Below are 111,036 nucleotides of genomic sequence, written 5' to 3'. Positions count from 1 at the left end.
AACGGCTGTGCCAGCTCCACGACGCGCTGATCCAGGTGCTGGAGCGCTACCGCCCCGACGAGGCGGCGGTGGAGGAGACCTTCGTCAACAGCAACGCGGTCTCCACGCTGAAGCTGGGGCAGGCGCGGGCGGTGGCCCTGCTGGTCCCGGCGCTGGCCGGGCTGTCGGTCGCCGAGTATGCCAACAACATGGTGAAGAAGGCCGTGGTGGGGCAGGGCCGGGCCGACAAGACGCAGGTGCAAGCCATGGTGCGCCTGTTGCTTCCCGGCTGCGCCATCACCACGCCGGACGCCGCGGACGCCCTGGCCGTGGCGATCTGCCACGCGCATCACCGCGCAAGCTGGCAGATGTGGCGCCGGGGCGATGTGCAGTCCCTCTCCCCTCTGGGGAGAGGGTGGCCCGAAGGGCCGGGTGAGGGGGTTGCGCGTGGCGTGATGTCCGGCACACGCGCAACCCCCTCACCCCAACCCTCTCCCCAGAGGGGAGAGGGGGTATTGTTGCCGGTTGCGAAGGACAAGCCGATGCCTTTGCACACCAACAGAGCCGTTCAGATGCGGCGCGATTCCACGGAAGTGGAAAAGATCATATGGCAACGTTTGCGGAACGCGCAGATGGGAGCCAAATTCCGTCGGCAGGAACCCATTGTCGGCTTCATCGTGGATTTCGTCGCGCACGACCATCGGTTGGTGATCGAACTGGACGGCGGACAGCACGCCGATCAGGCGCCCTATGACGAGCGCCGGACGCGCATGCTGGAACAGGCCGGCTTCCGTGTGCTGCGCTTCTGGAACAACGACGTGAACGACAATCTGGAAGGCGTTCTCGAAACCATCCGCACGGCGCTCTCTGCGACCACCGTGTTGCGCCGTGATCCCCTCCAGCGTTTGAGGGACAAGGAGAATTCCCCATGATCGCCAAGCTCACCGGTGTCGTGGATTCGGTCGGGACCGACTGGGTGGTGGTGGACGTCAACGGGGTCGGCTACCAAGTCGCCTGCTCCAACCGCACGCTGTCGCGCATGGCGGTGGGGGAGCGGCGGGCGCTGGTCGTGGAAACCTTCATCCGCGACGACCGGATCACCCTCTACGGCTTTGCCGATTCCGGCGAGCGCGACTGGTTCCGGCTGCTGACCACCATCCAGGGCGTCGGCTCGCGCCTCGCCCTGTCGATCCTCGGCGTGCTGGACCCGGACCAGCTTACCCGCGCCATCGCTGCGCAGGACAAGACGGCGCTCACCCGCGCCGACGGCGTGGGGCCGAAGGTGGCCGCGCGCATCGTCAACGAGTTGAAGGACAAGGTGGGCAACCTCACCCTCGGCGCCTCGGCCTCCGCCGCTCCGGCGGCGGGCGGCAAGGCGGCGCCGGCGGCGGGCGGCCCCGACAACATGGTCATGGCGGACGCCGTCTCGGCCCTCGTCAACCTCGGCTACGGGCGGTCGGAGGCGTTCGGCGCCGTCGTGGCCGCGGGGCGCAAGCTGGGCGACGGGGCCGGCGTGTCGGAGCTGATCCGCCATGGCCTTAAGGAACTCAGCCAATGACCGCCGACCAGAACGGCTCCGATCCCGACCGGCTGGTGCAGCCGGGGCGGGGCGCCGGCGACTACGGGGAAGCCTCGATCCGCCCGCTCTCGCTCGCCGAGTTCATCGGTCAGCGGCAGGCGCGCGAGAACCTGTCGATCTTCATCCAGGCCGCCCGTTCGCGCGGCGAGGCGCTGGACCATGTGCTGCTGTTCGGCCCGCCGGGCCTGGGCAAGACGACGCTGGCCCAGATCGTCTCGCGCGAGCTGGGGGTGGGCTTCCGCGCCACCTCCGGCCCGGTCATCGCGCGGGCCGGCGACCTCGCCGCGCTGCTGACCAACCTGCAGCCGCACGACGTCCTCTTCATCGACGAGATTCATCGCCTTAATCCCGCCGTGGAAGAGGTGCTCTATCCCGCCATGGAGGATTTCCAGCTCGACCTCATCATCGGCGAAGGCCCGTCGGCGCGGTCCATCCGGATCGACCTGCCGCCCTTCACGCTGGTCGGCGCCACCACCCGGTCCGGCCTGATCACGCGCCCCCTGCGCGAACGGTTCGGCATCCCCGTGCGGCTGCAATTCTACGAGCCGGACGAACTGGAGCTGATCGTCCGCCGCGCCGCGGGCGTGCTGAACATGCTCATCACGCCGGAAGGGGCGCGGGAGATCGCCAACCGGTCGCGCGGGACGCCGCGCGTGTCTGGGCGCCTGCTGCGCCGGGTGCGCGATTTCGCCGCGGTGGCCGGCGTGCCGGAGGTGGACGCCCGCATCGCCGACGCCGCCCTGACCCGGCTGGAGGTGGACCGGCTCGGCCTCGACAGCATGGACCGTCGCTATCTCGGCATCATCGCCAACAACTACAACGGCGGCCCGGTGGGCGTGGACACGCTGGGTGCCGCGCTCGGCGAGCAGCGCGACGTGCTGGAGGAGGTGGTGGAACCCTACCTGATCCAGCAGGGCTTCCTGCAGCGGACCCCGCGCGGGCGCATGCTGACCGACCAGGGCTTCCGCTATCTGGGCCTCAACCCGCCGTCGGCGCCGACCCGCCAGTTCGACCTGCTGGACCGGCTGTCGGAGGCCAACCCGGACCCGGAGGATGGCGATGTCTGACCGTACCGGGTTGGTGAATCTATCAGGCTGGTTTGACGAGAACGCGCAGCACAGGCTGCGCTTGCGGGTCTACTACGAGGACACGGACGCCGGGGGACTGGTCTATCACGCCAACTACCTGCGCTTCTTCGAGCGGGCACGCACCGAGATGCTGCGGCTGACCGGATTCACCAACGCCGGGCTGGCCGAAAGCGACGGTGTGTCATTTGCGGTACGACGGGCGGAGATCGATTTTGTCGCTCCCGCAAAGCTCGAGGATACGCTTGAAGTGGTGACGCGAATCACCGATACCGGCGGTGCCTCCTTCGCAGTTGCACAACTTGCCCGTCGCGACGGCCGCGACCTCGCGCGGGCGGTGATTCAACTGGCGATGATCAATTTGACTGGTAACCGGGCCGGACGTCCCGCGCGCCTTCCGGCGCCGGTCCGCGAGGCGCTCATCGATTTGTACAAAAGGCAGAAGCGAGACTGACTGCGATGGATCTGAATTCCGCCCAGGTGGTCGGGGCCGCGGCGAAGGCTCACGACATCACGATGTGGGGCCTGTTCTGGCAGGCCGACATGATCGTCAAGGTCGTGATGCTGATGCTGCTGGTTGCCTCGGTGTGGTGCTGGGCCATCATCATCGAGAAGCTGATGCGCATCCGCCGCCTGAACGCGCAGGCGGACGCCTTCGAGGAGAGCTTCTGGTCCGGCGGCTCGCTGGACGCGCTGTACGACCGAATCGGCCAGAACCCGAGCGATCCGATGTCGGCGACCTTCGCCGCCGGCATGCGCGAATGGCGCCACGCCGCCGACCGCGGCATCGGCTCCATGAAGGGGTCGCTGCAGCAGCGGGTCGAGCGCGTCATGTCGGTGACCATCGGGCGCGAGATGCTGCGCGCCGAGCGCTATATGACCTTCCTGGCGTCGGTCGGTTCGACGGCCCCCTTCATCGGCCTGTTCGGCACGGTGTGGGGCATCATGAACTCCTTCACCTCCATCGCCGCGTCGGGCAACACCAGCCTCGCCGTCGTCGCCCCCGGCATCGCCGAGGCGCTGTTCGCCACGGCGCTGGGTCTCGTGGCCGCCATTCCCGCCGTGATCTCGTACAACAAGTTCACCACCGACCTCGGCCGCTACGCCGACCGGCTGGAGACCTTCTCGGGCGAGTTCTCGGCGATCCTGTCGCGCCACCTCGAGGAGCGGGGAGCCGCCTGACATGGGAGCCCAGTTCGCAGGAAAGGGCGGCCACGGTCGGGGCCGCCGCCGCGGATACCGCGCGATGGCCGACATCAACATGACGCCCTTCATCGACGTCATGCTGGTGCTGCTGATCGTCTTCATGGTCGCGGCGCCGCTGCTGACCGTCGGCGTGCCGGTGGATCTGCCGAAAACCAACGCCGCCCCGCTGGAGGCGCAGAAGGACCCGCTCTTCGTGACCGTACAGTCCGACGGCCGGATCTACGTGCAGGAGACGGCGGTGGAGACGGCCAACATGGTGCCGCTGCTGATCGCCGTCACCAACAACAACCCGGACGCCCGCATCCTGGTGCGCGGCGACGCGAAGATCGCCTACGGCAAGATGCTGGAGGTGATGGGCACCATGAGCGCCGCCGGCTTCAAGAAGGTCGGGCTGGTCGCCGAGATGCCCAGCGGGCCGGGCGCCACCGGGCCGCGCGTCGGCGGCTCGGCGCAGCGCTGAGACGCCACGGCGAGTTGAAGGCTGACCCATGCGCAAACCCCTGATCGCCTCGGCAACGCTGCACGTCGCGCTGGTCGCGCTGTTCGTGCTCGGCATGCCGCCCAGCGATCGCAAGCTGGACATCCCCGAGTCCATCCCGATCGAGATCGTGGACATGGGCGAGGTGACCCAGGCCGCGCGCGTCGACAAGGGCGAGCCCAGGCCGTCGGCTCCCAAGCCGCCGGTCCCCGAGGCCAAGCCGAGCCCGCCGGCCCCCGCGCCGCCGGAGCCGGCCAGCGAGCCGCCGCCCCCGCCGCCGCCCCGGCCCGAGCCGAAGGTTCCGGAGCCGCCCAAGGTCGCCCAGGTGACGCCGCCCCCGGCGCGCGAACCGCCGCCGCCGCCCAAGCCGGCACCGCCCCCGCCGCCGCCCGATCCGGAGCCGGCGCCAGTGGTCAAGCCGCCCGAGCCCAAGCCGGAACCGAAGCCGCAGCCTCCGAAGCCGGAGCCGCCCAAACCGGAACCGCCGAAGCCTGAGCCTCCCAAGCCCGAGCCCCCGAAGCCGGAGCCGAAGAAGCCCGAGCCGCCGAAGCCGGAACCGGCCAAACCGGAACCGCCGAAGCCCGAGCCCAAGAAGCCCGAGCCGGCCAAGCCGGAGACGCCGAAGGCCGAGCCGAAGAAGCCGGAGAAGCCGCCGGAGAAGACCGACGCGCTGGCCGACCTTCTGAAGAACGTTCAGAAGAACGCCCCGGCCAAGCCGGCGGCATCCGAGAGCAAGGCCGACGCCAAGCCGACCCAGAACGCCGCCGCATCGCCGGCCCCCTCGGGGGCCGCCAAGGCGGTGAACGGTCCGGACAAGCCGTTCAAGCCGTCCGGGCGCGCCATCGACGGCATCCGCGGCGCGGTGAGCAAGAACTGGAACTTCGACCCGGGCCGCAAGGACGCCGGGAACATGCAGGTGGAGATCATCGTTGAGCTGGGCCGCGACGGTTCGGTCCTCAACGCGACGATCAACGAGAGGTACCGCTCCCGCTACATGTCGGACGCGGCCTTCCGGGCATCGGCCGACGCCGCGCTGCGCGCGGTGAAGCGGGCCAGCCCCCTGCCCATCAGCGAGTTCTCCGGCGACTTCACGCCCGCCCGGTATGAAGAGTGGCGTTACTTCGTGTTCAATTTCGACCCGAGGGACATGTTCTGACGATGACGAAGAAGACGAGGCTCCTGCTGAAGGCCGCCGGTTGCGCCGGCGCCCTGCTGCTCGCCCTCGGCGTCGCGGCGCCCGCCCCGGCCCGCGCCGAGGTGCGAATCGACATCACCAAGGGCGTGGTCGAGCCGCTGCCGATCGCCATCACCAGCTTCGCCGGTGCCGGCGGGCGCGAGGCGCAGGTCGGTTCGGACATCTCCAAGGTGGTCGCCGCCGATCTGGAGCGGTCGGGCCTGTTCCGTCCGCTCGACCCCAAGGGCTTCCTGCAGACCCCGGACCAGCTCCGCTCCGGCGAGCCGCGCTATCAGGATTGGCGCGCCGTCGGCGCCCAGGCGCTGGTCGCCGGCAACACCACCGCCATGGGCGATGGCCGCATGAAGGTCGACTTCCGCCTGTGGGACGTCGCCGCCGGCCAGTACATGCAGGGGCTGAGCTACACCGCGACCGCCGACAACTGGCGCCGCATCGCCCACATCGTCGCCGACGCCATCTACAAGCGGCTGACCGGCGAAGAGGGCTATTTCGACACGCGCATCGTCTATGTGGCGGAATCCGGCCCGGCCAACGCGCGCAAGAAGCAACTCGCCATCATGGATCAGGATGGTGAGAACCACCAGTTCCTGACCGACGGCAAGAGCCTCGTCCTGACGCCGCGCTTCTCGCCGGCGACCCAGGAAATCACGTACATGTCGTACTTCAACAAGAAGCCGCGCGTGTACCTGTTCAACATCGACAGCGGCCGCCAGGAAGTCCTCGGCGACTTCGTCGGCATGACCTTCGCCCCGCGCTTCTCGCCGGATGGCAACAAGGTCATCATGAGCATGGCGCAGAACGGCAACACCGACATCTACGCCCTGGACCTGCGCACCCGCCGCCAGACCCAGCTCACCGATTCGCCGGGCATCGACACCGGTCCCAGCTACTCGCCGGACGGCCAGCGCATCGTCTTCGAGTCGGACCGCGGCGGCAGCCAGCAGCTCTACATCATGAACGCGGACGGTTCGGGACAGAAGCGCCTGACCTTCGGCGAGGGCCGCTACGGCACGCCGGTGTGGTCGCCGCGCGGCGACCTGATCGCCTTCACCCGCCAGCGCGGCAGCAACTTCGCGCTCGGCGTGATCCGTCCGGACGGCACCGGCGAGCGCATCCTGACCGAGTCGTTCCACGTCGAGGGCCCGACCTGGGCGCCGAACGGCCGCGTGCTGAGCTTCTTCCGCGACGTCCCGGCCGGTGACGGCCGCGGGCGAAGCGCGAAGCTCTACACCATCGACGTGACCGGGGCAAACGAACGCCGTGTGATCACTCCGCTCGACGGCTCCGATCCCGCATGGTCGCCCTTGATTCCCTAGTGGAGTAGCCCTATTTTGCGCGCGCAAGAACGTCGCTCAAGACGAAGGCCGGAAGTCGGTACTTCCGTCGGGGTCTGGCGGAAGTCGGCAACGTTCCCGCTCCACAATCCGGTCAAAACATCTCGTGTCGCTTAGGGGGTCATTAGACATGCGTATCAAGTATCTGAGCCTGATCGCGGCCGTCGCTCTGGTTGCCGCTTGCGAAACCGCTCCGAAGGATGCCGGCAACGCCAACGCCACTGGCGCCGCCACGTCCAGCCAGATCCGTCCGGGCTCTCAGGAAGACCTGGTCGTCAACGTCGGCGACCGCGTGTTCTTCGGTCTCGACCGCTACGACCTGGCTCCGGAGGCTCGCGCCACCCTGGACCGCCAGGCTTCCTGGCTGAAGCAGTACCCGAACGTCACCGTGACCATCGAAGGCCACGCTGACGAGCGCGGCACCCGCGAGTACAACCTCGCCCTGGGTGAGCGTCGCGCCAACTCGGTGAAGAACTACCTCGTCGCCGGCGGCATCAACGCCTCGCGCGTCAAGGTCATCTCCTACGGCAAGGAGAAGCCGGCAGTCCTCGGTTCGAACGAGGCCTCCTGGGCGCAGAACCGCCGTGGCGTGACCGTCGTCGACTAACGACGGCGCCCGTCCGGGTTCCAAGGAAAACGCCGCTCCGGAGCGATCCGGGGCGGCGTTTTTCTTTTGGGGCGTGGGGAAGGGCCAGGGTGGGGCAAGCCCAATCCGTGCCCAGACGCACAACGCAAAAAGCCACGCAAGCCGGCTTACGGCTGCGCTTCAGCATTCTCAAAGAAATTCAAAGAGGGGGAGGATGGTGCTGCCAGAGAGGATTGAACTCTCGACCTCTCCCTTACCAAGGGAGTGCTCTACCACTGAGCTACGGCAGCGCCGGGACGGTGTTGCTGGCCGGGAAGAACTTGCGGCCAACCGTCGAAGTGGCGCGGGTTATGCCACAGGCTTTGCCGCGATGCAAGCGGGGAAGAGCCTTTTCCCGAAAGAAAAATGGGCGGGGAAATCCCCGCCCATGGTCAAGCCCATGATCGCGTCCGTCTCCGCGCCGGTCAGTCGGCGCCGCTCTGGTTCAGAGCCCCGGCCTCGGCGCCCGCCGGAGCGTTGCCGAAGGCGCTTGGCGGCGGCAGAACGGCCTCGGCGCGGAAATCGGGGACGATGTTGGACAGGATCGTCATCACCCGTTCGGCATCGCCGGCCCGTGCCGCCGCCTCCAGTTCGCCCAGGGCGCGGTTGATGAGGGCATAGTCGATGACGCGCGGGGAGGCGAGGAAGACGCCGTCGGCCTCCGTGCGCGACGGTGCCTCCGCCGAGGTCAGGATCTCCTCGAACAGCTTCTCGCCGGGGCGCAGGCCGGTGAATTCGATCTTGATGTCCTCGCCGGGCCGGTAGCCGGCCAGCCGGATCATCTGCCGCGCGAGGTCGACGATCTTCACCGGCTCACCCATGTCGAGCACCAGCACCTTGCCGCGCTCCTCCGCGCGGGCAACGCCGTGGGCCGAGGCCTGGAGCACCAACTCCACCGCTTCCCGCACCGTCATGAAGTAGCGGCGCATGTCAGGGTGGGTGACGGTCAGCGGACCGCCCTTGGCAAGCTGGCGGGTGAACAGCGGCACCACCGACCCGCTGGAGCCCAGCACGTTGCCGAAGCGGACCGTCATGTAGCGGGTCGCCGTCTCGCTGCCGTCGCGCGGCGGCAGCATGTCGAGCGCCTGGCAGTAGCATTCGGCGAAGCGCTTGGTGGCGCCCATCACGCTCGTCGGGCGGATCGCCTTGTCGGTGGACACCAGAACCATCGCCTGACAGCCGTTGGCCCGCGCCGCGTCGGCGACGTTGCGGGTGCCGATGACGTTGGTCAGCGCGCCTTCCGCCGGGTTGGCCTCCACAAGCGGCACATGCTTCAGCGCGGCGGCGTGGAAGACCATGTGGGGGCGCTGCACCTGGAACAGGCGGAAGATGCGGTCGCAGTCGCGCACGTCGGCGATCACCGCCTGGAGCGCCAGGGCCGGGAAGCGCTCCCGCACCTCCATCTCGATGCTGTAGAGGTTGAACTCCCCGGCATCGACCAGGGTCAGGGCCTTCGGTTCGAGGGCGGCGATCTGGCGGACCAACTCGCTGCCGATGGTCCCGCCCGCGCCGGTGACGACGACGCGCCGTCCGGTGACGAGGCTGGCGATGGCGCCACGGTCCAGAACCGCCTGGGGCCGGCCCAGCAGGTCCTCCAGCGCGATCGGGCGCACCTCGATCTTGCCTTCGCCCAGCGCGGACTTGAATTCGGTCAGGCTGGGCAGGCGGGCCATGGACAGGCCCAGGGATTCCGCCTGCTCCAGCAGGTCGCGCAGGACGGTGCCGGGCACGTCGGCCTGGCCCTTGGCGACGATCAGGCGCTGCGGGCGGTCGCCGCGCTGCGCCAACTCCTCGACCACGCGGGGCAGGTCGTCGGGACCGCCCAGCACGGGCACGCCGCGGATGGCGTGACCGATGCGCCGGTTCTTGTCGTCCAACAGGCCAACCGCACGGTAGGCGGCGCCGGCGTTCTGGTCCAGGGAGCGGATGAACAGCTCCGCCGCGTCGCTGACGCCCAGCAGAAGCACCGGGATGCGCGGAACTCCCCCCGATGCCTGTTCGTGAAGGCCGAGACGGCGGTCTTTGAGAAGGCGGTAGGCGAAGCGCGGCCCGCCCAGCAGGACGAGCTGCACGAACCACAGGATCACCGGCAGGGAACGGGGCAGGGCTTCCAGACGGGTCAGCAGGAACATGACCGCCAGGAAGCACAGCACGACCATCGTGACCGCGCGCAGAAGCTGCGCCAGATCGGGGACGGAGGCGTAGCGCCAGATGCCGCGGTACAGACCGGAGAGGCGGAAGACCGCCGCTGCGATCAGCACCAGGATGGGCAGTCCCGTCAGCAGCGGGTCCCTGTATTCGTCGAACGCCTGCTGGCCCACGCGCAGATACAGCGCCACAACCAGGGAAACGGCCGTCATCGTCAGGTCGTGCAGGTAGACGAGGGACGCCCGCGGGGACGGGATGCGCATGCGCTTTACCTTGGAATATCGCTTTGCCGGGGCCGTTCCCTTTCGGGCAACCCGCGGACCATGATGGCCGTTCAGCCGCGCACAGCTTTGAACCATTCGGCGGTCAGGCGCAAGCCGTACGCAGGGTAGCAGGGCGGGCGCCAGTTCAGGGCGCGGCGGATGGCCCCATCGTCGATCACCAGCGAACCGGCGACGCGGTCGAACATGGCCTCGCGCCGGGCCAGCCGCGCAGCGAGCGCCAGCAGGGACGGCGGCACGGGCAGAAGGCGCGCGGGCTTCCCCAGCGCCTCCGCGATCGCGTGCACCAGCTCCGCCGTGGACATGGGCCGCCCGTCATGAACCAGGAACCGCCCGCCCGCCGCCTGCGGGTGGGTCAGGCACTCCTGGATGGCGTCGGCGAGATTGCCCACGAAGATCAGGCTGCGCCGGTTCTCCAATGCGCCCAGCGGCAAGGGGATGCCGCGGTCGACCGCCTGCATCAACCGCAGGAAGTTGCCGCCCACGCCGGGTCCGTAGACCAGCGGCGGACGGATCACCACGGCCTCCAGCCCGGTGCGGGTGGAGATCTCCGCCAGCGCCCGTTCGGCCTCCAGCTTGGAGATGCCGTAGGGGGAATGCGGATCGGGCTCCGTCTCCTCGCTCAGCTCGTCCGGGCGGCTCTCGTCGGCCAGCGCCTTGACGCTGCTGAGATAGACCATCCGCTTGACGCCTGCGGCGGCGGCGGCCTCGGCCAGCACGCGGGTGCCGGCGGTGTTGACGCGGCGGAAGGCGGCCAGCGGATCGGACTCGCGGTCGCGCATGACGTGGACGCGGGCGGCCAGATGAACCACCGTGTCCATGCCCTGAAGGGCGTTGCCCCAGGCGGTGGCGGGGCCGATATCGGTAATGGTGACGGTATCCGCTGCCTGTGGAACCGCGACGTCAGGGCGGCGCACCACGGCGCGCACGCTGTGCCCGCGCGCCACCAGCAGGGGGATGACCGTCCGTGCGACGAAACCGGTGGCTCCGGTGACCAGGACGCGCATCACGCCGCCGCCCGCACAGGCCGCGCCAGCAGAGCCAGCAACAGAACGACCGCCGCGGCGCCGGCCGGAAGCGCCACCCAGCCGAGCGCAAGCGACGCCACGGCCAGCAGCAACAGCGCGGCGTTCAGCGTCAGAACCAGCCGAACCACCTGGGCGTGGGTGCGCCCGCGCTGGGTGGCTTTCTGATAGAAATGTTCGCGGTGGGCCTGCCAAACCTTCTTGCCCTCGGCCAGACGGCGCAGCAGGGTGACGGTGGCGTCGGCCAGGAAATAGGCGGGGATGAGCAGCGCCGCCACCCACAATCCCGAGGCCGCCAGGACCAGCAGCAGCCAGCCCAGCGTGAAGCCCAGCGGCACGCTGCCGACGTCGCCCATGAAGAGCTTGGCGGGATGCCAGTTCCACACCAGGAAGCCCAACGCCGCCCCCGCCGCGGCCAATCCATAGAGCGCCAGCGCCGGGTCGAGCGCGGCGAGCGTGGCGACCAGCGCCAGCCCGGCGCCGATGGACGCCGCCTCGCCGCCGGCCAGCCCGTCGATGCCGTCCATGAAGTTGAACAGGTTCACGAACCATAGCCAGCCGACCGCGGCCACCAGCCGGTCCGCCCAGAAGGGCAGCAGTCCCTGGAAGACCAGCCCGTCGCCGGGGAGCGCGCTCAACCCTGCGACCACCGCGGCGATCTGGGCGAGGAAACGCGGCGCCGGACCCAGCCCGCGCCGGTCGTCCATCCAGGACACCGCCATCAGCGCGACCGTGCCGGCCAGGATCGGCAGCGCCCGCAGCGGATGGTCCACCGTCACGGCGATGAGCGTCCAGCTGGGGAGAAGGGTGAGCATCACGCCCCAGCCGCCGCCGCGCGGCGTCGGGATGGAATGGCTGGACCGGTCGTTCGGGTGGTCGAGGATCGCCTTGAGCCGCAGATAGGCGAGCACCCGTCCGGTGAGCAGCCAGGACAGCGCGAAACTGCCGCAGAGGGCGAGAAACGGGGCCAGAGGATTGGTCATGACGCCTCCGCGACCGGGGCCATGCCGGATTGGGTGGACTCCAGCAGGCGACGGTACAGTTCGACCGTCTTCGCGCCCACCCGGTCGGACGCCATGTCGGATTCGACCAGACGCCGGCTGGCGGCGCCGAAGCGCCGGCGCAGGGCGGTGTCGCGCACCAGGGTTTCCAGCGCGTCGGCCAGGGCTCCGGCATTGTCGGGCGGGACCAGCAGGGCGTTCTCGCCGGCGTGGGCCACCTCGCGGCAGCCCGGCACGTCGGTGGCGACGATGGCCCGCCCGCAGGCCGCGGCCTCCAGCAGGCTCTTCGGCAGCCCCTCGCGGCGGGAGGCCAGCACGGCGATGTGGCAGCGCGCCCAGACCTGCCGCACGTCGGCGCTGTGGCCGGGCAGTTCGACGCCGGGCAGGGCGGCCCAGCGGTCCAGTTCGGCCTGCGTCACGGAGGTCGGGTTCTCCGGATCGGGCGTCCCGGCCAGCAGCAATCGGACGTCCAGCCCTTTGCCCCGCAGGATCTGCTGCGCCTCGACCAGCGGCGCGACGCCCTTGTCGGCCAGCAGGCGGGCGACGCAGCCCACCGTCACCGGCGGCTCCGGCGGCTCGGCCAGCACTTGGTAATGGGCGGTGTCGACACCGGAACCGCGGATGATCCAGGCCCGCTCGTCGGGCAGCAACCCGGCGGCCACCAGCGTCTGGCGGTCGTCCTCGTTCTGCAGGATGGTGAGGCTGTTCGGGCGTTTCAGCAGCGTCCGCAGCAACGGGCGCGCCACGGCGCCGGCAACGCGGGACTTGAGTCCTCCGGTGCCGAGGAAAGCGGAGCCCAGCCCGGTCAGCGCGTTCACCACCGCCGGCACTCCGGCCAGCCCGGCGGCCAGCCCGCCCAGCAGCACCGGCTTCATGGCGACGTGGTGGACCAGATCCGGCGCCTCCCGCCGGTAGAGCGCGGCGATCTCCGCCACGGCGGACAGGGCGCCCGCCGGGTTGATGCTGCGCCGCTGCCAGGACAGCGGCAGCACGCGGAAGCCCTCCGCCTCGATGCGCGGTCCGTGCTTGTCGACGCGGGTGGCGACGGCGACCTCGAACCCGGCCTCGCGAGCGGCGCGGGCCATGGGCAGGCGGTGGGACCAGAAATACCAGTCCTCCGTCACCAGATAGATCAGCTTGCGGCTGGCCATTGCAGCGCGGGCGTTCACGGGACGGGCCTCAGGCAATGCCGTGATAATCCTTGTACCACGCGATGAAGCGGGGCAGGCCGACGTCGATCGGCGTCTTCGGCTCATAGCCCAGGTCGCGGCGGCTCGCCTCGATGTCGGCGGTGGTTTCCGGCACGTCGCCCATCTGCAACGGCTCCATCACCTTCACCGCCTCGCGGCCCAGCGATTCCTCGATGATGCCGATGAAGCGCATCAGGTCCTCGGTCCGGTTGTTGCCGAGGTTGTAGACGGCGTGCGGCGCGCCGTTGGCGTCGGGCGTCGCCGGATGGTCCAGCGCCGCCAGCACGCCCGCCGCGATGTCCTCGACGAAGGTGAAGTCGCGCTTCATCCGGCCCTCGTTGAAGACGCGGATCGGGCGGCCCGCCATGATCGCGTCGGCGAACAGATAGGCGGCCATGTCCGGACGTCCCCAGGGGCCGTAGACGGTGAAGAAGCGCAGGCCGGTCGCCGGAAACTTGTAGAGGTGGCAGTAGGCGTAGGTCATCATCTCCGCCGCCTTCTTGGTGGCGGCGTAGATGGACATGGGGGAATCGACGCGGTCCTCCACCGAGAAAGGCATCTTCTTGTTGGCACCGTAGACGGAGGAGGTGGAGGCGTAGACGAAATGCTTCAGCTTCGGCATGCGCCGCGCCGCTTCGAGCATCGCCACCTGCCCGGTGACGTTGGCGTCCACGTAGGCGTAGGGGTTCTCCAGCGAGTAGCGCACACCGGCCTGGGCGGCCAGATGCACGACGCCGGTCGCCTCGGAGAACTCGGGGTCCAACGCCTCGATGGCGGTGCGGTCGGACACGTCGGCCTTGACGAAACGGAAGCCGGGGCGGGCGGCGAGGCGGGCCAGCCGCGCTTCCTTCAGCGCCACGGAATAGTAGTCGTTGAGGTTGTCGATCCCCAACACCGTCTCGCCGCGATCCAGCAGGGCCGCCGCGACGTGCGAGCCGATGAAACCGGCCGCGCCGGTGACCACGATCGTCATATCCACCATCCTTGACAGGCCCGCGCCAGCCAGCCCCCTGTTTGAGGCATCACGCGCGCGTCAACAGCCCGTCTTATGCCCGACCCGGTGGCCCGACGCCAGTCTGCAAACATCCTCCACCGCTTGACAGCCGCCGGGCGCACCCGATCTACTGCCGCAACCTTAATCACGTTGCCGAGCCGGACATCCATGCCGCCGAAAAAGAACCCCGCGAACCTCAACCCGCTGCAGCTCAAGACGCTGACCCTTCTTCAGGAGCTTGCCCGTCTGGAGCAGAAGCCGGTCGAGGGGGAGGAGGGGGCCTTCCAGGTCACCAACCTGCCGCACGCCCATGGCAACCACTTCCATCTGGGCAGCGCGGTCGTCGCCTCCCGCGACGCCACCGGCCTGACCAACGAGGCCGTCTGGACCATCCTCGAGCGCAAGGGCATGCTGCGCCGCGACGCCGGTTACGGGGTCGTGACCGCCGAGGGCATGGCCTACGAGACGGGTCTGCGCGACAGCATCCTGCACCGGTCCGACCACTAAGCGAGGGCACGCGCCGTGTGCGGCATCTGCGGCTTTCTGGCCGGTCCCGGCTCCGGATCGGGCCCCGAGTCCGGGCTTGAGGCCACAGCACGGCGCATGGCCGACACCATCGCCCACCGCGGCCCCGACGGGGACGGCGTGTGGGCGGACGGGGCGGCCGGGATCGCGCTCGGCCACCGGCGGCTCGCCATCGTGGAGCTGTCGCCGCTGGGCCGCCAGCCGATGGTATCGGCGGATGGGCGCTGGGTCATCGCCTACAACGGCGAAATATACAATTTCCAGGACCTGCGGGCGGAACTCGAATCCGCCGGCCACCGGTTCCGCGGCCATTCGGACACCGAAGTGCTGCTGGAGGGCTGCGCCGCCTGGGGCGTCGAGCGCACTGTGCGGCGTCTGGTCGGCATCTTCGCCTTTGCCCTGTGGGACCGCCGCGAGCGCACGCTCTTTCTGGTGCGCGACCATCTGGGGGTGAAGCCGCTCTATTGGGCGCGGATGGGCGGGGCGCTGCTGTTCGGCTCCCAGCCAAAGGCGCTGCGCGCCCATCCGGCTTTCGCGGCGCAGATCGACCGCGATGCGCTGTCCGCCTATCTGCGTTTCAGCTACGTCCCGGCGCCGCACAGCATCTACCAGGGCGTCCACAAGCTGGAGCCGGGCAGCATCCTGACTGTCCGTCCGGGGCGCGAACCCGAGCGCACCGTCTATTGGGACGCCGGCGACGCGGCGCGGGCCGGCATCGCCGACCGGCTGGCGCTGTCCGACGCCGACGCGGCGGACGCGCTGGAAGCGCTGCTCAAGGACGCCATCGGGCGGCAGATGATGGCCGACGTGCCGCTGGGCGCCTTCCTCTCCGGCGGGATCGACAGCTCCACCGTCGTCGCGCTGATGCAGGCGCAGAGCGCGCGGCCCGTGCGCACCTTCACCATCGGTTTCGGTGAGGACGGCTACGACGAGGCGGTGCACGCCCGCGCGGTCGCCGCCCATCTCGGCACCGAGCACACCGAGCTTCGGGTGGATGCCAGCCACGCGCTGGAGGTCATCCCCAAGCTGGCCGACTGGTACGACGAGCCCTTCGCCGACAGCTCGCAGATCCCGACGCTGCTGGTGTCGGAGATGACCCGGCGCTCCGTCACCGTGGCCCTGTCCGGCGACGGCGGGGACGAGCTGTTCGCCGGCTACAACCGCTACCTCACGGCGCCCGCCCTGTGGCGGCGCATGGCGCTTTTGCCCGCCGGGCTGCGCCGGGGCGCCGCCGGACTGATCCGCGCCGTCCGACCCGCGGGCTGGGACGCGCTGGCCGGGCTGATCCCCGAGGGGCGGCGCCCGCGCCAGACCGGCGACAAGCTGCACAAGCTGGCCGGGGTGCTGGACGCCGCCGGACCGGACGCCATCTACCGCCGTCTGGTCAGCCAGTGGCAGGACCCCGATATGCTGGTCCGCGGCGGGCGGGAGCCGCACGGCCCGGCCTGGGACGAGGGGCTGGCCACGGGCATTCCCGATTTCCTCGAGCGCATGCAGCATCTCGACAGCGTCACCTATCTGCCGGACGACATCCTGGCCAAGGTGGACCGCGCCAGCATGGGCGTGTCGCTGGAGGCGCGCGTGCCGCTGCTCGACCATCGGGTGGTGGAGTTCGCCTGGCGCGTGCCGCAAGCGCAGAAGCTGCGCGACGGCAAAGGCAAGTGGCTGCTGCGCCAAGTCCTTTACCGCCATGTCCCGCCGACCCTGGTGGAGCGGCCCAAGGCCGGCTTTGCCATTCCGCTGGACGGCTGGCTGCGTGGTCCGCTGCGCGACTGGGCGGAGGATTTGCTGGACGAGGAGCGGCTGCGCCGGGAGGGCTTCCTCGACCCCGCGCCGATCCGCGCCTGCTGGGCGGAGCATCTGGCCGGGACCCGCAACAACCAGCACCGGCTCTGGAACGTGCTGATGTTCCAGGACTGGAACCGCCGCTGGGGCAGCGCCGCCGCCCCGGCCCCGCTTGCCGCGAGCGCCGCATGACCACGGAAGACCAGACCAAGAGTCCCGCCGCCATCCAGCCGAAAAAGGACGACAAGCAGGACCGGCTCGCCGCCCGTCTGCGCGAGAACCTGCGCAAGCGCAAGGAGCAGGCGCGTGGGCGGGAGAAGGACGGCCAGCCGGACTGACCGTTGCAAGGCCGGTGACGCATTTGCCGCATCGGTCCGGAGACAGTCGCACGGTATCGTTGCGGTCGATCCGGAACGGGGCAGGGCGGGGCCATGATGGTTGAGTCGGCGCGGGGGCGCCTGTGGGGCTATGGCTGCATCGTCGCCTCCGCCCTGCTGTTCGGCGTGGCCGGGACGGCGGCCAAGATGATGTTCGTCGCCTCCATGCCGCCGCTGGTGATGATCGCGGTGCGCGCCATGGTGTCCGCCGCCGTGCTGGCCCTGATCATGCTGGCGCTTGGCCGGCCGATCCGGGTGCGGCGGGTGGACCTGCCGTTCCTGGGGGAACTGGCGGTCTGGCTGACTCTGGTCAACCTGACCTTCTTCTACGCCATCGCCCTGACCAACGTGGCGCTGGCGCTGATGCTGGAATACACCGCGCCCATGCTGATCGTTGCCGCCGGGCTGCTGCTCGGCACCCACCGGATGAACCGGGCGGTGGCGCTGATCCTGGCGGGCAACGCCGCCGGCTGTTTCCTGTTGGTCGGCGCCTACGATCCGGCCCTGTGGTCGGGCAACGCGCTGGGGGCGGCGGTGGGGATGCTCTGCGCCGTGTGCTTCGCCGCCTACAACGTCCGCTGCGCCCATGGCCACCGGCGGGGGCTGGACAGCTGGTCGATGACCTTCTGGCCCTTCTTCCTGTCGGCGCTGTTCTGGCTGCTCGCCACTCCCGCCGTTGATTATGCGGCGGTCGAGGTGACCTGGGAGACGGTGGGCTTCGTGCTGTTCATCGGCGTCTTCGGCACGGTGGCGCCCTACTGGCTCTATCTGGAGGGGCTGAAGACCATCGAACCGTTCCCGGCGACGGTGATCGGCATGCTCGATCCCGTCTTCGCCGGGGTGACGGCCTTCCTGCTGCTGGGCGAAACCTTCGAGCCGCCCCAACTCGCCGGGATGGCGGTGGTCTGCGCGGTGATCGTCTTCCTGAAGCGCAACGAGTCCGCCGTGCAGGCTATTCCCCGTCCCGCCGCAGAGCCTTCCTGAGCCAGATCTGCGTGTGCCCCGGCGGGTAGCCCTCCATCTCCGCCCACACCGTGTAGCCTTGCTTGCGGTAGAAGCCCGGCGCCTGGAAATCGTAGGTGTAGAGGCGCGACCAGCGGCAGCCGCGTTTCACCGCCTCCGCCTCCGCGGCGGCCAGCAGCCGGGCACCGAGGCCGCCGCCGCGCCGGCCGTCATGGACCCACAGATAGTCCACGTACAGCCACTCCCAGTTCGTGTAGCCGGTCAGCCCGGCCATCAGCGCTCCGTCCGCGTCGCGGACGGTCACCTGGAGGTCCCGCAGGTCGTAGGGGGCGGTGAAGCGCTCGTTGAAGGCGCGCAGTTCGCCGTGGATCTGCTTCACCTCGTCCGGGTCGAGCCGCCCGGAGAGGGAGAGGGTCAGCCCAGCCATCATGCCGTCCTGGGTGTTGTCCCGGGCGCTGTCCTGTGTCACGCGGTCCGTCCTTTCAAATGCGGCGCGAGAAGGGCTTCCATGAGAAAAAGCCTCAATTCCTTCCCTTGAGCGCGCCCGCATGCTCCGCTACAACGCCTGACAGATTCAATCCCCGTACGACTCCCGAGACGTCCGCCGACGATGGGCGTGTCGCGGACCCTCGGACCCGCAAGATGGCCTAATCCGCCGGGCTTCGGCCTTTTCGACAGCATCTGACCGGACAAGACAGCTTCATGGACAAGATCCGCATCCGCGGCGGCAAGCCCCTTCACGGGTCGATCACGGTCGGGGGCGCCAAGAACGCGGCGCTGCCCCTGATGACCGCGGCGCTCCTCACCGACGGGACGCTGACGCTCACCAACCTGCCGATCCTTGCCGACATCAACACGCTGTGCAACCTGCTGCTCCAGCACGGCGTCGCGATCCACATGGCCGGGGCGGGCGGGGATTGCGCCGGCCGCGTGGTGGAGTTCACCGCCCGCGACATCACCAACACCACGGCCCCCTACGACCTCGTCCGCAAGATGCGGGCGAGCGTCCTGGTGCTCGGCCCGCTGCTCGCCCGCTGCGGCGAGGCCAAGGTGTCGCTGCCCGGCGGCTGCGCCATCGGCGCCCGCCCGGTGGACCTGCACATCAAGGGCCTGGAGGCCATGGGGGCGGACATCCGCATCGAGGGCGGCTACATCGTCGCCAAGGCGCCGCAGGGCGGCCTGCGCGGTGCGGAGTATGTCTTCCCCAAGGTGTCGGTGGGCGCCACCGAGAACCTGCTGATGGCCGCCACGTTGGCCCGTGGCACCACGGTGCTGGTCAACGCCGCCCGTGAGCCGGAGGTCAGCGACCTCGCCGAGTGCCTCGTCAAGATGGGCGCGAAGATCACCGGCATCGGCACCGACCGGCTGACCATCGTCGGCGTCGACCGGCTGAACGGCGCCCGCCACATGGTGGTGCCGGACCGCATCGAGACCGGCACCTACGCCATGGCGGCGGCGATGACCGGCGGCACGCTGGACATCCTCAACACCCGTCTGGACCTGATCAAGGCGGCGGTGACCGCCCTGGTCCCGGCGGGCGTGGAGTTCACCGAGATCGAGACCAACGGCCAGACGGGCATCCGTGTCTCCCGCGCCAACGGCGAGCTCGTCGGCGTGGACGTGATGACCGAGCCCTATCCCGGCTTCCCCACCGACCTTCAGGCCCAGATGATGGCCCTGATGTGCACGGCCAGGGGTGCAGGCATGATCACCGAGACCATATTTGAGAATCGGTTCATGCACGCGCCCGAGCTGACCCGCATGGGAGCCCGCATCACGGTGCACGGTTCCTCCGCCCTCGTCCGGGGGGTGGAGCGTTTGACCGGCGCGCCCGTTATGGCGACGGATCTCCGCGCGTCGGTGTCGCTGGTCCTGGCCGGTCTTGCGGCGGAAGGGGAGACGACGGTCAACCGCGTCTATCACCTCGACCGCGGCTACGAGCGGCTGGAGGACAAGCTGGCGGCCTGCGGCGCGGACATCGAACGCATCCGGGCGGAGGACGACTGACGGCGTCCTGCGCCCGCTCAGCCGTCCACAGCGAAGGGAAGTCCATGACCGCCACGCCGATCCGCCTGCGCGCCCAGGATGCCGAGGATCTGAAAGTCGTCTCCGCCTGCCTGCAGGACGCCATCCTGCCGATCGGCGACATGTGCTTCCTGCCCGAAGAGGCGCGCTTCGTGCTGGTGGCCAACCGCTTCAAGTGGGAGACGGCCGACAAGCGCCGCCCCGGCCCCACCGCCGACGACGACCACCTGAACCCCTTCGAGCGCGTCAATTGCGGCGTGCGGATCGAGGGGGTGAAGGCCGTGAAGTTGCGCGGTCTCGACGTTAGGAACCGCGCGCAGATCCTGGAACTGCTCTCCGTCGAGGCGGTGGAGGGCGCCCTGGTCCTGAATTTTGCCGGGGGTGCTTGCGTCCGGCTGGAAAGCCCGGCCTGGACCTGCTTCGTGGAGGATCTGGGCGAGCCCTGGCCCACCGGCTGCAAGCCCTGCCATCCATTGGAAGACGAACAATAATCGGGAGACCGCCATGAAGGCGCGGGTGAAGTGGGTTGATGGTCGGATGTTCGTCGGCGAGTCCGGCAGCGGCCACGCCGTGGTCATGGACGGCGCGCCGGAGGCGGGCGGGCGCAACCTGGGCATCCGTCCCATGGAGATGCTGCTGATCGGCATGGGCGGCTGCACCGGCTTCGACGTGGTGATGATCCTGGAGAAGGGCCGTCAGGCCATCACCGACTGCGTGGCCGAGATCGAGGCCGAGCGCGCCGAGACCGACCCCAAGGTCTTCACCAGGATCCACGTCCATTTCGTGGTGACCGGGCGCGGCCTGGACCCGGCGAAGGTGGAGCGCGCCATCGCCCTGTCGGCGGAGAAATACTGCTCCGCTTCCATCATGCTGGGCGCCACCGCCGCGATCACCCACGATTTCGAGATCGTCGAGGCGCCGTAAGCGCAACGGCGCGGAACCGGCGGCCTCCGGGCGGGTTTGGACAGCGTCGATGCTCGTCCCAGCCCATGGAGCCCCGCCGCCATGCCCTCCAATCCTGTTGCCGGCCGGAATCGGCCCGTCGTCGTCGTCACCGGAGCGTCCGCCGGGGTTGGGCGGGCGACGGCGCTTGCCTTTGCGCGGGAATGGGGTGCGGCGGTCGGGCTGATCGCCCGCTCCCGCGCCGCGCTGGAGGAGGTGGCGGCGGAGATCGGACGAGTTGGCGGCACGGCGCTGGTGCTGCCCGCCGACGTGGCCGACGCCGAGGCGGTGGAGGCCGCCGCCGACGAGGCCGAGCGCACGCTCGGTCCCATCGACGTCTGGGTCAACAACGCCATGGTGACGGTGTTCGGGCGCATCCGCGACCTGACGCCCGAGGAAGTCCGGCGGGTGACCGAGGTGACCTACCTCGGCTCCGTCCACGGCACGCTGGCGGCGCTGCACCGCATGCTGCCGCGCGACCGCGGCCTCATCCTTCAGGTCGGGTCGGCGCTGGCCTACCGCTCCATCCCGCTCCAGGCCGCCTATTGCGGGGCCAAGAGCGCCATCCGCGGCTTCATCGACAGCCTGCGCTCCGAACTGATCCATGACGGCAGCCGCCTGCGGGTGACCATGGTCCATCTGCCCGCCGTCAACACGCCGCAGTTCGACTGGGCGCGCAGCCACATGCCGCGCCGGGCGAAGCCGGTCGGCGCCATCTTCGACCCGGACGACATCGGCCGCGCCATCGTCCAAGCCGCGGCGGACCCGAAGCGCGAGCACTGGCTGGGCTTCACCACCGCCGAGGCGATCCTCGGCACCCAGGCGCTGCCCGCCTACGCCGATTACCGGGTGGCCTTCACCGCCTTCGAGGGGCAGGAGACGGAGGAGGCGGAAGCGCCGGGCCGGCCCGACAACCTGTTCGAGCCGGTGTCCGGCCTGCACCGCACGCACGGGCGCTTCACCGGGCAGGAGGAGCGCCTGTCGCTGAGCACCACGGGGACCGCGGCGCGCGGCTTCGCCTTCCTCGCCGGCCTCGCGGTGGTCGGGGGAATCGGCTACGCCGCGCGCGCGGCCCTGCGGAAGGAGCGCGCCTGATGCCGGCGGCGGGTCAGGGCGTGATCAGCTTCAGCCCGAGGATGCCCGACACGATCAGCGCGATGCAGCCGAGCCGCAGGATGTCGGCGGATTCCCCATAGAGCCAGATGCCCAGGACGACGGTGCCGACCGTCCCGATGCCGGTCCAAACGGCGTAGGCGGTGCCGAGCGGCAGCGATTTCAGCGCCATCCCCAGCAGGGCGAGGCTGATGACCATCGACGCGACGGTCAGGGCGGTGGGAATGGGACGGGTGAAACCCTCCGTCTGCTTCAGGCCGACGGCCCAGCCGATTTCGAAGAGGCCGGCGAAGAACAGGATGACCCAGGACACGGAACACCTCCGATGGATTGGAGGCAGGGTCGTCCCCGCCGAACTCCCCATGCCCGACATGGATGAGACATGGTGGGGCGTGCCGTGGTGAGGTCGTCCTCACGGGAGGGCGACCGGGATATAGGGATGCGGACCGTCCGGTCAAGCCCCGTCCCAGCGATGGCCGCTGTCGGTCTCGCACAGCACGGCGACCTCGCGGCGGGGGCAGCGGCGGTCGTCCAGGGGCAGGACCAGGGGCAGGAACGTGGCTTCGGGCGCGGGGCGCTCACGGGTGGCCGGCTGCGACGGGGACGGGGGCGGAAGGTGCGTTGCGGTGCGGCGGGTCATGGCGGTCACCAGGGTGTGAGGGTCGTTCGCTCCACTCTAACCGTGGTGTTCTTCCGACGCTGTGGCGGGCCTCACAGGATGGCTCAGGCCCGCTTGCGCTCCGCCGCGTCCTTGGGCAGGAACAGGCGGCAGGTCAGGACCGGCCCGATCTCGTAGCCGTTGACGCGCGGGAAGCGCTGGGCGACGCGGTCCAGAGCCTCCTTCTGGTTGGCGGCGACGACCAGATAGGCCCGGCCGTCGCGCCACGAGGCGGCCATGGCGCCGCTGGTGTAGAGCGCGTCGGGCGCGCGGCGCACCGCCACCTCCCAGATGGTTCCGGGCCGGGCCTCCAGCCGGTCGAAGACATGGAAGAGTTCCATTGGCGCCTGCTGGACCGCGTCGAGCTGCCGCTCCAGCGCCTCGGCCTGCCGCTTCGCCTCGGCCAGAGCCTCCTCCAGGCCGCCCAGCGTTCCGCGCGTCGTCTCCAGCGTCTTCCGGGCTTCCTGGACGCGCTGGTCCATGGTCCGGATGTCCTTTTCGGCGGTGGCGATCTCGTCGCGCGCCGAGCGGACGCGGCGTTCGCCCATCCGGTTCACCACGACGCTGGCCGCCAGCAGCAGCAGCGCCGCGTAGAGGATGATCGCCGTCATGGGGAAACCGGCCGCGCGCCGTCGTTCGTCCCGCTTCCAACTGGGATCAACGGGATCGTTTCCGGCCGCGAAGACAGGACCCCGTTGCGCTCGCTGAAGGCGCGCTGAAGCATCGCCGCCGCGGCGTCCGGCGTGTCGGCCCAGACGCGGGCGATGTTCCGGCGATCCCAGATCGCCCGTGCGAACAGCATGCGCCGGGGATCGAGCCGGGCGAAATCCGGGACGGTGCGCAACTCGCTCTCAAAGCGCTGGGCGCCGTTCTGGGCATCGCCGATCTCATGCACCAGGGCGATCTTGGACGCTTTCACTGACGCGATCAGGCCGGTCAGGCGCCCGCGCTCGGCGGTCAGCCGGTCGAGGGACTCCTGCCGGGAGGTACTCTCGGCTTGGGCGTCCTCGATGCGGCGGCTGAGGGTGGCGAGGTCGGCGGCCTGCGCCTCCAGCTTCCGTCGCAGCAGCGCCTTGCGGCTGCCGGTGGCGGTCAGGCGCGACGCCTCGTAGACCACGGACAGGCCGAGCGCGCCGACGCACAGGACCAGCAAGGCGAGGGCGAAGGTGTCCATGTTCATCGCATCACCATCCGAACCATCAGCGCGCGCCCGGTGTGCCGGTGACGTTCATCACCCCGGCCGGTGGGGACGCCGGCCGTTTGGCGGGCGACGGGGACAGGGATCGTCCGGAACGCCGCGCGGCTTCGAACAGGTCCCGCAGTCCGCGGTCGGAAGCGCGCATCGGGCTGACTCCAGGCATGGATAAGTCCGAAACGCTGCCATCCGCCTCCTCGCTGTGCGCCGTCAGCCATGCGGCGGCGGCATCGACCAGCGGCAGCGGAAGCAGCGCCCGCAGAGCCGCACCGAGCAGGGGGTCGCGGCGCGTGTAGAGACCGGCCACCGCGAACAGGGCCAGCGCCTCCGGCGGGATGCTGTCGCTGGTCAGCGCGCCGCGGACGCAGGCCAGCAACTCGTCGATCTCCATGTCCGGCGCCCGTCCGCCCAGCGGCCGCCACCGGTCGGACAGGCGCAGCGCGGTGGCCAGCGTGTCCACGTCCGTGCCGTCCAGCGGCCGGAGCGCCACGACGCCGCCGGGGATCGCCAGGGCACTGGCGGCGCGCATGCGGTGGGTGTTGGCCTCCTCCAGGAACAGGGCGAGCGCTGCGGGGTCGGTGCGCAGCGCGTCCAGGACGGTCAGCGAGCGGTCGCGCAGGACCTCCGCCCAATCCACCATTTCCGGGGAAGCGAGAACCCGGTCCAGGGCTCCGTCGACCAGCCGGTTGTCCAGGCGGTTCTGCACGGTGGCCGGAAGGTCGTCCATGCGCCTCGACAGCGCCGGCCACCAACCGGCGGTGTCGAGGACGCGGATGCAGCCGGGCAGCGGGTCGGCGATCGACAGCAGGACCGGATCGCGCAGCATCACCGGCTCCAGCCAGCGCGCCCACAGGCGGCGTGTGTGCGCCTGCCGCCGGCTGGACAGCAGACCGAGAAACATGGCGCGCACCGGCAGTCCGCCCGGCCGGTCCGCGGCCCGCGACGCGCCGGGACGGTGGTCGAAGCGCGAAAGGAACCGGCGGAACGCCGCGTACCGACCGATGGGCGCACCGTTCGGTCCCGTGCCATCCGGAGTCATGCCGTCCAGGTCCCTGCCATGGGATTCCCCGTTTTCGAGGTCCCCACCCTTGAGATCCATGTCCATACGCGGGCCTGCTCCCTCAATTTCGGGGAGTATAAAAGAATGCAGTAATACTTGGGTATTCATCAAAGGGCAGAATCAGCCCAAATTCGTGCCAGGTGTCTCTTATGCATGACGTTTTGTGACAATTTGCTACAGCCCTGGACGGGTGGGCTTAGGTCTCGTACCGCTTTGGTGCCTTCCTTGTCCGTCGATGCGGAACCATTCGGGTAGGTCATGCGTGGAGGAGAGCATGGGCCAGGGTATGGACGAAGGTCTGGACGACGAACCGTTGTTCGGACCCGACGACGGCTTCGCCGACGACTCGACGGCCAACGCCCGGCCGGCGGACCCGTGGCCCGTGCTGGTGGTCGACGACGACCCCCAGGTCCATACCATGACCGAGGTGTTGCTGCGCGATTTCGAGTTCGAAGACCGGCCGTTCGAGGTGGTCAGCGCCCTGTCGGCGGCGGCCGCAAGGTCGCTTCTTATGACCCGACCGGACATCCCGGTGGCGCTTCTCGACGTGGTGATGGAGACGGACGACGCCGGCCTGCGTCTGGTCCGCTTCATCCGCGAGGACCTGAACAATCACCGCATGCGCATCATCCTGCGCACCGGCCAGCCGGGACAGGCGCCGGAGCGGGACGTGGTCGTCGCCTACGACATCAACGACTACAAGGCCAAGAGCGAACTCACCGCCCAGCGCCTGTTCACCACGCTGGTCAGCGGGCTGCGGGCGTGGCGCGACATCGTGACCATCGAGCGGCACCGCCAGGGGCTGGAGCGCATCCTCGCCGCCTCCGCCCCGCTGTTCGAGACCCGGTCCATGCGCACGCTGGTGGAGGAGCTGGTGGACCAGCTCAGCAAGGTCGTGGACAACAGCGGCGGTGCCGTTCTGGCCTGCCGCATGGTGGATCGCGGCGACGGCAAGACGCGGGCCACCGTGGTTGCCGGCTCCGGCCGTTTCGCGCGGTTCGTCGGGCGGCCCGCCTCCGACATCCTGGAGGCCGAGCTGACCGCCCAGGTGATTTCCGCCTTCGAGACGCAGCAGAGCAATTTCGGATCGTCCCGCTGCATCCTCGCCTTTCGCACCCGGGAGCATGGAACGACGGTCTTCGCCCTGGAGCGGAGCGAGCCTTACCGCGAAGACGATCATCGGTTGCTGGAGCTGTTCTGCGCCCGCGTCATCATCGGCTTCGACAATGTGTGCCTGTACGAGGATCTGGTGGCGCTGAACCAGTCGCTGGAACGGCGCGTCGGCGAGCGGACGGCCGAGCTGGCCGCCAACCAGGCCGCCCTGGTCGCCGCCAAGGAGCGGGTGGAGCGGGCGTTGGAGGCGGAACTGGTCGCCCGCGAGCAGCAGCGCCAGTTCGTCACCATGGTCAGCCACGAATTCCGCACACCGCTGGCCATCATCGACAGCGCCGCCCAGATGCTGACGCTGCGGGCGGAGCGGGAGACCCCGGACTCGCTGGAACGGCTGCGCGTCATCCGCAGCAGCGTCCAGCGCCTGACCGGGTTGATCGACACGCATCTGACCGACGAGCGGCTTCAGGCCGGGACGCTGCGGGTGCAGCGGGCGGACGTGGACCTGCGGGCGCTGCTGCGTTCGGTGACGGAACCCTTCCGCACCGCCTACACCGGCTGCGACTTCCACCTGGATCTGGACCGTTTGCCGCCGGTGGTCATGGCCGACGGGCATCTGCTGGGCATGCTGTTCAGCAACCTGCTGAACAACGCCTTCAAATATTCGGACGGTGACTGCCGCATCACGGTGCGCGGCGAGACCGACGCCGGCCTGGCGGTGGTCGCGGTGGCCGACCAGGGCCGCGGCATCCCGCAGCACGAGTTGCCCATGCTGTTCGAGCGGCATTACCGGGGAACCGGCTCGGCGGGTGTGCCGGGGACGGGCATCGGACTGCACACGGTACGGCAGATCATCCTGCTGCATGGCGGCTCGATCAGCGCCGAAAGCACGGTCGGCCAGGGCAGTGTCTTCCGCGTCCGTCTTCCCGTGAAAGGCTGAACGCGCAGGGCCGCCCCGCCGCCGTCCGCCCCTGATAATCCTTTCAGCGCGGCGGACGGAAATGTAACGTGTTCATAACGAGGCCGACGCGATTGCCGGAAACCGCTCCGGCTCCCCACAGACGCGGCGAACGGCCTTTTCGCCCCCAACGGAAGAACCGCGGACTCCATTATGCTCGCTCAGCAATATGCCGGGATCAAACGGGACCTCGACGAGAAAGGCATCATTTTCTCGTTCAGCGGCTATCTGTCCGAGGGAATACTCTATTCCCTGGGTGAGGCGTTGCGGGAGAAGATGGCTTTGGAGGATACCGACGGCCCGACGGTCCGCCGGGTCTTCGCCGTCTTCGTCGAGCAGATGCAGAACATCATCCGCTATTCAGCCGAGAAGGTGACCGGCGCGCGCGAGAAGCCGGTCGAACTCAGCGCCGGGATGGTCACCATCGGCATGGAAGGCGGGAAGGTCTTCATCGTCTGCGGCAACACCGTCTACAACGCCGACGTTCCACGCCTGCGCGATCGGTTGGAGTATCTCAAGGGCTTGGACAAGGACGCGATCAAGACCTATTACCGGGAGCAACTGCGCGAAACCCCGGAAGAGGGCGCGCGGGGCGCCAACATCGGCCTGATCGAGATCGCGCGGCGCGCCAGCGAACCCATCGAGTACGACTTCCTCGAAATGGACGAAGGCAAAAGCTTCTTCTGTCTCAAGGCTCGGATCTGAAAGCGGCTGTGGACATCCGGACGACCATGGAATCCCTGAAATTGCCCGCAACGGGCCGGACGCCCGAAGTCGATTTCGACTTCGCCCAAGGCGTGCTCCGCCTCAGCGGCGAGTCCTATCCCGACGACGTCGCGACCTTCTTCGGGCCGATCTTCGCAGCGCTCCGCGCCTTCCTCGCCGAGGCGGGCGGCCACCCGATCCGCTTCGACATGGAACTGCTGTATTTCAACAGCTCCAGCGCGAAGGCCCTGATGAACATCTTCCAGATGCTGGAGACGGCGGCGGGCAACGGACGCATCATCTCCGTCACCTGGTGCTACGAGGAAAACGACGATTCGATGCAGGAGCTGGGTGAGGATTTCGCCGAGGATCTGCACCACGTCTCCTTCACCCTGAAACAGATTCCCGCAGACGGGGCATCATGACCTTCAACCTCTTCGCCGCTGAGGAGCAGGCCATCGAGCAGGCCCGCCTTCTGGGGGAGAGGCTGGGCACCGCCGCGCCCGAACTGCGCGCCGAGTTCGAGGCGCTGGTGGAGGCGTTCCAGCGCAGCACGCGCGAGCAGCGCCGGCTGGTTCGGGTCAGCGACCGGCTGCAGGCGCAGCTCGGCTCTGCCAACCAGGAGCTGGAGCGGCGACGGCAGGAGGCGGAAACCGCGCTGGCCGACCTGCGGGAGGCGCAGGAGGCGATGGTCCGTGCCGAGAAGCTAGCCTCCCTGGGCGCCCTGGTGGCCGGGGTGGCTCATGAAATCAACACTCCCGTGGGCATCGCGGTGTCCTGCGCGTCGCATCTGTCCGACGCCACCGCCGGGCTGCGTCGGCGCGCCCAGTCCGGGGAACTGAGCAAGGCGGACTTTTCGCGCTATCTGGCCACGGCCACGGACACCGCGGCGCTGATCCTCACCAATTGCGAGCGGGCGGCCAAGCTGATCGCCAGCTTCAAGCAGGTGGCGGTCGATCGTGCCAGCGCCGAACGGCGGGCGGTGAATCTCAACCGCTACATCCAGGAAACGCTGGTCAGTCTGGAGCCGAAGCTCCGCCAGGGTCGGCACGGCATCTCCGTCTCCTGCCCGGATGGGCTGGTGGTCGACAGCTATCCGGGTGCGCTGTCGCAGATCCTGACCAACCTCGTGATGAATTCCGTCACCCACGCCTTCGTCGACGCGCAGGGCGCGGAGGGGCAGGGCGGCATCCTGTCGATCACGGTGGACGAGCCGGAGCCCGGCGCCGTCCGGCTGGTCTACGCCGACAACGGCCGCGGCATTCCGGCGGACCATCTGCCCCGGATCTTCGATCCCTTTTTCACCACCCGGCGCGGCGAGGGGGGCAGTGGGCTCGGCCTGCACATCGTGCACAATCTGGCCGTCGGGGCGCTGAAGGGGACGATCGTGGTGGACAGCGCGCCGGGACGGGGAACGCGCTTCGTCCTGACCTTTCCGAAAAACACCCCTGCGGACGACGCCCCCGCCTGAACGGCCTCTCAGATCACGCGGCCTCAGATCACGCGGCCTCAGATCACGCGGACTGGGGCGGAGAACACATAGCCGACGCCGTGGACCGATTTGACCGGGGCGGTTTCGCCGATGGCGTTCTCAACCTTGTGGCGCAGGCGCCCGACCACCGTGTCGATCGAGCGATCGTCGGGATTCCAACGGCGGTTGTAGAGCGCCACCGAGATCTGGTCGCGGGTCGCCGGCTGGCGGGCCTGTCCGGCCAGCAGCGAGACCAGCTTCATCTCCATGCTCGTCAGGCTGACCCGCACGCCGGCCGGGCTGGTCAGCGCCCAGGCCGTGACGTCCAGAACCCAACTGGCCTCGTCCGTCGCGGGCTGTCCGGAGGATTGCGGGGCCGGTGGGGCGGCAGCGCCATTGCTGGTTTCCAGACGGCGGAGCAGGGCCTTGGCCTGGGCCTCCAGCTCGCGCATTTCGACGGGCTTCACCAGATAGGCGTCGGCGCCCAGTTCCAGCCCGACCACCCGGTCCACGGTGGAGCCGCGGGCGGTCACCATGATGATTCCGATGGCGGGATTTTCGCGCAGCCGCGTGGCGATCTTGAATCCGTCCTCGCCCGGAAGATTGACGTCCAGAACAACCAAGGACACCGGGCGCGAGGCGATCTGTTCGTCCAGTTCGCGCCCATTTTTCGCCCCGACCGCATCGAAGCCGCAACTGCGCAAATACTCGATCATGTCACGTCGCAGAGACGCCTCGTCCTCGACGACAACGATCGTAACGGCCGCCATCCCCTCTGCTCCCCCGTTACCGGTGCTTATTGTTCACAGGGCCGGCGCGGAAATTATATGAATTCGAATGATAGGTCGAGCGACTTCGGCCCGCGACGGCCCCCTGCTGCACTTTCACGCAATCCTCACAAGAACAGTTACGCGATTTCCCACAGAGTGTTCCGCGTCGGGGCCACCGGGTCGCCAGCCAGCCGGACGCGGAAGCCGACCATGGTGATGTCGTCGCGCTGCGGGCGGTCGCCCTGGAAGCCGGACAGGCTGGCCTCGATGCGCTCCTTCTGCCGGTCGAGCGGAAGCGCACTGCACTCCTCGACCACGCCGTGCAGCCGGCGCTTGCCGAAGCTTCGCCCCCGCTCCCCGCCACACTGGTCGGTCAGGCCGTCGGTGCAGATGTAGAAGGTCTGCCCGGGCTGCAGGTCCAGGCTGTGATTCGTGAAGGCCGGGGTCGGGCCGGCCGCGCGGTAGCCCAGGCTCCGGCGGTCGGCGCGGACCTCGGTCAACCCGTCCGGGCCGGCGATGGCCAGGGGCAGACGGGCACCGGCATAGACGAGCCGCCGCCGCGCCGGCTGGACGTAGCACAGCGCGAGGTCGAGGCCGTTGTCGAAGCCGCCTTCCCAGCTTGCCGCGTCGCCGTCCTGGTGCAGGGCCGCCCGCACCTTGTCGTCCACCGTGGCGAGCAGCGCCGCGGGGTCGGCGGCGCCCATGCCGTCCACCACGTTGTTCAGCACCGCGCTGGCCGTCATCGTCATGAAGGCGCCGGGGACGCCGTGGCCCGTGCAGTCGGCCACGCCGATGAGGAAGCCATCCTCGACCTCGCGGTAATAGTAGAAATCGCCGCTGACCACGTCGCGCGGGCGCCATAGGACGAAATGCTGGGCCAGCCCGCCCTCCAGCACCTCCGGCTTCGGCAGGATCGAGGACTGGATCAGCTGGGCGTAGTTGATGCTGTCCATGATGCGGCGGTTGATGTCGGCCAGCGCCTCCGTCCGCTCCTGGACACGGGATTCCAAGGTCTGGGTGTAGTCCTGGACCGTCTCGGCCATGCGGTTGAAGGTCTTGGTCAGGACACCGATCTCGTCCTCCCGCTCGGTGGCGAGGCGGGCGCTGTAATCGCCGCGGGAGACCGCCTGGGTCGCCTGTGTCAGCCGCCGCAGCGGGCCGAGCACGACGCGGTTCAGCATGACGCTGATGATGGCGATGGCGGTCACCAGGGACAGCAGAAGCAGCCCGACCACCGGCAGCAGCGCTTCCAGCGTGCTGCGGTGGACCTCCTCCGTCGAATAGAGCAGGCGCAGCGTCCCCACCTGCCGGGTCACCCCATCGCGCCCCCGCAGGTCGATGACCTTTTCGACGGTGGTGGAATCGGCGGAGGTCCTGGGGTTGCCGGACACCGCCATCGGCTCGCCGTGCCCCGGCTCGAAGACGGAGACGGCGAGAATGGCCGGGTCGCGCTCGCGCAGCGAATCGATGATGTTGCGGACGGCGCGGTCGTCGATCTCCCAGATCGGGTTGGCGAGCGCGTCCGTCTGCATGGCGGCGACCAGCTGTGCCCGCTTGGTCAGCGCCGAGAACTGCTGGTGTTCCACGATGTTGGCCGACACGGCCACGGCCACCACCCCCACGGCGGCGGCGGTGACCAGTATGATGCTGCCGATACGGGTCAGCAGCGAGCGGTCGCTCCGTCCAACGGCGAGGGCGCGCAGTTCGGTCACGGGACGATTCCCTGGCGGGCCCACAGCGCCGGAAGGGCGCCGCTGCGCTCCAGCCGGTCGAGCGTGTCATTGACCCAGGCGATGCCGACCGGGCCGTCGCGGCGGACCAGGATGGTGTGCTCGTAGATCTGGTCGGTGCGGTCGGACACCAGGAGCTGCGGCGCCATGTCGGGGTTGGCCTTCAGGAACTGCGCCAGGAAGGAGCGCGTGACGATGGCCAGCGCGGCGCGCCCGGCGGCGACGCTGCGCACGTTGCCCTCATGCGTGACGGTCAGCCGGGTGTTGAAGCGCTTCTCCAGGATCTCCGGGTCGGCGGTCATGCCGGCGAAGGCGTAATGGTAGCCGAGCCGTCCCAGAATGGTCTTGTCGTCCAGCCGGTCGAAATAGCTCTGGTCCTTGCCGGGACCGGCCTTGGCGACGAACACCTCCGCATCGCGAAGATACACCCGTGAGGAATCCACGGGGCGGCCCTTCCATCCCCAGGCGAGGCTTTCGAAGGCGATCAGGTCGAAGCGGCCCCGCTCCATGTCCTCGTAGCGCCGCTGGGGAGAGGTGCGGACCAGTTCGAATCGGAAGTCGCTTTGCTCCGCGTTCAGCAGGTCGAGCAGGGACTGCGTCACGCCGCCGCCGGATTCGGTCACGTAGGGAGGAAATTCGTACCCACCGACCTTGACGGTCACCGGAGCGGTCGCGGTGTCGGCGGTTGCGGCAAGGGCGGACGACGGCAGGGCGGACGACGGCAGGCCGCCCGCCGCCAGTCCGGCGAGCGCCAAAGCCAGTATCGATCGGCGGGCAACCGCGTCTGCCATCCTCAGCCCCGATGCTGATCGCACGACTGTGCGGAAATTCTACAGCATTTTACCAATGTATGCGCGTATGCAGCAATGTTTGTCGTTGAATGTGAAAGAAGTTTTTTACCATCAGGCGGCCTCCGTTTCCCGCTCCTCCTCCGCCAGCGCGCCGATCTCCTCGCCGCTCAGCGTTTCGCGCTCCAGCAGGGCGGCGGTGATCCGCTCCAGCGCGGCGCGGTCGCCGGCCAGGATGCGCCGGGCGCGCTCCATCCCCTCGTCGGTGATGCGGCGGACCTCCTCGTCGATGCGCCAGGCGGTGCGCTCCGAGCGCACGACGGCGGGGTCGTTGCCGGCGTGGGCGACATAGCCGATGGCGTCGCTCATGCCCCAGGCGGTGATCATGCGGCGGGCGAGGTCGGTGGCGGCGCGGAAATCGGCCTCAGCCCCGGTGGTGACGGCGTCCGGCCCGAAGACCAGATCCTCCGCCGCCCGCCCGGCCATGGCGACGGCGATGTCGGCCAGCAGCTTGGCGCGCGACACCGACACGCGGTCGCCCTCCGGCAGCCGCACCACCATGCCCAGCGCGCGACCGCGCGGGATGATGGTGGCCTTGTGGATGGGGTCGGCCTCCGGGCAACGGAGGGAAACCAGCGCGTGACCGGCCTCGTGATAGGCGGTCAGGCGCCGCTCATGGCTGGAGAGGGCGAGGCTGCGCCGCTCGTTGCCCATCAGGACGCGGTCCTTCGCCGCCTCGAAATCGGCCATGCCGACGATGACGCGTCCGTTGCGCGCCGCGGACAGCGCGGCCTCGTTGGTCAGGTTGGCCAGCTCCGCGCCCGAGAAGCCGGGTGTGCCCCGCGCCACCGTGCGGACGCAGACGTCGGGGGCGAGGTGCAGCCGGCCCGCGTGGACGTCCAGGATGGCCTCGCGCCCGGCCACGTCGGGCAGTGCGACATGGATGTGGCGGTCGAAACGGCCCGGCCGGGTCACGGCGGGGTCCAGCATCTCGGCGCGGTTGGTCGCGGCGATCACCACCACCTCGCCGCCGTTCACGATGCCGTCCATCTCGACCAGGAGCTGGTTCAGGGTCTGCTCCCGCTCCGAATGGGAGTTGGATTCGCCGCGCTTGCCGGCCAGGGCGTCGACTTCGTCGATGAACAGCAGGCAGGGGGCGGCGGCCCGCGCCGTCTTGAAGACGCTGCGCACCCGCGCGGCACCGAGCCCGACGAACATCTCGACGAAGTCGGAGCCGGAAACGGTGAAGAAGGGCACCCCGGCCTCGCCGGCCGCGGCCTTCGCCAGCATCGTCTTGCCGGTGCCCGGCGGGCCGACCAGCAGGATGCCCTTGGGCACGCGGGCGCCGGCCATGGCGAAGCGGCGCGGGTCGCGCAGGAACTCCACGGTCTCGCGAAGCTCCTCCTTCGCCTCGTCCACCCCGGCCACGTCGGCGAAGACGGTGCCGGTGTCGCGCGGGCGGACGCGGGTGGCCCGGCTGCCGCCGAGGAACTGCCCGCCGCTGAGCAGAAGCGCGCCGATCAGCAGGCCGATGACCAGGAAGGGTGCCAGCTTTTCCAGGACGGAAACGGTGCCGGAGACCAGCCCGCCGGCCTCCTCCTCAAAGGCGATGGCGATCTTGCGCCCGCGCAGTTCCTTCAGCAGGTCGTCGGTGACCGGAACCACGGCGCGCAGCCGCTGGCCGTCCGGCGTGACGGCGTGCGCACCGTCGCCGCGGAAGGTGACCGAGGCGATGTCACCCCGTTCGGCCGCCGCCACCAAGTCGCTGTAGGTCGCGATCTCCTCGGCGCCGTCGCGCGCGTAGTCGGTCCAGGCCGCGAAGGCGAACCAGCCAAGCAGAAGCGCAGCAACAACGGCAGCGGCGGTCAGGTACTTTTTCGGGATCGGCGGCATGGCGTCCTACGAAGGCGGTGAAAACCGTTTCCGGCACATCATCATCATTGATGAAGGCGCCAACGCCCGGCATCAACCGCATTCGGTCCAGGACTTTTCTTTGACCCAAAAGTAAGGAGAGGGTTAACGGCCCGGATTCACTCCAGGCCGGCCTTCTTGCGCACGTCGTAGCTGCGCGTCCTGGCCCACTCTTCCATGAACTTGACCAGTTCGGCGTCGGGCGGGTCGGGGAGGACGACCTTCAGCTTCACATACTGGTCGCCGGCCTGCTTGGTCGCCTGGTTCATCACCCCCTTGCCGCGCAGGCGCAGGGTGGAGCCGGTGTTGGCCCCCGGCTGGATCTTCAGCGCGACCGGACCGCTGATGGTGGGCACGCGGATGGTGGCGCCGAGAACCGCCTCGTTCAGGGTGATCGGCACCTCGACATGGATGTCGGAGCCCTGGCGGGTGAAGAAGGGGTGAGCCTCGACATGGACCTCGACGATGGCGTCGCCGGCCCCGAGGCCGCCGGCGCCGGGGAGCCCCTGGCCCTTCAGACGCAGTTTCGCCTGATCCTCCGTGCCCGGCGGAACGGTGACGTCGATGCTCTTGCCGTTGGACAGGCTGATGCGCCGCTTGGTCCCCTGCGCCGCTTCGACGAAGGGCACGGAGACCGAGTAATTGATGTCGCTGCCGCGCGACCGGGAACCGCCGCTGCCGCCAGTGCCGCCCGCCGTGCCGCCGCGCTTGCGACCGCCGCTGAACAGGTCGGAGAACCAATCCTCGCCGCCGAAGAAGGAATCGTCGCCGGCCCCGCCGCCGGCCCCGCTGTAGGCGCGGCTGCGCCCGGCGTTGGCTCGGGAGCGGCCGCCGAAGCCGTGATGCCGTTCCTGGCCGGAGGCGTCGATCTCGCCGCGGTCGAAGCGGGCGCGCTTGTCGGAATCGGACAGCAGCGTGTAGGCCGCCGAAATTTCCTTGAAGCGCTCCTCGTTCGCGGCGTTGCCGGGCTTCAGGTCGGGATGGAACTCCTTGGCGAGCTTGCGGTACGCCTTCTTGATGTCGTCGGCGCTCGCGGAGCGGGTGAGGCCGAGGATTTGATAAGGGTCACGCATGCTTTCCACGGACAGAGTTATTCCACCCCGAAGCCCGGGGATGAGGCATCACGAATTGGCGACAATCTTCCACGTACCGTCGGCCTGTTTGCAAGCGGTTCCGTAGGCCAATTCGGTCTGGCTCTTTGTGGTTACCGTTTGGTGGAACTCCCGGCAATACTGACCGGCGTTGTTGTAGCCCTCGCGCGTTGTGGTCAGCGAGCCGTAATGGCCCGTCGCCGGGTTGGTCCAGCCAATCTTGTCGCCGACCGGAGCGGCGTAGGCGCGCTTGGCCGCGGTCTCGGCGGCCGCCGCGTCCGACGGCTGGATCGCCGCGCCGCCGATGAAAGCGCCGAGCAACGGGCCGGTGCCCGAGGACGCGACCTTGCCCGAGGCGTTGCCATAGGTCGACGAGATCCGGCCGCCGACGGTTTCCGCGTTCTTGGTGGCTTCCTGGGAGGTGCTAACGCAACCCGCAAGCAGGGCGATCGCCATCGCCGCCGGGACGAGCTTCTTCACGAACATCGATGCTGCCTCGAAAGGTTGGGAGCCGGCATGCCTTGCTTCTGGCGCACCGGTGGACACTCATATATGCGAGGCTATCCTATCTGTGAATTGGGCATATTTGTGAACTGGCAAGACGCCGGAAACGGCGCCGAAACCTGACGTTGAAACTTTGGGCCACGGCCGCGCAACGAGGGGACAATGAGCGAATCCAACGACCGGGACCCGTACGCCCTGTTCCAGGACTGGATGGACGAGGCCACCCGCAGCGAAATCAACGACCCCAACGCCATGGCGCTGGCCACCGCCGACGCGCAGGGGGCGCCGTCGGTGCGCATGGTGCTTCTGAAGGGCATCGATCCGCGCGGATTCGTCTTCTACACCAACACGGAGAGCCGCAAGGGCGAGCAACTCCTGGCCAACGCCAATGCCGCCCTGTGCTTCCACTGGAAGACCCTGAAGCGCCAGATCCGCGTCGAGGGCGCGGTGGAACCGGTGTCCGATGCCGAGGCCGACGCCTATTTCGAGAGCCGTCCGCGGGAGAGCCGCATCGGCGCCTGGGCGTCGCAGCAGTCGCGCCCGCTGGAGGGCCGGTGGGAGTTGGAGAAGCGGGTCGCCCAGTTCGCCGCCAAGTTCGGCCTTGGCGCCGTTCCCCGGCCGCAGCACTGGACCGGCTTCCGCATCCTGCCGCGGCGAATCGAGTTCTGGCAGGACCGCCCTTTCCGCCTGCACGAGCGGATTCTGTATCTGCGCGAGGGCGACCCGGCCGCACAGGAGCCGGCGCGCTGGACGACGGAGCGTCTTTTCCCGTAAAGGACGGGTGCCGTTATCACATAAGAAGGCGCTCATGAGCGAGCAGCGTTCGCACCGGCTGCGCCGTTACGCCACCTACGCCAGCGTGTCGGTGTCCCTCACGCTGATCCTGGCGAAGCTGGTGGCCTATCTGACGACCGACTCGGTCAGCATCCTGTCGTCGCTGATCGATTCCAGCACGGACATGATGGCCTCGGTGGTGACGCTGCTGGGGGTGCGGACGGCGCTGCGCCCGCCGGACGAGGCGCACCGCTTCGGCCACGGCAAGGCGGAGGCGCTGGCCGCGCTGGCCCAGGCCGCCTTCATCGGCGGCTCCGCCCTGTTCCTGACCATCGAGGCGGTGCGCCGCGTCATCACCCCGCAGCCGGTGGGCGAGGGAGCGGTGGGCATCGCCGTGATGCTGCTGTCCATCCTGCTGACCGCCGGCCTGATCACCTTCCAGCGCCATGTGGTGACGGCCACCGGCTCGGTCGCGGTGGGGGCGGACCGGCTGCACTACTCCGGCGACCTGCTGATGAACGCGGCGGTCATCCTGGCGATCCTGCTGACCGGCTGGACCGGGATCAGCGCCTTCGATCCGCTGTTCGGGCTGGGCATCGCCGCCTTCCTGCTCTACGGCGCCCGCAAGGTCGCCCGGGAGGCGCTGAACGTCCTGATGGACCGGGAACTGCCGGCGGAGGAGCGGGAGCGCATCGCGGCGCTGGTGATGGCGCAGCCGGACGTCGCGGGGATGCACGATCTGCGCACCCGCAGCTCCGGTGTCGGCGCCTTCATCGAACTGCATCTGGAACTCGACCCCACGCTGTCGGTCGCAAGGGCGCACGACATCACCGACCGGGTGGAAGAGCGCCTGAAGGAAGCGTTTCCCGGCGCCGAGGTCCTGATCCACCAGGAGCCCGCCGGTCTTCAGGATGACCGGCTGGACCATCGCATCGCGGATGGCCATGGCGTCGAGGGCGGTGCCGGCTGACGTTTTCTCCGCCTTCGGTTGCGATCGGGTTACCGGCGCGCAATAATTGAGCATATTGCCTTTTAGAATGACCCTTCCTCCGTTGCGCAATTGTAAGGGTTCGGTAATAATTGCATTGGATTTTAGCGCTCTGCGCATTCTTGTGAAACGGATGGCGGAAAAATGGACAGTGCGTTCGGCGGCCGCTCTCATTTGATCGCGGACATTGCCACCGAAGCGGGCAATCTCGGGATCGAGATCGCGGACATCGCGGGCCATGTGGAGGAGGTCAACGGCCGCCTCGGCCATCAGGCCAACGTTTTCGCGCAGTTGCGCGGCACCGGGAACAAGATGTCGGAGAGCACGCAACGCATCTCCGCCGCCGCGACCGTGGCCCGTTCCGTGACCGAGCAGGCCCGGCAGGAGGTCGAATCCTCCCACGACCGGGTGCAGCGGTCCATGAACGACATCCACGCCCTCGTCGCCGCGGTGGGGGGCATCGAAGGCCAGATCGCCGGTCTTCAGGAGGCGCTGGACCGCGTGGGCCGGGTCGCCAAGGAAATCTTCGTCATCGCCAAGCAGACCAACCTGCTGGCGCTCAACGCCACCATCGAGGCGGCCCGCGCCGGCGAGGCCGGGCGCGGCTTTGCCGTGGTGGCGAACGAGGTGAAGGCCCTGTCCAAGAAGACCAGCGAGGCGACGACGGAGATCGACGCCACGCTGAAATACCTCAACGACCAGGCCCAGCGCCTGATGGCCGAAAGCGCGGCCAGCGCCGGCAAGGCCCGCGCGGTGAGCGAGGGCACCACCGCCATCGGCGCCGTCATCGAGACCGTCGGCCGCGCCATGTCGGAACTGAACGGCGAGACCGACAAGATCGACGCGGCCTCCTCCGAGATCGGCGCCAACTGCGAGGAGCTTCAGCACGAGATCGACGACCTCGCGGTCGGTGTGCAACTGTCCAGCGACAATCTGGCCCAGGCGCGCGACCGCGTGAACACGCTGGTCGGCATGAGCGAGCGGCTGATCGGCATCACCGCCGAACTGGACGTGGAGACGGTGGACACGCCCTTCATCCGGCTGGTTTGCGACGCCGCGTCGCGCATCTCCGCGGACTTCGAGGACGCGCTGTCGCGCGGCGAGGTTCGCGAGGGCGACCTGTTCGACAGCAACTACCAGCCCATACCCGGCTCCAACCCGCAGCAGCACATGACCCGCTTCACCGAGTTCTGTGACCGTATGCTGCCGAGGGTGCTCGAGTCGCTGCTGGGTCGAAGCGAGCGCATCGTCTTCTGCGTGGCGGTCGATTCGAACGGTTACCTGCCGACCCACAACCGCAGGTTCAGCCAGCCACAGGGGGCCGATCCGACGTGGAACGCGGCCAACTGCCGCAACCGCCGCATCTTCAACGACCGCGTCGGTCTGGCCGCGGGGCGCAGCACGAAGCCGTTCCTGCTTCAGACCTACCGGCGCGATATGGGGGGCGGCCAATACACCCTGATGAAGGACGTGTCCGCTCCGATCACCGTTCGTGGGCGCCATTGGGGCGGCCTGCGTCTGGCCTACAAGGTCTGATCCGGCACTGAGTATCTGCATACCGGGGGATGACATTGCGCCGCAGGGGGCGGCACGAGGTTGGCTGGCTTTCCGTGTTGCGGATTTGTGATTGCGTCCATTCAATGCGGCTTGGGTGGGGTGCGGATGATTGAGTGAGCCGACGAATGGCTGCCCGGTCATCCTGGGGGTCGTCACCGATAATCGTTGGAGGTGATGTTCATGCCCGAGCGTATCGTGGCCTTGTCGCGCGCCGTGTCCGATCTCGCGGCGCGCAAGATGGACGAGATCCAGGCCGTTACGAACACGACCAAGATCCTGGCGCTCAACGCCCTGATCGAGGCGATGCGCGCCGGTGAAGCCGGACGCGGCTTCGCCGTGGTGGCCCAGGAGGTGAAGGCCATCTCGGAGCGGATCACCGGCATCGGCGGGGAACTGCGCGCCCAGATGGCGGTGCAGACCGACGAGTTGAACACGCTCGGCAACCGTCTGGTCTCACAGTTGCGCGGCGGGCGTCTCGCCGATCTGGCGCTCAACATGATCGACATCATGGATCGCAATTTGTACGAGCGGTCCTGCGATGTGCGGTGGTGGGCCACCGACAGCGCCGTGGTGGATTGCGCCGCCGATCCGTCCGAGGCCAATCGGCGCCACGCCGCGCAGCGGCTGGGCGTCATCCTGGGCGCCTACACGGTCTATCTCGACCTCTGGGTCGTCGATGCCAAGGGCGTGGTTCTGGCGACCGGACGGCCCGACCGCTACCGCCGACCCTTGGGCGGTTCGGTCGCCTCCGAATCCTGGTTCCGCGAGGCCATGGCGACCCGCAGCGGCGCCGATTTCGCGGTGGCCGACATCGGCGCCAACGACCTGCTGGACCGTGCGACCGTAGCAACCTACGCCACGGCCATCCGGGCCGGCGGTGAGGAAAACGGCCCCGTCATCGGCGTGCTGGGTGTCTTCTTCGATTGGCAGACTCAATCCCAGGGCGTGGTCGACTCCGTCCGCCTGAGCGACGAGGAGCGCTCCCGGACCCGCTGCCTTCTGGTCGACAGCCGTCTCCGCGTGATTGCCGCCTCCGACCGCAGGGGCGTCCTGACGGAAAGCTTCCCTTTGCGCACCAGCGGCCACGGGCACGGCAGCTATTCCGACGAGCAGGGGCGCGTCGTCGGCTTCGCCGTGACGCCGGGCTATGAAACCTACAAGGGGCTCGGCTGGTTTGGAGTGATCGTCCAGGATTCGGCCAGCTCTTGCAAATAGGCGTATCGGATTGCAGCAATTCGAATCTTTTGAGGGCGCTCCCTGAAATGTTGGCGAAACACCCATGTGGTGCAGTTGAACCACGGAAAGGTGTTTCGCATGCAGGCTCTCAGGCAAATCGTGACCGTACCGGAACAGGAAGACGACCTCGTCGCGGAGGCGATCCGCGACGTGCTTGTGGCGGACGTCATCGATCAGGCCACGAAGGACCGGCTGGTGGATGGGCTGACCGTTCTGAAGGCCGGGCTTCCCTGTTCCGATACCGGCTGCACCGGATGCTTCCACCGCCGGTCCTGCGAACGTTTCATCGAAAGCATCCTGTGGACCAGCTGAGCGTGTGCCAATCCGGAAGGGGGCGGGCTCCCTCTTTGGAACCGGTAGGGCTGTGACGGTCATCACCGCGTAAACCGAAAACCATGCTAAAATGCCGTCTTAACGGTCCCCGGCAGCGGCTCCAAGCGGTGGCTTCAGGCGGCGCGGTGGCCCGGAGACTGGCGTCTTGAGGTCGGTATGGGCTTTTCGGTGACCTTCTGGGGGGTTCGGGGCACGGTTTCCTGTCCCCTGCCGTCCCATATGGGCTTCGGCGGCAACACGAGTTGCGTGGAAGTCCAGGCGGGCGACCAGCGCATCGTCATCGACGCCGGCACGGGCATCCGCATGCTCGGAAAGCGCCTGTTGAAGGAGGGCGCGACCGAGGCGACCCTGTTGATGAGCCACACCCACCTTGACCACATCTGCGGCTTTCCCTTCTTCGCCCCGGCCTACACCAAGGGCTTCCACCTGCGCATCGTCTCCGGTCACCTGAACGGCACCCCCGGCATCGAGGCGGCCATGGCCCGGCAGATGGAGCGCCCCCTGTTCCCGGTGCCCATGCGCACTATGGGAAGCAACATCGTGTTCGACGAGATCACGGCCGGCGACCAGTTCGCGCTGGGCGAAGGGGTGCAGGTCCGCACGGCGCGGCTGAACCATCCCGACGGCGCCACCGGCTACCGCGTCGAGCATCTGGGCAAGTCCTTCGCCTACGTGACCGACACCGAGCATGTGCCGGGCCATCCCGACCGCAACATCCTGGATCTGATCGACGGCGCCGACCTCGTGCTCTACGACAGCACCTACACCGACGAGGAATGGCGGAACCGCATCGGCTGGGGACATTCGACCTGGACCGAGGGCGTCCGGCTGGCGCAGGCGGCGGGGGTCAAGCGGCTGGTGCTGTTCCACCACGACCCCGACCATGACGACGCCACGATGACCGCCATCGAGGCGGCCGCCCAGGCGGCGTTCCCGGACTGCTTCGCCGCGCGGGAAGGGATGACGGTCACGCTGGCCTGACCTTGGCTTGGCGCCTATGGCCTGACCCTATGCCGGGCCGTTATAGAGGGGCTTCCACCACCCCGCAGCGAACCCCCATCCATGCCCATTCCCTTCCTGGCCGTCCCGCCCATGACGCTGACGGTCGTCGCGCTGTTCGTCCTCACCTATGCCGGCATGGCGCTGGGGCGCTTCCCCGGACTGCGCATCGACCGCACCGGCATCGCCCTGGTCGCGGCCATTCTTCTGCTCGCCATCGGGGCACTGGAATCGGGGCAGGTGACCGAGGCCATCGACTTCCCGACCCTGTTCATCCTGTTCGGGCTGATGGTGCTGTCCGCCCAATACGCGGCCAGCGGCTTCTACGATTGGTGCGCCCTGCGGGTGGCGCAAGCGGCGCGCTCCCCGGCCCGGCTGCTGGCGGTGACGGTGGCGGTGGGCGGCGGCCTGTCGGCGATCCTCGCCAACGACGTGGTGGTCTTCGCCATGACGCCGATGCTCTGCGTCGGGCTGTTGGCTCGTCGGCTGGACCCGCGTCCTTACCTGATCGGCTTGGCCGGAGCGGCGAACGCCGGTTCGGCGGCGACGGTGATCGGCAACCCGCAGAACATCCTGATCGGCCAGATGGGTCACCTGGATTTCTGGCGCTTCCTGGCGGTCTGCGGGGTGCCGGCGCTGGTCGGCCTCGTGGTGGTGTATGTCGTGGTGTGGCTCGCCTGGCGGGGCCGCTTCGGCGAACCCGATGACCGTACGACCGGGCAGGGCGGGGCGGAGCCGGTGTCGCTCGACCGGGCGCAACTCGGCAAGGCGCTGGTGGCGACCCTGGTGCTTCTCGGCCTGTTCACCACCGACCTGCCCCATGAGATCGGCGTGCTGCTGGTCGCCGGGGCGATGCTGATCAGCCGGCGGCTGGCCTCGCGCGGGATGCTGGGCATGGTGGACTGGCACCTGCTGGTCCTCTTCGCCGCGCTGTTCGCCATCAATCACGCGCTGAAGCTGACTGGCCTGCCCGCAGAGTTCGTGTCGGGGCTGGAGGCCGCCGGCTGGCTGCCCGACCGGCTGGCGGTGATGACCCCGCTCGCATTGGCGGCCAGCAACAGCATCGGCAACGTGCCGGCGGTGATCCTGCTGCTCGCCGCCTGGCCGTCGCCGCCGGAGGGGGCGCTCTACGGTCTGGCGATCCTGTCCACGCTGGCCGGCAACCTGCTGATCCCCGGCAGCCTCGCCAACATCATCGTGGTGGAGCGGGCGGCGGCCTCCGGTGTCCGGCTCGGCTTCCTGGAGCACGCCCGTTGCGGCATTCCTATGACCCTTTTGTCGATGGGATTCGCCGTTTTGTGGTTGTGGAGCACCGGCTGGATGCGTCTGAGCTGATTTTTCTCCTTATGGGCTATGCGAATGGTGCGGCCCCTCTCCGTCCGGGTCATTGCCCTCTCTTCGCAAAGCAAAAAACTTGGGGTGGCCTGTTTTTGGGGTGGCCTGTTTAAGGCAGCCCCAAGGCACCGATGCCCGAAGCTCAGACGCCCGAAGCACAGACGAAGGACGGAAACCGCATGTCAGAAGCCCAGACGCCCCGGACGCTGGACACCGGAGCCCAGGAACGGCCTCGGGAAACGCCCTGGGAGACGCCGGTCGTCGCGGTGGTGGTCACCCACAACCGTCTGGCCCTGCTGAAGACCTGTCTGGCGGCCATCCATGGGCAGGAGCCGCGGCCCGATCGCATCGTCGTGGTGGACAACGGCTCCAGCGACGGCACCGCGGAATGGCTGGCCGAGCAGCGGGCGGTGATGCCGGAGCTTCTGGTGGTCCGGCAGGCCAACATCGGCTCCGCCGGCGCTTATCACACCGCCTTCGCTACGGCGCTGGAACTGGGCGCCCGCTGGATCTGGAGCACCGACGACGACGGCATCCCGGCGCCCGGTGCGCTGGCCGAACTGCTGCGCCAGGGCGAGCGGCACGACCTCGACCTCGTCGGGCCGACCGTGGTCGCGGCGGAGGACCGCGGCGATCTGGCCTTCACCATGCAGGGCTTCACCAAGGCCGACGCCTTCGCCGCCGCGGCGCAGGACGGCATCGTGCCGGGCGCCATCGCGCTGTTCAACGGGACCCTGCTGCGCCGCCGCGTGTTCGAGCGGATCGGCAACATCAAGCGCGAGATGTTCATCTGGGGCGACGAGTGGGAGTTCACGCTGCGCGCCCGCCGGGCCGGGCTGCGCGACGCGACGGCGGTGCGCGCCCTGCACGTGCACCCGCGCAACCGCCGCACCCAGCGCCCGCTGGCCGGCGGCTTTCTTGGCACGATCGAGGAGATGCCGGAGAACCGCGCCCCCTATTTCTTCCGCAACATGGGCTACATCCACGCCACCTACGAGCGCAAGTCCATCGCCCGCATGATGGTCAAGTACACGCTCTATTACCTGCTGCATCGGCGCGCCGACGTGAAGGGGCTGCGCGGCTTCTGGACCCATTACCGCGCCGGTCTGCAGAACCGCTATCCGCAGGACCTGCAGGCGTCCCCCACGGCCGCTGCGCCCGCCGCTCCGCCCCAGTCCTTCCCGAAAAGCGTCTGAAGGGGGGTCGCATGTTCAGGGATTTCACCCTCGACGGGCGGGCAGCGTCGCGCGCCGAGTCCGTGTATGTCTGGCCCGCCGCCCTGCTGATCCTGGTGGCGGCCTCGGTTCCCGTCTGGATGTTCGAGATTCCGGCGCTGGGCGACTACGTCAACCACGTCACCCGCATGTACGCCCTGGCCCATCTCGACCAGGACTCGGCGCTGGCGCAGTTCTACATGGTGCGCTGGGCGATCATCCCCAATCTGGTGATGGACATCGTCGTGCCGCCGCTGGCCAAGCTGATCGGCGTGCACACGGCGAGCCGGCTTTTCGTCACCGCCAGCTATCTGGTGCTGGTCACCGGCTCCATCGCGCTCTATCGCGCCGTCTGGGGCCGGGTGGAACTGGGGCCGCTGGCCGCCGGGCTGTTCCTCTACACGCTGTCCACCTACATGGGCCTGTTCAACTACCTGTTCGGGCTGGGGCTGGCGCTGTGGGGAATCGCCGGCTGGATCGTCATGCGGGAGCGCGCGCCCTGGCAGCGCGGGCTGGCCTCGCTCGGCATCGTGCTGCTGCTGTTCATCTCGCACCTGTTCGCGCTCGGGCTCTACGGCCTGACGCTGCTGGCCTTCGAGGGCTGGCGGCTGTGGCGGAGCGGCGGCTGGCGCGAGCCGCGGCGGGCGCTACCCGACGCGCTGGCCTTCGGTCTGCCTTTCCTGATCGTGCCGCCGCTGCTGCTGATGAGCCCGTCGTCGGGCTTCGCCGACGCGGTGCTGTGGGTCGGCACGGCGAAGCTGATGGGCTTCGACTTCCTGTTCGGCGGCTACGCCGATACGGTCGGCTATGTGACGGGGATCGCCGTCGGGCTGGGCATCGCCTGGGGGCTGTGGAGCGGGGCGCTGCGGCTGCATCCGGTCGGCGCCATCACCATCGCGCTGGGGTTGGTGGTCTATGCGGCGATGCCGCTGGTCCTATTCGGCTCCTGGTTCGCCGACAGCCGCCTGCCCATCGGCATCGCCTTCGTCGCGCTGGGCTTCGTGCGCTGGGAATTGGCGACCTCGGCCATGCGGGCGGCCTTCCTGTCGGTGGTGGTCGCGCTGTCGCTGCTGCGCAGCGCCGACGCCGGGGTGGGGCTGGCCAAGGTGGACCCGCTGCTGGAGGAGGTGCGCCAGTCCCTGCAGCGGATCGAGCCGGGCAGCACGGTGCTCGCCACCTACGCCGACGAGACGCTGCACAAGTCGATCTTCCGCGCCACCCAGTTCACCGACGACCGTGCCCTGTCCTTTGGCCTGCACCACGCGCCGGTGCTGGCGCTGATGGAGCGGTCCAGCCTCGTGCCCATCGCCTTCACCCATCCGGGCAAGCAGGTGCTGCTGCTGAAGCCGGACTATGCCGACCTGGACGGTGATTTCACCTACATGCCGCGCATCGGCTATGTCGCCGACGCGGTGCGCCAGCCGGGCTTGCGCGACAACCATTACTGGGCCGACTGGCCCCGGCGCTTCGGCTACGTCTATGTGCTGTTCAGCGAGCCGGGCCGCGCCAACCCGGTGCCCGAGCATCTGACGCTGGTGCAGGAGGGGCGGTACTTCCAGCTTTACAAGGTGAAGTGAGCGGGCGCGGTTGCCCCCACCCTAACCCTCCCCCGCTTTGCAGGGGAGGGGACTGCCGCCACTTCGCAGAAATCTCCCTCCCCTGCGGAAGCGGGGGAGGGCCGGGGTGGGGGCAATGACATCCCTCAGGCCGCCCCTTCTGCTCCCCAGACGAACTGGTCGAACATCGGCTGGATCACCGCCTCGCCGATGTCGCGGGTGATGAAGACGATCTTGGAGCGGTGATCCTCGCCGGGCCATTCCTGGAGCTGGACCGGCGGGTGGAACATGTGCTGCACGCCGTGGACGACGACCGGCAGTGGGCTTTCCTTCACGTTCAGCAGCCCCTTGATGCGCAGCAGGTTCTCCCCGCCGGTGGCGATCAGGGCCTCCATGAAGTCGACGAAATTGTTCCACGGGATCGGCTCGTCCACCACCATGCAGAAGGCGCGGATGTGGTCGTCGTGCCGGTTGGCGTCATGATGGTGGTGATCGTGCCCGCAGTCGGGACCGCAGGCGTCGCCATGTCCGTGGTCGTGGTGATGGTCGTGATGATGGTGGTCATGATCATGGTCATGCCCGTGATCATGATGATGGGCCTGCTCGTCGCGGTACGCCTCCTCGCGGAGCCAGCGCGCCACGTCGGGGCTCTTGGTGTCGGGGTTGTAGAGGCCGGCGTCGAACAGCTGCTTGGGGTCCACCTCGCCGAAGGCCGCGGGGATCTGCGGGGCCGCCGGGTTGATGGCCGACAGGCGCTGGCACAAAGCGAGCGTCGTGTGGGGCGTGGCGAGGTCGGTCTTAGTCAGCACGATGCGGTCGGCGACGGCGGCCTGCTTCACGCTTTCCGGCTGGCGGTCGAGCTGGCTGGCGCCATGCACCGCGTCCACCGTGCTGATGACGCCGTCCAGGCGGAAGCGGGCGGCCAGCAGCGGGTCGCTCATGAGCGTGTGGATGATCGGGGCCGGGTCGGCGAGGCCCGTCGTCTCCACCACCACCCGGTCGAACTCCGGGATGTCGCCGCGCACGCGCTTCAGGAACAGGTCGCGCAGCGTGTCGACGAGGTCGCCGCGGATGGTGCAGCACAGGCAGCCGCTGTCCATCAGCACCATGTTCTCCGACGCCTTGGCGACCAGCAGATGGTCGAGCCCGACCTCGCCGAACTCGTTGATGACCACGGCGGTGCGGGCCATGCCGGGATGGTGCAGGAGCCGTTGCAGCAGCGTGGTCTTGCCGCTGCCGAGGAAGCCGGTCAGCACCGAGACGGGCAGGCGGGGCGCCGGTTGGGCGGCGGGGGTGGGAGCGGCGGTCACGGGGTCTTCTCCTGACAGTCGGTGCATGTGCCGCGCACCTCGACGGTGGGGCGGCTGACCTGGAAACCATGCTCGGCGGCGATGGTGCCGATGGCGGCGCGGATGCGCGGGTCGTCGATCTCCACGGCGTTGCCGCAGGTCTCGCACACCAGGAACTGCCCGGAATGGACGGCCCCCGGCGCCGCGCAGCCGATGTAGGCGTTCAGCGATTCGATGCGGTGGACCAGCCCATGCTCCACCAGGAACTCCAGCGCCCGGTAGACGGTCAGCGGGGCGGTGGCCTTGCCCTCGCGCTGGCTGAGGTCTTCCAGGATGGCGTAGGCGCCGCGCGGCTTGTGGCTGTTCCAGACCAGCTCCAGCACCTGCCGGCGGAGCGCGGTCAGCCGGGCGCCACGCTCCGCGCACAGGGCGTCGGCGCGCGTCAGCGCGTCGGCGATGCAATGCGCGTGGTCGTGCCCATGGCGGGAGGCCGGGCCGGCGGTGGAATGGGGATCGACGGTCATGGCGTTATCTTATTACATCGTCGGACACCGACACCAGACAAAGAAGAAGGGCGGCCCCGGACGCGGAGGCCGCCCTTTCAAGGCGTGTCGCTGGATTATGGGACGGTCATGCGTCCGGTCAGAGACCGATCACGCCGCCGTCCTTCTTGGTGATGGCGACCACCGACGGGCGCGGCGGCATGTTGGGCTTGAAGTCCGGCCAGCGGGTCGCCGGGTCCTCGAAGGAGGAGAGCTTGCCCTTGAAGCCTTCCCACTGGTCGACGCCGTCGGTGGCCGGGTGCTGCACGGCGACGAACAGGGTCTTGTCGTCGGTGGTGAAGCAGGGGCCGCACATCTCCGCACCCACCGGCACGCGGTAGAACATCTTGGACAGGCCGCGCAGATTCCCTTCGGTCTCCACGGCCCAGACGCCGTCGGCGGTGCCGGACGCCTTCTTCCAGTTCTCGCCCTGGTCGGTGGTGATCCACAGGCGGCCGCGGTGGTCCACCGCCGCGTTGTCGGGACAGGAGAACCAGCCGTTGGCGGAGGTGTCGGCGTGGAACTGCGCGCCGACCTTCTCGTCCGCCGGGTTGCCGCCGCGGACCAGGATCGTCCATTCCGCCTTGGTCGAGGCGTGGTTGCCGTTCTCCGGCAGGATCTCGACGATGTGGCCCCAGTTGTTCTCGGCGCGCGGGTTGGTCGCGTCCACCTGCTCCGGCTTGCGGCGGGAGTTGTTGGTGAGGATGACGTAGACCTTGCCGGTCACCGGGTTGACCTCGATGTCCTCCGGGCGGTCCATCTTGGTGGCGCCCAGCGCGTCGGCGGCGAGGCGGGCGTTGATCAGGACGGTGGCCTGGTCGGGGAAGCCCTTCTCGGCGGTCAGCGGACCCTGGCCATGGACCAGCGGCAGCCACTCGACCGAGGCGTCGGCCTTGAACTTCGCCACATAGAGCGTCCCGGTTTCCAGGATGTCCATGTTGGCGGCGCGGTTCTTCGGGTCGAACTTCTTCGCCGCGACGAACTTGTAAACATAGTCGAACCGCTCGTCGTCGCCGGTGTAGGCGACCACGGTGCCGTCCTTGCCCAGCGCGATCTGGCAGGCCTCATGCTTGAAGCGGCCGAGCGCCGTGCGCTTCTTTGGGGTCGCGGTCGGGTCGTACGGGTCGATCTCGACGATCCAGCCGAAGCGGTTGGACTCGTTCGGCTCCTTGACGATGTCGAAGCGGTCGTGATGGACGCCCCAGTTGTACCATTCGCCGGGGAAGCCGTAGCGCTTCAGCACCTTGGCGTTCGGGTTGGTGTCCTCGACCTTGCCCCAGAAGTAGCCGTTGAAGTTCTCTTCGGCCGACAGCCAGGTGCCCCAGGGAGTCATGCCGCCGGAACAGTTGTTCAGCATGCCGCGGACCATGGTGCCGGTCGGGTCGTAGCTGGTCTTCATCAGGGCGTGGCCGGCGGCCGGGCCGGTGATGGCGCAGGGCGTCTCGCCGGTGATGCGGCGGTTGTAGCGGGAGTCCGCCACCGTCACCCACTTGCCCCTGACCTTGCGGATTTCGACGACGGTGCCGCCGTGGGCGGCCATCTCGATGTCCACCAGCGCCTTGGTCATGCGGCCGAACTTGTCCTTCTGCTGCTCCACGCCGACGCCGGGGAACATGACCTCCTCGTCGGTGTATTCGTGGTTCACGCAGAGCAGGGCGCGGTCCGGCGACTGGGAGCCGAGCGGCAGCGGGGCGTAGCCGACGAAGTCGTTGTTGTAGCCGAACTGCTTCGACTGCGCCTCGGCGGTCTGGTTCATCGGGTCGAAGGCCGGCGCGCCGGGGACCACCGGGTCGCCCCAGCGGATCAGGATGTCGGCGTTGTAGCCGGATGCCACGTGATGGTCGGCGTCCACGCCGTGCGCCACCTCCTGGAAGGAGAAGCTGGCCTTTACCGGGCGCGGAGCGCCGGTGACGGCGGCCTCGGCCTCGCGCGGGGAGGAGAGCAGGGCGGCCGGGCCGATCAAGGCGCTGACCGCCGCACCGCTCAGCATGCCGCGCATCAGGTCGCGGCGGCCGAGGCGGGCGTTGATGACGTCGCCCATGGTCGGGTTTTCGGACGGGTTGGAGCCGATGTCCTCGCGGCCCTCGAAGGTCAGGTACTTGGTGCCCTTCTGGGGCAGGTCATGCGTGTCCATCGGTGTGCCTCGTCTCTTTCCGCAAATTTATTTTGGGTAGGGGCGGGCGCACCTTACCGGCGGCCTGTGACGGTTTCTTTGCACTCCCATGAAGGCGGAATGAAAACGCACGGTCGGGTTTTACGATCCCGCAACGATCAATCGCCGGCTTTCTTGATCTCGTTGAAGGCGGCCAGCGCGCGGTCGCGGGCGGTGCCGTGGTCGACGATCGGCCGAGGGTAGTCCTTGCCGAGCGTCACCCCCGCCTGCCGCAGCGCCTCGTCCGGCGCCTCCCAGGGCTTGTGAATCCAGCGGTTGGGCAGCCTCTCCAGCTCCGGCACGTAGCGCCGGACATAGGCGCCCTCCGGGTCGAACTTTTCGCCCTGGAGGATCGGATTGAAGACGCGGAAGAAGGGGGCCGCGTCGGCGCCGCAGCCGGCCACCCATTGCCAGTTGCCCGCGTTGTTGGCGATGTCGGCGTCGACCAGCGTGTCCCAGAACCACGCCTCGCCCTCCCGCCAGGGGATCAGCAGGTCCTTGATGAGGAAGGAGCCGACGATCATCCGCACGCGGTTGTGCATCCAGCCGGTCTGCCAGAGTTGCCGCATCCCCGCGTCCACGATGGGGTAGCCGGTGCGCCCGCGCTGCCACGCGCGCAGGCCCGCCTTGTCCGTCCGCCAGGGGAATCGCGTGAAGCGCGCGTCCAGCGGCGTGTCCGGAATGCTCGGCTCCTCGCGCAGCAGATGGTGGTTGAACTCCCGCCAGCCGAGTTCCCGCAGGAAGGCCCCGGCGCCGGCCGCCAGTTCATGCCGCTGGTCGGCGGCGTGGCGGGTGGCGTGCCAGATCTGCCGCGGTCCGATCTCCCCGAAGGCGAGGTGCGGCGACATGGCGGAGGTCCCGTCATGGTCCGGGCGGTCGCGCTCCACCGGATAAGCGGCGACCGGCCCGTCGAGAAAATCGGCCAGCCGCTCGCGCGCCGCCGCCTCGCCGGGCTCCCAGCGCTCGCGCAGGCCGCCGGCCCAATCGGGCGCGCTGGGCAGCAGGGCCCAGTCCTTCAGCGACTCGCTGGACACCGGCTTGGCCGGCGGCGTCAGCTTGGCCGGCGCGCGGGTGGGGCGCGGCGGCTCCGGCATCGACAGCAGCGCCTTCCAGAAGGGCGTGAAGACCCGGAAGGGCGTGTCCGACTTGGTGCGGATGGTCCCCGGCTCAAACAGGAGGGCGGCGTTGTGGGGGTGCACCGTCACGCCGCGCACGCTCAGCCGTTCGACCACCCGGCGGTCGCGGGCGATGGCGGTCGGGCCGGCGCGGCGGTTGCACAGCAGCGTGTCGGCGCCGGTCTCCTCCGCCAGCGCCGCCAGCACCGCGGCGGGGTCGCCGCTGCGCAGCACCAGGGGCGAGCCGAGCTTGGCCAGCGCCTTGCCCAGCCGCTCCAGGCTGCCGTGCAGCCACCAGCGCGAGGCGGCGCCGGGAAGCCAGGGATCGTGGGCGTCTTTCTCGCGGACGTAGACCGGGATGACCGGCGCCCCATCCTCCGCCGCGGCGCTGAGCGCCGGGTTGTCGGCAAGGCGAAGATCGTTGCGGAACCAGACGAGGATGGGGGATTGATCGGTCGTCATCGGCCAACTTTAAGGACATGGACAGAAGAACGGGCATGCCAAAACGCCGCAGCCAATGACCACGGTCAGTGGCTCTTGCTACGCGGTGCCGATTGTTCCGGATCACCACGACGGCAAAAATTTTTCCTGGGGAAATCCTATTGACGGCGATTTTGGGGCCGCTATTTCCGCCTTCGCTGCCACGACGTGGAGCCGGAGGCACGGCGGCCGACGGCGCCGGTTCCACGGTCGGGGAGGGGAACGAGACGCCATCAACGGAGGAAACCACATGTCCCGCCTGTCACGCCTGCTGACCGCCGCCACCGTCGCCCTGCCGCTGTCCCTCGCCGCTCTCTCCGCGAAGGCGGCGGACATCGTGGACACCGCCGTCTCGGCGGGCCAGTTCAAGACGCTGGTCCAGGCCGTCCAGGCCGCCGGCCTCGCGGACACGCTGAAGGGCAGCGGTCCCTTCACCGTCTTCGCCCCGACCGACGAGGCCTTCGCCAAGCTTCCCGCCGGCACCGTCGAAAATCTTCTGAAGCCGGAGAACCGCGAGAAGCTCCGCTCCGTACTCACCTATCATGTGGTGTCGGGCAAGGTGACTTCGGCCGATATCGCCGGCAAGACGGCATCGCCGAAGACCGTGCAGGGCACCGCGGTGGACATCGACGCGACGAAGGGCGGCGTGATGGTGGACAACGCGAAGGTCGTGAAGCCCGACATCATGGCGTCCAACGGCGTCATCCACGTGATTGACACGGTCATGATGCCGAACTGACGTTCTGCTTTTTCATCGAGGTCCCTCCTGCCGGACGTCTCACCGCCGGTTCCGGCAGGACCACTCGCCCGGAGAGTTCCCCCGACTCTCCGGGTTTTTTCTTTTACGCCTTATCCGGAGACAGGCGGCTGCGCGGGAAGCGGTGGACCTTGCCGCGGGCCAGCAGATGCACCTCGAACCGCGCCGCCAGCAGGCCGGACACCGCCGGGTCCAGCACGTTCAGCCCGCCGGCGAAGGCGCCGAAGGCCGGCAGGATCAGCTTGCCCCCGTCGAAGGCGAAGCAGCGCTCCCGCACCCGCCGGCCCGGCACCACGACGGCGGCCACCGGGTGCAGATGCCCCGACAGTTCGCCCACGGCGCCGGGCACCGCCTCGTGCCGGAAGGTCAGCGGGCCGAGCGCAAGCTCGTCCAGGATGCGCCCGCCGAACCCCTCCGGCGGTTCCGGATCGTGGTTGCCGGTGACCCACAGCCAGTCCGCCACCCGTCCGGTCAGGTCGCGCAGCCGCGCCACGTCCCCCGCCTCCATGCGGCTCGCCGCCCGGCGGTCGTGGAAGCTGTCGCCGAGGCAGATCACCCGCTCCGGGGCCAACCGCTCCACCAGCTCCGCCAGCCGGCCGAGCGTCGCCCGGGTGTCGTAGGGCGGCAGCATCCGCCCGCGCGCCGCGAAGGCGGAGCCCTTCTCCAGATGCAGGTCGGCGACCACCAACGTCCGCTCCGCCGGCCAGACCAGCGCGCCGGAGGGATCAGGGGCCAGCGCGGCGCCCCGCAGGGTCATCGTCGTGTCCATGGTCATCACAACGTCAGCCGGCCCTGCTCATCACGGGGCGAATCCAATTCCGGCATCGCCTCGGCCACCAGATCGGCGGCGGCCTGCTCCAGAAGCTCGTCGGTGGCGGAACCGTCCACCCGTTCCCGCCCGATCTCCAGGATGACCGGCACGGCGAGGGGGGAGATGCGGTCGAGGTCCTTGTGGGTGATGCGGCCCTTCACCCGAACCAGGAAATCCGACAGGCGCCGCACGTCGGTCAGCCCGCCCGCCGCGTCGGCGCGGGTGGCGCGCAGCAGCACATGGCCGGGGTCGTGCTTGCGCAGCACGTCGTAGATCAGGTCGGAGGAGAAGGTGACCTGCCGCCCCGACTTCTCCTGCCCCGGATGGCGGCGGTCGATGACCCCGGTGATCAGCGCCACGTTGCGGAAGGTCCGGCGCAGCATCGAGGATTCGTCCATCCAGGCTTCCAGATCATCGCCCAGCATGTCCTGGTCGAACAGCCCGTCCATGTCCTTGGGCGTTCGCAGCGACCACACCGCCAGCACATAGTCGGTGGCGACGAAGCCGAGCGGGCCGCAGCCCATCCGCTCCATCCGCCGGGTCAGCAGCATCCCCAGCGTCTGGTGCGCGTTCCGCCCCTCGAAGGCGTAGACGACGAGGAAGCGCTTGCCCGCCTTGGGGAAGCTCTCCACCAGCAGCCCGTCGCGCGCCGGCAGGACGGAGCGCCAGCGCTGGAGCCTCAGCCATTCCTGCACATCCTCCGGCAGGCCGGGCCACTGCGCCGGGTCGGCCAGCATGGCGCGCACCCGGTCGGCCAAGGCGGTGGTCAGCGGCAGCCGCCCGCCGGCATAGGCCGGGACCTTCGGCTCCCCGGTGCCGCCCTTGGCGACCTGCGCCTCCATTTCGCGGATGCCGAGGAACTTCAGCAACTGGCCGGCGAAGACGAAGGTGTCGCCGGGGGTGAGGCCCTGGATGAAATGCTCCTCCACCTCGCCCAGAACCGGGCCGCGGCTCAGGCGGACGCGCAGCATGGCCTCCTGCGTGATGGTGCCGACGTTCATGCGGTACTGCCGCGCCACCGCCGGCCCGGCCACCGCCATGCGCCCGTCCTCGCGCAGTTTCAGCCGGTGGAAGCGCTCGTAATTGCCGAGCGCGTAGCCGCCGGTCGCCACGAAGTCCAGCACATCGTCGAACTCGTCCCGCGACAGCCCGGCGTAGGGCGCGGCGCAGACCACCTCGTCGTACAGGTCATCGGGCCGGAACGGTTCGGCGCAGGCCATCCCGAGCATGTGCTGGGCCAGCACGTCCAGGCCGCCGGGGCGGGGCCGCTCGCCGTCCAGGCTCATGGCCGCCACGGCGTCGAGCGCGGCGCGGCATTCCAGCACCTCGAACCGGTTGGCGGGGACGAGCAGGGCGCGGCTCGGCTCGTCGAGCCGGTGGTTGGCGCGGCCGATGCGCTGGACCAGCCGGCTCGCCCCCTTCGGCGCGCCGATCTGCACCACCAGATCGACCGCCGCCCAGTCGATGCCGAGGTCGAGCGAGGAGGTCGCCACCACCGCCCGCAGCTTGCCCGCCGCCATGGCGGCCTCGACCTTGCGCCGCTGCTCCGCCGCCAGCGAGCCGTGATGGAGCGCGATGGGCAGCGTGTCGTCGTTGAGGCGCCAGAGTTCCTGGAAGACCAGCTCCGCCTGAGCGCGGGTGTTGACGAAGACCAGCGTGGTGCGGTGGGCGCGGATGCGCTGGTACACCTCCTTCAGCGCGTGCATGGCCATGCGGCCCGACCAGGGCAGCCGCTCGCGCGTCGTCAGGATGTCCACCTCGGCGGAGGCGCCGGCCCGTCCGGTGACCAGCCGCACGTCGCCGCCATCCGCGTGCCCGGTTTTGGACAGCCAGGCGAGCAACTGCGCCGGCTCCGCCACCGTGGCCGACAGCCCGACCCGCCGGGCCTGCGGCGCCAGCCGGGCGAGCCGCGCCAGCCCCAAGGCCAGCAGGTCGCCGCGCTTGGTTCCCGCGAGCGCGTGCAGCTCATCCACGATGACGCAGCGCAGGTGCCGGAAGATCGTCGCCGCGTCGGCGTAGGCGATCATCAGCGCCAGGCTTTCCGGCGTCGTCATCAGGATCTGCGGCGGGTTGGCCCGCTGCCGCCGCCGCTTGGATTCCGGCGTGTCGCCGGTGCGGGTTTCGGTGCGGATGGGCAGCCGCATCTCGGCGACGGGTTCTTCCAGATTGCGCTGGATGTCCACCGCGAGCGCCTTCAGCGGCGAGATGTAGAGCGTGTGCAGCCCCTCCCGCGGGCGCTCTGCCAGATCGATCAGCGAGGGCAGGAAGCCGGCCAGCGTCTTGCCGCCGCCGGTCGGCGCGATCAGCAGGGCGCTGTCCCCGGCCGCCGCCGCCTCGACCATGGCGAGTTGGTGCGGGTGCGGCGCCCAGCCCCGCGAGCGGAACCAGCCCTGGACGTTGGCGGGGAGGAGGGGGGAGGGGAGATCGGGCATGAGAAAGCCAACCGGCACTAGAAATCGATGCAATAACTTGTATCTTTCATCAGTTTTTTACTCCGCCCTTGTCAAACCTTCCTTGCCAAACCTTTAAATAGGTTATATTAAAGTAATTTTATGAAAACTGTTTATTTGCTTTTGCTTTTTGCCAAGATCGTTAATTGTTTTGAAAGGCTATTTTCAAATAGTCATATAAATATGATGCTGCAATTGAGCTTGATATTCCAAGAGAAGATGCAAATATGCTTGATATAGCTAGTGACCAAATTGGATGTTTTCTTAGAAAATCAAATGCAACGTAGTAAAGTCCTTTTCGTATTTTCCTAATATCTTTCTGAACTCCCATTATTAATCCGTTTGACACACGATTCGATCTTAGTCTTTCTTGGCAGTCATCACAAATTATCGGCGAATGACAAGAGGCAACTATGTCTGATAACAATCCATTCATATCAAAAATGCATCCCCTAGTTTCGTCGTGCGCAAATTCTTTAATATCTGTGTCAACCTTAATTTTTCCGTCAAGTTTTTTATAGGCAAGGGCATACGCATTTATTACCCTTAATAGAGCATTCTCGAGAGGTATATTGCTTTCGTCGAGTATTTTCTTTATATCATTATAAGAGAATGCAATTCTATTTGTTTCGATTACTCTCGTATACCATTTGTACTGAAGGGGAACGCTCACGATAGCAATGGCAAGGTCAGCTTCACTTATTTTCGGAAGCTGGCTTCGAACTAAGTAGTCAGAAAACTCCCATTCCGGCCCATCCGCATTGCATCGCAAGGCGTAGCTATCAATATCTCCCACAATCGTAAAGGCCGACGATCTAAACTTCAATATTTTATTCTTATTAAAATCAAATGGCATATGCCCAATAGAAATTAATTTAATCCTAATTTTTTCCATTTCTTGATCCGTATTATATTTTGTTCATTAAAAGATATTTTTCGCTTTTTAAAAACCCAAAAAATTAGCCATCAAGAATGGGTTGTGCTGCATAGCGGTTCACTTTTCTTTGGTAACTTCCAAATTCTTTTATTTGGCTCATTTTACTGACCTAAGAGTGTGCATTAAACTTTCAATTACTTTTAGATCTCGCATAGTAAGGTGTCTCGAGGACTCGATAATTGATAATTCAATTGACATTCTATCTGGTGATACTGATGCTGTTGGGTCAAAAGTACCTACCAAATCACGCAATGAGACGCCCAGTCGCTCGCTAATGCTAATTAGAGTTTCCAACTTCGGAAACGTTAACCCTCGTTCCATCTTTGAGACAGCCTGAACGGAACGGTCAATCAACTCCGCAAGATCCTCTTGCGTGAGGTTTCGCTGTTCCCGAAGCGTGCGGAGCATCCGCCCGAATTCCTGCGTGCGTTCCATGCCCGGACTTTCATCCGGACGGAGAGCGTTGACCATGCATCGGAGGCGTCGTAAACTTAAACTCAAGTTCTAGTGAGCAACAGGTGTACCATGCGTCTGTCCGGTGTGTTGCTCATCATCTGGGGTGGGCTGCTGGTGCCGCTTACCCTGCCGTGGACATGGGGGTATCGGAAGCAACTGGGTTTGATCGCCAGCCTCGACGAGATGACCATGAGCTTTCTGGGGGACAGGCTTCCTTACGCATACGTTGTGTCGTTTTCGGTGATCCTGGTGGGACTCGGGCTGTCGTGGATCGCCCTCGCCACGGTGTCGGACCCGCCCTGTCCGCGTGCACGGGGTGTTTCGGAGAAGGAAGAGGTGCCGCCGTCCACAGCGCTCCGGAAGACGTCGTTGGAGGAGGTCATGGGCGACCGCCCCATCGACCCGATGAGGCTTCATTGAATGGCGCGCTGGCGAACCCTGAACGCCGGTTGAGCCTCTGTCCTTCGCGGCGTTTGACGGCGTCGGGAGCTGTGGTATTTTACGAGGCAAGGAGGTGATGCGCCTTCGGTCTCCTGGAGGCGGAGCCGGTTTCCCGACCCCGCCCATTGGATCCTTAGCTATCGTGGTCCTGGTTGAAGCCCGCTTCGAACTCGAACTTCATCCGGAACCAGAAGTGTCGGAGCCACTTCAGGTACCTTTTCAAGCGCATCACCTCCTCTCGGATGCCGGACGGGTAGGGCCCGTCGGCACGCAACATCCAAAGGAATGCGTGGGCGCGGTCAACCGGGGATGTAGCTCGGTGGAGTGGCTGCGGCACTTGGGCGCGTGGTCGGGGTGGGGAGGTTTTGCCCCCTCCCTGACCCTCCCCCGCTGGGCGGGGGAGGGAATTAAGCGCCGGTGATGATGCGGACGTGGATGGGCAGGGGGATCGTGCCGCCCTGGGCCTGCGCGTCGAAGCGGCGGGTCACCTCGGCGTCCAGGTCGGCGCGCTGCCCGGCGGTGAGGTCGTGCAGGCGGTGGCCGAAGCTCATCTCCAGCGTGGCGCGCCAGAAGGGCTGGCCCTGGGGGGCCTTGCGGACCGGCGTGATGTCAGTCTCGTTCACCGTAGTGAAGCCGGCGGCGCGCATGGCGTCGGCCAGAAGGCCGGGGGCGGCGAAGCGGAACAGCGGGTCCAGGCTGCGGTCCTCGCCCAATTGGGCGGCGACGGCGTCGCCCACCGTGTCGAACAGGGCATTGCCGGCGCGCGGCCCCCAGACCATGAAGGCTGCCCGCCCGCCGGGGCGCAGCACGCGCCGCAGCTCGGCCAGGGCCGCCGCCACGTCGGGGACGAACATGATGCCGAAGCGGCAGGTCGCCCGGTCAAAGCTCGCCGCGGCGAAGGGCAGGGCGGTCATGTCGGCGGCGGCGAAGGCCGGGCGCAGCCCGTCGGCGATCCCCGCGGCGCGGCGCCGGGCTCCGGCCATCATGCCGGGCACGAGGTCGCTGCCCACCACCAGCCCATCCGGACCTGTCCGGAGGGCGGCGCTCAGCGCCGGTTCGCCGGCGCCGGAGGCGAGGTCCAGCACCCGGTCGCCCGCCGTCACCCCGGCAGCGTCCAGCAGGGGCTGGTTCAGCTTGTCGGCCAGATCGGCCATCGGGTCGGCCCAGCGGTCCCAGGCGTCGGCGCTGGCGGTCCAGCGGGCACGCTCGGCGTCGCCGTCGATCGGGCAGGTGGGCAATTCGGGCATGGTCAGTGGAGAAGCCTTGCGGTGCCGGTGATGCGGGGGGCGGAATCGGCGTCGCGCAGCCGTTCGTTCAGCGCCGCGACCTCCTCCGCCAGCTTGCGGTTCGCCTCGGTCAGGGCTTGGACGCGCCCCTCGGCGGTCTGCTGCTGGGCGTTCAGGGTGGCGACGGTCTCCGCAAGCTTGCGGATTTGCTGCGATTGGCGGGCGCCGCCTTCGTTGACGCTGCGGCGGATCGAACCGACGGCGGCGAGCACGATGACGCTGATCGTCGCGCCCGTCAGAAGGGCGGCGATGGCCAAGGCCCAGATCCAATCCCCCGTTGGCAGTTCCATGGCCGAAGCCGCCCCTGCGTTGCGTCCGGACCACCGGCGGCGACCCTCCGGTGAACCAATGGTTTCAGCATCCGATGAATTGCCGGGCGGGTCAAGCCGGGCGCCGGAATGGAAAAGGCCCGGCCGTTGCCGGCCGGGCCTTTCGTGAGGCGATTGCTGCGCTCTGCGGTCAGGCGACGGTGTCGTCGACCGGGCGGGCGGCCTTGGCGCGCATGTCCTTCAGGTGGTCGCCGAAGGCGCGCAGGACCGGCATGATCCGCTGCATCTGGTCCGACGTGACGTGGGCGTCGGTCTTCAGGACGATGGTCGGCGCTTCCGACATCAGGCGCTTGGAGCGCATCGGACCGACCTTGTCGTCCATGAACATGGACAGCCCCATCAGAATGCCGAGCGTCACGTCATCGGGCGCCTTGGGCAGAGCCAGCACGTCGTGCAGCTCGTTGAGGAGGGTGTAGGCGACGATGGACGTGCGTTCGATGGTGTCAACGTCGGCGGCCATGGACATCGGCGTAATCCTTGAGGCGCTGAAAGTGTGCGATATGGCCGAAGGTTAGCGCTTGGATCGTAACCAAACTGTTAACCATCCCTCACCCGAGTCGCCACGAGTCGCTTTTTTCGAGTCGCAATCCCCGGTCGCCGAATCAGGAGGGACGACTCATGCCTCTGCGTGAACCGACGTGCCGGTCATGGCCCGCTCCACCCGCTCGATGGCGGCCATCACCGCGTCCGGGCGGGCGTGCTGCGGCATGTGCCCGGTTTCCGCCAGCAGATGCAGCGTCGATCCGCGGACCGCGTTGTGCAGTTGCACCGCATGGGCGTGGGGATCGACGATGCGGTCCTCCCGTCCCGCGACGACCGCCATCGGGCAGCGGATCTCGGAATAGCGCGGCGCCATCGCCGCCACGCCGGGAATCAGCGCGGCCAGCTGGTCGGCGGCGGCCTCCAGCTGCTTCGGGCGCAGCAGAAGATCGGGAGGCAGCTCGTCGTAGCTGGGCGGCACGGGGTTCGGTTCGAAGATGCGGCGCATCAGCGCCGGCAGGATCAGCCGGTCCAGCGGCGGCAGGACGGTGTGGCTGAGCAGCGGCCCGGCCACCGGAATGGCTGGTCCCATCATGGGGAGGAAGTCGAGCCGCGGGGTCGGGTGGGTGAAGGCCGACAGGATGACCAGACCGCCAACCTCCTCCGGGAAATCCAGCGCCCAGGCGAGCGCCACCGCCCCGGCCAGCGAATGGCCGACGACGATGGGACGCTCCAGCCCCAGCTTGCGGGTGGCGGCGCGCAGCAGCGCGGCCTGGGCGGCGGGGCCGGCGTCGCGCCGTGGCGTCGCCTCGCTGTAGCCATGGCCGGGCCGGTCGAAGCAGACGCAGCGCCGGTGTCGGGCCGCCTCGTCCAGAAGGCTCAGCGCCCAGTCGTCGGCGGTGGTGCCGTTGCCGTGCAGGAACACCACGGGGGGCGCCGTGCCGTCCTTCCGCCCATGGTCGAGATAGTGCAGGCGGGTGCCGCCGACGCTCATGAAATGCCCGGACGGCGGGTGTTCCCGCTCCGCCCGGTTGGTGCGGCGGCGGGTGTCCAGCCACAGGCCGGCGAGCAATCCGGCCGCGAGTGCCAAGCCGCTGCGCATCAGCAAACCCTCCCAGGGCAGGTGTGCGGTGCGACGGAACAGCGTGTGGGATGCGGCATGGCTGGCCTCCTCCGTGTTGCGGGAACAGGGGAGCAACAGGAGGTGGACGGGGCCGTTCCGACGCGCAGGGCCGCCATGTCTCAACATTGTTTCCACAAATTAAACTAAAATCTTATCATTCTTGCGACAGAAGGACGGGTAAACCGTCCACCGTTCGGAATTGGATCGACGCCATACCATGATGGTTTTTTCCAAAGCGGGAGTATCGCGATGAGCGCCGCCGCCAAGCAGCAGCCGACCCCAGCCGCGCCCGACAACGCCGTTCCGGCGGGCGCGTCCCTGCCCGCCGTCTACACCGACCTGGGCCGCATCATCGAGAGCATGACCCGGCGTTTCCTGGACGTGCTGCGGATGGAGCTGGCGCGGATCGGGATCGACGACCTCAGCCCCGGCCAAGCCCTGATGCTGATCAACATCGGCGGCGAGGAGCTGTCGGTGCGCGATCTGCTGGAGCGCGGGTACTATCTCGGCTCCAACGCCTCCTACAACCTGAAGCATCTGGTGGAGGCGGGCTATGTCGACCGCTCCGCCTCACAGCGCGACCGGCGCACGGCGCGGCTCCGCCTGTCGGAGCGCGGCCTGAAGCTGTGCGAGGCGCTGCGCGGACTCGAGGCCGTGCGGGGCGAGGCGCTGATCCGCAGCGACGAGGAAGCCGCCGATCTGGAGACGACATACCGCACGTTGCGCCGATTGGAGCGGGCGTGGAGCGATCTGATCCGCTACGATACGCCGGAGTACTGATCCCGAGCGTCCGTTCCGGAAGACCCAGCGCATGTCACAGCGGTCCCTGAGCCAGAAGGATGTCGAGCGTCTGCTGGCCGCACCCGACGCCCAGGCGCGCATCGACACCATGACCCATCTGGTGCGCGACCTGGAGGCGGGGGACCTCGCCGAGGCGGAACGGGCGCTGGCCATGGACATCCTGCAACGCTTCGCCGCCGATGCGGTGACCGCCGTGCGCGAGGCGGTGGCGTGGCAGATCCACAACTCCTCCCTGCTGACGGAGGGGCTGGCGGAGAAGCTGGCCCGCGACGTGGACCGGGTGGCCTTTCCCATCCTGCGCCACGCGGAAAAGCTCAGCGAAGGCTTGCTCCTGGACATCCTGCGCGAACGGCGCCCGGCGAAGGAGCTGGCCATCGCCGGGCGCCGCTCCGTCTCGCCCGCGGTGTCCGACGCGCTGGTGCGCAACGGCAACGTCATCGTCATCACCGAGCTTCTGCGCAACCGGGGCGCCGTCATCGCGGAACCGTCCCTGCACAGCGTGCTCGACCGCTGGGGCGGCGTCGCCACGGTGAACGAGGCGATGGCGGCGCGGCCCGACCTGTCGGCGGCGGTGGTGGAGAAGCTGATCCTCTTCGTGTCGGAGGAGATCCGCAACCGGCTGATCCGCACCCACCGGCTGAACCCCCGCCTGATCGGCATCCTGGTGGAGCGGGCGCGGGAAGCGGTGACCCTGCTCCTGCTGAAGCCGCTGACCCCGCGCGAGGCGGATGTGGAGCTTCTCGCACGCCACCTGCTGATCCGCGGGCGGCTGTCGGCGCCGCTGCTCTTCCGCGCGCTGTGCGCCGGGGAGATCGCGCTGTTCGACGCCGGCATGGCGGTGCGCGCCAACCTGCCGCCGGAGAACGCCCGTCAGCTCGCCTGGGACGGCGGGCCGCACGCGCTGAAGGGGCTGTTCGCCAAGGCGGGCCTGTCCTTCACCTTGCTGAAGCCCTTCCGCGTCGCCATCGCGGTGGCGAAGGCGCTGGACTACCGGGGCGGCGACGAGGGGCGCGAGCGTTTCCAGACGGAGGCCATCGCCACCCTGTTCGACGCCTGCGGCAACAGCCAGGACCGCGAGATCGACGACCTGCTGTTGCAGCTGTTCGACCAGACCTCGGCGGAGGTGATCGAAAAGGCGCTGGAGCAGGCGGGGATGCCCTTCTCTCCATTGAACAGCTGAGTCACAGGCTGAAGAACGTCTTCAGCCGGGCCAACAGGTCATGCTCGGTCGTCGTCGGGGTCACGGCGGCGGGGGCGCTGGCGCGGCGGTGGGCGTCGTTGCGGCGCTGGCGCAGGCCCATCAGGTCGGCCAGCCGGGCGGCCAGCTCCGGACGGCGGCGCAGGACGGGGTCGAGCGCCTCCTTGTCCAGTTCGTAGACCACGGCGTCGGTGTTGGCGATCACCGACGCGCTGCGCGGCTGGCCGGTCAGCAGCGACATTTCCCCGAACACGTCCCCCGGCCCCATATGGTCGAGCAGGAGCGTCCGCCCTCCGAAGGCCCCGCGCACGTCCAGCGCGCCCTCGGCCACCAGGAAGAGGGAGGTTCCGGTCTCATCCTGGCGGACCACCGCCTCCCCGGCGGCGACGTGGCGCAGATGCATGCCGGAGGCCAGCTCGTCGATCTCCTCAGGGCGGAAGGCGGCGAACAGGTCGACATGGGACAGCAGGTCCCGCCCCAGCCCCAGCGCCGAACAGGGCGGCGGGCGGTTGCTGCGGCGGCGCATCTCCTGCTTGGGGCTGGCCGGCTCCAGACCGGCGCGGGACAGATGATCCAAGATGGTGGTCGCCACGGCGTCGCGGGTGGCGGCCAGCCGGGAATAATCCGCCACCCAGAAGCGCGCCTGATAGGTGACGCCGTTCAGCGTGATCGAGTCCACCACCACGTCGGGCCGCGGCTCGGTGGGGACGGCGTCGCAGCAGACGATGGCCGACAGGATGATCCGCTTGGCGCGGGCCACCGGCACCTCGGCGTCGAGGGTCACCGGAACCCCGGCGCGGAAGCCGCTGCCGGGCTGGCTGTAGTTGGTGATGCGGTTGCCCGCTGCCAGCCCGTTCGGCACCACCAGCGCCGTGCCGTCCAGCGTGACCAGACGGGTGGCCCGCCAGTTGATCTCGTCCACCCGCCCGGTGACGCCGGGGGTCAGCTCCACCCAGTCGCCGATGCGGTAGGGATGCTCGACGTTCAGCGCGATGCCGGAGAAGATGTCGGCGATCATGTTGCGCAGCGCGAAGCCCAGCACCGCGATGACCACGCCGGAGGTGGCGACCAGCCCGGTCACCGGCTGCCCCAGCACGAAGGCCAGGATGCCCAGCACCGCCAGCCCGTAGAGCAGCGCGCGCAGCAGATCGGTCAACAGGCGGGGCATCGGCGTGGCGCGGGGGTGGCTCGCCACCACGAGGTCGATGACCCGCGACCCCAGCCACGCCGCCGCCAGCCACGCGACCACGGCGAACAGCGAGGCCAGCGCGTCCGCCACCATGACGCCCGCGATGGGAGTGACGTGGCCGGACAGCCAGGGGCGCTGCCCCGCCAGACCGGCCGCCCCGAGAGTCAGCAGCGCCGGGGCCAGCAGATGGCGCAGGCCGAGGCGCGGCGGCGCGCCGGTGGGACCGACGGGAAGCGGGGCGAGGCGGGATGAATCGGGCATGCGGGACCGGCAACCTCCTGCCCCGTGACCTTCGCACCGCGAGCGCAACCGTCAAGCCCAAAATAGGAATAGGCGGAGCGGCCCCGCTCTTCGCGCAAAATGGGGTGGTTGGTGAGCGCCTTCGCTCCGTAATATTCGGAGGGTGAGGAGAGAAAGGATGAGGTCCGAAAAACCGCGAACATTGTCCGTCCACCAAGCATAAGATTGAAGCTCCCAAAGAGAAGAGCCAGAAGAGCGAGGTGTCCATGCCTCATGCCGCCATGATCGTGGCGGCCGCGCTGCTCCTGTTGCCGGGCGCGGCGTCGGCCCAAAGCGCAAACAGCACAAATGGACGGGAGAAGGCGCCGGAGGGTGCCCGCGCCTACATCATGTGGCCGTCCAACGGCGCCACCATTTCCGGCGGAAAGCTGTGGGTCCGCATGGGCTTGCAGAACATGGGCATCGCCCCTGCGGGCATCCGCAAGGAGGACACCGGGCACCATCATCTGCTGGTGGACAGCGACCTCGCCACCTACGACGAACCCATCCCGAACACCAAGCAGTCGCTGCATTTCGGCGGCGGCCAGACGGAGGTGCGGCTGGAGCTGCCGCCGGGCCGGCACACGCTCCAGATGGTCCTGGGCGACGCGGACCATGTGCCGCACGACCCGCCGATCATGTCGCAGAAGATCACCATCATCGTGCCGCAATAAGAGCGCGACAGGGAGGAAGTCATGATGCGCAGCGCCGCCATCCCGGTCCTTCTCGCCGTCCTGCTCGCCGCCGGGCCGCTGGCCGCGCAGTCGTCGCCGGAGGCCGACCCGCTCGACAAGCCGCTGTCCGACACCACCAACACCCCACAGCCGGCCAGCCCGGGGCACGAGCATGAAAGCACGCCCTCGACTCCCGACGCGGCGAAGTCCGGACGGACGGCAGCGCCGAAGGACGCCTACATCTACATCGGCTGGCCCAACGACGGCGAGGTGGTGAGGGGCCGTTTCAAGGTGTGGTTCGGGCTGCGCAACTTCGGCGTCGCCCCGGCGGGCGTGCGCCGGGACAACACCGGCCACCATCACCTGCTGGTGGACGCCGACCTGCCGCCGATGGACGAGCCGATCCCCAACAACCGCAACTACATCCATTTCGGCAAGGGCCAGACGGAAACCTATCTGGAACTGCCGCCGGGCCGGCACACGCTCCAGCTCCTGATGGGCGATGCGGAGCATATCCCGCACGATCCGCCGATCCTGTCCAAGAAGATCACCATCACCGTGCGTCCGGGCGGCGACAGCACTCGCGTGTCGGTCCGTTGATCTGGCCCGCCGATCCAGTCGGGTGAACGTCCAGGGAGTGAGGCCATGGCATTTGAGGCGACGGGAATTGTCCGGCGCACCGGTTTCGAGCGAGTGGCGGCCGCCGCGGCGCTCCTGCTGATGGGGGCCTGCGTCACCTCGGGCGAACAGGCGACCGTGGCCCAGAAGCCGAAGACCCCACCCGTGCGCACCGTGTCCAACTTCAGCGAGGCGCTGCGCTGCATGGACACGCTGATGTGGAACCATGGCAAGCGCGACATCTTCATCACCTCCAACGGCATCCCCGACGCCACGGGCCGGGTGGCCGGCGGCACCAAGGAAATGCTCATCACCGCCGTGTCGCGCATGTCGGAGCGGTCGAACGCCTTCCGCTTCGTCGATTTTGAACCGACGCTGGACGACGTGAACGCGCTCTACTGGATGATCGGGGTGCAGCCCAACTTCCGCGCGCCGTCCTACTACGTGCGCGGGGCCATCACCCAACTCGACGACAACGTGGTGAGCGAGGCGGCCAGCGCCGGCATCTCCCTGCCGACCTTCGACCTGGGCATCTCCGCCGATCAGGTGATGTCGGTGATCTCCGTGGACCTGAACATCGGGGAACTGGCGACGCGCCAGATCATCCCCGGCCTGTCGGCCAGCAACTCGCTCGCCATCATCTCGTCGGGCAGGGGGGCGGACGCCGGGGCGGTGATCGGCAAGGCCGGCCTGTCCTTCAACGTGTCGCTCAACAAGTCCGAGGGGCTGCATCAGGCGGTGCGCACGCTGATCGAACTCAGCACGATCGAGGTGCTGGGCAAGATGACCCGCACCCCCTACTGGCAGTGCCTGGGCATCGATCAGACCAACCCGGCCTTCGCCGGGCAGGCGCGCGACTGGTTCGACAGCATGGCGCCGTCGCAGCGCGTCGCCTACGTCCAGCGCGTCCTGCTGGCCGAGGGCTATTACGACGGGTCGGACAGCGGGCAGCTCGACGAGCGCACCCGCGACGCGATTTCCCGCTATCAGGCGGACAACGACCTGATCGCCACGGGGCGCATCGACTTCGACCTCTACCAGCGCATGCTCGCCCAGCCCAGCGGCCAGAAGGGACCGGGGGCGCCGCGCCTGCAATCGGTGTCGAACGCGGGCGGGGAGGGGTTGCCCCGCGCCACCCCGGCGCCGGCCGGGGCGCCGCCCGATCTGGTCCTCAGCTCCGACCGCGGGCCGCAGCCGCGCTACCGCGCCGGGGAGGCGCTGGTGGTCAAGGTGCAGCCGACGGCCAACGGCTTCGTCTACTGCTACTACCAGGACGCCGCCGGGTCGGTGGCCCGCATCTTCCCCAACCGCTTCCAGCCCGACAGCTTCGTCCAGGCCAACCAGCAGGTGGAGGTCCCGCCGGGGGCGCAGAAGCCCTTCAACCTGCGCATGGACCGTCCCGGCGCCTCCGAGACCATCGCCTGCGTCGTCTCGCCCGACGAACTCGGGACGCGCATCGCCGACCGCTACAAGACCGAGGACCTGCAGCCCATCCCCGGCGCCACGCTGGCGGACGTGGTGGGCGCCTACGGCAGCATCCAGGGGACCAACGTGCGCAGCCGGCAGATGGCCGTGCAGGTTCTGCCCGCCGTGTCGGCGCAGCGGTAGGATCGGCTCAACGATAGGGATTGTGGACCGGCTCACAGCGCGGGGGTGGGGACGGGGGTAAAGAAGGGGGCAGCAGAACACCACGCCAGATCATGGCGCCGAATCATGGGAGACCAGCGATGCCGCGACCGACCTCCAGGACCATCGCCCGACGGCTGAACGGCGTGGCGCTTCCCGTTCTGGCCCTGCCCATGATCGCCCTGGCCTGCATGGCGGTTCCCGCGCGGGCGCAGACCGTCGAGGGCTCCGGCGGCAACCGGGTCATGATGTTCGAGCGCCCGCCGACGGTGGACGAGCTGCGCGAGGCGGTGAAGCCCGGCCCGGCGCCGACGGACGGCAGCGAACAGCCGAAGATCCGCACCCGCAGCATCGAGATCATCGGCGGCGGCATGAACAGCGCCAACCGCCCGCGTCCGACCGACAGCGTGAACTACGGCGCGCCCGTCCAGCAGCAGGCGGCCCCGCAGCCGGGCTACAGCCCGCCGAGCTACAGCCAACCGACCGCCCCCGTGGCGCAGCCGGAACCGGCGCCCCAGCCCAAGCGCGCGCCCGTGCAGGAGGCCGCGGCCCCGCCCGTCACTCCGCCGCCGGCCGCGCCGCGCCGTTCCAACGGGGTGCAGCCGGCCACCCTCTCCGCGCCGGAAACCCCGGCGGAGAGCCGGCCGACCAACGGCTTCGGCTTCCGCATCAACTTCGCCTTCAATTCCGCCGACGTTCCGAAGGAGTTCTATTCCTACGTCGACGCGGTTGGTGGGCTGATGTCGCAGGACCCGCAGCTCCGCCTCGTCATCGAGGGGCACACCGACGCCGTGGGAAGCGAGCAGTACAACCTTGCCCTCTCCGAGCGCCGGGCCGTGTCGGTGGGCGAGTATCTGGTGCGCGTCCACCACATCGAGCCGCAGCGCATCGCCATCGCCGGCTTGGGCAAGAGCCAGCCGCTGACCCCCGACCCGACCGACAGCCGCAACCGGCGCGTCGAGTTCCGGCCCATCCAGTGATCGAGAGGGAAGGGAGGGCGCGCCATGGTCCGGAAACTCCTTCTTCTGGTGGCGATCGCGGCGCTCCCCCTCGTCGGGGGCGCCGCCGACGCGACGGTGGTCCGCAAGAAGAGCAGCGATGCGGGGGTGCAGCCCGGCGGCATCGACGTCGGGGTGCCCAAGGGCCGCGTGCGCATCCAGTGCTGGCAGGACGGCGAGAAGATCATCGACGAGACGGACCTGAACGTCCTGTCGCTCAGCGTCGCCAGCCAACTGAACGCGTTGCGCTTCCGCCGGGCGGGCGAGCCGGAGAACAGCCTGGCCATCGTGACGCGGAACCGGACGTCGTGCCTGCTGAGCCCGAAGGAATGAGTTGAGTGCCTTGCCCCCCTCCCTGACCCTCCCCCGCTACGCAGGGGAGGGATTGGCGTTGCCCACACGAAAATCCCTCCCCTGCGAAGCGGGGGAGGGAGGGGACCCGCGAAGCGGGGAGGGTGGGGGCAATGCCCCCATTGCTTCCGCCTTCAATGCACGCTGACCAGCTCCATCCCGTGCTCCTGCAGCGTCGCCCCCGCCGACGCGCGGTCGGTGTCCAGCCACAGGCAGCTGCCGTCCGCGGCGTACACGGCGTAGGCGGGCAGGCCGTCGATCTCCACCGACCGCAGATAGGCGACCTCCAGGATTCCATGACGGGCGAAGCGGTCATCGAAGCCCTCGGCGGCGTCGGCTTTGGTGCGGCGGTCGGTCATGGTCGGTCTCCTCGGGCGCTGGGGCGGACCAACGGGGCGCGGGTCCTGCCCGGCACTCTAGGGGGCTGGACCGGGCCGCGCTGTGGAGCCCGCCACACTCAGTACGTCGGAGGGTGCCCAACTCCTGCGCGACTTTGTGCGGCGCCTCACAGCGGCCGCCGTCTTCCGCCGTCTATCCTCGGTGGGCCGGCACTTGGGCCGGAGCGCATCATTTCGGAGGTCCGACCATGCCCGTCCGTTCACGGCGTCAGCCCTTCTTTGGGCCGGGTCCGCAACCCCGCTATTCCCCCTTCGCCGCCTGGACAGGCGTCCGGGAAACGCCAATGATTCCGCGATCCCCGCCGGTGGAGGCCAGCATGGCGCACAGAACCCTGAGCGGACTCGTGACGGCAGCCCTGACTCTGGCCGCCTTCGGGGCGGTTGGCCTTGCCGCCGGCCGTGCGGCGGCGGAGCAAGCGGTGGTCGTCGCCTCCACCGCCCCCGGCTACGCGCAGGGGCAACTGGTCCCCGACGGCGCGGCGGTCACCGTGCCGGACGGCGCCAACGCCATGTTCCTGTTCGCCAACGGGCGCATGCTGCGGGTCAAGGGGCCGTTCGACGGACCGCTGGACCGCATGCCCGACGCCTCGGGCTGGACCGGCGTCGGCAGCCTCGTCGGCGGCGAGCGTTTCTTCCAGACCGACCTGGGTGCCGCCCGCGCGGTCGGAACCCCGATGCAGAAGGGCGAGGAGCAGGTCTTCACCCTCGATCCCGGCCGGGCCGGAACCCAGTGCGTGAAGTCCGGCGGCACGGTGCTGCTGCGCAAGCCCGCCGACCCGGCGCTGATCCCCGCCACCCTGCGCGGGGAGGGACGCGGTGCTGCCGCCACGCTGCGCTGGGACAAGGGGGCGGCGGTGCCCTGGCCGCGCGAGCTTCCTATGGCGGACGGCACCGCCATCTCCGTCGCCGGGCCGGACGGGAGGGTCCGTCACAGCCTGACCTTGCGCGTGATCGCCGCGGATGGGATCGGGGCGGGGCAGGGCGCGGAGCTGGCCCTCCGTCTGGCCGGCGCCGGCTGCGCGGCGCAGGCGGCGGCCCTGCTCGACCCGGTGCGGGACAGTATGGCGCCGCTGAACCTCTATCTCGCCACCGACCGCGGCCTTTACCCGACCTACCGGTCCGGGGAGGCGGTGACGCTGGTGCTCCAGACGAACCGGGACGCGCATCTCTACTGCTACCTGCGCAACACCCGCGGCCAGCTGACGCCGATCTACCCGCCGGGGCCGTCGGCCAGTTCGCTGGTGGAGGGGCACCACACCCTGACGCTGGCCGGCGACCGCATGCCGGTGCCGCTGCGCGCGGCGGAGCGGTCGGGCAGCCTGTCCGCCGACCAGGAGGTGCGCTGCTTCGCCGCCGGGCGCGATCTCGGCGCCGACCTGCCGGGGCGTCAGGACGCCTTTCGTCCCCTGACCGACGAGGCGGCGGCCCGGCTGGAGCGGACGCTCGCCTCGCTGAAGCAGACCGAACTGGTGATGGCGCAGGTGATTCTGCGCGTGGAGTGAGGGCGCCGCCGTTGGGGACATCCGGGGGCAGGCTGGACTGGGCAAAAGCCCCGTGGCTTGCCAAGGGGCTTGCCAAGGGACTTGTGGGATTGGCCGCGGTGGTCGGCGTGTCGGCGGCGGCGCTGGGGCTGACCCGGCTTGTGCCGCCCCTGCGCTCCGCCGACGAGAGCTTCCGCGACCTCGCCATCGCCTACTTCACGCCGCCCGCCCCGCAGCATCCCGGCATCGTGCTGGTCACGCTGGGAGAGGACCTGTTCGCCACGCTGGCCTGCCGGTCGCCGGTGGACCGCGGCTTCCTCGCCGATCTGGTGGGGACGCTGGAGGCGGCGGGGGTGCGGGCGATCGGGCTGGACATCCTGTTCGACCAGCCGACCCTGCCGGCGCTCGATGAACGGCTGCGCCAGCGCGTCCAGCGCGCCAAGGTGCCGGTGGTCGCCATCACCGCGCTCGGCGACACGCCGCTGACGGAGGAGCAGCGCCGCTATCTCGGGCGCTTCCTCGACGGCATTCCGCACGGCCACGCCAACCTCGCCAAGGACCGGCTGGACGGCACGGTGCGCTGGCATGTGCCGCGCGGGCCGGACGGGCTGCCCAGCTTCCCGGCGCGGCTGGCCCAGGTCGCCGGAACCCAGGTCGCCGGAGGGGCCGCCGGGGTGGCGACGGTCCCGGCGGAGCCCTTCCGCATCGACTGGCACGCCCGCCCGTCGCCGGACGCGCCGCCCTTCCCGACCTATCCGGCGGACATGGTGGGGATGCTCCCGCGCGGCTGGCTGGCGGGCCGGATCGCCGTGGTCGGCACCGTCCTGGTCGGGGTGGACCAGCACCGCACGCCGCTGTCGGTCGCCGGCCTGTCCACGCCGGGGGTGGAGATCCAGGCCCACGCGCTGGCCCAGATCCTCGACGGGCGGACCAGCCGCGACCTGTCCGACGGCTGGGTCGTTGCGCTGGTCCTGGCGCTGAGCGCCGCGGGGGTTGCGCTGGCGGCGGCCGGCTGGCCGGTGTGGCTGCTGGTGCCGGCCAGCCTGCTCGGGCTGCTGGCGCTGTGGGCGGCGGCGCTGGCGCTGTTCGCCCAGGGCGGGCCGCTGGTGGCGATGATGGCGCCCTCGGCGGCGTGGCTGGGCGGCATCGCCGCGATGACCGCGCATCTGTCGCTGAAGGAGCGCACCGACCGCCGCAGCCTGATGCAGCTGTTCGCCAACCACGTCTCCCAGCCGGTCGCCGAGGAAATCTGGCGGGAGCGCGCGACCTTCCTGGCCGGCGGGCGCCCCCGCCCGCAGGAGCTGACCGCCACCGTCTTCTTCTCCGACATCGAGGGCTTCACCACCGTCTGCGAGGCGCTGGAACCGGAGCCGCTGATCCTCTGGCTGGAGGGCTATCTCGACGCCATGGTGCGGGTGGTGGCGGCGCATGACGGGATCGTTCTGCGCTTCATCGGCGACGCCATCCTGGCGGTCTTCGGCGCCCCCGTCGCCCGCACCACCCAAGCGGAGATCGACGCCGACGCCGAGCGCGCCGTGCGCTGCGCCATCCAGATGGGGCGGGAGCTTCGGGAGCTGAACAAGCGCTGGCAGGCGGAGGGGCTGCCGGCCATCGGCATCCGCGTCGGCATCCACACCGGGCCGCTGGTGGCGGGCAGCCTGGGTGGGCTGCGGCACATGGAATATTCGCTGCTCGGCGATACCGCCAACACGGCGGCCCGGCTGGAGGCGCTGGGCAAGACGGTGGGCATGCGCTCCTCCCCCCATTGCCGGATCGTCATCGGGGAGCCGACCTGGACGGCGGTGCAGGACTCGGTGGCCGGGCTGCCGGTGGGCGAGATGGCGTTGAAGGGCAAGCGCAAGGCGGTCCGCGCCTGGCTGGTCCTCGACCGGGAGGGGGAGGAGGTGCGGCCCGCGGCGGAGGCTGGGGAGTAATCACCCCTTCTCCGTATTCGGGATTAGGCTGAATGAACGCTTGGTGCGCAGGAATCGAAATATTAAGATCGGCTAATTGGCAATTTTATGCCGACAGGTGCCGGGTATGGGGTGCGCAACCGCCTTCCCACCATGGAGCCGGCCGATGTTCGACGGACCCGCGACGCAGCATCGTTTGGGCAGGGACCTCTGGTCGCTCGCCCTCGTCCTGCTGTTGCTGGGGCTCCTCGGCTGGGCACCGGGCGCGGGCGCCCAATCCGCTTCTCCTCAATCTCCGCCGCCCCAGGCCACCCAGTCTCCGGAAAAGCGCATCGCGCTGGTCGTCGGCATCGGCAAGTACGAATTCGCCCCCGAACTCCAGAACCCGGTGAACGACGCCAAGGCCATCGCCGAGGCCCTGCGCAAGCTGCAGTTCGACGTGGACGAGAAGTTCGACATGGACAACCGCGGCTTCGAGCGGGCGCTGCGCGACTTCGGCATCCGCGCCTCGCAGGCCGACGTGGCGGTGATCTTCTACGCCGGGCACGGCATCCAGGTGGGCGGCAACAACTACATCGTCCCGGCCGACGCCAGGCTGGAGCGCGAGCGCGACCTCGTCTACGAGGCGATGCCGCTGAACCTGATGCTGGGGGAGCTGTCGCAGGCGCGCAAGCTGGGCATCCTGATGCTCGATTCCTGCCGCAACAACCCCTTCGTCGACCGGCTGAAGCAGGCCGGGCAGAACCGCATCCAGGTCAATTACGGCTTCGCCCGCGTCGACGACACGCCGAGCGACACGCTGGTCGCCATGGCCACCCGCGCCGACCAGCTGGCCGAGGATGGGCAGGGCGACCACAGCCCCTACACCGACGCGCTGCTCCAGCACCTCCAGACACCGGGGCTGGAGCTGAGCCTGTTCTTCCGCAACGTCCGCGACACCGTGCGGCAGGCGACCAACGGGCGGCAGGAGCCCTACATCTTCGGTTCGCTGGGGGCGGCACCCTTCTACTTCAACCCGCGCCCGCCGAACCGCCCGCCGGTGCTCGGCGAGATCCGCCCGCTGGAGCTGTCCGACCGCGCCGACGCCGAGCCGCTGCGCATCGGGCGCCCGACCGATCCGGACGACGACCAGCTCTTCGCCCAGATCTCCGGCCTGCCGCGCGGCGGCAGCGTGCGCATCGGTGACCGCATCGTGCTGATCGGCGACTACCTGACTGTGGAGCAGCTCGCCGCCACCAGCTTCAAGCCGGACGCGACGGTGGTGGGCGACGCCGGACGCTTCGACTTCGCGATCATGGACGGGCGGGGCGGCGTGGTGCGGGGCGGCGTGGCGATCACCATCAAGCCGAGCAACCGTGAGCCGGTGGTGGCCGGTGCGCGCACCATCCGCGCCCTGCCGAATCGCCTGGCCATCGAGGCGCCGGTGGACCCCGACGGCGACCCGCTGACCATCACCGTCACCGCCGTGCCCGACCGCGGCAAGGTGCGCGACGGCGCCACCCTGATCCGCCCCGGCGACCGCCTGCCGGCCGAAGGGCTGACCCGGCTGACCTTCGACCCGGAGCAAGAGCGGGCGGGCGCCGCCGGCGCCTTCACCTATCAGGTGGAGGACGGCAAGGGCGGCAAGGCCACCGGCACCGTGACGCTGGAGATCGCCGCGCCGGGCGCCGCCCCGGCGGCCGCCGCGCTGGAGGAATCGCTGTGGCAGATGGTCAAGGGCAGCCGTGAGCCGGCCGACTTCGAGGCTTTCCTGCGGCTGTTCGGCAACGGCACCTACGCCAAGCCGGCGCGGGAGAAGCTGGGTGCGCTCACCCCCGCCGCCAAGCCGCCGCAGGTCGCCGCGGCGCCTCAACCGCCGCCGACAAAATCGGCGCCTCCTGCAGCCCCGGCTCCGGCTCCAGTCGTCGAGGCGGCGCCGCCACCTCCATCGGCACCGCCGCAGCCAGTGTCAGTGCCAGCGCCCGAGCAGGTGGCCGCGGCGCCCCCGAGCGGCAACGGGAACAGCGCGGTGCGCAACCACAGCAAGTCGGCCAGCTTCCAGGACTGCCCGGACTGTCCGGTGATGGTGCGCATCGCGCCCGGCAGCTTCAGCATGGGCAGCGACCAGGGCGACCGCTCCGAACGTCCGGTGCACAAGGTGACCATCGCCAAGCCCTTCGCGCTCGGTGCCTACGAGGTGACGGTGGCCGAATGGCGCGCCTGCGTCGAGGGTGGCGGCTGCACCGGCGGCATGCCGCGCATGACCAAGCCGACCGACAGCACCCCGATTCACAACATCTCCTGGCTGGAAGCCCAAGCCTACGCGAAGTGGTTGAGCCAGAAGACCGGCCAGCGATACCGCCTGCCGTCCGAAGCCGAATGGGAGTACGCGGCGCGCGGCGGCACGACGGGCCGCTATTGGTGGGACGGGCAGACCGGAACGCTCGCCAACTGCAAGGACTGCGGCGGGGCGCAGGAGCGGCTCACCCCGGCCTCGGTCGGCAGCTACAAGCCGAACCCCTTCGGCCTGCACGACATGAACGGCGGGGTGGCGGAGTGGGTCGCCGACTGCTGGCACGCCGACTATGCTGGGGCGCCGACGGACGGCAGCGCCTGGACGTCCACCAACTGTCGTGAGCGCGTGCTGCGCGGCGGGTCGTGGCGGGGCGGCTTGGCTGACATCACCGACACGGCGCGACTGTTCTACGATCCCGACGTCCGGTACCTGAACAACGGGGTGCGGGTGCTGCGGGAGTTAAATTGAGGGGTGGTTGGGTCGGGCCCCCCTAACCCTCCCCCGTTGTGCAGGGGAGGGGACGGAAGACGCTTCGCCAATATCTCCGTCTTCTGAGCAGCGGGTGGGGGCTGGGTGGGGCCTGATTCAAACACTCCTTGCTCGATTGACCCTCTGGCTAAAAGTGGATCTGTTCAGTAAGATCCTGTGCGCGGCAGCAAAATATTCAAATATGCCAATGGATATTGTAGTAATTCTCCGGTTTGTCGTGTCCATTATAAATGCTACCGAACATTTTTAATCCATCATTGGTTAACTCAATAATTCTTTCTTGATCTTTTTTTTCTGATGGGAAATTGGCTTCAATCTCATAAAATCTTTCTGAAGATATTGCCGGAAACGCAATAACACTTACATCAACCCTCTCTCTCCCCGACACCCCCACATTTTCCATTTTTCCTATTGTATCAAAACCTACAACCCACTTACCCCACACAATCATCATAACGGTAACTTGATCAGGGCGCTGGGCAACAAACCTGATATAAGCACCTGTTTCATTATCTACTGTTCGTCTTTCTTTTTTTCCGTCTGGTTTTTCATGTTCGATATTGCTCCACATATAAAATATCCTTAATTTGGGTTGATATTATTCACAGGCTGAAGCGGTAACAGCTTCATGCAAAAGTATACACACCTTGACCGCTGGCATCCATATTCCCTACCCATTCGCCTCGGCAATCTCCTCCAGCGCGTCGCGGTCGAGCAGGGTGATCCGCCCGGATTCCACGGCGATCACGCCGTTGCGCTGCCATTCACCTAACAGCTTGTTGATGCTCTCGCGCGAGACGCCGACCAGACATCCGAGTTGCTGCTGCGACAGCTTGATGTCCAGCTTCAGCCCGCCCGGCGCCGGCTTGCCGAACACGTCGGCCAGCCGCATCAGCGCGCGGGCGAAGCGCGACGACGCCTCCAGGAACAGCGTGTCCTCCAGATGCTCGCTGGTCTGGCGCAGGCGCTTGCACAGCACCGTGATGAGCTGGAGCGCCACCGCCGGGCGCTCGTTCAGCAGGGGCACGAACTTCGAGCGGTCGAGCACCAGCAGGTCGGTTTCCTCCAGCGCCACGGCGTCGGCGGTCCGCGGCTCCCCATCGAGCAGGGCGATCTCTCCGAACAGGCCTCCCTTGTTGATGATGTTCAGCACCAGTTCCTTGCCATCGGTGGAGTGGGAGCAGATCTTCACCCGCCCGCGGATGACCGCCATCATGCTGTCGCCGGGGTCGCCCTTCTGGAAGATGACCGCGCCGGGCCGGAAATAGGCCAGCCGGGCGCTGGCGGCGAGGCGTTGCAGTTCCGGCTTCTCCAGATGCTTCAGCAGAAAGTGCCCGGACAGCACCAGTTCCTTGTCGAACGCGATCCGCACCGTCGTCATGGTCGCCCCCATACGGCTCGATGCCCGACAGTGTAGCGGGCGGACGGCTTGCAACCGCGGCGCCAGAGGCGGTAACGCGCTCGCCCGTCCCTGCCACGTTCTTGCGGGCATAAGGAACGGGGCTGACCAAAGGTGAATCTTGTTCTGCCCAATGGTTCGTGACTACCATCGTCAGCAAGGCGTTCGATGTAAGGCGCCAGCCCATAAACAGGGACTGCAGAACAGGGAAGGAGACGAGCGTGGACGCCACCACTCCGTCCGCAGACCTATCCAGGCGCACGGCCAACCATGTGCCATTGACGCCGCTGGACTTCCTGCGCCGCTCCGCGATGGTCTATCCGGACAAGACCGCCGTGGTCTACGGCCCCTTGCGGCGGAGTTGGGCGGAGGTGGAGCGCCGCGCCCGCGCGCTGGCCTCCGCGGTGACCGGGGCCGGCGTCCGGCCGGGAGAGGTGGTGTCGGTCCTGGCCTTCAACACCCCGGCGATGCTGGAGGCGCATTTCGGCATTCCCGGAGCCGGGGCGGTGCTGAACGCCATCAACACGCGGCTCGACCCGCCCGCCGTCGCCTTCATCCTGGAGCACGCCGAAAGCCGCCTGTTCCTGGTGGACCGCGGCCTGTCCGCGGTGGCCCGCGCCGCGCTGGAGCGCATGGGGGCCCCGCCGTGCGTGGTGTGGATCGACGACCCGGCGGCGCAGGACGCCGACCCGGTGGGCGAGCTGGAGTATGAGGGTTTCCTCAAGACCGGCGATCCCGAGGCGCCCTGGCGCACGCCCGAGGACGAGTGGGAGTCCATCGCGCTCAACTACACCTCCGGCACAACGGGCAACCCCAAGGGCGTTCTGTACCATCACCGTGGCGCCCATTTGAACGCGCTCGGCAACGTCATCACCTTCGGCCTGCGGCCCGACAGCGTCTATCTGTGGACGCTGCCCATGTTCCACTGCAACGGCTGGACCTACCCCTGGGCGGTGACGGCGGTGGGGGCGACCCATGTCTGCCTGCGCGCCGTCGACCCGGCGGCGATCTTCCGCCTGATCGCCGAGGAGAAGGTCACCCATCTCTGCGGCGCGCCGGTCGTGCTGACCATGCTGATCCATGCACCGGACGCGGTGAAGCGCGGCTTCGACCACGGCCCGGTGCAGGTGGCGACCGGCGGCGCCGCGCCGCCCAGCGCGGTGGTCGCGGGGATGGAGCGGATGGGCTTTCGCCTGACCCATCTCTACGGCATGACGGAATGCTACGGCCCCTCCACCGGCTGCGCGTGGCAGGAGAGCTGGGCGGAATTGCCGCTGGAGGAGCGGGCGGTGAAGATGGCCCGCCAGGGCGTGCCCAACGTCACCATGTCCGAGCAGACCGTGCTCGACCCCGACACCGGCCGCGAGGTGCCCGCCGACGGCGAGACGCTGGGCGAACTGGCGCTGCGCGGCAACACGGTGATGAAGGGCTACCTGAAGAACCCCGCTGCGACCGAGGAGGCGCTGCGCGACGGCTGGCTGCACACCGGCGACCTCGCCGTGCTGCACCCCGACCGCTACGTCGAGATCAAGGACCGCGCCAAGGACATCATCATCTCCGGCGGTGAGAACATCGCCTCGCTGGAGGTCGAGGAGGTCCTCTACAAGCACCCCCACGTCATGGAGGCCGCCGTCGTTGCCCGTCCCGATGCGAAATGGGGCGAGACGCCCTGCGCCTTCGTCACGCTGAAGCCGGGATCGGAGGGGCGGGTGACCGAGGCCGAGGTGATCGGTTGGTGCCGCGACCATCTTGCCCATTTCAAGGCGCCCCGGACGGTGGTGTTCGGGGCCCTGCCGAAGACCTCGACCGGGAAGATACAGAAGTTCGTGCTGCGCGAGCAGGCGAGGGGGTTGTGAGGGACTGGTCGGATCGGGCCCCCCTCCCAACCTCCCCCCGCTTCGCAGGGGGAGGAGCCGTTCCCTCCCCTGCGCAGCTCTCGCGCAAACCGGAGGTTTGCGCTGACGCGGCAGGCGGACCTTCGGTCCGCCGAGAGCGGGGGAGGGTTAGGGAGGGGGCCCGCCGCATGAACCCCACCTTCACAAACTCAGGACCCCCATGACCCTCTTCCTCACCAACCGCACCGCCCTCGTCACCGGGGCCTCCGCCGGCCTGGGCCGCCACTTCGCGGGGGTGCTCGCCGCGGCGGGCGCCCGCGTCGCTCTGGCCGCGCGGCGGCGCGAGAGCCTGGACGCCGCCGTCGCCGAGATCGAAGCGGCGGGCGGGCAGGCCATCGCCGTGCCGCTGGACGTCACCGACGCCGCCTCCGTCCGCACCGGCGTCCGCGAGGCGGCGGGCGCGCTCGGCGGGCTCGACATCCTCGTCAACAACGCCGGGGCCACCGTCGCAAAGCCCGCGCTCGATTACGCGGAGGAGGAGTGGGACCGCGTCATCGACACCAACCTGAAGGGCGCCTTCCTCACCGCGCAGGAGACGGCGCGCGTGATGAAGGAGCAGGGGCGGGGCGGGTCGATCGTCAACATCGCCTCCATCCTCGGGCTGCGGGTGGCCGGCCATGTCGTGGCCTACACCGCGTCGAAGGCCGGGCTGGTGCAGATGACCCAGGCGCTGGCCCTGGAATGGGCGCGTTACGGCATCCGTGTCAACGCGTTGGCTCCCGGCTACATGGAGACTGACCTGAACCGCGATTTCCTGGCGACCGACGCCGGGCAGGCGCTGATCCGGCGGGTGCCGCAGCGGCGGCTGGGGCGGCTGGCGGACCTCGACGGGCCGCTGCTGCTGCTCTGCTCCGACGCGTCGGCCTACATGACCGGGGCTGTGGTGCCGGTGGACGGCGGGCATCTGGTCAGCACCTTGTAATCAAGAAAAACGACGGAGAGGACCCGAACCGATGGATTTCAGCCTGCCCCCGCCGATCGAGGAGTTCCGCCGCCGCGTGCGCGCCTTCGTGGAGGAGCGCATCCTGCCGCTGGAAGCGGACCCGGCCTCCTACGACGCGCACGAGAACATCGCGCCCGCCCTGCTCGAGCGCCTGCGCGGGGAGGTGAAGGCCGCCGGGCTGTGGGCGCCGCAGATGCCGACGGCGCGCGGCGGGCAGGGGCTGGGCATCGTCGGCATGGCCGCCGCCTACGAGGAGATGAACCGCTCCATCTTCGGGCCGGTCTGCTTCAACTGCGCCGCCCCCGACGACGGCAACATGCAGCTTCTCAACAAGGTGGCGACCGAGGCGCAGAAGGAGCGCTGGCTCCAGCCCATCGTCGACGGCACGGTGCGCTCCGCCTTCGCGATGACCGAGCCGCATCCCGGCGGCGGTTCCGACCCCTCGATGATGAAGACCAAAGCGGAGCGCAAGGGCGACCGCTGGGTGATCTCCGGCCGCAAATGGTTCATCACCGGGGCGGGCGAGGCGCAGCATTTCATCCTGATCGCCCGCACCTCCGACGACGCGCGCAAGGGGCTGACCGCCTTCCTGTTCGACAAGGACCAGCCCGGCTGGGAGATCGTCCGCCGCATCCCGATCATGGGGCCGGAGGAGCATGGCGGCCATTGCGAGCTGCGCTTCGACGGGCTGGAGGTTTCCGACGAGAACGTCCTGATGAAGGTCGGTGACGGGCTGAAGGCGACGCAGATCCGGCTCGGCCCGGCGCGGCTGACCCATTGCATGCGCTGGACCGGCCTGTCGAAGCGGGCCATGGAGATCGCCGCCGCCTATGTGCGCGAGCGCGAGAGCTTCGGCACCACGCTCGCCGGGCACGAAGGCGTGCAGTGGATGATGGGCGACGTCGCCATGCAGATCGAGATCGGGCGCCTGCTGATCATGAAGGCGGCGTGGCAACTCGACCGCGGCGACTTCGCCCGCAAGGAGGTGTCGATGGCCAAGGTCCATGTCGCCGACACGCTGCACAAGGCGGTGGACACGGCCATCCAGCTCTGCGGGGCCAGGGGCTATTCGAAGGACACGGCGCTGGAGTGGATGTACCGCTACGCCCGGCAGGCCCGGCTGGTGGACGGGGCGTCGGAGGTCCACAAGATGGTCCTGGCGCGATTCTACATGGACGAGGGCGACGGCTTCTGGGCCTGGGGGTGATGGGATGGGCGCACTGATCGACGGGGAAAGCCGGCCGCGGCTGGAATCGTGGCTGGCCGGGGCGACCGGCGCGACGCGCGTGTCGGTGGCCGACGAAGGCACGCTCGGCGGGGGAGCCATCTCGCTCAACCTCGCGGTGACTCTGGACATCGACGGCGGGCCGCAGGCCGGTCGGCACGCCTGCGTGCTGCGCGCCCAACCGGGTGGCGGCGCGGCCACGTCCGGCATGAAGGCCAGCATTTCCAAGGCGCAGGAGTTCGCCGTGCTGCGCGCCGCCTTTGGCGCCGGGGTGGCGGCGCCGGAGCCCATCGCCGCCTGCGGCGACCCGGCGGTCCTCGGCGCCGACTTCTACATCATGCGCCGCGCCGAGGGCATCGGGGCCGGACACAAGGTGGTGAAGGCCGACCAGCCGCAGCGCGGCCTCGCCCGCGAGCTCGGCCGGCAGCTCGGCCGCCTGCACAAGGCCGGGCCGGACACGCCGGGGCTGGAGGATCTGCCGGTGCCGGCCGCGTCGCCGGCGCTCGACTGCGTCCACGCCTACCGCGACTGGCTGGGCGATCTGGCGCTGCGCGACGCCGTGCTGGCCTGGGGCCTGCGCTGGCTGGAAATCCACGCGCCGCCGCCGGGCGATCTGGTGCTGTGCCACCGCGACTACCGCACCGGGAACTATCTGGTGAAGGACGGCGGCCTGACCGCCATCCTGGACTGGGAGTTCGCGGGATTCAGCGATCCCATGGAGGATCTCGGCTGGTTCTGCGCCCGCTCCTGGCGGTTCGGGCGCCACGACCGCGAGGCGGGCGGGCTGGCCGGTCGGGAGGACTTCTACGCCGGTTATGAGGAAACCTCGGGCCGCCGGGTGGACCCGCAGGCGGTCGCCTATTGGGAGACCGCCGCCTACATGCGCTGGGCGGCCATCGCGGTCCTCCAGGGGCGCCGCCACACCTCCGGCGAGGAGCCTTCGCTGGAGCTGGCTTTGACCGGGCGGATGCTGCCGGAGATCGAGTTGGATTTGTTGCGCCACATCCACGGGCTGGGTCTGACGGCGTCCGCCCCGGCGGCGGTGGGTGCCGAACCGTCGGGCGATGCCGACGAAGAGAGGGTCGCCTGATGCGCACCAGTCCCGAGGCCCAGGAATTGCTGAGCATCGTCGCGAAGACTTTCCGCGCCGACCTGCTTCCCCACATCCCGCCGGCCCAGCGCTACACGGCGCTGATGATCGCCAACGCGCTCGGCATCGTGCAGCGCGAGCTGGCTGGTGCGGACGAGGCCGGCCACGCCATGCTGGCGGCGCTGGCGCTGCTCTATGGCGAGGACGCCGACGACAGCCTGTCCGGCGCCGAGCTGCGCCAGCGGGTCGAGGCCTTGCAGCACCGGCTGTGCATCGAGATCGCTGCGGGCGACTTCGACCACGACAGTCAGGACGTGCTGATGGAGTGCCTGGAGGAGATCGTCCAGGCCCGGCTGGGCATCACCAATCCGAAGCTGCTGCGGGGGTAGATCAGGCATCCCTCTCCCGCCCCGGGAGAGGGTGGCCCGAAGGGCCGGGTGAGGGTTGTGCGAGGATTGATCCACCAATCCTTGCTGGTGCCCTCACCCTCCCACGCTCACGCGTGGGCCCCTCCCTCTCCTGGGGCGGGAGAGGGGAACGAAAGATGTGGGCGTCACTCCGCGATCGGCTCGTAGAATTCCGGGCCGAAGTCGGCGGCTTGGCGGCTGATCACGTTGAAGGGCTTCTTCAGGCCGCCGCGGAAATACCGCTTCACCAGATCCTGCCACGTCTCCACCGGGTCCACGCCGCGCATGGCGCAGAGATGGCCGAACCAGCGGCGTCCGGCGGCGACGTGGGTGATCTCCTCGTCGTGGATGGTCTGGAGCAGGGCAGCGCTCTCAGCGTCGCCGAACTCGCGCAGGCGGCGTACGGTCTCCGGGGTCACGTCGAGCCCGCGCGCCTCCAGGACCATCGGCACCACGGCCAGCCGGGCGGCGAGGTCATGGGCGGTGGTGGTCGCGGCCTGCCACAGCCCGTCATGGGCCGGAAGCTCGCCATAGCCGGACCCGAGCTGGTTCAGCCGCTCCTCCAGCATCTGGAAATGCCGGGCCTCGTCGTCGGCCACCTGCACCCAGTCGTCGGTGAATCCCTTGGGCATCCCCTCGCCGACGAAGCGGCACACGATGTCCCAGGCGAGATCAATGGCGTTCAGCTCGATGTGGGCCAGCGCGTGCAGCAGGGCGAGGCGGTTCTGCGCGCTGCCGCCGCGCCCGCGCTTGGGCATGTCGCGGGGCAGCATCAGCGGTGGACGCTCCGGACGGGCGGGGCGCTCCGGCGGGGACAGCGAACCGAACTCGGTGATGCGCCCGTCGCGCCACGCCGCGGCGTGGTCCCGCGTCAGGCGCACCTTCTCCAGCGGCGCCGCGGTGGTCAGCACCGCGACGGCCGCGTCACACAGCGACGTCACCATCCATACGCAACGAAATGGGGGTTCAGGATGTCGGCCTTGCCGTAGAGGAAGGGCGAGCCGTCGGGCTGCTCCACCCGTCCGCCGGCGGCGGCGAGGATGGCGTGGCCGGCGGCGGTGTCCCATTCGCTGGTCGGGCCGAAGCGGGGATAGAGGTCGGCCTTGCCCGCGGCGACCGTGCAGAATTTCAGGGAGCTGCCGCAGGTCACCCGGTCCTTCACCGTGTAGCCGGCAAGGAACCCCTCCAATTCGCTGCCGCTGCCGTGGGAGCGGCTGGCGACCACGGTCAGGCCGTCGGGCGGCGGCTTGCGGACCTGGATCGGGTAGTCGTGACGGCCCTCCACCCAGTGAACCGCGGTGCCTGGTCCGCAGGCGGCGTAGAGGTCGCCGGTGGCCGGCGCGTAGACGACGCCCAGGACCGGGCGCCCGCCGTCGATCAGGGCGATGTTGACGGTGAACTCGCCGTTGCGGTTGATGAACTCCTTGGTGCCGTCGAGCGGATCGACCAGCCAGAACCGCCCGCCGGAAATATCCGGCCGGTTCCCGGCGGCCACGGCCTCCTCCGCGACAACCGGAATGCCGGGGGCGATGTGGTGCAGGGCCGGGGTGATGACATGCTCGGCGGCCAGATCGGCCTGGGTGACCGGGCTGCCGTCGACCTTTGTGGCGGCGTCGATGCCGTCGTTGTAGAAGCGCAGGATCACCTGACCCGCTTCGTGGGCGATGGTCCGCACCTTGGGCAGCAGGCTCGCCGCGGCGGTGTCGGTCATGGGTGGTCCTCCGGTCGGCTGGTGTGCGAACGGCCACCATAGCGCGCCCGGATGGTGGGCTGGAAGGCTGGAAAGGGCGGGGAGGACGGGAGAATGCGGATGAAGGCGGGCTGGCGCGCCATGGAACCGACAGACCTGGACCGTGTGATGGCCATCGCCGAGGTCGTGCACCCCGATTACCCGGAGGACCGTGCCGTCTTCGCCGAGCGTCTGGCCCTCTATCCGGATGGCTGCGCCATGGCGGAAATCAATGGTGCGGCGACCGACGGGACCAGCATCGGCTACATCGTCATGCATCCGGGGCGTCTGGGCATTCCGCCGCCGCTCGATTCGCCGCTCGGCGCGCTGCCGGAATCGCCGGACTGCCTCTATTTGCACGATGTCGCCCTGCTGCCGACGGCGCGGGGGCTGGGGCTGGGCGTGGCGGCGCTGGAGCGCATGGACGCCCTGGCGGCGCGGCAGGGCTTCCGCTGGCTGGCCCTGACCTCCACGCCCGGAGCGCGGGCTTTCTGGGACGCGCAGGGATTCCGGCCTTATGACGGCGGGGCCGGGCTGGCGGCCAAGCTCGCCTCCTATGGCGGCGGCATGACCTACATGACGAAACCCGTGATGGGCTGACCCGACGCTTTCGCAATAATTTGCTGAAAATTGTATTTATTGCGTTGGGCGGGGATTCGATTTGCGGCAAGTTGTCCGACCCCGGCGGGCGGCTCGGGATGCTATCTTGCGGCGTCCCCCACACCTTCAGCACAGCCGTTCGCCGGCAGGCCCCCCATGCAGCCATCCGCCCGCTTCCCGTGGAAGTCCGAATACACGGTCGGAAACGAGTCCATCGACGAGCAGCACCGGACCCTTCTGGAACTGGCCGGGCTACTGCACATGGCGGTCGCGGCGGGGCAGGGTTACAAGATCATCCAGAACGCCTTCGCCGCCCTGGTGAAGTACACGGAGGAGCATTTCTCCGACGAGGAACAGTTCTGGATCGACGCCAAGAGCGCCGGCGTCGAGAAGCACAAGCGGCTGCACCGGCAGATCACCGAAGAGCTGCTGGCCCTGCGGTTCGAAGGGCCGTACGGTGTCGTCTTCTGCACGCCCAACGAACTGACCAACTGGGTCGAACACCGCCTGATCGCGCATTTCATCGAAGAGGATCAGGGCGTCTACCGCAGCCTGACCCCGGGCGCCAAGCGGAAGCGGGCGTCCGTCTGATCGTTGCAAGAACCGCGTGCGCTCCATTCCTTATGTCCGGCCCACGGCGTGGGCTGGAAAAACACATACGCATGACGCTCAAGCGAAGAGCATTGAGTGCAAACGCATTCAAATAAAACAGTTTTATTTTTGGAAGTTATCATCGGTATTGTTCGCCGATCACCCCGACCATTCCGTCAATAAATATGAATGAATGCAATTCGTGAATTCATGAAATGCACCGGCGTGGCTGGCGTTCGCGTCAAAGCCACACGGAGGTTGGGGCGTTTCAACAAGCGCGAGGGAACGCCATGACTGCACCTTATCTGTTGCCGCCGACCACGTCCGTGGCCTATCCGTCCAGCCTTCCGTCGGGCACGGTGAAGCTGTACGCCGATCAGAACTGGAGCAGCGACAGCCTGACCATCACCACCTCGGGCGCCATCGAAGGCGTTCAGAGCTCCTTTGCCGGGACCAACCTCAACGACCGGACCACCTGGGTCGCCTTCAACCTGCCGGAGGGGGTCGTCCTGACCCTTCTGGAGCACAAGACCACCCCGCCCGCCGGCCAGCCCTACAGCTTCAATGGCTGCGGGCGTTGCGTCGATCTGATCGGCAACGGCAAGACGCAAACGGTCGATGTCGAGAAGCTCGGCGCCAACGACTGCTTGTCCGCCTACATCTGGCGCACCGTGGATCTGAACACCGGCGTCTTCCAGCTGTTCGACGGGCTGAACTACGCCGACAACCGGAACACCTTCTTCCTGTGCGAATGGCCGATGGCGACGGTGCTGTCGCTGGCGGGCTGGTACATCTGCGACCGGGCGGCGTCGATCTATTTCGGCGGGCTGACTGCCCAGCAGGTGGCGCTGTACGACGGCGGCCAGGGCGACGGGGAAACCATGTCCGTCGCCGGCTGGCTGAGCATGGACGGCATTCCGGACCTGCGCAGCTATTCCTTCGTCGACAAGGAAGCTTCGTGGCGCTGGGATTTGCTGCCCCCGGTCCATTCGGAGGTCGAGCCCTTCACGATCACCTCGCCGGTCCCCACCAACCCGTCGAGCACGATCTCCAGCTCCATCTCCGGAACCAACCAGGGTGCGGCAACGATCACCGACACGGTGTCGGTCACCAGCGGGAAATCGCAATCGCTGACTCTGTCGGTCACCGATTCCTACACCATCGGCTATGTCCAGGAGGTGCGCTTCACTTACGGGATCGGTCTGACCGGCGAGGTCGAGGTCGGATGCACCTTCTCCATGTCCTACACCTACACCGGCACGAAGGAGACCTCGGTCACCAATTACTACGATCTCTCGGTCAGCCAGACGGTCGAGATCCCGGCCGACTGCCGCTACAGCTCGACCATGACGATCCTGATGGCCGAAATCCCACCGACCTCCTACAGCACGCCGGCGGTCTTCTACTACACCCAGCCGGTGCCCGGTTCGACCTACGATGCGGCGATGACCGCCGAACTGGGCAAGACGGTCTACGCGCTGCGCCAGACGGTGACCGGCTACGTCAACGGCGGCGTCTCGGTGGACGTCCGGAGCAGCACGGAAACCCAGCCGCTTTCCGTCACCGCGCTGGCCGACGCCTGACGCCGGCAGTGCTCGCGACGCGGGTCCGCCATCGCAGGTTTCACGTCCAACGTTGCCTTCGCCGTGGAACGGACCCAAGTCTAGCTGGTTTATGATGTGGCGCGGCTGCCGGATGGGCGCGGGATTCCCCGCCCGTGCGGCGGCCCCGCTCCACCAGACCAGCGGAGCGACGGGGCGGTATGAAGAACTCGGACAATGGCCGGATCGATCGGAACGACACGCTCTGGTACAAGGACGCGGTCATCTATCAGCTTCACGTCAAGGCGTTCTTCGACGCCGACAACGACGGCATCGGCGACATCGCCGGACTGACGCAGAAGCTCGACTACATCCAGGAGCTTGGCGTCACCACGCTGTGGCTGCTGCCCTTCTACCCCTCGCCGCTGCGCGACGACGGCTACGACATCGCCGATTACAAGGCGGTCAACCCGTCCTACGGCAATCTCCAGGACTTCAAGCGGTTCCTGCGCGAGTGCCATGACCGCGGCCTGCGCGTCATCACGGAACTGGTCATCAACCACACTTCCGACCAGCACCCGTGGTTCCAGCGCGCCCGTCAGGCCAAGCCGGGTTCCAACCACCGCAATTTCTACGTCTGGTCTGACACCGACCAGAAGTACCAGGGCACCCGCATCATCTTCTGCGACACGGAAAAGTCCAACTGGACCTGGGATTCCGAGGCGCAGGCCTATTTCTGGCACCGCTTCTATTCGCACCAGCCCGACCTGAACTTCGACAACCCGAAGGTCCTTCAGGAGGTGCTGAACGTCATGCGCTTCTGGCTGGACATGGGGGTGGACGGGCTGCGGCTCGACGCCGTGCCCTACCTGAAGGAGCGCGAGGGCACCAACAACGAGAACCTGCCGGAAACCCACGACGTCCTGAAGGCGATCCGCACGGAGATCGACAAGGGCTACGGCGACCGCATGCTGCTGGCCGAGGCGAACCAGTGGCCGGAGGACGTGCTGCCCTATTTCGGCGACCTGGAGAAGGGCGGGGACGAATGCCACATGGCCTTCCACTTCCCGCTGATGCCGCGAATCTACATGGCCGTCGCCATGGAGGACCGGCACCCCATCGCCGACATCATGCGCCAGACCCCGGACATCCCGGACGAGTGCCAGTGGGCCATCTTCCTGCGCAACCATGACGAGCTGACGCTGGAGATGGTCACCGACCGCGAGCGGGACTATCTCTGGGACTTCTACGCCGCCGACCGGCGCATGCGGATCAACCTGGGCATCCGGCGGCGCCTCGCCCCGCTGCTCCAGAACGACCGCCGCAAGATCGAGCTGCTGAAGAGCCTGCTGCTGTCCATGCCGGGCACGCCGGTGCTCTATTACGGCGACGAGATCGGCATGGGCGACAACATCTATCTCGGCGACCGCGACGGCGTGCGCACGCCGATGCAGTGGTCGCCCGACCGCAACGGCGGCTTCTCCCGCGCCGACCCGGCGCGGCTGTACCTGCCGGCCATCCAGGACCCGATCTACGGTTTCCAGGCCATCAACGTCGAGGCGCAGCAGCGCAGCCCGTCGTCGCTGCTGAACTGGATGAAGCGGCTGATCGCCGTCCGCCAGCAGCACAAGGCCTTCGGGCGCGGCCGTTTCCAGCTTCTCTATCCGGGCAACCGCAAGGTGCTGGCGTATCTGCGCTGCCATTCGACGGAGGAGGGCGACGAGGTCATCCTCTGCGTGGCGAATCTCTCCCGCTCCGCCCAGGCGGTGGAGCTGGACCTCAAACAGTTCCGCGGCCGCGTGCCGGTGGAGATGCTGGGCCGGACGGTCTTCCCGCCGGTCGGCGATCTGCCTTATCTGCTGACCATCCCCGCCTACGGATTCTACTGGTTCGCGCTGGCCGCCGAGGCTGCGCTGCCCTCCTGGCACGAGACGATGCCGGAGCCGGTGCCCGACCTGCTGACCATCGTCGTGCGCGACGGCTGGCAGAGCCTGATCAGCGGCCGGGCCGGCGAGGAGTTGGCGCGCGACATCCTGCAGGCCTACCTGCCGCAGCAGCGCTGGTTCGCTGCCAAGGACCGCCGGATCGAGAGCGCGCACATCCCGATGTTCGCGCGGCTCAACGGGCCGGGCGACGGCTTCATGATGGTGCGGGCCGATGTCTCCCTGACCGGCGCCAAGCCCCAGTCCTACTTCCTGCCGCTCGCCATGAGCTGGGAGGAGAACGCCGGCAACACCGGCTGGCCGCTGCTGCCCTTCACGCTGGCCAAGGCCCGGCGCGGGCCGCGCACCGGCGCCATCTACGACGCTATGCAGGCCGACGCCTTCACCCGCAGTCTGCTGGCCGCCCTGCGCGAGGGGCGGGAGGTTCCGGCGTCGAGCGGACACCTGCGCTTCTCCCCCACGGCCTGCATGGCCGACCTCGCGGTGGATGACGAGACCGAGATCCGCCGTCTGGGCGTGGAGCAGAGCAACAGCTCCATCCTCGTCGGCAGCCAAGCCGTCCTGAAGGCGTTCCGCCGCCTGACCCCCGGCGCCCATCCGGAGATCGAGGTCGGACGCTTCCTGACCGAGGTGGCGGGCTTCCAGAACACGCCATCGCTGCTCGGCTCGGTCGAGCATGTGGCGGAGGACGGCACGCCGACCGCGCTGTTCGTGCTCCAGGGCTACGTTCGAAACCAGGGTGACGGCTGGAGCAGCACCGTCGATTCGCTGGTGCGCGATCTGGACGACATCCGTCTCGGCCTCGCCCACGACCCGGAGGAGCCGACCGAGGGCGAACCCTTCGGCATGCACGCCGCCATGATGGCGACGCTCGGTCAACGCACGGCGGAACTCCATTGCGCGCTGGCCAAGCGGACCGGCGACCCGGCCTTCGATCCCGAACCGGTCACCGCCGACGACCTGAAGGGCTGGGGCGAGGCCGCCCGCCGTCAGGCCGAGGCCGCCTTCGCCGCGCTGCCCGGCGCGCTGGACCGTCTTGCCCCCGCCGTGCGCGAGCAGGCGGAATCCCTGCTGGCCCGCCGCGCCGACGTGATGAACCGTCTGGCCGAGCTGGCGGACACCCCGCCGCAGGGCGACAAGACGCGCATCCACGGCGACTATCACCTGGGGCAGGTGCTGCGCGCCCAGAACGACTGGTACATCATCGATTTCGAGGGCGAGCCGGCGAAGTCGCTGGAGGAGCGCCGGGCCAAGCACAGCCCGCTGCGCGATGTGGCGGGGATGCTGCGCTCCTTCAACTACGCCACCTGGGCGGCGCTGTTCCGCATCGACGAGACGGGGGTGCTGGAGGAAGCCGGTGCCGTGATGGAGGCGGCGCTCGATTGGGAACGGCGCAGCATGCAGAGCTTCCTGGAGGCCTACCGCGCCGCCATGGGGGCCTGCCCGGACGTGCCGGACGGAACCGCCACGGACCGCCGCCTGCTGGCGCTGTTCCTGATGGAGAAGGCGCTGTACGAGATCGCCTACGAGGCCGCCAACCGGCCCAACTGGATCGGCATTCCGGTGAAGGGCGTGCTGGGGCTTCTGGATGGCGAGTCCTGAGGCGAAACCCGAAACGGGACATAGGACGCCGCGGGCGTGGTGTGACAAACGCCCCGGCGCTATGTTCACACCCCAAGAACGAGCAAGGGTAGGGGAAGGTCAGCCGATGCCGAACGACATCCGAACGGGAAACCGTGCCAAGGCGCAGGAAGCGTCGCCGAAGGCCGCGTCGCCGTTGAGCGGCGGCATCGAGGCCATCGTCCACGCCGACCACGGTGATCCCTTCGCGATCCTGGGCATGCACCAGACCGGCAAGGACCAGCCCGTCGAGGTCCGCGCCTTCATCCCCGGCGCGGAGAAGCTGTGGGTGGTCGACAGCGCGTCCGGCGACCCGGTGGGCGAGGCCGACAAGGTCCATGACGAGGGCTTCTTCCTTGCCGTCCTGCCCGACCGCAAGGAGCCCTTCCGTTACCGCCTGCGCGTCCAGTTCCCGCTGGCGACGGTGGAGTTCGAGGACGCCTTCCGCTTCTGGTCCGTCCTGGGCGAACTGGACATCCATCTGCTCGCCGAGGGCACGCACCTCAAGAGCTTCGAGCGGCTGGGCGCCCACCCGCGGGAGATCGACGGGGTGGCCGGCGTGGCCTTCGCCGTCTGGGCGCCCAACGCCCGGCGGGTCAGCGTCGTCGGCGATTTCTGCGACTGGGACGGGCGTCGCCTGCCCATGCGCAAGCGGACGGAAGCCGGCGTGTGGGAGATCTTCGTGCCCCACGCCACCGTCGGCCAGCGCTACAAGTTCGAGATCAAGGGGGCCGGCGGCGACCTGCTGCCGCTGAAGTCCGACCCCTACGCCTTCCAGGCCGAGTTCCGTCCCCAGACCGCCTCCGTCGTGCACGGGCTGCCGTCTTACGACTGGCAGGACGCCGAGTGGCAGCGGACCCGCTCCGCCAGCGCCGACCTGACCGCGCCGATTTCCATCTACGAGGTCCATCTCGGCTCCTGGGCGCGGGTGCCGGAGGAGGGCGACCGCTTCCTCACCTACCGCGAACTGGCCGACCGGCTGGTTCCCTATGTGAAGGATCTCGGCTTCACCCACATCGAGCTGCTGCCGATCACCGAGCATCCCTTCGACGGCTCCTGGGGCTACCAGCCGATCGGCATGTACGCGCCGACCAGCCGCCACGGCACGCCGGAGGACTTCAAGTATTTCGTCGACGCCTGCCACGCGGCGGGGATCGGGCTTCTGCTCGACTGGGTGCCCGGCCATTTCCCGACCGACCCGCACGGGCTGGGCTGGTTCGACGGCACGCACCTCTACGAGCACGCCGACCCGCGCCAGGGCTATCATCAGGACTGGAACACGCTGATCTACAATTTCGGCCGGACGGAGGTGCAGAACTTCCTGCTCGGCAACGCGCTGTTCTGGCTGGAGCATTACCGGCTGGACGGGCTGCGGGTCGACGCCGTGGCCTCCATGCTCTACCTCGATTACAGCCGCAAGGCCGGCGAGTGGGTTCCCAACCGCTTCGGCGGGCGCGAGAACCTGGAATCCATCGCCTTCCTCAAGCGGATGAACGAGCTGACCTACGGCCATCATCAGGGGATCATGACGGTGGCTGAGGAATCCACGGCTTGGCCGGCGGTGTCGCGGCCCGTCTATCTCGGCGGGCTGGGCTTCGGCTACAAGTGGAACATGGGCTGGATGCACGACACGCTGGAGTACATGGCGAAGGACCCCATCCACCGCCGTTACCACCACCACCAGCTCACCTTCGGCCTGATCTACCAGTTCTCGGAAAACTTCGTCCTGCCGCTCAGCCACGACGAGGTGGTGCACGGCAAGGGCTCGCTCATCAACAAGATGCCGGGCGACGACTGGCAGAAGTTCGCCAATCTGCGCGCCTATTACGGCTTCATGTTCGCCCATCCCGGCAAGAAGCTGCTGTTCATGGGCGGCGAGTTCGGCCAGTGGCGCGAATGGAGCGAGGCGCGCAGCCTGGACTGGCACCTGCTGGAGGAGCCGCTGCACCAGGGGCTGCACGCGCTGGTGCGCGACCTGAACGGCCTGTACCGCGGGCTGAAGCCGCTGCACCAGACCGATTGCGACCCGGCGGGCTTCGAGTGGATCGAGGCCAACGACAGTGACAACTCCGTCCTCGCCTTCCTGCGCAAGAGCGGGGAGGACCCGGAGCACCATGTGGTCGTGGTCTGCAACTTCACCCCGATGCCGCGCGACGGCTACCGCGTCGGCGTCACCCTGCCGGGCCGCTACGAGGAGGTGCTGAACACCGACGCCCCGGAGTATGGCGGCAGCGGCGTCGGCAACGCCGGCGGCGTGGAGAGCGAGGAGACGGAGTGGCATGGCCGTCCGCACTCCATCACCCTGACCCTGCCGCCGCTGGGCACGCTGGTGCTGGAGCGGAAGGCGGGGTAAGGGGGCTCGCTTCGACCAATGGGAGAAGGGACGAGCGGCGTTCCGCACTTGACGCGACCGGCGCGTCGCTCCTTTATTGCAGCAGGTGGCTATCCGCTTCGGCTAGGTCACCTGCCGCGCCTGGCGCAAGCCGCTTGCGGTTCCGCCCGATGTCCGTGCCCGTGGTGAGTCTGCCCTGATGTCCATCTCCACCGCCACGCGCACCGCCGTCTGGCCCGGCAAGCCCTATCCGCTGGGGGCGAACTGGGACGGGTTCGGGGTCAACTTCGCCTTGTTCTCCGCCCACGCCGAGAAGGTCGAGCTGTGCCTGTTCGACCAGACCGGCCAACGCGAGGTCGAGCGGGTCGTCCTGCCGGAGCACACCGACGAGGTCTGGCACGGCTATCTGCCGGAGGCCCGGCCCGGCCTGCTCTACGGCTACCGCGTCCATGGCCCCTACGAACCCGCGGCGGGGCACCGCTTCAACCCGAACAAGCTGCTGCTCGACCCCTACGCCAAGGCGCTGTTCGGGCCGTTCCGCTGGTCGGACGCCCATTACGGCTACCGCGTCGGCTCGACGCGCGAGGATTTGTCCTTCGACCGGCGCGACAACGCGCGCGGCATGCCGAAGTGCCGCGTGGTCGACCGCGCCTTCACCTGGGGCCACGACCGGCATCCGGCGGTCCCCTGGTCGGACACGGTGATCTACGAGACGCATGTCGGCGGCTTCACCATGCGCCACCCGGAGGTGCCGGCCCCGCTGCGCGGCACCTTCGCGGGCATGTCCACTCACGCGGTCATCGACTATCTCAAGGCGCTGGGGATCACCTCGGTGGAGTTCCTGCCGGTGCAGTCCTTCGCCGACGACCGGCATCTGGTCGGGCAGGGCCTGCGCAACTACTGGGGCTACAACAGTGTCGGCTTCTTCGCGCCCGAGCCGCGCTACATGACCACCGGCGTGCTGTCGGAGTTCAAGACCATGGTCGCCCGCCTGCACGAGGCGGGGATCGAGGTCATCCTCGACGTGGTCTACAACCACACGGGCGAGGGCAACCATCTCGGCCCCACCCTGTCCTTCAAGGGCATCGACAATCTCAGCTATTACCGGCTGCTGCCCGACAACCCGCGCTTCTACATCAACGACACCGGCACCGGGAACACCCTGAATCTCAGCCACCCGCGCGTGCTCCAGATGGTCATGGACTCCTTGCGCTACTGGGTGACGGAGATGCATGTCGACGGCTTCCGCTTCGACCTCGCCACCGTGCTGGCGCGGGAGCCCTATGGGTTCGACCCCGGTTCGGGCTTCCTCGACGCCGTGCGGCAGGACCCGGCTCTGGCCGACGTGAAGCTGATCGCCGAGCCGTGGGACGTCGGTCCCGGCGGCTATCAGGTCGGCAACTTCCCGCCGGGCTGGGCGGAGTGGAACGACCGCTACCGCGATACCGTGCGCCGCTACTGGCGCGGCGACGACGGCATGCTGCCGGAACTGGCCGGGCGCGTCGCCGGCTCGTCGGACCTGTTCGAGAAGCGCGGTCGGCGGCCCTGGTCGTCGGTGAACTTCGTCACGGCGCATGACGGCTTCACCCTGCACGACCTCGTTTCCTACAACGACAAGCACAATTGGGCCAACGGCGAGGACAACCGCGACGGCCATTCCGCCAACCATTCCTGGAACCACGGGGTGGAAGGGGAGACCGACGACCCGGCGATCCGCGAGGCCCGCGCGAGGCAGAAGCGCAACCTGCTGGCCACCCTGTTCCTGTCCCAGGGCACGCCGATGATGCTGGCCGGCGACGAGATCGGCCACAGCCAGAAGGGCAACAACAACGCCTATTGCCAGGACAACGAGACCTCCTGGCTCGACTGGGCGCGGCTGAAGGGCGAGGGCGGGCCGATGCTGGCCTTCGTCAAGCGGCTGATCGCGCTGCGCAAGGCCCATCCGGTGCTGCGCCGTCCGGTGTTCCTGCACGGCCGCCGCACCTCCGCGGACGGTTTGAAGGACATCGTCTGGTACACGCCGCAAGGGGTGGAGAAGTCGGCGGAGGATTGGCGCAACAGCCACGCGCGCTGCATCATGCTGCTGCTCAACGGCCATGCCGGAAGCTACACCGGAGTGGACGGGGCGCCGCAGGACGACGGGGTGCTGCTGATCGTGCTGAACGCCCACACCGACACGGTCAACGTCACCCTGCCCGAGGTTCCCGACGCGCGCGGCTGGCGCTGCGTGCTCGACACCCGCGTGGCGGACGGGGCCGGCGACGGCCGGATGCAACTCGCCGGGCGGACGATGCCGGTGGACGGGCGGACGGCGCTGGTGTTCGTGCAGGTCGAATCGCCCGGTCGTTGATGCGGGTCAATAGGCGGCATTTTCCGCCTGTGCTAACGTCCTGGCCTGGGGTGCCCCTTCCACCTCCGGTTTCCGCGGAATCGACGCATGCCCGATTACGACTTCTCCCTGGTTGATGCCGCCATCATCGACACGCAGTCCAACACCCAGCGCGTCCTGCGCGAGGTGCTGGCGCGGCTGGGGATGAAGCGGGCGGAGACCTACGGTTCGGTCCGGGATGCAGCGGACATGGCGGCGGCGGCCACCCCCGACCTGATCCTGCTGGACATCGATGGGGAGGAGGCGGAGGCGCTGCGCCTCATCCGCCGCCTGCGCAACGAGCCGGACACCCGCAACCCCTACACCTGCATCGTCGCCACGACGTGGCAGCCGACGCCGCTTCTGGTCATGCGCGTCACCAATGCCGGGGCCGACGATCTGCTGGTGAAGCCGGTTTCGCCAAAGCAGGTGCAGGAGCGGTTGGCCGCCCTGATCGAATCGCGCAAGAAATTCGTGGTGACCGCCGACTACACCGGCCCCGACCGGCGCAAGTCGCCGCGCGAGGGCGCCCAGGTGCCGCTGCTCGACGCGCCGAACACGCTGCGGCTGAAGGCCACCAACCGCTGGGCCCACATCAACGCCCGGCAGCTCATGGCCGAGGCCAACCACTTCGTCAACGAACAGAAGCTGCTGCGCATCAGCGTCCAGGTCGCCTTCCTGATCGAGTTCGCCGCCACCGGCCTGACCGCCCGCCCCCTGGAGCGCATGGCGGTGGAGCATCTGGCCCGCGTCCCGGCCTTCCTCGACGACCTGTTGCGCCGCCTCGACGATCTGGGTGAGCCGGGGCCGGCGGAGTCCGTCGCCAAGTCCCTGAAGATGATGGCGGAGCGCCTGCGCCTCCAGGCCGAATCGGGCGCCGTCGCGACGGAGGAGGTGGAGAGCGTGCGCACGCTCGCCCGCGACCTGATGCAGGCGGTGGACACGGCCCGCCCGCTCGACGCGATGATGGCGGAGGTTGCCGTCGCCGTGACCGGCTACCGCTCCCGCCTGGAGCAGATGGCGCAGGCCAAGGCGGAGGCGGCTCGGGCGGCCGTGGCGGTGTCGGCGGCCGGCGGAAATGCCCCGAAAGAGGCTGTGGAAGGATGAGCCGGCGAAGGGGCCGCCGCTGAAGGCGAAGTCGGGATCATCCAGGGTTGCGGCGCGTTGTCACCCTTGCCCCATCACCGCACGCGAAAGCGTTGCGGTCAGTATGAAAATTCGAATGTTCGGGGCTGGACGGAATCGGCCCGACGCGCAATGCTCGCGCGCAGGCCGTTTGCGGCCAGAATGACGCGACCAAGACGCCACGACCGATAACCGCGGGGACCCCTGAATGAGCGATCTCGACCGGCTTGCCGAACGGCTTGGCATCGAGCCCTTCTACCATGACATCTGGGGCAACCGGCGCGAGACCTCCGACGCGACGAAGCGCGCTCTGTCCGCCGCCATGGGCTATCCCGCCGGCAGTGGCGAGGAACTGGCGGCGAGCCTGCACGCGGTGGAGGACCGGGCGTGGCGGCGCATGCTGCCCCCCGTGCTGGTGATCGACGAGGGTGCTCCCCTCAGCCTCGCCCTGGCTGTTCCAGCCGGGCTGGAGGACGCCGAGCTGACCTGGACGCTGACCGAGGAGGGCGGGCTCGCCCACCGCGCCTCGCTGCGCGTCGGCAACCTGCCGCTGGCCGAGCAGCGGGTGCTCGACGGTGTGGCTTACGAGCGGCGGATGGTGTCCACCCGCCTGCCTCCGACCCTGCCGCTTGGCTATCACCGTTTGTCGGTGGTGATCCGGCCCCAGGGCATGGACGGGACGCTGGAGGGCGGCACGGTGCTGATCGTCGCGCCACAGCGCTGTCTGACGGTGGAGGACGTGGTCCCCGGCGGGCGGACCTGGGGGATCGGGCTGCAGCTCTACGCGCTGAAGAGCGGTGACGACTGGGGCATCGGCGATTTCGACGACCTCGGGCGCTTCGCCGAGACGGCGGCGGGGCTCGGGGCCGGGCTGGTCGGGCTGAATCCGCTGCACGCGCTGTTCCCGGCCGACCCCAACCACATCGGCCCCTATTCGCCGAGCAGCCGGACCTTCCTCAACATCCTCTACATCGACGTGGAGCGGGTGCCCGAACTAGCGGCCACGCCGCAGGCGCAGGCCCTCATCGCGTCGGAGGAGTTCCGGCAGCGGCTGGCCGCCGCGCGGGCGACGGAGCTGGTGGACTATCCCGCCGTCTCCGCCCTGAAGATGCCGGTCCTGGAGGCGCTGCACGCGACCTTCCGGGCGCTGGGCGAGAGCGATGCGCGGCGCGAAGCGTTCGAGACGTTCCGGCGCGAGATGGGCGAGCCGCTGCGCCGCCACGCCGTGTTCGAGGCGCTGCACGAGCATTTCTACCGCCGCGACCCATCGCAGTGGATGTGGCGGAGCTGGCCGCCGGCCTTCCAGATCCCGGACAGCCCCGAAGTGCAGGCCTTCACCGCCGAGCAGGCCGAGCGGGTGGAGTTCTTCGAGTATCTGCAATGGGAGGCCGACCGCCAGCTGGGCACGGCGGCGGAGCGCGGGCGCTTGGCCGGGCTGCCCATCGGCTTCTACCGCGACCTCGCCGTGGCGGCGCATCCCGGCGGGGCGGCGGCCTGGGGCGAATCGGACATCCTGGTGCAGGGGGCCAACGTCGGCGCGCCGCCGGACCAGTTCAACATGAAAGGGCAGAACTGGGGCCTCGCCCCGCTGTCGCCGGTGGGCTTGCGCGAATCCGCCTATGGTAGCTTCATCGCCATGCTGCGCGCCAACATGCGCCACGCCGGGGCGCTGCGCATCGACCACGTGATGGCGCTGCAGCACCTGTTCTGGATTCCGGCGGACGGCAGCGACGGTGCCTATGTCGAATACCCGTTCGAGGACCTGCTGCGGATCATCGCGCTGGAAAGCCGGCGCAACCGTTGCATCGTCATCGGCGAGGATCTCGGCACCGTGCCGGAAGGCTTCCGCCCGGCGCTGGAGAGGGCCGGCATCCTCAGCTACCGCGTGCTGTATTTCGAGCGCAGCGCCGACGGCGGGTTCAAGGCGCCGGAGGAGTATCCCGCGGGGGCCATGGTCACGGTGACCACCCACGACCTTGCCACTTTCAAGGGCTTCTGGACCAACCGCGACCTCGACTGGCGGGCCCGGCTGGACCTCTACCCCGACGAGGCGGCGCGGAACAAGGACGTTTGGGACCGCGGCGTGGACCGCTGGTGGATGCTTCAGGCGCTGGAGCGGGAAGGGTTGCGCCCGGTCCGCTACCCGAACAACGAGGGATCGCAACCCTTCTCGCGCGAACTGATGGAGGCGGTTCACCGCTACCTCGCCCGCTCGCCGGGGCGCATCGCCATGGTGCAGATCGAGGACGCGGTTGGCGAGGTGGAGCAGCCGAACCTGCCGGGCACCGTGGACCAGCACCCCAACTGGCGCCGCCGCCTGGGCGTGCCGGTGGAAGCGATGGCCGACGATGAAAGGGTGCGTCGGCTGGCCGAGGCGGTCCGCGGCGAGCGGCCCTGAAGCCAGCCGAACCGGAAGCCGATTGCGATCCTGCGCTATTGGCTTACACTTGGCGGCAGTCGTCGGGCAAAAGAACAGCGCGCCGCGCGCGATTCCGCGCGGCCAATCAAGACGGAGGGGTAGATGAAAGGTGATCCGAAGGTTATCCGGCACCTCAACACGATTCTGACGAACGAGCTGACCGCCATCAACCAGTATTTCCTGCACGCCCGCATGTTGAAGAACTGGGGCCTGCACCGGCTGGCGGGCAAGGTCTACGAGGAATCCATCGGTGAGATGAAGCACGCCGACAAGCTGATCGAGCGCATCCTGTTCCTGGAAGGTCTTCCCAACCTCCAGGACCTGCACAAGCTGAAGATCGGCGAGGATCTGCCGGAGATGTTCACCGCCGACCTGGGCATCGAAAGCCACAACCGTGGCAATCTGCTGGAGGCGATCGCCGACTGCGATGCGGTGCGCGACTATCAGAGCCGCGAGATCTTCCGGGAGATTCTGGAGGACACCGAGGAGCATATCGACTGGCTGGAAACCCAGCTCGACCTGATCCAGCGCGTGGGCCTGACCGCCTACCAGCAGGAGCAGATCTACGGCGAGGATTCGTCGTCCTGATCGACCATCAAGGGGCCGCCGCCTAGACGGACATTCCCGCCGACGCACCGGCCGCATAGGCCGCGGCGTCGGCCTTGCGGTAAGCGGTGATGGCGGCGGACCAGGGTTCGATGTGCAGGCCGCTGCCCATGGCGTCCTGATGGATGCTCTGCGCAATGAAGCCGGCGTTGGGCGTGGCGCGCAGGCGCGGCGATGCGCCGGTCACCGGCCCTCCGCCGGCCTCCGCATCGTCCAGCGCGAACCGGCTGGAAGAGCCGGCGCGACCGGCGCGATTGCCGTCCGCACCGCCAAGCTCCGTCTGTTTTCCGCTTCTCAGCGCATCGTCGGTGGCTGAGACGTCGTCGGACCGCCGGCGTTCCTGTTCCCCCGGCACGCGCCGGATTGGCTGCACCGCCATGGCTTCGCTGGCCAGCATCTGCCGAATCCGGCCCATCCCCGACAGGGACGGTGCGCTGGACGGCGATGGAAGGGACGGAATGCTGGACACGGGGACGCGACGGGTTGTGGAAGGTCCTGGTCCCGCATGGTATCAGCGCAAACCTTCTCGATGCCTTAAAAAATTCGGGCAGGGCGACGGCGCCGTGGTGGTTGTCCATCCGACAGCCCCGAAGGTTGCGGCTCGATAAGCTGTCCGGTCGCATTTCCAGCGAATTCGCACGTCCCGGGTCGGGTCGGCAGGCCCGCATGTCCCTGCAAGGCCTGCTCGGCGGTGCCAAGCGCAAGAACGGCTGACGACTGGCCGAACGAAGGCGCGCATGGCGCTGTTCATCCGCACCATCGGCCTCGGTCCACACTCAAGGCTGGCTTATCGAGGTGTCCTGCGGGCCCGGCGGGCGATCCGTTTGGCGTGACGCCTTCGCCGGCCTCTCCCACCCGCTGAAATAGCGTCAGGGAGTGGTTTCCAGGGTTTGTCCTGTGGACTAACGTTCCTCACGCCCTTCGACGGGGCCAAGGGAACGGGAGACATCCATGACCATTCCGACGACACGCCTTCCTTCGGGAACCGCCGTTCCGGTGCTCGGCCAGGGCACCTGGTACATGGGCGAGGACAGCCGCGACCGCACGCGGGAGGCGGCAGCGCTGCGGCTCGGCCTCGACCTCGGCATGACGCTGATCGACACGGCGGAGATGTACGCCGACGGAGGGGCGGAGGAGGTGGTCGGCGAGGCCATCGCCGGGCGCCGCGACGAGGTGTTCCTGGTCAGCAAGGTGCTGCCGATGAATGCCAGCCGTCGCGGCACCATCGCGGCCTGCGAACGCAGCCTGAAGCGTCTGCGCACCGAGCGCATTGATCTCTATCTGCTGCATTGGCGCGGCAGCCACGACTTCTCCGAAACCATCGCGGCTTTCGACACGCTGATGCGCGACGGCAAGATCGGCCAATGGGGTGTCAGCAACCTGGATCTCCAGGATATGGAGGAGTTGGTCGGCACGCCGGGCGGGGAGGGGGTGCAGACCAACCAGCTCCTCTACAACCTGACGCGACGCGGCATCGAGTACGACCTGCAGCCCTGGTGCCGCGGTCGGGGCATCCCGATCATGGCCTACTCGCCCATCGAGCAGGGGCGGATGCTGCACCACCCGGAGCTTCGCCGCGTCGCCGACCGGCACGGTGCGACCCCGGCCCAGGTCGGGCTGGCGTGGTTGCTCCGCCAGGATGGGGTGATTGCCATCCCCAAGGCGTCGGACCCCGTGCATGTCCGCGATAACCGGGCCGCCGCCGACCTGCGGCTCGACGAGCAGGACCTCGCGGACCTCGACCGGGCCTTCCCGCCGCCGCGCGGGCCACGCCCGCTGGAGATGCTTTAGCGCGGCGAAGCGCCGCGCTTGCGGTGGCGGACTCGATTCCCCTGGCCGAACGGCCTATGTATGCTGCATTGCGGAATCAGGCATGCCTGAGTCCGCGTGTGGCTCATCCGGGAATCGAAGCATGCTCGCCATCGTTCTTCTGTCCATGCTGCTGTCGGGCTTCGCCATCATCGTGGCGCGGATTCTGTCCGCCGAGGTCGCCACCGCCGGCATGCCGGTCCGCGATCCCTGGTCGCCCCGGCATCTCCGCCGGGTGAAGAAGGCGCGCAAGGCGCAGGAGGAGATCGAGGGCGGCCCGTCCTGGGCGTCGTTCCCCCGCGGGCTCTGACCCTTTCCCAAGAACCTTTTTCCCCACAAGCAGATCGGGCCGGGAAATCTCCCGGCCCGATCGCGTTCGGGTGCTGATGGTGCGTTGCGGTGCCTTACTGGGCCGGCTCCGCCGCCAGCTTCGAGGCCGGGAGGCTCTCGTTGATCTGGCGGGCGCGCATCGGCTTCAGGACGAAGATGGCCAGCAGGGCGGCGATGCCGTTGACCGCGGCGGCGAAGAAGAACACCGCCTGCCAGCTGCCGGTCGAGGCGACCGCCACGTTGGCGAAGGGAACGACCAGCGACGCGGTGCCCTTGGCGGTGTACAGCAGGCCGGCGTTGGTGGTGGCGAACTTCGAACCGAAGGAGTCGCCGCACAGCGCCGGGAACAGGCTGTAGATCTCACCCCAGGCGAAGAACACCAGTCCCGTCAGGATCACGAAGGCGACGGGGTTGTGGCCCCACTGGTTCAGCGCCAGGATACCGACGCACTCCAGGGCGAAGGCGATGAACATCGTGTTCTCGCGGCCGATATGGTCGGACACCCAGCCGAAGAAGGGACGGGTGACGCCGTTCAGCACGCGGTCGATCGACAGGGCGAAGGTCAGCGCCGGCAGGGTCAGGCCCATGATGCTGACCGGCACGCCGTCCAGATGGAAGTCCTTGGCGATCGGACCGAGCTGCGCGGTCGCCATCAGGCCGCCCGCCGCCACCATCACGAACATGGCGTACATGACCCAGAAGACCGGGGTCTTCAGCATCTGGACCGGGGTGTAGCTCTCGCGGGTCTGCGACACCGCCGAGCGGGTGACCTCCGGAACCTGACCCTTCTTCGGCGACGCCAGGAACCACGCCAGCGCGAGGATCACCGCGCCCTGGCCGATGCCGAAGGTCATGAAGGTGGCTTCGTAGCCCGAGGAGTGGATCATGTTGGCGATGGGAACGACCGTGAGGGCCGAGCCGGCGCCGAAACCGGCGGCGGTCAGGCCGGCGGCGAGGCCGCGGCGGTCGGGGAACCACTTCAGCGCGTTGCCCACGCAGGTGCCATAGACGCCGCCGGCACCGATGCCGCCCAGCGCCGCGCCCAGATAGAGCATGGCGAGCGAGTCGGCCACCGAGTTGACTGCCCAGGCCACGGCGCAGAGCACGCCGCCGATCAGGACGACGATACGCGGGCCGAACTTATCGACGAACCAGCCTTCGACGGGAACCAGCCAGGTTTCCATGACGACGAAGATGGTAAAGGCCACCTGGATGGCCGCACGGCCCCAGCCATGCTTCTGGTCGATGGGCTCGACGAACAGAGTCCAGCCATACTGCAGGTTCGCGATCATCGACATGCAGATGACGCCGATGACGAGCTGGAACCAGCGGCCACCGAGGGGCCCCTTCGGGGCCTCCGTGAGGGCTTGGTGCATTTCTCTCCTCCTAGAAGCGATCTCTTTGCGAAGCGGTCTTTTGCTTTTTTGAGTCGGGTTGTTTTTGTTCTTTGACCGGAGGCGTCCCCGTGGTGTGCCGGGTCGTCTCCATCGCCTTGGCCTGACCGTGGAACCGGCCGCTTGGTGTGGGCGGCTTAAGCTCCCGGGATGAGCGTTTTTGGCATTAGAGATATGGTATGCCAGATACAGTTTTCGGCGCAAGCTGTTTGTCAGCGTAACAAACAGACTCGGCGTGCGAGGGGTGGCCTACCACCTTCGGAAGCGTTGATGGCCCTTGTCCTGATGGGGGTTCTTACGCTTGGACGGTGGCGGTGCTGACGGTTCGTCAGCAAAGCGATTTGGTCCATTCTGGTATTCGGTATACATATAGGGCAAGAGAGCGCGTCGACTCGGGATGGCATGCCGCTTCCGCGCCGTCGCGCGATCGACCAGCTTCAGATCATCGGTACAGGGGAGGAGAAGACTCGATGACCACCGCCATTTTCACCCATCCGGACTTCCTGGCGCACGACACCGGTCCGGGACACCCGGAGCGTCCCGAGCGAATCGCCGTGGTGTGGGAGGTGCTGGACCGCGACGAATTCCGCGATCTGCCCCGCTTCGAGGCCCCGGAGGCGGAGGTCGAGCAACTGCGCTGGGTGCATGACCCGGCCTATGTGGATGCCGTGCTGAACGCGGTCCCGGACAGCGGCCATGTCCGGCTGGACGCCGACACCGTGCTGTCCCCCACCTCGCGCTCGGCGATCCTGCGGGCCGCCGGCGCGGTCTGCGCGGCGGTGGACGCGGTGCTGGACGGGACGGCGAAGAACGCCTTCTGCGCCGTCCGCCCCTGCGGCCACCACGCGGAGCCGGCCCGGGCCATGGGCTTCTGCGTCTTCAACAACGTGGCGGTCGGTGCCGAGCACGCCCGCAAGCGGCGGGGCCTGACCCGCGTCGCCGTGGTCGATTACGACGTGCACCACGGCAACGGCACCCAGGCGATGTTCTGGGACGACGCCGACCTGTTCTTCGCCTCGACCCACCAGTCGCCGCTCTATCCCGGCACCGGTTCGATGAGCGAGACCGGAGTCGCCGACAACATCGTCAACGCGCCGCTGCCACCCCACTCCGGAACGGTGGAGTTCCGCCAAGCCATGGAGCGCCGCATCCTTCCCGCGCTGGAGGAGTTCCAGCCGGAGCTGATCCTGATCTCCGCCGGCTTCGACGCCCACGCCCGCGACCCTCTGGCGTCGCTGAACTTCACCGGCCCGGATTTCGAATGGGCGACGCGCAAGCTAGTCGAAGCGGCGGACCGGCTGTGCGATGGCCGCGTCGTGACGGTGCTGGAGGGTGGCTACGACATGGTGGGGCTCGCCGAGGGGTGCGCCGCCCATCTCCAGGCCCTGATGCGCGCCTGACCGTGCCGCCATGGCATGGCTCCCTCATCAATAGGGAGGTCTTTTCGAAGGTCTTTGTGCAGGTGCATCATGGGAGCAGTTGCTTCCCGCACGGATTATCTGGTATACCAAATACCAGAGGGGCAAACAGAGTCCCTCGAACACACAAAAAAACGGGAGTTACGCACGATGGACCAGCGGATCGCCGAACAGAACGCTGCCGACCAGCCCATCATCGAGATCACCCTGGCGAAGACCGACGCCGACATCGCCGACAGCTACGCGGTGGTGAAGGAACTGCGCACCCACATGACCGACCCCGACGCCTACGCCGCCCAGATCCGCCGCCAGATGGAGGACGGCTACAACATGGCGCTCCTGCGCATCGACGGCGAGGTGGCCGGCTGCGGCGGCTTCCGCGTTCACGAGACGCTGTCGCGCGGTCGCTATATGTATGTTGAGGACCTCGTCACCTCGCCGAAGCACCGTTCCTTCGGTCTGGGCGACAAGCTGTTCGATTGGCTGGCCGGTCAGGCCCGCGAAAAGGGCTGCGCCCAGATGGAAATCATCTCTGGCGTCCAGCGCGGCGACGCGCACCGCTTCTATCACCGCAAGCGCATGACGGTTAAGGCGTTCCAACTCGTCCTGCCGCTCACCTGATCCAGCGCACCGGATGGACCCGCGAGCCGGGCGTCCGGACGGGCCGGGCGTCCGGTTTTCCATGCTCGAACTTTCGTTGGAAAACCCAGGATTCTCGCCCGATTCCGGATCATGCCCCTCCCTCGACAGGGTCTATTTTGCCAGTTGACATCTGGTATCTGGTATACCAAACTCCGTATTTGTTCGGTGTGCTGATTGATTGGGGTTACTGCAAAGGCTGCGCGGCGCGTGGCCGATAATTGGGGGAGAGGAAACGGGTTATGAAGATCTGCATCTTTGGGTCCGGGGCCATCGGCGGGTATCTGGGTGTGCGTCTCCACCAGGCCGGCGCGGATGTCAGCCTCGTGGCGCGTGGCGCCCATCTCACGGCCATGCGTGAGAACGGCGTGAAGCTGATCGTCGGAGAGGAAGAAACGGTCGTCCACCCCCGCTGCACCGACAATGCGGCGGAACTCGGCCCGCAGGACTACGTCATCATCGGTCTGAAGGCCCACTCCGTTCCCAGCGTCGTCAACGCCATCCAGCCGCTGCTCGGCAAGGACACCGCCGTGGTCACCGCGGTCAACGGCATCCCCTACTGGTACTTCTACAAGAACGGCGGCGAGTTCGAAGGCCGCGTGCTCGACACCGTCGATCCGGGCGGCATCCAGTGGAACGGCCTGAGCCCGGAGCGCGCCATCGGCTGCGTCGTCTACCCCGCGACCGAAGTCGTCGAACCCGGCGTCATTCAGCACATCTACGGCGACAAGTTCTCGCTGGGCGAGCCGGACGGCAGCCAGTCCGACCGCGTGAAGAAGCTCAGCGCCGCCATGGAGGCCGGGGGCCTGCGCGCCCCGGTGCTCGACCGCATCCGCGACGAGATCTGGCTGAAGCTGTGGGGCAACCTCTGCTTCAACCCGATCAGCGCGCTCACCCACGCCACGCTGGACGTCATCTGCTCCGATCCGGAAACCCGCGCCGTCGCCAAGTCGATGATGCTGGAGGCCAAGGAGATCGGCGACCGTCTCGGCGTCCATTTCCGTGTGGATGTCGAGCGCCGCATCAACGGTGCCGGCGCGGTCGGCGCGCACAAGACCTCGATGCTCCAGGATCTGGAGCGCGGCCGTCCGATGGAGATCGACGCCCTGCTGTCGGTGGTCCAGGAGATGGGCCGCATGGTCGGCGTGGCGACCCCGACCATCGACGTGGTCCTGGCGCTCGTCCGCCAGCGCGGCGAGATCGCCGACTGCTACACCCGCCCGCAGCGGGCATCGTCCGAGGCCGCCCCCGCGGTCGCCGCCCAGTAGGGCGGACACCGTCCGGCCCCGCACACAGAAACCAACGCCCCCAACGACGCAGCGAAGCAACGCCGAGGGGCCGGACAATCGCTTCACAGGAGGAGCGTCATGAGGGTTGAAGACATTCTCCGCCGGAAGGGGACGCGCATCGGCACGGTGCGCATCAACGAAACCGTGGAAACGGCGTTGCGTCTTCTGAAGGCCGAAAACACCGGCGCGCTGGTGGTCAAGGACGTCTGCCGGACCGAAGGCAACACGGTCGTCGGGGTGATTTCCGAACGCGACATCGTGCGCAGCCTGACCGACCGCGGGCCGGGCATCCTGTCCCTGCCGGTCACGGCGGTGATGAGCCACCATCCCGTCTGCTGCGCGCCGGGCGATTCCGTCCGCCACGTGCTCCAGCTGATGGACGAGCACACCATTCGTCACGTCCCCGTTCTGGACGGCGTCTCGCTGGTCGGCGTGGTCAGCGTGCGCGATCTCATCAAGGCGCAACTCGACGCCGCCCCGCCGGACGCCGGGGCGGGCGAGGTCGTCAGCTATCCCGTCGCCGCGGCCCAGTGACGAACGGCGGCGCCTTGGGCAGTGCCTGGGGCAGCCTTCCCGTGACGGCGGCGGTGATCCGGAGGCGGTCACCCGCATCCATCCCGGGTGACCGCTCCGCCGCCCTGCGGGCCTGACGCCGGACCACGCCTCGTCGCGGACCGGCACCGACATCATTCGAGAATTTGACCGGCGGGCCGCCCGCCGAGGCCGCCCGCCGTCGAGGTCGGAGCGCTGACGCCTCGTCCTGCCGATTGCTTTGGGAGGCAATCAACAACCATGAAAATCGCCATACCCAGGGAGCGGCGCGCGGGCGAGAATCGCGTCGCGGCGTCTCCGGAGACGGTCAAGAAACTCAAAGCCCTCAGCCTGGAAGTGGTCGTGGAGACCGGCGCCGGACTGGGCTCGAACCTGCCGGACCGGGTGTACCAGGACGCCGGCGCCGAGATCGCGCCGGACGCCGCGTCGGCGCTGGCCGACGCCGACATCGTGCTGAAGGTGCAGCGCCCGCTGCTGGCCGGGGAAGGGGACCTCGACGAGCTGGCGCTGATCAAGCGCGGCGCGCTGCTGTTCGCCATCCTCAACCCCTACAACAGCCGCGACCACGTGGCGGCCTACGCCGCGGCCGGGGTGAACGCCTTCGCCATGGAGTTCATGCCGCGCATCACCCGCGCCCAGGTCATGGACGTGCTGTCCTCGCAGGCCAACCTCGCCGGCTACAAGGCGGTGGTCGATGCCGCCAGCGAGTACGGCCGCGCCTACCCGATGATGATGACCGCGGCGGGCACGGTGCCGCCGGCGCGCGCCTTCATCATGGGCGTCGGTGTGGCGGGCCTGCAGGCGATCGCCACGGCCAAGCGGCTGGGCGCCATCGTCTCGGCGACCGACGTGCGCCCGGCGGTCAAGGAGCAGGTGCAGAGCCTTGGCGGCAGCTTCGTCGCGGTGGAGAACGACGAGTTCAAGCAGGCGGAAACCGCGGGCGGCTACGCCAAGGAGATGTCGGACGACTACAAGCGCCAGCAGGCGGCGCTGGTGGCCGAGCACATCAAGAAGCAGGACATCGTCATCACCACCGCGCTGATCCCCGGGCGCAAGGCGCCGATCCTGGTGACGCGCGAGCATGTCGCCTCGATGAAGCCGGGCTCGGTGCTGATCGATCTGGCGGTGGAGCAGGGCGGCAACGTCGAGGGCTCGGAGCTGGGCAAGGTGGTCGTCACCGACAACGGGGTGAAGATCGTCGGCCACGCCAACTACCCCAGCCGCATCGCCGAGAGCGCCTCGCTCTTGTACGCCAAGAACCTGCTCGCGCTGCTGCAGTCGCTGCACGACAAGGAGAAGGGCATCGCCCTCAACTGGGACGACGAGATCGTGAAGGCCATCGCGCTCACCCGCGATGGGCAGGTCGTCCATCCCGCCTTCGCGGACGCGGTCCGCGAAGTCCAGACCGTCTGAGGAGGCGGCTTCCATGGAACATCCCGATCCCGCGAGCCAGATTGAGGCCTTCCGCCACTCGCTCCTCACCCTGACCAACCAGACGGCGGAGCTTCAGGTCCAGGTTGCCCAGATGACCCACGCGATGCCGATCCCGGCGCCCGTCCTGGACGCGGCGAGCCACGGCAACTTCTTCATCACCGGCCTGACGGTGTTCGTCCTGGCCTGCTTCGTGGGCTACTACGTGGTGTGGCGGGTGACGCCGGCGCTGCACTCGCCGCTGATGGCGGTGACCAACGCGGTGTCCTCGGTGATCATCGTCGGCGCCCTGATCGCCGCCGGCCCCGCGGGGTTCGGCTTCTCCAAGATCATGGGCTTCCTCGCCGTCATCCTGGCCAGCGTCAACATCTTCGGCGGCTTCCTGGTCACCCAGCGCATGCTGTCGATGTTCAAGAAGAAGGGCAAGTAACCATGGAAACCCTGTCCGCCCTTCTCTACCTGGTCGCCTCGGTCTGCTTCATCATGGCGCTGCGCGGCCTGTCCAGCCCGGAGACCTCCCGCCAGGGCAACTTCTTCGGCATGGCCGGCATGACCATCGCCGTGCTGACCACGCTGGCCCTGCCCATCGTCCAGTCCTACTGGATGATCGTGCTCGGCATCGCCATCGGCGGCGGCATCGGCTACGTCATCGCCAAGAAGATCGAGATGACCGCCCTGCCGCAGCTCGTCGCCGCCTTCCACTCGCTGGTCGGTCTGGCCGCGGTGTTCGTGGCGCTGTCGGCCTTCTACTCGCCCGAGGCCTACGGCATCGGCGTCCCCGGCGCCATCGCCAAGGGCTCGCTGGTCGAGATGGCGCTGGGCACCGCCATCGGCGCCATCACCTTCACCGGTTCGATCGTCGCGTTTGCCAAGCTGCAGGGCCTGGTCACCGGCAAGCCGCTGGTCTTCCCCTTCCAGCACCACCTCAACGCCGGCCTCGGCATCCTCACCATCCTCCTCATCGTCTGGCTGGTGCAGAGCAACGCCGATGCCCCGATGTGGCTGATCGTCGCCGTGTCGCTGGCGCTCGGCCTGCTGCTGATCCTGCCGATCGGCGGCGCCGACATGCCGGTGGTGATCTCGATGCTGAACAGCTACTCGGGCTGGGCGGCGGCGGGCATCGGCTTCACGCTGCAGAACAACCTGCTGATCGTCACGGGCGCGCTGGTCGGCTCGTCGGGCGCCATCCTGTCCTACATCATGTGCAAGGGCATGAACCGCTCGATCTTCAACGTCATCCTGGGCGGCTTCGGCGGCGACAGCGGGGCGTCGTCGTCGGCGGCCGGCGGCGGTGAGCGCGGCACGGTCAAGGCCGGCTCGCCGGAGGACGCGGCCTACATCATGAAGAACGCCCAGTCGGTGATCATCGTCCCGGGCTACGGCATGGCGGTGGCCCAGGCGCAGCACGCGCTGCGCGAGATGGCCGACCTGCTGAAGAAGGAGGGCGTCGAGGTCAAGTACGCCATCCATCCGGTGGCGGGGCGCATGCCGGGGCACATGAATGTGCTGCTGGCCGAGGCCAACGTGCCCTACGACGAGGTGTTCGAGCTGGAGGACATCAACCGCGACTTCGGCACGGCGGACGTGGCCTTCGTGATCGGCGCCAACGACGTAACCAACCCGGCGGCCAAGACCGATCCGCAGTCGCCGATCTACGGCATGCCGATCCTCGACGTCGAGAAGGCCAAGACGGTGTTCTTCATCAAGCGCGGCATGGCCGCCGGCTACGCCGGCGTCGAGAACGAGCTGTTCTTCCGCCCCAACACCATGATGCTGTTCGGCGACGCCAAGAAGGTCACCGAAGAGGTCGTGAAGGCCACCGAGTAAAGGTCTGCTGAAAGGAAAAGCCCCTTCCCGGACGAACCGGGAAGGGGCTTTTTTGCAGCCGCATCGGCGATTGGCTCAGAAGCCGACCGCGCCTTCGGCGACATGATCCACGATGATCAGGTGATTTTCCACGCGGGTGACGCCGGGGGTGTTCTCGGCGGCGACGCGAATGGCGTCACGCTGCGCCTCGGTGCGCACGCTGCCCCAGAGATGCACGACGCCATTGCGCACCACGATGTTTTCGCTGATCTCCGGCGCCCAGGGCTGCGCCCGCAGAGTCTCCAAAAGCCGGTCGCGCACGACGCGGTCGTCCGCGGCGGCCGGGGAGACGTCCGGCGCGATGCTGGCGAGGACGTGCAGCAGGTTGGCGCGGCTGACGATGCCGACCAGCTTGCCGTTGTTCAGCACCGGAACGCGCTTGATGCGGTTGCCCTCCATCAGGCGGACCACCTCGTCGAGCGGGGTCTCCTCCGTGACGGAGATCAGCGACTCGGTCATCGCGTCGCGCACGTGGCGGCCGTGGGACTTGGTGTAGTCGGCGGCCTGGTTCGGCGCGCCCGCGAACATGGCGAGCCACCAGGAGGCCCGGCGCACCGTGCCGGTCTCCGTCCGGCGCAGCAGGTCGCCCTCGCTGATGACGCCGAGCAGGCGCCCGTTCGAATCGCAGACGGGCAGGCCGCTGATCCGGTTCTCCAGCATGCGCTTTGCGGCTTCGGTCACCGTGGCGTCGGGACCGATGGTGACCACCTGACGGGTCATGATGTCCGCAGCTTTCATGGCTTTCCTCCGTTTGCCTGATTCGTTGACCCAGCCAACATACACACACAGGAAGTGCGGTGAAACTGTCTGGTGTACGGTATACCAATTTGCCGCAGGGCAAATTCCACAGTCGGGCAAATTTTGCGGGCGGAAAAAAGAAGGCTCCGCTGGCAGGAAGCCGCGGAGCCGTCAGGTGGGGGAATCTACAGGGAGGAATGCGTGTAGTTCCAAGAGCGTTTGTACCCTCAGCGATCGGCCGCAACCACAGTGGATTCGGTATACCAGTCATGCGGCATGTGGATACCGTATACGATATGCCAGAAGGCGGCAAAAGGCGCAGAATTGCCGGGCCGTGGCGGAGGAATCGTCGCGTCGTCGTTCATCGAAGAAACAGTCCGCGATCCGAACATATCCGCTTGTCATGAACTGGCATCTGGTATACCGTATCTCCAATCCAAGCCGCTTCCCTCTCCGGGGCAATGAAAGCGCGGCCCAAACCCCGTCAGGCGGGGGGACTCCGGGGCAACCGGGAGCGGAGAGAGAGGGACGGGAACGCCAATGCAGATGATGAGTTTCTCGGTCGCGCCACTGGATCAGGGGATGAGCTTCAAGGCCAAGGCCTACCAAGCTCTGCGCCAAGCCATCACCCAGATGGACATCTACGGCGGGCCGAGCGAGATCCGCCTCGACGAGCGCCAGCTCTGCGAGGCGCTGGGCGTCAGCCGCACCCCGGTGCGCGAGGCCATGGCGCTGCTGGAGCAGGAGGGCTTCATCCGCTCCATGCCCCGGCGCGGCATCTTCGTGGTGCGCAAGACCAAGGCGGAGATCATCGAGATGATCACCGTCTGCGCGGCGCTGGAGGGCATGGCCGCCCGCCTCTTCGTCGAGCGCGCCGACGAGCGCGGCATGGCCGACCTGCACGAGACCTTCGACCGCTTCGCCGAAGGCGAGCTGGCCGACCACGTGCTGGAGTATTCCGACGCCAACGTCGCCTTCCACCAGTCGATCATCCAGGCCTCGGGCT

105 protein-coding genes, 1 tRNA gene and 1 pseudogene (1 of these 107 only partly in view) are annotated in these 111,036 nt (G+C 68.3%); 67 read left to right on the top strand and 40 right to left on the bottom strand.

Going from position 1 to position 111,036, the window contains the following annotated elements:
- From ruvC to pal, 10 genes and pseudogenes are all read left to right on the top strand, one after another.
- A pseudogene (gene ruvC, locus ACFPMG_RS32435) lies at positions 1 to 338 on the top strand (crossover junction endodeoxyribonuclease RuvC); its annotated part reaches 172 nt to the left of the window's first position; the annotation flags it as partial.
- Between the two features lie 9 nt (positions 339 to 347).
- Positions 348 to 911, top strand: a complete 564-nt coding sequence (locus ACFPMG_RS32430; protein ID WP_377000291.1) for an endonuclease domain-containing protein — start codon at positions 348 to 350, stop codon at positions 909 to 911.
- Positions 908 to 1,537: a Holliday junction branch migration protein RuvA gene (ruvA, locus tag ACFPMG_RS32425; RefSeq protein WP_038527205.1), complete on the top strand. Its 630-nt coding sequence runs from the start codon at positions 908 to 910 to the stop codon at positions 1,535 to 1,537. The genes ACFPMG_RS32430 and ruvA overlap by 4 nt, the downstream gene beginning before the upstream one ends.
- Complete coding sequence (gene ruvB / locus ACFPMG_RS32420) at positions 1,534 to 2,625, top strand: Holliday junction branch migration DNA helicase RuvB (protein ID WP_376999956.1); 1,092 nt, start codon at positions 1,534 to 1,536, stop codon at positions 2,623 to 2,625. The genes ruvA and ruvB overlap by 4 nt, the downstream gene beginning before the upstream one ends.
- On the top strand, positions 2,618 to 3,097 hold the full coding sequence (gene ybgC, locus ACFPMG_RS32415) for a tol-pal system-associated acyl-CoA thioesterase (protein WP_376999954.1): 480 nt from the start codon (positions 2,618 to 2,620) through the stop codon (positions 3,095 to 3,097). The genes ruvB and ybgC overlap by 8 nt, the downstream gene beginning before the upstream one ends.
- A gap of 5 nt (positions 3,098 to 3,102) precedes the next feature.
- Complete coding sequence (gene tolQ, locus ACFPMG_RS32410) at positions 3,103 to 3,825, top strand: protein TolQ (RefSeq protein WP_035674005.1); 723 nt, start codon at positions 3,103 to 3,105, stop codon at positions 3,823 to 3,825.
- Position 3,826: 1 nt separating this feature from the next.
- Positions 3,827 to 4,309 carry a protein TolR gene (gene tolR / locus ACFPMG_RS32405; RefSeq protein ID WP_376999951.1) on the top strand — a complete coding sequence of 161 codons (483 nt, stop codon included), beginning with the start codon at positions 3,827 to 3,829 and terminating at the stop codon, positions 4,307 to 4,309.
- Between the two features lie 28 nt (positions 4,310 to 4,337).
- Complete coding sequence (locus tag ACFPMG_RS32400; protein ID WP_376999949.1) at positions 4,338 to 5,483, top strand: hypothetical protein; 1,146 nt, start codon at positions 4,338 to 4,340, stop codon at positions 5,481 to 5,483.
- Between the two features lie 2 nt (positions 5,484 to 5,485).
- Positions 5,486 to 6,838, top strand: coding sequence for a Tol-Pal system beta propeller repeat protein TolB (tolB, locus tag ACFPMG_RS32395; protein WP_376999947.1), 1,353 nt, complete (start codon positions 5,486 to 5,488; stop codon positions 6,836 to 6,838).
- Between the two features lie 148 nt (positions 6,839 to 6,986).
- Entirely contained in the window at positions 6,987 to 7,463 is a 477-nt protein-coding gene (gene pal, locus ACFPMG_RS32390; protein WP_109069629.1) for a peptidoglycan-associated lipoprotein Pal, read from the top strand.
- Between the two features lie 194 nt (positions 7,464 to 7,657).
- On the opposite strand, the gene ACFPMG_RS32385 is transcribed toward pal, so the two are convergent.
- From ACFPMG_RS32385 to ACFPMG_RS32360, 6 genes are all read right to left on the bottom strand, one after another.
- Positions 7,658 to 7,732: transfer RNA gene (locus ACFPMG_RS32385), tRNA-Thr, on the bottom strand.
- A 174-nt stretch (positions 7,733 to 7,906) separates the two neighbouring features.
- Positions 7,907 to 9,892, bottom strand: a complete 1,986-nt coding sequence (locus tag ACFPMG_RS32380) for a polysaccharide biosynthesis protein (RefSeq protein WP_376999945.1) — start codon at positions 9,890 to 9,892, stop codon at positions 7,907 to 7,909.
- Positions 9,893 to 9,963: 71 nt separating this feature from the next.
- Positions 9,964 to 10,917: an NAD-dependent epimerase/dehydratase family protein gene (locus ACFPMG_RS32375; protein ID WP_376999943.1), complete on the bottom strand. Its 954-nt coding sequence runs from the start codon at positions 10,915 to 10,917 to the stop codon at positions 9,964 to 9,966.
- The gene (locus ACFPMG_RS32370; protein WP_376999941.1) at positions 10,917 to 11,918 is read right to left on the bottom strand and encodes an MraY family glycosyltransferase; all 1,002 of its coding nucleotides are present in this window, start codon (positions 11,916 to 11,918) and stop codon (positions 10,917 to 10,919) included. Before ACFPMG_RS32370 ends, ACFPMG_RS32375 begins: the two co-directional genes overlap by 1 nt.
- Positions 11,915 to 13,105, bottom strand: a complete 1,191-nt coding sequence (locus tag ACFPMG_RS32365; RefSeq protein WP_376999939.1) for a glycosyltransferase family 4 protein — start codon at positions 13,103 to 13,105, stop codon at positions 11,915 to 11,917. Before ACFPMG_RS32365 ends, ACFPMG_RS32370 begins: the two co-directional genes overlap by 4 nt.
- Positions 13,106 to 13,115: 10 nt before the next feature.
- On the bottom strand, positions 13,116 to 14,099 hold the full coding sequence (locus ACFPMG_RS32360; RefSeq protein ID WP_376999937.1) for an SDR family NAD(P)-dependent oxidoreductase: 984 nt from the start codon (positions 14,097 to 14,099) through the stop codon (positions 13,116 to 13,118).
- 189 nt (positions 14,100 to 14,288) lie between these two features.
- Here ACFPMG_RS32360 and ACFPMG_RS32355 point away from each other — a divergent pair, with 189 nt between their 5' ends.
- The 4 genes from ACFPMG_RS32355 (at position 14,289) to ACFPMG_RS32340 (ending at position 17,791) form a co-directional block, all read left to right on the top strand.
- Positions 14,289 to 14,627 (top strand): hypothetical protein, encoded by a 339-nt coding sequence (locus ACFPMG_RS32355; RefSeq protein WP_014240524.1) that lies wholly within the window; start codon positions 14,289 to 14,291, stop codon positions 14,625 to 14,627.
- 15 nt (positions 14,628 to 14,642) lie between these two features.
- A complete protein-coding gene (gene asnB, locus ACFPMG_RS32350) occupies positions 14,643 to 16,622 on the top strand; it encodes an asparagine synthase (glutamine-hydrolyzing) (protein ID WP_376999935.1) in 1,980 nt (659 codons plus the stop codon).
- Positions 16,619 to 16,768: a hypothetical protein gene (locus tag ACFPMG_RS32345; RefSeq protein ID WP_376999933.1), complete on the top strand. Its 150-nt coding sequence runs from the start codon at positions 16,619 to 16,621 to the stop codon at positions 16,766 to 16,768. Before asnB ends, ACFPMG_RS32345 begins: the two co-directional genes overlap by 4 nt.
- A 93-nt stretch (positions 16,769 to 16,861) precedes the next feature.
- Entirely contained in the window at positions 16,862 to 17,791 is a 930-nt protein-coding gene (locus ACFPMG_RS32340; protein WP_376999931.1) for a DMT family transporter, read from the top strand.
- Here ACFPMG_RS32340 and ACFPMG_RS32335 read toward each other — a convergent pair.
- Entirely contained in the window at positions 17,760 to 18,239 is a 480-nt protein-coding gene (locus tag ACFPMG_RS32335; protein ID WP_376999929.1) for a GNAT family N-acetyltransferase, read from the bottom strand. The two genes, ACFPMG_RS32340 and ACFPMG_RS32335, sit on opposite strands and share 32 nt — an antisense overlap.
- A gap of 233 nt (positions 18,240 to 18,472) precedes the next feature.
- Here ACFPMG_RS32335 and murA point away from each other — a divergent pair, with 233 nt between their 5' ends.
- The 4 genes from murA (at position 18,473) to ACFPMG_RS32315 (ending at position 21,832) form a co-directional block, all read left to right on the top strand.
- Complete coding sequence (gene murA / locus ACFPMG_RS32330) at positions 18,473 to 19,777, top strand: UDP-N-acetylglucosamine 1-carboxyvinyltransferase (RefSeq protein WP_376999927.1); 1,305 nt, start codon at positions 18,473 to 18,475, stop codon at positions 19,775 to 19,777.
- Between the two features lie 44 nt (positions 19,778 to 19,821).
- Positions 19,822 to 20,286 (top strand): DUF2948 family protein, encoded by a 465-nt coding sequence (locus ACFPMG_RS32325; protein WP_376999925.1) that lies wholly within the window; start codon positions 19,822 to 19,824, stop codon positions 20,284 to 20,286.
- Between the two features lie 13 nt (positions 20,287 to 20,299).
- Positions 20,300 to 20,719: an OsmC family protein gene (locus ACFPMG_RS32320; RefSeq protein WP_094307333.1), complete on the top strand. Its 420-nt coding sequence runs from the start codon at positions 20,300 to 20,302 to the stop codon at positions 20,717 to 20,719.
- 81 nt (positions 20,720 to 20,800) lie between these two features.
- Entirely contained in the window at positions 20,801 to 21,832 is a 1,032-nt protein-coding gene (locus tag ACFPMG_RS32315) for an SDR family oxidoreductase (RefSeq protein WP_376999923.1), read from the top strand.
- A 13-nt stretch (positions 21,833 to 21,845) separates the two neighbouring features.
- Here ACFPMG_RS32315 and sugE read toward each other — a convergent pair whose 3' ends face one another.
- From sugE to ACFPMG_RS32290, 5 genes are all read right to left on the bottom strand, one after another.
- Positions 21,846 to 22,163, bottom strand: a complete 318-nt coding sequence (gene sugE, locus ACFPMG_RS32310; RefSeq protein ID WP_376999921.1) for a quaternary ammonium compound efflux SMR transporter SugE — start codon at positions 22,161 to 22,163, stop codon at positions 21,846 to 21,848.
- A gap of 141 nt (positions 22,164 to 22,304) precedes the next feature.
- On the bottom strand, positions 22,305 to 22,499 hold the full coding sequence (locus tag ACFPMG_RS32305; RefSeq protein WP_376999919.1) for a hypothetical protein: 195 nt from the start codon (positions 22,497 to 22,499) through the stop codon (positions 22,305 to 22,307).
- A gap of 74 nt (positions 22,500 to 22,573) precedes the next feature.
- Entirely contained in the window at positions 22,574 to 23,119 is a 546-nt protein-coding gene (locus ACFPMG_RS32300) for a hypothetical protein (RefSeq protein WP_376999917.1), read from the bottom strand.
- Positions 23,116 to 23,688, bottom strand: coding sequence for a hypothetical protein (locus tag ACFPMG_RS32295; protein ID WP_376999915.1), 573 nt, complete (start codon positions 23,686 to 23,688; stop codon positions 23,116 to 23,118). The genes ACFPMG_RS32300 and ACFPMG_RS32295 overlap by 4 nt, the downstream gene beginning before the upstream one ends.
- Before the next feature lie 19 nt (positions 23,689 to 23,707).
- Positions 23,708 to 24,742, bottom strand: coding sequence for a hypothetical protein (locus ACFPMG_RS32290; RefSeq protein WP_376999913.1), 1,035 nt, complete (start codon positions 24,740 to 24,742; stop codon positions 23,708 to 23,710).
- A gap of 295 nt (positions 24,743 to 25,037) precedes the next feature.
- Here ACFPMG_RS32290 and ACFPMG_RS32285 point away from each other — a divergent pair, with 295 nt between their 5' ends.
- The 4 genes from ACFPMG_RS32285 (at position 25,038) to ACFPMG_RS32270 (ending at position 29,007) form a co-directional block, all read left to right on the top strand.
- On the top strand, positions 25,038 to 26,813 hold the full coding sequence (locus tag ACFPMG_RS32285; protein ID WP_376999911.1) for an ATP-binding response regulator: 1,776 nt from the start codon (positions 25,038 to 25,040) through the stop codon (positions 26,811 to 26,813).
- Between the two features lie 171 nt (positions 26,814 to 26,984).
- Positions 26,985 to 27,536 carry a SiaB family protein kinase gene (locus ACFPMG_RS32280; RefSeq protein WP_376999909.1) on the top strand — a complete coding sequence of 184 codons (552 nt, stop codon included), beginning with the start codon at positions 26,985 to 26,987 and terminating at the stop codon, positions 27,534 to 27,536.
- Positions 27,537 to 27,562: 26 nt separating this feature from the next.
- Positions 27,563 to 27,961 carry a DUF1987 domain-containing protein gene (locus tag ACFPMG_RS32275; protein WP_376999907.1) on the top strand — a complete coding sequence of 133 codons (399 nt, stop codon included), beginning with the start codon at positions 27,563 to 27,565 and terminating at the stop codon, positions 27,959 to 27,961.
- Positions 27,958 to 29,007, top strand: a complete 1,050-nt coding sequence (locus ACFPMG_RS32270) for a sensor histidine kinase (protein WP_376999905.1) — start codon at positions 27,958 to 27,960, stop codon at positions 29,005 to 29,007. The genes ACFPMG_RS32275 and ACFPMG_RS32270 overlap by 4 nt, the downstream gene beginning before the upstream one ends.
- A gap of 38 nt (positions 29,008 to 29,045) precedes the next feature.
- Here ACFPMG_RS32270 and ACFPMG_RS32265 read toward each other — a convergent pair whose 3' ends face one another.
- The 6 genes from ACFPMG_RS32265 to ACFPMG_RS32240 all read right to left on the bottom strand — a co-directional run bounded on the left by ACFPMG_RS32265 (position 29,046) and on the right by ACFPMG_RS32240 (position 35,783).
- A complete protein-coding gene (locus ACFPMG_RS32265; protein ID WP_376999904.1) occupies positions 29,046 to 29,777 on the bottom strand; it encodes a response regulator transcription factor in 732 nt (243 codons plus the stop codon).
- Positions 29,778 to 29,914: 137 nt separating this feature from the next.
- The gene (locus ACFPMG_RS32260) at positions 29,915 to 31,489 is read right to left on the bottom strand and encodes a SpoIIE family protein phosphatase (protein WP_376999903.1); all 1,575 of its coding nucleotides are present in this window, start codon (positions 31,487 to 31,489) and stop codon (positions 29,915 to 29,917) included.
- Entirely contained in the window at positions 31,486 to 32,298 is an 813-nt protein-coding gene (locus tag ACFPMG_RS32255) for a substrate-binding periplasmic protein (protein WP_376999901.1), read from the bottom strand. Before ACFPMG_RS32255 ends, ACFPMG_RS32260 begins: the two co-directional genes overlap by 4 nt.
- A gap of 111 nt (positions 32,299 to 32,409) precedes the next feature.
- Complete coding sequence (gene ftsH / locus ACFPMG_RS32250; protein WP_376999899.1) at positions 32,410 to 34,188, bottom strand: ATP-dependent zinc metalloprotease FtsH; 1,779 nt, start codon at positions 34,186 to 34,188, stop codon at positions 32,410 to 32,412.
- Between the two features lie 137 nt (positions 34,189 to 34,325).
- Positions 34,326 to 35,279 (bottom strand): DnaJ C-terminal domain-containing protein, encoded by a 954-nt coding sequence (locus tag ACFPMG_RS32245; protein WP_376999897.1) that lies wholly within the window; start codon positions 35,277 to 35,279, stop codon positions 34,326 to 34,328.
- A 48-nt stretch (positions 35,280 to 35,327) separates the two neighbouring features.
- Complete coding sequence (locus ACFPMG_RS32240; protein WP_035674078.1) at positions 35,328 to 35,783, bottom strand: RT0821/Lpp0805 family surface protein; 456 nt, start codon at positions 35,781 to 35,783, stop codon at positions 35,328 to 35,330.
- Positions 35,784 to 35,963: 180 nt separating this feature from the next.
- Here ACFPMG_RS32240 and pdxH point away from each other — a divergent pair, with 180 nt between their 5' ends.
- The 9 genes from pdxH to ACFPMG_RS32195 all read left to right on the top strand — a co-directional run bounded on the left by pdxH (position 35,964) and on the right by ACFPMG_RS32195 (position 45,814).
- Complete coding sequence (pdxH, locus tag ACFPMG_RS32235) at positions 35,964 to 36,575, top strand: pyridoxamine 5'-phosphate oxidase (protein ID WP_376999895.1); 612 nt, start codon at positions 35,964 to 35,966, stop codon at positions 36,573 to 36,575.
- Positions 36,576 to 36,609: 34 nt separating this feature from the next.
- Complete coding sequence (locus ACFPMG_RS32230) at positions 36,610 to 37,545, top strand: cation diffusion facilitator family transporter (RefSeq protein ID WP_376999893.1); 936 nt, start codon at positions 36,610 to 36,612, stop codon at positions 37,543 to 37,545.
- A 162-nt stretch (positions 37,546 to 37,707) separates the two neighbouring features.
- Entirely contained in the window at positions 37,708 to 39,099 is a 1,392-nt protein-coding gene (locus tag ACFPMG_RS32225; protein ID WP_376999891.1) for a methyl-accepting chemotaxis protein, read from the top strand.
- A gap of 201 nt (positions 39,100 to 39,300) precedes the next feature.
- Positions 39,301 to 40,335: a methyl-accepting chemotaxis protein gene (locus ACFPMG_RS32220; protein WP_376999889.1), complete on the top strand. Its 1,035-nt coding sequence runs from the start codon at positions 39,301 to 39,303 to the stop codon at positions 40,333 to 40,335.
- A gap of 99 nt (positions 40,336 to 40,434) precedes the next feature.
- Complete coding sequence (locus ACFPMG_RS32215; RefSeq protein WP_376999887.1) at positions 40,435 to 40,668, top strand: hypothetical protein; 234 nt, start codon at positions 40,435 to 40,437, stop codon at positions 40,666 to 40,668.
- A gap of 177 nt (positions 40,669 to 40,845) precedes the next feature.
- Positions 40,846 to 41,670: an MBL fold metallo-hydrolase gene (locus ACFPMG_RS32210; RefSeq protein WP_376999885.1), complete on the top strand. Its 825-nt coding sequence runs from the start codon at positions 40,846 to 40,848 to the stop codon at positions 41,668 to 41,670.
- Positions 41,671 to 41,751: 81 nt separating this feature from the next.
- Positions 41,752 to 43,023 carry an SLC13 family permease gene (locus tag ACFPMG_RS32205; protein ID WP_376999883.1) on the top strand — a complete coding sequence of 424 codons (1,272 nt, stop codon included), beginning with the start codon at positions 41,752 to 41,754 and terminating at the stop codon, positions 43,021 to 43,023.
- A gap of 179 nt (positions 43,024 to 43,202) precedes the next feature.
- Positions 43,203 to 44,219 carry a glycosyltransferase gene (locus ACFPMG_RS32200; RefSeq protein WP_376999881.1) on the top strand — a complete coding sequence of 339 codons (1,017 nt, stop codon included), beginning with the start codon at positions 43,203 to 43,205 and terminating at the stop codon, positions 44,217 to 44,219.
- 11 nt (positions 44,220 to 44,230) lie between these two features.
- Positions 44,231 to 45,814 (top strand): hypothetical protein, encoded by a 1,584-nt coding sequence (locus ACFPMG_RS32195; protein WP_376999879.1) that lies wholly within the window; start codon positions 44,231 to 44,233, stop codon positions 45,812 to 45,814.
- Positions 45,815 to 45,939: 125 nt separating this feature from the next.
- On the opposite strand, the gene ACFPMG_RS32190 is transcribed toward ACFPMG_RS32195, so the two are convergent.
- From ACFPMG_RS32190 to ACFPMG_RS32175, 4 genes are all read right to left on the bottom strand, one after another.
- The gene (locus ACFPMG_RS32190; RefSeq protein ID WP_376999877.1) at positions 45,940 to 47,130 is read right to left on the bottom strand and encodes a CobW family GTP-binding protein; all 1,191 of its coding nucleotides are present in this window, start codon (positions 47,128 to 47,130) and stop codon (positions 45,940 to 45,942) included.
- Positions 47,100 to 47,606 (bottom strand): Fur family transcriptional regulator, encoded by a 507-nt coding sequence (locus ACFPMG_RS32185; RefSeq protein ID WP_114862074.1) that lies wholly within the window; start codon positions 47,604 to 47,606, stop codon positions 47,100 to 47,102. Before ACFPMG_RS32185 ends, ACFPMG_RS32190 begins: the two co-directional genes overlap by 31 nt.
- Before the next feature lie 118 nt (positions 47,607 to 47,724).
- A complete protein-coding gene (locus ACFPMG_RS32180) occupies positions 47,725 to 49,758 on the bottom strand; it encodes a PhoX family protein (RefSeq protein WP_376999874.1) in 2,034 nt (677 codons plus the stop codon).
- Positions 49,759 to 49,895: 137 nt separating this feature from the next.
- Positions 49,896 to 51,353, bottom strand: coding sequence for a cryptochrome/photolyase family protein (locus tag ACFPMG_RS32175; protein ID WP_376999872.1), 1,458 nt, complete (start codon positions 51,351 to 51,353; stop codon positions 49,896 to 49,898).
- Positions 51,354 to 51,621: 268 nt separating this feature from the next.
- Here ACFPMG_RS32175 and ACFPMG_RS32170 point away from each other — a divergent pair, with 268 nt between their 5' ends.
- On the top strand, positions 51,622 to 52,110 hold the full coding sequence (locus tag ACFPMG_RS32170; protein WP_376999870.1) for a fasciclin domain-containing protein: 489 nt from the start codon (positions 51,622 to 51,624) through the stop codon (positions 52,108 to 52,110).
- Between the two features lie 103 nt (positions 52,111 to 52,213).
- Here ACFPMG_RS32170 and pdeM read toward each other — a convergent pair whose 3' ends face one another.
- The 4 genes from pdeM to ACFPMG_RS32150 form a co-directional block, all read right to left on the bottom strand.
- Entirely contained in the window at positions 52,214 to 52,903 is a 690-nt protein-coding gene (pdeM, locus tag ACFPMG_RS32165; RefSeq protein ID WP_200479611.1) for a ligase-associated DNA damage response endonuclease PdeM, read from the bottom strand.
- The gene (locus tag ACFPMG_RS32160) at positions 52,903 to 55,371 is read right to left on the bottom strand and encodes a ligase-associated DNA damage response DEXH box helicase (RefSeq protein WP_376999867.1); all 2,469 of its coding nucleotides are present in this window, start codon (positions 55,369 to 55,371) and stop codon (positions 52,903 to 52,905) included. The genes pdeM and ACFPMG_RS32160 overlap by 1 nt, the downstream gene beginning before the upstream one ends.
- Before the next feature lie 160 nt (positions 55,372 to 55,531).
- Entirely contained in the window at positions 55,532 to 56,284 is a 753-nt protein-coding gene (locus tag ACFPMG_RS32155; RefSeq protein ID WP_376999865.1) for a hypothetical protein, read from the bottom strand.
- A 138-nt stretch (positions 56,285 to 56,422) separates the two neighbouring features.
- Positions 56,423 to 56,734: a helix-turn-helix domain-containing protein gene (locus ACFPMG_RS32150; protein WP_377000289.1), complete on the bottom strand. Its 312-nt coding sequence runs from the start codon at positions 56,732 to 56,734 to the stop codon at positions 56,423 to 56,425.
- 117 nt (positions 56,735 to 56,851) lie between these two features.
- Here ACFPMG_RS32150 and ACFPMG_RS32145 point away from each other — a divergent pair, with 117 nt between their 5' ends.
- A complete protein-coding gene (locus ACFPMG_RS32145; protein ID WP_376999863.1) occupies positions 56,852 to 57,202 on the top strand; it encodes a hypothetical protein in 351 nt (116 codons plus the stop codon).
- Positions 57,203 to 57,630: 428 nt separating this feature from the next.
- On the opposite strand, the gene ACFPMG_RS32140 is transcribed toward ACFPMG_RS32145, so the two are convergent.
- The 4 genes from ACFPMG_RS32140 to ACFPMG_RS32125 all read right to left on the bottom strand — a co-directional run bounded on the left by ACFPMG_RS32140 (position 57,631) and on the right by ACFPMG_RS32125 (position 60,420).
- Positions 57,631 to 58,470 (bottom strand): class I SAM-dependent methyltransferase, encoded by an 840-nt coding sequence (locus tag ACFPMG_RS32140; RefSeq protein ID WP_376999861.1) that lies wholly within the window; start codon positions 58,468 to 58,470, stop codon positions 57,631 to 57,633.
- 2 nt (positions 58,471 to 58,472) lie between these two features.
- On the bottom strand, positions 58,473 to 58,799 hold the full coding sequence (locus ACFPMG_RS32135) for a hypothetical protein (protein WP_376999859.1): 327 nt from the start codon (positions 58,797 to 58,799) through the stop codon (positions 58,473 to 58,475).
- A gap of 169 nt (positions 58,800 to 58,968) precedes the next feature.
- Positions 58,969 to 59,298, bottom strand: a complete 330-nt coding sequence (locus ACFPMG_RS32130) for a hypothetical protein (RefSeq protein WP_237903362.1) — start codon at positions 59,296 to 59,298, stop codon at positions 58,969 to 58,971.
- A 156-nt stretch (positions 59,299 to 59,454) separates the two neighbouring features.
- On the bottom strand, positions 59,455 to 60,420 hold the full coding sequence (locus ACFPMG_RS32125) for an alpha/beta fold hydrolase (RefSeq protein ID WP_376999856.1): 966 nt from the start codon (positions 60,418 to 60,420) through the stop codon (positions 59,455 to 59,457).
- Positions 60,421 to 60,690: 270 nt separating this feature from the next.
- Between ACFPMG_RS32125 and ACFPMG_RS32120 the strand changes: the two genes are divergently transcribed.
- Both ACFPMG_RS32120 and ACFPMG_RS32115 read left to right on the top strand, forming a co-directional pair.
- Complete coding sequence (locus tag ACFPMG_RS32120; protein ID WP_137138813.1) at positions 60,691 to 61,221, top strand: MarR family winged helix-turn-helix transcriptional regulator; 531 nt, start codon at positions 60,691 to 60,693, stop codon at positions 61,219 to 61,221.
- A 31-nt stretch (positions 61,222 to 61,252) separates the two neighbouring features.
- Positions 61,253 to 62,422 carry a DUF2336 domain-containing protein gene (locus ACFPMG_RS32115; protein ID WP_376999854.1) on the top strand — a complete coding sequence of 390 codons (1,170 nt, stop codon included), beginning with the start codon at positions 61,253 to 61,255 and terminating at the stop codon, positions 62,420 to 62,422.
- Position 62,423: 1 nt separating this feature from the next.
- Here the strand turns inward: ACFPMG_RS32115 and ACFPMG_RS32110 are convergent, their stop codons facing one another.
- Positions 62,424 to 63,890: a cyclic nucleotide-binding domain-containing protein gene (locus tag ACFPMG_RS32110; RefSeq protein ID WP_376999852.1), complete on the bottom strand. Its 1,467-nt coding sequence runs from the start codon at positions 63,888 to 63,890 to the stop codon at positions 62,424 to 62,426.
- A gap of 245 nt (positions 63,891 to 64,135) precedes the next feature.
- Between ACFPMG_RS32110 and ACFPMG_RS32105 the strand changes: the two genes are divergently transcribed.
- From ACFPMG_RS32105 to ACFPMG_RS32085, 5 genes are all read left to right on the top strand, one after another.
- Entirely contained in the window at positions 64,136 to 64,582 is a 447-nt protein-coding gene (locus tag ACFPMG_RS32105) for a DUF4399 domain-containing protein (RefSeq protein WP_377000287.1), read from the top strand.
- 21 nt (positions 64,583 to 64,603) lie between these two features.
- Positions 64,604 to 65,182 carry a DUF4399 domain-containing protein gene (locus ACFPMG_RS32100; protein ID WP_376999850.1) on the top strand — a complete coding sequence of 193 codons (579 nt, stop codon included), beginning with the start codon at positions 64,604 to 64,606 and terminating at the stop codon, positions 65,180 to 65,182.
- 45 nt (positions 65,183 to 65,227) lie between these two features.
- Positions 65,228 to 66,808: a DUF4384 domain-containing protein gene (locus ACFPMG_RS32095; protein WP_376999848.1), complete on the top strand. Its 1,581-nt coding sequence runs from the start codon at positions 65,228 to 65,230 to the stop codon at positions 66,806 to 66,808.
- 119 nt (positions 66,809 to 66,927) lie between these two features.
- A complete protein-coding gene (locus ACFPMG_RS32090) occupies positions 66,928 to 67,806 on the top strand; it encodes an OmpA family protein (RefSeq protein WP_376999846.1) in 879 nt (292 codons plus the stop codon).
- Positions 67,807 to 67,830: 24 nt separating this feature from the next.
- Positions 67,831 to 68,157, top strand: a complete 327-nt coding sequence (locus ACFPMG_RS32085; RefSeq protein WP_376999844.1) for a hypothetical protein — start codon at positions 67,831 to 67,833, stop codon at positions 68,155 to 68,157.
- A 152-nt stretch (positions 68,158 to 68,309) separates the two neighbouring features.
- On the opposite strand, the gene ACFPMG_RS32080 is transcribed toward ACFPMG_RS32085, so the two are convergent.
- Positions 68,310 to 68,534 (bottom strand): DUF1150 family protein, encoded by a 225-nt coding sequence (locus tag ACFPMG_RS32080; protein WP_376999842.1) that lies wholly within the window; start codon positions 68,532 to 68,534, stop codon positions 68,310 to 68,312.
- 356 nt (positions 68,535 to 68,890) lie between these two features.
- Between ACFPMG_RS32080 and ACFPMG_RS32075 the strand changes: the two genes are divergently transcribed.
- From ACFPMG_RS32075 to ACFPMG_RS32065, 3 genes are all read left to right on the top strand, one after another.
- Positions 68,891 to 70,075 carry a DUF4384 domain-containing protein gene (locus tag ACFPMG_RS32075; protein ID WP_376999840.1) on the top strand — a complete coding sequence of 395 codons (1,185 nt, stop codon included), beginning with the start codon at positions 68,891 to 68,893 and terminating at the stop codon, positions 70,073 to 70,075.
- A gap of 98 nt (positions 70,076 to 70,173) precedes the next feature.
- Positions 70,174 to 71,988 carry a CHASE2 domain-containing protein gene (locus ACFPMG_RS32070; protein ID WP_377000285.1) on the top strand — a complete coding sequence of 605 codons (1,815 nt, stop codon included), beginning with the start codon at positions 70,174 to 70,176 and terminating at the stop codon, positions 71,986 to 71,988.
- Between the two features lie 145 nt (positions 71,989 to 72,133).
- Entirely contained in the window at positions 72,134 to 74,710 is a 2,577-nt protein-coding gene (locus ACFPMG_RS32065; protein WP_376999838.1) for an SUMF1/EgtB/PvdO family nonheme iron enzyme, read from the top strand.
- A 196-nt stretch (positions 74,711 to 74,906) separates the two neighbouring features.
- Here ACFPMG_RS32065 and ACFPMG_RS32060 read toward each other — a convergent pair whose 3' ends face one another.
- Positions 74,907 to 75,302, bottom strand: a complete 396-nt coding sequence (locus tag ACFPMG_RS32060; RefSeq protein WP_376999836.1) for a hypothetical protein — start codon at positions 75,300 to 75,302, stop codon at positions 74,907 to 74,909.
- Between the two features lie 99 nt (positions 75,303 to 75,401).
- On the bottom strand, positions 75,402 to 76,112 hold the full coding sequence (locus ACFPMG_RS32055; protein WP_014240588.1) for a Crp/Fnr family transcriptional regulator: 711 nt from the start codon (positions 76,110 to 76,112) through the stop codon (positions 75,402 to 75,404).
- A gap of 239 nt (positions 76,113 to 76,351) precedes the next feature.
- On the opposite strand from ACFPMG_RS32055, the gene ACFPMG_RS32050 reads away from it, so the two are divergent.
- The 5 genes from ACFPMG_RS32050 to ACFPMG_RS32030 all read left to right on the top strand — a co-directional run bounded on the left by ACFPMG_RS32050 (position 76,352) and on the right by ACFPMG_RS32030 (position 81,672).
- Positions 76,352 to 77,986 carry an acyl-CoA synthetase gene (locus ACFPMG_RS32050; protein WP_376999834.1) on the top strand — a complete coding sequence of 545 codons (1,635 nt, stop codon included), beginning with the start codon at positions 76,352 to 76,354 and terminating at the stop codon, positions 77,984 to 77,986.
- Positions 77,987 to 78,185: 199 nt separating this feature from the next.
- Positions 78,186 to 78,947: an SDR family NAD(P)-dependent oxidoreductase gene (locus tag ACFPMG_RS32045; RefSeq protein WP_376999832.1), complete on the top strand. Its 762-nt coding sequence runs from the start codon at positions 78,186 to 78,188 to the stop codon at positions 78,945 to 78,947.
- Between the two features lie 31 nt (positions 78,948 to 78,978).
- Positions 78,979 to 80,175, top strand: coding sequence for an acyl-CoA dehydrogenase family protein (locus ACFPMG_RS32040; RefSeq protein ID WP_376999830.1), 1,197 nt, complete (start codon positions 78,979 to 78,981; stop codon positions 80,173 to 80,175).
- 4 nt (positions 80,176 to 80,179) lie between these two features.
- The gene (locus ACFPMG_RS32035) at positions 80,180 to 81,283 is read left to right on the top strand and encodes a phosphotransferase family protein (RefSeq protein ID WP_376999828.1); all 1,104 of its coding nucleotides are present in this window, start codon (positions 80,180 to 80,182) and stop codon (positions 81,281 to 81,283) included.
- Positions 81,283 to 81,672, top strand: coding sequence for a DUF6285 domain-containing protein (locus tag ACFPMG_RS32030; RefSeq protein ID WP_376999826.1), 390 nt, complete (start codon positions 81,283 to 81,285; stop codon positions 81,670 to 81,672). Before ACFPMG_RS32035 ends, ACFPMG_RS32030 begins: the two co-directional genes overlap by 1 nt.
- A gap of 164 nt (positions 81,673 to 81,836) precedes the next feature.
- Here ACFPMG_RS32030 and ACFPMG_RS32025 read toward each other — a convergent pair whose 3' ends face one another.
- Together ACFPMG_RS32025 and cysQ are read right to left on the bottom strand one after the other, a co-directional pair.
- The gene (locus ACFPMG_RS32025) at positions 81,837 to 82,634 is read right to left on the bottom strand and encodes a ferritin-like domain-containing protein (RefSeq protein ID WP_376999824.1); all 798 of its coding nucleotides are present in this window, start codon (positions 82,632 to 82,634) and stop codon (positions 81,837 to 81,839) included.
- Positions 82,628 to 83,401 (bottom strand): 3'(2'),5'-bisphosphate nucleotidase CysQ, encoded by a 774-nt coding sequence (gene cysQ / locus ACFPMG_RS32020; RefSeq protein WP_376999822.1) that lies wholly within the window; start codon positions 83,399 to 83,401, stop codon positions 82,628 to 82,630. Before cysQ ends, ACFPMG_RS32025 begins: the two co-directional genes overlap by 7 nt.
- Before the next feature lie 93 nt (positions 83,402 to 83,494).
- Between cysQ and ACFPMG_RS32015 the strand changes: the two genes are divergently transcribed.
- The 9 genes from ACFPMG_RS32015 to bfr all read left to right on the top strand — a co-directional run bounded on the left by ACFPMG_RS32015 (position 83,495) and on the right by bfr (position 98,546).
- Positions 83,495 to 84,019, top strand: a complete 525-nt coding sequence (locus ACFPMG_RS32015) for a GNAT family N-acetyltransferase (protein ID WP_376999820.1) — start codon at positions 83,495 to 83,497, stop codon at positions 84,017 to 84,019.
- A 156-nt stretch (positions 84,020 to 84,175) separates the two neighbouring features.
- Positions 84,176 to 84,610, top strand: a complete 435-nt coding sequence (locus tag ACFPMG_RS32010; RefSeq protein ID WP_376999818.1) for a bacteriohemerythrin — start codon at positions 84,176 to 84,178, stop codon at positions 84,608 to 84,610.
- 290 nt (positions 84,611 to 84,900) lie between these two features.
- Positions 84,901 to 86,193 (top strand): hypothetical protein, encoded by a 1,293-nt coding sequence (locus ACFPMG_RS32005; RefSeq protein WP_376999816.1) that lies wholly within the window; start codon positions 84,901 to 84,903, stop codon positions 86,191 to 86,193.
- A gap of 179 nt (positions 86,194 to 86,372) precedes the next feature.
- Positions 86,373 to 89,696, top strand: a complete 3,324-nt coding sequence (treS, locus tag ACFPMG_RS32000) for a maltose alpha-D-glucosyltransferase (protein WP_376999814.1) — start codon at positions 86,373 to 86,375, stop codon at positions 89,694 to 89,696.
- Between the two features lie 106 nt (positions 89,697 to 89,802).
- Positions 89,803 to 92,067, top strand: a complete 2,265-nt coding sequence (glgB, locus tag ACFPMG_RS31995; protein WP_376999812.1) for a 1,4-alpha-glucan branching protein GlgB — start codon at positions 89,803 to 89,805, stop codon at positions 92,065 to 92,067.
- Positions 92,068 to 92,245: 178 nt separating this feature from the next.
- Positions 92,246 to 94,396 carry a glycogen debranching protein GlgX gene (gene glgX, locus ACFPMG_RS31990; RefSeq protein ID WP_376999810.1) on the top strand — a complete coding sequence of 717 codons (2,151 nt, stop codon included), beginning with the start codon at positions 92,246 to 92,248 and terminating at the stop codon, positions 94,394 to 94,396.
- Between the two features lie 87 nt (positions 94,397 to 94,483).
- Positions 94,484 to 95,521 (top strand): response regulator, encoded by a 1,038-nt coding sequence (locus ACFPMG_RS31985; RefSeq protein ID WP_376999808.1) that lies wholly within the window; start codon positions 94,484 to 94,486, stop codon positions 95,519 to 95,521.
- 226 nt (positions 95,522 to 95,747) lie between these two features.
- Positions 95,748 to 97,937, top strand: coding sequence for a 4-alpha-glucanotransferase (gene malQ, locus ACFPMG_RS31980; RefSeq protein WP_376999806.1), 2,190 nt, complete (start codon positions 95,748 to 95,750; stop codon positions 97,935 to 97,937).
- A 123-nt stretch (positions 97,938 to 98,060) separates the two neighbouring features.
- Positions 98,061 to 98,546 (top strand): bacterioferritin, encoded by a 486-nt coding sequence (gene bfr / locus ACFPMG_RS31975; RefSeq protein ID WP_014240606.1) that lies wholly within the window; start codon positions 98,061 to 98,063, stop codon positions 98,544 to 98,546.
- A gap of 22 nt (positions 98,547 to 98,568) precedes the next feature.
- Here the strand turns inward: bfr and ACFPMG_RS31970 are convergent, their stop codons facing one another.
- Positions 98,569 to 98,961, bottom strand: coding sequence for a hypothetical protein (locus tag ACFPMG_RS31970; protein ID WP_376999803.1), 393 nt, complete (start codon positions 98,959 to 98,961; stop codon positions 98,569 to 98,571).
- A gap of 554 nt (positions 98,962 to 99,515) precedes the next feature.
- Between ACFPMG_RS31970 and ACFPMG_RS31965 the strand changes: the two genes are divergently transcribed.
- Positions 99,516 to 100,355 (top strand): aldo/keto reductase, encoded by an 840-nt coding sequence (locus ACFPMG_RS31965; RefSeq protein WP_376999801.1) that lies wholly within the window; start codon positions 99,516 to 99,518, stop codon positions 100,353 to 100,355.
- A 121-nt stretch (positions 100,356 to 100,476) separates the two neighbouring features.
- Entirely contained in the window at positions 100,477 to 100,683 is a 207-nt protein-coding gene (locus ACFPMG_RS31960; RefSeq protein ID WP_376999799.1) for a hypothetical protein, read from the top strand.
- Between the two features lie 94 nt (positions 100,684 to 100,777).
- Here ACFPMG_RS31960 and oxlT read toward each other — a convergent pair whose 3' ends face one another.
- Complete coding sequence (gene oxlT, locus ACFPMG_RS31955; protein ID WP_094306443.1) at positions 100,778 to 102,079, bottom strand: oxalate/formate MFS antiporter; 1,302 nt, start codon at positions 102,077 to 102,079, stop codon at positions 100,778 to 100,780.
- A gap of 488 nt (positions 102,080 to 102,567) precedes the next feature.
- Between oxlT and ACFPMG_RS31950 the strand changes: the two genes are divergently transcribed.
- From ACFPMG_RS31950 to ACFPMG_RS31920, 7 genes are all read left to right on the top strand, one after another.
- Positions 102,568 to 103,497, top strand: coding sequence for a histone deacetylase family protein (locus ACFPMG_RS31950; RefSeq protein WP_137102839.1), 930 nt, complete (start codon positions 102,568 to 102,570; stop codon positions 103,495 to 103,497).
- A 168-nt stretch (positions 103,498 to 103,665) separates the two neighbouring features.
- Positions 103,666 to 104,136 carry a GNAT family N-acetyltransferase gene (locus tag ACFPMG_RS31945; RefSeq protein WP_376999796.1) on the top strand — a complete coding sequence of 157 codons (471 nt, stop codon included), beginning with the start codon at positions 103,666 to 103,668 and terminating at the stop codon, positions 104,134 to 104,136.
- A gap of 260 nt (positions 104,137 to 104,396) precedes the next feature.
- The gene (locus ACFPMG_RS31940) at positions 104,397 to 105,422 is read left to right on the top strand and encodes a 2-dehydropantoate 2-reductase (protein ID WP_014240275.1); all 1,026 of its coding nucleotides are present in this window, start codon (positions 104,397 to 104,399) and stop codon (positions 105,420 to 105,422) included.
- A gap of 99 nt (positions 105,423 to 105,521) precedes the next feature.
- Positions 105,522 to 105,977, top strand: a complete 456-nt coding sequence (locus ACFPMG_RS31935; RefSeq protein WP_376999793.1) for a CBS domain-containing protein — start codon at positions 105,522 to 105,524, stop codon at positions 105,975 to 105,977.
- Positions 105,978 to 106,235: 258 nt separating this feature from the next.
- On the top strand, positions 106,236 to 107,408 hold the full coding sequence (locus tag ACFPMG_RS31930) for a Re/Si-specific NAD(P)(+) transhydrogenase subunit alpha (RefSeq protein ID WP_376999791.1): 1,173 nt from the start codon (positions 106,236 to 106,238) through the stop codon (positions 107,406 to 107,408).
- A gap of 13 nt (positions 107,409 to 107,421) precedes the next feature.
- A complete protein-coding gene (locus ACFPMG_RS31925; protein WP_014240278.1) occupies positions 107,422 to 107,856 on the top strand; it encodes an NAD(P) transhydrogenase subunit alpha part 2 in 435 nt (144 codons plus the stop codon).
- Positions 107,857 to 107,858: 2 nt separating this feature from the next.
- Positions 107,859 to 109,253: an NAD(P)(+) transhydrogenase (Re/Si-specific) subunit beta gene (locus tag ACFPMG_RS31920; protein ID WP_376999788.1), complete on the top strand. Its 1,395-nt coding sequence runs from the start codon at positions 107,859 to 107,861 to the stop codon at positions 109,251 to 109,253.
- 75 nt (positions 109,254 to 109,328) lie between these two features.
- Here the strand turns inward: ACFPMG_RS31920 and ACFPMG_RS31915 are convergent, their stop codons facing one another.
- Both ACFPMG_RS31915 and ACFPMG_RS31910 read right to left on the bottom strand, forming a co-directional pair.
- Positions 109,329 to 110,030: a CBS domain-containing protein gene (locus ACFPMG_RS31915; protein WP_014240280.1), complete on the bottom strand. Its 702-nt coding sequence runs from the start codon at positions 110,028 to 110,030 to the stop codon at positions 109,329 to 109,331.
- A 227-nt stretch (positions 110,031 to 110,257) separates the two neighbouring features.
- Positions 110,258 to 110,395 carry a hypothetical protein gene (locus tag ACFPMG_RS31910; RefSeq protein WP_376999786.1) on the bottom strand — a complete coding sequence of 46 codons (138 nt, stop codon included), beginning with the start codon at positions 110,393 to 110,395 and terminating at the stop codon, positions 110,258 to 110,260.
- Between the two features lie 181 nt (positions 110,396 to 110,576).
- Here ACFPMG_RS31910 and ACFPMG_RS31905 point away from each other — a divergent pair.
- On the top strand, positions 110,577 to 111,036 hold a 460-nt coding region (locus ACFPMG_RS31905; protein WP_376999784.1), incomplete at its 3' end, for a GntR family transcriptional regulator.

Source organism: Azospirillum himalayense (assembly GCF_042657465.1).
Lineage (GTDB): Bacteria > Pseudomonadota > Alphaproteobacteria > Azospirillales > Azospirillaceae > Azospirillum > Azospirillum himalayense.
The sequence above is the reverse complement of the archived record's forward strand: the minus strand, read 5'-3'. Positions and strand labels throughout refer to the sequence as shown.

What these genes read in the sequence shown, in the direction of transcription:
- ACFPMG_RS32045 (WP_376999832.1), top strand. Translation starts at nt 78,186, where the DNA reads ATGACCCTCTTCCTCACCAACCGCACCGCCCTCGTCACCGGGGCCTCC.
- ACFPMG_RS32200 (WP_376999881.1), top strand. Translation starts at nt 43,203, where the DNA reads ATGTCAGAAGCCCAGACGCCCCGGACGCTGGACACCGGAGCCCAGGAA.
- ACFPMG_RS31985 (WP_376999808.1), top strand. Translation starts at nt 94,484, where the DNA reads ATGCCCGATTACGACTTCTCCCTGGTTGATGCCGCCATCATCGACACG.
- ACFPMG_RS32320 (WP_094307333.1), top strand. Translation starts at nt 20,300, where the DNA reads ATGAAGGCGCGGGTGAAGTGGGTTGATGGTCGGATGTTCGTCGGCGAG.
- ACFPMG_RS32210 (WP_376999885.1), top strand. Translation starts at nt 40,846, where the DNA reads ATGGGCTTTTCGGTGACCTTCTGGGGGGTTCGGGGCACGGTTTCCTGT.
- ACFPMG_RS32015 (WP_376999820.1), top strand. Translation starts at nt 83,495, where the DNA reads ATGCGGATGAAGGCGGGCTGGCGCGCCATGGAACCGACAGACCTGGAC.
- ACFPMG_RS31960 (WP_376999799.1), top strand. Translation starts at nt 100,477, where the DNA reads ATGCTCGCCATCGTTCTTCTGTCCATGCTGCTGTCGGGCTTCGCCATC.
- malQ (WP_376999806.1), top strand. Translation starts at nt 95,748, where the DNA reads ATGAGCGATCTCGACCGGCTTGCCGAACGGCTTGGCATCGAGCCCTTC.
- ACFPMG_RS32170 (WP_376999870.1), top strand. Translation starts at nt 51,622, where the DNA reads ATGTCCCGCCTGTCACGCCTGCTGACCGCCGCCACCGTCGCCCTGCCG.
- ACFPMG_RS32380 (WP_376999945.1), bottom strand. Translation starts at nt 9,892, where the DNA reads ATGCGCATCCCGTCCCCGCGGGCGTCCCTCGTCTACCTGCACGACCTG.
- ACFPMG_RS32025 (WP_376999824.1), bottom strand. Translation starts at nt 82,634, where the DNA reads ATGGTGACGTCGCTGTGTGACGCGGCCGTCGCGGTGCTGACCACCGCG.
- ACFPMG_RS31965 (WP_376999801.1), top strand. Translation starts at nt 99,516, where the DNA reads ATGACCATTCCGACGACACGCCTTCCTTCGGGAACCGCCGTTCCGGTG.
- ACFPMG_RS32345 (WP_376999933.1), top strand. Translation starts at nt 16,619, where the DNA reads ATGACCACGGAAGACCAGACCAAGAGTCCCGCCGCCATCCAGCCGAAA.
- ACFPMG_RS32285 (WP_376999911.1), top strand. Translation starts at nt 25,038, where the DNA reads ATGGGCCAGGGTATGGACGAAGGTCTGGACGACGAACCGTTGTTCGGA.
- ACFPMG_RS32115 (WP_376999854.1), top strand. Translation starts at nt 61,253, where the DNA reads ATGTCACAGCGGTCCCTGAGCCAGAAGGATGTCGAGCGTCTGCTGGCC.
- tolQ (WP_035674005.1), top strand. Translation starts at nt 3,103, where the DNA reads ATGGATCTGAATTCCGCCCAGGTGGTCGGGGCCGCGGCGAAGGCTCAC.
- ACFPMG_RS32080 (WP_376999842.1), bottom strand. Translation starts at nt 68,534, where the DNA reads ATGACCGACCGCCGCACCAAAGCCGACGCCGCCGAGGGCTTCGATGAC.
- ACFPMG_RS32125 (WP_376999856.1), bottom strand. Translation starts at nt 60,420, where the DNA reads ATGCGCAGCGGCTTGGCACTCGCGGCCGGATTGCTCGCCGGCCTGTGG.
- glgB (WP_376999812.1), top strand. Translation starts at nt 89,803, where the DNA reads ATGCCGAACGACATCCGAACGGGAAACCGTGCCAAGGCGCAGGAAGCG.
- ACFPMG_RS31930 (WP_376999791.1), top strand. Translation starts at nt 106,236, where the DNA reads ATGAAAATCGCCATACCCAGGGAGCGGCGCGCGGGCGAGAATCGCGTC.
- ACFPMG_RS32215 (WP_376999887.1), top strand. Translation starts at nt 40,435, where the DNA reads ATGCAGGCTCTCAGGCAAATCGTGACCGTACCGGAACAGGAAGACGAC.
- ACFPMG_RS32315 (WP_376999923.1), top strand. Translation starts at nt 20,801, where the DNA reads ATGCCCTCCAATCCTGTTGCCGGCCGGAATCGGCCCGTCGTCGTCGTC.
- pal (WP_109069629.1), top strand. Translation starts at nt 6,987, where the DNA reads ATGCGTATCAAGTATCTGAGCCTGATCGCGGCCGTCGCTCTGGTTGCC.
- ACFPMG_RS31945 (WP_376999796.1), top strand. Translation starts at nt 103,666, where the DNA reads ATGGACCAGCGGATCGCCGAACAGAACGCTGCCGACCAGCCCATCATC.
- ACFPMG_RS31910 (WP_376999786.1), bottom strand. Translation starts at nt 110,395, where the DNA reads ATGAACGACGACGCGACGATTCCTCCGCCACGGCCCGGCAATTCTGCG.
- ftsH (WP_376999899.1), bottom strand. Translation starts at nt 34,188, where the DNA reads ATGCCGCCGATCCCGAAAAAGTACCTGACCGCCGCTGCCGTTGTTGCT.
- ACFPMG_RS32065 (WP_376999838.1), top strand. Translation starts at nt 72,134, where the DNA reads ATGTTCGACGGACCCGCGACGCAGCATCGTTTGGGCAGGGACCTCTGG.
- ACFPMG_RS31920 (WP_376999788.1), top strand. Translation starts at nt 107,859, where the DNA reads ATGGAAACCCTGTCCGCCCTTCTCTACCTGGTCGCCTCGGTCTGCTTC.
- ACFPMG_RS32185 (WP_114862074.1), bottom strand. Translation starts at nt 47,606, where the DNA reads ATGACCGTCGATCCCCATTCCACCGCCGGCCCGGCCTCCCGCCATGGG.
- ACFPMG_RS32360 (WP_376999937.1), bottom strand. Translation starts at nt 14,099, where the DNA reads ATGACGATCGTGGTCACCGGCGCGGCCGGTTTCATCGGCTCGCACGTC.
- ACFPMG_RS32175 (WP_376999872.1), bottom strand. Translation starts at nt 51,353, where the DNA reads ATGACGACCGATCAATCCCCCATCCTCGTCTGGTTCCGCAACGATCTT.
- ACFPMG_RS32195 (WP_376999879.1), top strand. Translation starts at nt 44,231, where the DNA reads ATGTTCAGGGATTTCACCCTCGACGGGCGGGCAGCGTCGCGCGCCGAG.
- ACFPMG_RS32230 (WP_376999893.1), top strand. Translation starts at nt 36,610, where the DNA reads ATGAGCGAGCAGCGTTCGCACCGGCTGCGCCGTTACGCCACCTACGCC.
- ACFPMG_RS32245 (WP_376999897.1), bottom strand. Translation starts at nt 35,279, where the DNA reads ATGCGTGACCCTTATCAAATCCTCGGCCTCACCCGCTCCGCGAGCGCC.
- ACFPMG_RS32375 (WP_376999943.1), bottom strand. Translation starts at nt 10,917, where the DNA reads ATGCGCGTCCTGGTCACCGGAGCCACCGGTTTCGTCGCACGGACGGTC.
- ACFPMG_RS32270 (WP_376999905.1), top strand. Translation starts at nt 27,958, where the DNA reads ATGACCTTCAACCTCTTCGCCGCTGAGGAGCAGGCCATCGAGCAGGCC.
- ACFPMG_RS32355 (WP_014240524.1), top strand. Translation starts at nt 14,289, where the DNA reads ATGCCGCCGAAAAAGAACCCCGCGAACCTCAACCCGCTGCAGCTCAAG.
- cysQ (WP_376999822.1), bottom strand. Translation starts at nt 83,401, where the DNA reads ATGACCGACACCGCCGCGGCGAGCCTGCTGCCCAAGGTGCGGACCATC.
- ACFPMG_RS32190 (WP_376999877.1), bottom strand. Translation starts at nt 47,130, where the DNA reads ATGCACCGACTGTCAGGAGAAGACCCCGTGACCGCCGCTCCCACCCCC.
- ACFPMG_RS32370 (WP_376999941.1), bottom strand. Translation starts at nt 11,918, where the DNA reads ATGACCAATCCTCTGGCCCCGTTTCTCGCCCTCTGCGGCAGTTTCGCG.
- ACFPMG_RS32085 (WP_376999844.1), top strand. Translation starts at nt 67,831, where the DNA reads ATGGTCCGGAAACTCCTTCTTCTGGTGGCGATCGCGGCGCTCCCCCTC.
- ACFPMG_RS32005 (WP_376999816.1), top strand. Translation starts at nt 84,901, where the DNA reads ATGACTGCACCTTATCTGTTGCCGCCGACCACGTCCGTGGCCTATCCG.
- ACFPMG_RS32130 (WP_237903362.1), bottom strand. Translation starts at nt 59,298, where the DNA reads ATGGCCGCCGACGTTGACACCATCGAACGCACGTCCATCGTCGCCTAC.
- ACFPMG_RS32220 (WP_376999889.1), top strand. Translation starts at nt 39,301, where the DNA reads ATGCCCGAGCGTATCGTGGCCTTGTCGCGCGCCGTGTCCGATCTCGCG.
- ACFPMG_RS32060 (WP_376999836.1), bottom strand. Translation starts at nt 75,302, where the DNA reads ATGTGGAGCAATATCGAACATGAAAAACCAGACGGAAAAAAAGAAAGA.
- ACFPMG_RS32040 (WP_376999830.1), top strand. Translation starts at nt 78,979, where the DNA reads ATGGATTTCAGCCTGCCCCCGCCGATCGAGGAGTTCCGCCGCCGCGTG.
- pdeM (WP_200479611.1), bottom strand. Translation starts at nt 52,903, where the DNA reads ATGACCATGGACACGACGATGACCCTGCGGGGCGCCGCGCTGGCCCCT.
- ACFPMG_RS31925 (WP_014240278.1), top strand. Translation starts at nt 107,422, where the DNA reads ATGGAACATCCCGATCCCGCGAGCCAGATTGAGGCCTTCCGCCACTCG.
- ACFPMG_RS32325 (WP_376999925.1), top strand. Translation starts at nt 19,822, where the DNA reads ATGACCGCCACGCCGATCCGCCTGCGCGCCCAGGATGCCGAGGATCTG.
- ACFPMG_RS32290 (WP_376999913.1), bottom strand. Translation starts at nt 24,742, where the DNA reads ATGACTCCGGATGGCACGGGACCGAACGGTGCGCCCATCGGTCGGTAC.
- ACFPMG_RS32180 (WP_376999874.1), bottom strand. Translation starts at nt 49,758, where the DNA reads ATGGACACGCATGACCTGCCCCAGAAGGGCACCAAGTACCTGACCTTC.
- treS (WP_376999814.1), top strand. Translation starts at nt 86,373, where the DNA reads ATGAAGAACTCGGACAATGGCCGGATCGATCGGAACGACACGCTCTGG.
- ACFPMG_RS32145 (WP_376999863.1), top strand. Translation starts at nt 56,852, where the DNA reads ATGCGTCTGTCCGGTGTGTTGCTCATCATCTGGGGTGGGCTGCTGGTG.
- ACFPMG_RS32255 (WP_376999901.1), bottom strand. Translation starts at nt 32,298, where the DNA reads ATGGCAGACGCGGTTGCCCGCCGATCGATACTGGCTTTGGCGCTCGCC.
- ACFPMG_RS32105 (WP_377000287.1), top strand. Translation starts at nt 64,136, where the DNA reads ATGCCTCATGCCGCCATGATCGTGGCGGCCGCGCTGCTCCTGTTGCCG.
- ACFPMG_RS31915 (WP_014240280.1), bottom strand. Translation starts at nt 110,030, where the DNA reads ATGAAAGCTGCGGACATCATGACCCGTCAGGTGGTCACCATCGGTCCC.
- ACFPMG_RS32280 (WP_376999909.1), top strand. Translation starts at nt 26,985, where the DNA reads ATGCTCGCTCAGCAATATGCCGGGATCAAACGGGACCTCGACGAGAAA.
- bfr (WP_014240606.1), top strand. Translation starts at nt 98,061, where the DNA reads ATGAAAGGTGATCCGAAGGTTATCCGGCACCTCAACACGATTCTGACG.
- ACFPMG_RS32225 (WP_376999891.1), top strand. Translation starts at nt 37,708, where the DNA reads ATGGACAGTGCGTTCGGCGGCCGCTCTCATTTGATCGCGGACATTGCC.
- ACFPMG_RS32140 (WP_376999861.1), bottom strand. Translation starts at nt 58,470, where the DNA reads ATGCCCGAATTGCCCACCTGCCCGATCGACGGCGACGCCGAGCGTGCC.
- ACFPMG_RS32300 (WP_376999917.1), bottom strand. Translation starts at nt 23,119, where the DNA reads ATGACGGCGATCATCCTCTACGCGGCGCTGCTGCTGCTGGCGGCCAGC.
- tolR (WP_376999951.1), top strand. Translation starts at nt 3,827, where the DNA reads ATGGGAGCCCAGTTCGCAGGAAAGGGCGGCCACGGTCGGGGCCGCCGC.
- ACFPMG_RS32275 (WP_376999907.1), top strand. Translation starts at nt 27,563, where the DNA reads ATGGAATCCCTGAAATTGCCCGCAACGGGCCGGACGCCCGAAGTCGAT.
- ACFPMG_RS32055 (WP_014240588.1), bottom strand. Translation starts at nt 76,112, where the DNA reads ATGACGACGGTGCGGATCGCGTTCGACAAGGAACTGGTGCTGTCCGGG.
- glgX (WP_376999810.1), top strand. Translation starts at nt 92,246, where the DNA reads ATGTCCATCTCCACCGCCACGCGCACCGCCGTCTGGCCCGGCAAGCCC.
- ACFPMG_RS32110 (WP_376999852.1), bottom strand. Translation starts at nt 63,890, where the DNA reads ATGCCCGATTCATCCCGCCTCGCCCCGCTTCCCGTCGGTCCCACCGGC.
- ACFPMG_RS32090 (WP_376999846.1), top strand. Translation starts at nt 66,928, where the DNA reads ATGCCGCGACCGACCTCCAGGACCATCGCCCGACGGCTGAACGGCGTG.
- ACFPMG_RS32205 (WP_376999883.1), top strand. Translation starts at nt 41,752, where the DNA reads ATGCCCATTCCCTTCCTGGCCGTCCCGCCCATGACGCTGACGGTCGTC.
- tolB (WP_376999947.1), top strand. Translation starts at nt 5,486, where the DNA reads ATGACGAAGAAGACGAGGCTCCTGCTGAAGGCCGCCGGTTGCGCCGGC.
- ruvA (WP_038527205.1), top strand. Translation starts at nt 908, where the DNA reads ATGATCGCCAAGCTCACCGGTGTCGTGGATTCGGTCGGGACCGACTGG.
- pdxH (WP_376999895.1), top strand. Translation starts at nt 35,964, where the DNA reads ATGAGCGAATCCAACGACCGGGACCCGTACGCCCTGTTCCAGGACTGG.
- ACFPMG_RS32340 (WP_376999931.1), top strand. Translation starts at nt 16,862, where the DNA reads ATGATGGTTGAGTCGGCGCGGGGGCGCCTGTGGGGCTATGGCTGCATC.
- ACFPMG_RS32295 (WP_376999915.1), bottom strand. Translation starts at nt 23,688, where the DNA reads ATGAACATGGACACCTTCGCCCTCGCCTTGCTGGTCCTGTGCGTCGGC.
- ACFPMG_RS32240 (WP_035674078.1), bottom strand. Translation starts at nt 35,783, where the DNA reads ATGTTCGTGAAGAAGCTCGTCCCGGCGGCGATGGCGATCGCCCTGCTT.
- ACFPMG_RS31935 (WP_376999793.1), top strand. Translation starts at nt 105,522, where the DNA reads ATGAGGGTTGAAGACATTCTCCGCCGGAAGGGGACGCGCATCGGCACG.
- ACFPMG_RS32400 (WP_376999949.1), top strand. Translation starts at nt 4,338, where the DNA reads ATGCGCAAACCCCTGATCGCCTCGGCAACGCTGCACGTCGCGCTGGTC.
- ACFPMG_RS31970 (WP_376999803.1), bottom strand. Translation starts at nt 98,961, where the DNA reads ATGCTGGCCAGCGAAGCCATGGCGGTGCAGCCAATCCGGCGCGTGCCG.
- ybgC (WP_376999954.1), top strand. Translation starts at nt 2,618, where the DNA reads ATGTCTGACCGTACCGGGTTGGTGAATCTATCAGGCTGGTTTGACGAG.
- ruvB (WP_376999956.1), top strand. Translation starts at nt 1,534, where the DNA reads ATGACCGCCGACCAGAACGGCTCCGATCCCGACCGGCTGGTGCAGCCG.
- ACFPMG_RS32155 (WP_376999865.1), bottom strand. Translation starts at nt 56,284, where the DNA reads ATGGAAAAAATTAGGATTAAATTAATTTCTATTGGGCATATGCCATTT.
- ACFPMG_RS32095 (WP_376999848.1), top strand. Translation starts at nt 65,228, where the DNA reads ATGGCATTTGAGGCGACGGGAATTGTCCGGCGCACCGGTTTCGAGCGA.
- ACFPMG_RS32135 (WP_376999859.1), bottom strand. Translation starts at nt 58,799, where the DNA reads ATGGAACTGCCAACGGGGGATTGGATCTGGGCCTTGGCCATCGCCGCC.
- ACFPMG_RS32120 (WP_137138813.1), top strand. Translation starts at nt 60,691, where the DNA reads ATGAGCGCCGCCGCCAAGCAGCAGCCGACCCCAGCCGCGCCCGACAAC.
- ACFPMG_RS32160 (WP_376999867.1), bottom strand. Translation starts at nt 55,371, where the DNA reads ATGCCCGATCTCCCCTCCCCCCTCCTCCCCGCCAACGTCCAGGGCTGG.
- ACFPMG_RS32035 (WP_376999828.1), top strand. Translation starts at nt 80,180, where the DNA reads ATGGGCGCACTGATCGACGGGGAAAGCCGGCCGCGGCTGGAATCGTGG.
- ACFPMG_RS31950 (WP_137102839.1), top strand. Translation starts at nt 102,568, where the DNA reads ATGACCACCGCCATTTTCACCCATCCGGACTTCCTGGCGCACGACACC.
- ACFPMG_RS32150 (WP_377000289.1), bottom strand. Translation starts at nt 56,734, where the DNA reads ATGCTCCGCACGCTTCGGGAACAGCGAAACCTCACGCAAGAGGATCTT.
- ACFPMG_RS32030 (WP_376999826.1), top strand. Translation starts at nt 81,283, where the DNA reads ATGCGCACCAGTCCCGAGGCCCAGGAATTGCTGAGCATCGTCGCGAAG.
- ACFPMG_RS32430 (WP_377000291.1), top strand. Translation starts at nt 348, where the DNA reads ATGTGGCGCCGGGGCGATGTGCAGTCCCTCTCCCCTCTGGGGAGAGGG.
- ACFPMG_RS32075 (WP_376999840.1), top strand. Translation starts at nt 68,891, where the DNA reads ATGGCGCACAGAACCCTGAGCGGACTCGTGACGGCAGCCCTGACTCTG.
- oxlT (WP_094306443.1), bottom strand. Translation starts at nt 102,079, where the DNA reads ATGCACCAAGCCCTCACGGAGGCCCCGAAGGGGCCCCTCGGTGGCCGC.
- ACFPMG_RS31940 (WP_014240275.1), top strand. Translation starts at nt 104,397, where the DNA reads ATGAAGATCTGCATCTTTGGGTCCGGGGCCATCGGCGGGTATCTGGGT.
- ACFPMG_RS32265 (WP_376999904.1), bottom strand. Translation starts at nt 29,777, where the DNA reads ATGGCGGCCGTTACGATCGTTGTCGTCGAGGACGAGGCGTCTCTGCGA.
- ACFPMG_RS32100 (WP_376999850.1), top strand. Translation starts at nt 64,604, where the DNA reads ATGATGCGCAGCGCCGCCATCCCGGTCCTTCTCGCCGTCCTGCTCGCC.
- murA (WP_376999927.1), top strand. Translation starts at nt 18,473, where the DNA reads ATGGACAAGATCCGCATCCGCGGCGGCAAGCCCCTTCACGGGTCGATC.
- ACFPMG_RS32010 (WP_376999818.1), top strand. Translation starts at nt 84,176, where the DNA reads ATGCAGCCATCCGCCCGCTTCCCGTGGAAGTCCGAATACACGGTCGGA.